The 115,343-nt window shown below is 42.8% G+C and carries 112 protein-coding genes and 1 pseudogene (2 of these 113 running past the window's edge); 102 read left to right on the top strand and 11 right to left on the bottom strand.

Annotated features, from left to right (window positions below):
- The 27 genes from lpxA to AC1ECB_RS17230 all read left to right on the top strand — a co-directional run.
- Positions 1-279, top strand: partial view of an acyl-ACP--UDP-N-acetylglucosamine O-acyltransferase gene (gene lpxA, locus AC1ECB_RS17360; protein ID WP_485664950.1) — the end only. The gene continues 543 nt to the left of window position 1, outside the view; 279 of the gene's 822 nt are visible here — the last part of the coding sequence; its start codon lies off the left edge, out of view; the stop codon is at positions 277-279.
- A 110-nt stretch (positions 280-389) separates the two neighbouring features.
- A complete protein-coding gene (locus AC1ECB_RS17355; RefSeq protein ID WP_485664949.1) occupies positions 390-1,196 on the top strand; it encodes an LpxI family protein in 807 nt (268 codons plus the stop codon).
- Positions 1,197-1,209: 13 nt separating this feature from the next.
- Entirely contained in the window at positions 1,210-2,358 is a 1,149-nt protein-coding gene (gene lpxB, locus AC1ECB_RS17350) for a lipid-A-disaccharide synthase (RefSeq protein WP_485664948.1), read from the top strand.
- Positions 2,355-4,079 carry an ABC transporter ATP-binding protein gene (locus tag AC1ECB_RS17345; protein WP_485664947.1) on the top strand — a complete coding sequence of 575 codons (1,725 nt, stop codon included), beginning with the start codon at positions 2,355-2,357 and terminating at the stop codon, positions 4,077-4,079. Before lpxB ends, AC1ECB_RS17345 begins: the two co-directional genes overlap by 4 nt.
- 16 nt (positions 4,080-4,095) lie before the next feature.
- Positions 4,096-5,412 (top strand): 3-deoxy-D-manno-octulosonic acid transferase, encoded by a 1,317-nt coding sequence (locus AC1ECB_RS17340; RefSeq protein WP_485664946.1) that lies wholly within the window; start codon positions 4,096-4,098, stop codon positions 5,410-5,412.
- A gap of 26 nt (positions 5,413-5,438) precedes the next feature.
- Positions 5,439-6,596: a tetraacyldisaccharide 4'-kinase gene (lpxK, locus tag AC1ECB_RS17335; protein ID WP_485664945.1), complete on the top strand. Its 1,158-nt coding sequence runs from the start codon at positions 5,439-5,441 to the stop codon at positions 6,594-6,596.
- A 33-nt stretch (positions 6,597-6,629) separates the two neighbouring features.
- The gene (gene kdsB, locus AC1ECB_RS17330) at positions 6,630-7,370 is read left to right on the top strand and encodes a 3-deoxy-manno-octulosonate cytidylyltransferase (RefSeq protein WP_485664944.1); all 741 of its coding nucleotides are present in this window, start codon (positions 6,630-6,632) and stop codon (positions 7,368-7,370) included.
- Positions 7,367-8,191, top strand: a complete 825-nt coding sequence (gene kdsA / locus AC1ECB_RS17325) for a 3-deoxy-8-phosphooctulonate synthase (RefSeq protein WP_485664943.1) — start codon at positions 7,367-7,369, stop codon at positions 8,189-8,191. The genes kdsB and kdsA overlap by 4 nt, the downstream gene beginning before the upstream one ends.
- Positions 8,192-8,208: 17 nt before the next feature.
- Entirely contained in the window at positions 8,209-9,183 is a 975-nt protein-coding gene (locus AC1ECB_RS17320) for a KpsF/GutQ family sugar-phosphate isomerase (RefSeq protein WP_021169305.1), read from the top strand.
- Positions 9,183-9,728: a KdsC family phosphatase gene (locus AC1ECB_RS17315; RefSeq protein ID WP_485664942.1), complete on the top strand. Its 546-nt coding sequence runs from the start codon at positions 9,183-9,185 to the stop codon at positions 9,726-9,728. The genes AC1ECB_RS17320 and AC1ECB_RS17315 overlap by 1 nt, the downstream gene beginning before the upstream one ends.
- An 85-nt stretch (positions 9,729-9,813) precedes the next feature.
- A complete protein-coding gene (locus AC1ECB_RS17310) occupies positions 9,814-10,695 on the top strand; it encodes a lysophospholipid acyltransferase family protein (protein ID WP_485664941.1) in 882 nt (293 codons plus the stop codon).
- 5 nt (positions 10,696-10,700) lie between these two features.
- Positions 10,701-11,249, top strand: a complete 549-nt coding sequence (gene lptC / locus AC1ECB_RS17305; RefSeq protein ID WP_485669363.1) for an LPS export ABC transporter periplasmic protein LptC — start codon at positions 10,701-10,703, stop codon at positions 11,247-11,249.
- A gap of 6 nt (positions 11,250-11,255) precedes the next feature.
- A complete protein-coding gene (locus AC1ECB_RS17300; protein ID WP_485664940.1) occupies positions 11,256-11,990 on the top strand; it encodes an LptA/OstA family protein in 735 nt (244 codons plus the stop codon).
- 27 nt (positions 11,991-12,017) lie between these two features.
- Positions 12,018-12,737: an LPS export ABC transporter ATP-binding protein gene (lptB, locus tag AC1ECB_RS17295; RefSeq protein WP_485664939.1), complete on the top strand. Its 720-nt coding sequence runs from the start codon at positions 12,018-12,020 to the stop codon at positions 12,735-12,737.
- 71 nt (positions 12,738-12,808) lie between these two features.
- Positions 12,809-13,897 carry an LptF/LptG family permease gene (locus AC1ECB_RS17290; RefSeq protein WP_485664938.1) on the top strand — a complete coding sequence of 363 codons (1,089 nt, stop codon included), beginning with the start codon at positions 12,809-12,811 and terminating at the stop codon, positions 13,895-13,897.
- A 15-nt stretch (positions 13,898-13,912) separates the two neighbouring features.
- Entirely contained in the window at positions 13,913-15,181 is a 1,269-nt protein-coding gene (locus AC1ECB_RS17285; protein WP_485664937.1) for a DUF3084 domain-containing protein, read from the top strand.
- A gap of 404 nt (positions 15,182-15,585) precedes the next feature.
- Positions 15,586-16,752 carry an S-layer homology domain-containing protein gene (locus AC1ECB_RS17280; RefSeq protein WP_485664936.1) on the top strand — a complete coding sequence of 389 codons (1,167 nt, stop codon included), beginning with the start codon at positions 15,586-15,588 and terminating at the stop codon, positions 16,750-16,752.
- A gap of 129 nt (positions 16,753-16,881) precedes the next feature.
- Positions 16,882-17,295, top strand: a complete 414-nt coding sequence (locus AC1ECB_RS17275; protein WP_485664935.1) for a RuvC family protein — start codon at positions 16,882-16,884, stop codon at positions 17,293-17,295.
- 262 nt (positions 17,296-17,557) lie between these two features.
- Complete coding sequence (locus tag AC1ECB_RS17270; RefSeq protein ID WP_485664934.1) at positions 17,558-18,838, top strand: S-layer homology domain-containing protein; 1,281 nt, start codon at positions 17,558-17,560, stop codon at positions 18,836-18,838.
- A 355-nt stretch (positions 18,839-19,193) separates the two neighbouring features.
- Positions 19,194-20,477 (top strand): S-layer homology domain-containing protein, encoded by a 1,284-nt coding sequence (locus AC1ECB_RS17265; RefSeq protein ID WP_485664933.1) that lies wholly within the window; start codon positions 19,194-19,196, stop codon positions 20,475-20,477.
- A gap of 208 nt (positions 20,478-20,685) precedes the next feature.
- Positions 20,686-21,975 carry an S-layer homology domain-containing protein gene (locus AC1ECB_RS17260; protein WP_485664932.1) on the top strand — a complete coding sequence of 430 codons (1,290 nt, stop codon included), beginning with the start codon at positions 20,686-20,688 and terminating at the stop codon, positions 21,973-21,975.
- Between the two features lie 122 nt (positions 21,976-22,097).
- Positions 22,098-23,027 (top strand): hypothetical protein, encoded by a 930-nt coding sequence (locus tag AC1ECB_RS17255; protein WP_485664931.1) that lies wholly within the window; start codon positions 22,098-22,100, stop codon positions 23,025-23,027.
- A 152-nt stretch (positions 23,028-23,179) separates the two neighbouring features.
- Positions 23,180-24,565, top strand: a complete 1,386-nt coding sequence (locus AC1ECB_RS17250; RefSeq protein ID WP_485664930.1) for an LPS-assembly protein LptD — start codon at positions 23,180-23,182, stop codon at positions 24,563-24,565.
- A 31-nt stretch (positions 24,566-24,596) separates the two neighbouring features.
- A complete protein-coding gene (locus tag AC1ECB_RS17245) occupies positions 24,597-25,595 on the top strand; it encodes a bifunctional heptose 7-phosphate kinase/heptose 1-phosphate adenyltransferase (protein WP_485664929.1) in 999 nt (332 codons plus the stop codon).
- The gene (gene rfaE2, locus AC1ECB_RS17240) at positions 25,592-26,062 is read left to right on the top strand and encodes a D-glycero-beta-D-manno-heptose 1-phosphate adenylyltransferase (RefSeq protein ID WP_485664928.1); all 471 of its coding nucleotides are present in this window, start codon (positions 25,592-25,594) and stop codon (positions 26,060-26,062) included. Before AC1ECB_RS17245 ends, rfaE2 begins: the two co-directional genes overlap by 4 nt.
- Before the next feature lie 37 nt (positions 26,063-26,099).
- Positions 26,100-27,137: a glycosyltransferase family 9 protein gene (locus tag AC1ECB_RS17235; RefSeq protein ID WP_485664927.1), complete on the top strand. Its 1,038-nt coding sequence runs from the start codon at positions 26,100-26,102 to the stop codon at positions 27,135-27,137.
- 47 nt (positions 27,138-27,184) lie between these two features.
- On the top strand, positions 27,185-28,447 hold the full coding sequence (locus tag AC1ECB_RS17230) for a capsular polysaccharide export protein, LipB/KpsS family (RefSeq protein ID WP_485664926.1): 1,263 nt from the start codon (positions 27,185-27,187) through the stop codon (positions 28,445-28,447).
- On the opposite strand, the gene AC1ECB_RS17225 is transcribed toward AC1ECB_RS17230, so the two are convergent.
- Positions 28,407-29,603, bottom strand: coding sequence for a glycosyltransferase family 4 protein (locus AC1ECB_RS17225; protein ID WP_485664925.1), 1,197 nt, complete (start codon positions 29,601-29,603; stop codon positions 28,407-28,409). The genes AC1ECB_RS17230 and AC1ECB_RS17225 overlap by 41 nt on opposite strands.
- Before the next feature lie 106 nt (positions 29,604-29,709).
- On the opposite strand from AC1ECB_RS17225, the gene AC1ECB_RS17220 reads away from it, so the two are divergent.
- The 6 genes from AC1ECB_RS17220 to AC1ECB_RS17195 all read left to right on the top strand — a co-directional run bounded on the left by AC1ECB_RS17220 (position 29,710) and on the right by AC1ECB_RS17195 (position 35,329).
- The gene (locus AC1ECB_RS17220) at positions 29,710-30,849 is read left to right on the top strand and encodes a glycosyltransferase family 4 protein (RefSeq protein ID WP_485664924.1); all 1,140 of its coding nucleotides are present in this window, start codon (positions 29,710-29,712) and stop codon (positions 30,847-30,849) included.
- A 60-nt stretch (positions 30,850-30,909) separates the two neighbouring features.
- Positions 30,910-31,857, top strand: a complete 948-nt coding sequence (locus tag AC1ECB_RS17215; RefSeq protein WP_485664923.1) for a glycosyltransferase family 2 protein — start codon at positions 30,910-30,912, stop codon at positions 31,855-31,857.
- A gap of 46 nt (positions 31,858-31,903) precedes the next feature.
- Positions 31,904-32,932: a CgeB family protein gene (locus tag AC1ECB_RS17210; RefSeq protein ID WP_485664922.1), complete on the top strand. Its 1,029-nt coding sequence runs from the start codon at positions 31,904-31,906 to the stop codon at positions 32,930-32,932.
- Between the two features lie 87 nt (positions 32,933-33,019).
- Positions 33,020-33,997: a glycosyltransferase family 2 protein gene (locus AC1ECB_RS17205; protein ID WP_485664921.1), complete on the top strand. Its 978-nt coding sequence runs from the start codon at positions 33,020-33,022 to the stop codon at positions 33,995-33,997.
- A 75-nt stretch (positions 33,998-34,072) separates the two neighbouring features.
- Positions 34,073-34,342, top strand: coding sequence for a hypothetical protein (locus AC1ECB_RS17200; RefSeq protein ID WP_485664920.1), 270 nt, complete (start codon positions 34,073-34,075; stop codon positions 34,340-34,342).
- A gap of 135 nt (positions 34,343-34,477) precedes the next feature.
- The gene (locus AC1ECB_RS17195; RefSeq protein WP_485664919.1) at positions 34,478-35,329 is read left to right on the top strand and encodes a glycosyltransferase family 2 protein; all 852 of its coding nucleotides are present in this window, start codon (positions 34,478-34,480) and stop codon (positions 35,327-35,329) included.
- 330 nt (positions 35,330-35,659) lie between these two features.
- Here AC1ECB_RS17195 and AC1ECB_RS17190 read toward each other — a convergent pair whose 3' ends face one another.
- Entirely contained in the window at positions 35,660-37,009 is a 1,350-nt protein-coding gene (locus tag AC1ECB_RS17190; RefSeq protein ID WP_485664918.1) for an LTA synthase family protein, read from the bottom strand.
- A 1,033-nt stretch (positions 37,010-38,042) separates the two neighbouring features.
- On the opposite strand from AC1ECB_RS17190, the gene AC1ECB_RS17185 reads away from it, so the two are divergent.
- The 30 genes from AC1ECB_RS17185 (at position 38,043) to hepT (ending at position 70,418) form a co-directional block, all read left to right on the top strand.
- Entirely contained in the window at positions 38,043-38,273 is a 231-nt protein-coding gene (locus tag AC1ECB_RS17185; protein WP_485664917.1) for a hypothetical protein, read from the top strand.
- 144 nt (positions 38,274-38,417) lie between these two features.
- Positions 38,418-39,053, top strand: coding sequence for a polysaccharide biosynthesis/export family protein (locus AC1ECB_RS17180; RefSeq protein WP_485664916.1), 636 nt, complete (start codon positions 38,418-38,420; stop codon positions 39,051-39,053).
- A 39-nt stretch (positions 39,054-39,092) separates the two neighbouring features.
- Positions 39,093-40,553 carry a GumC family protein gene (locus tag AC1ECB_RS17175; RefSeq protein WP_485664915.1) on the top strand — a complete coding sequence of 487 codons (1,461 nt, stop codon included), beginning with the start codon at positions 39,093-39,095 and terminating at the stop codon, positions 40,551-40,553.
- Positions 40,554-40,581: 28 nt separating this feature from the next.
- Positions 40,582-41,277, top strand: coding sequence for a CpsD/CapB family tyrosine-protein kinase (locus AC1ECB_RS17170; protein WP_485664914.1), 696 nt, complete (start codon positions 40,582-40,584; stop codon positions 41,275-41,277).
- A gap of 118 nt (positions 41,278-41,395) precedes the next feature.
- Positions 41,396-43,309, top strand: a complete 1,914-nt coding sequence (locus tag AC1ECB_RS17165) for a polysaccharide biosynthesis protein (protein WP_485664913.1) — start codon at positions 41,396-41,398, stop codon at positions 43,307-43,309.
- 79 nt (positions 43,310-43,388) lie between these two features.
- Positions 43,389-44,639, top strand: a complete 1,251-nt coding sequence (locus tag AC1ECB_RS17160; protein WP_485664912.1) for a DegT/DnrJ/EryC1/StrS family aminotransferase — start codon at positions 43,389-43,391, stop codon at positions 44,637-44,639.
- Between the two features lie 21 nt (positions 44,640-44,660).
- Positions 44,661-45,290: a sugar transferase gene (locus AC1ECB_RS17155; RefSeq protein ID WP_485664911.1), complete on the top strand. Its 630-nt coding sequence runs from the start codon at positions 44,661-44,663 to the stop codon at positions 45,288-45,290.
- A 13-nt stretch (positions 45,291-45,303) separates the two neighbouring features.
- Positions 45,304-46,035, top strand: a complete 732-nt coding sequence (locus AC1ECB_RS17150) for a GNAT family N-acetyltransferase (protein WP_485664910.1) — start codon at positions 45,304-45,306, stop codon at positions 46,033-46,035.
- A gap of 44 nt (positions 46,036-46,079) precedes the next feature.
- The gene (locus tag AC1ECB_RS17145; protein WP_485664909.1) at positions 46,080-47,276 is read left to right on the top strand and encodes a glycosyltransferase family 4 protein; all 1,197 of its coding nucleotides are present in this window, start codon (positions 46,080-46,082) and stop codon (positions 47,274-47,276) included.
- Positions 47,277-47,294: 18 nt separating this feature from the next.
- The gene (locus AC1ECB_RS17140; protein ID WP_485664908.1) at positions 47,295-48,317 is read left to right on the top strand and encodes a polysaccharide biosynthesis protein; all 1,023 of its coding nucleotides are present in this window, start codon (positions 47,295-47,297) and stop codon (positions 48,315-48,317) included.
- Complete coding sequence (locus tag AC1ECB_RS17135; protein WP_485664907.1) at positions 48,314-49,423, top strand: capsular polysaccharide biosynthesis protein CapF; 1,110 nt, start codon at positions 48,314-48,316, stop codon at positions 49,421-49,423. Before AC1ECB_RS17140 ends, AC1ECB_RS17135 begins: the two co-directional genes overlap by 4 nt.
- Before the next feature lie 5 nt (positions 49,424-49,428).
- Positions 49,429-50,565: a non-hydrolyzing UDP-N-acetylglucosamine 2-epimerase gene (gene wecB / locus AC1ECB_RS17130; RefSeq protein WP_485664906.1), complete on the top strand. Its 1,137-nt coding sequence runs from the start codon at positions 49,429-49,431 to the stop codon at positions 50,563-50,565.
- Positions 50,558-51,622: a glycosyltransferase family 4 protein gene (locus AC1ECB_RS17125; RefSeq protein ID WP_485664905.1), complete on the top strand. Its 1,065-nt coding sequence runs from the start codon at positions 50,558-50,560 to the stop codon at positions 51,620-51,622. Before wecB ends, AC1ECB_RS17125 begins: the two co-directional genes overlap by 8 nt.
- Before the next feature lie 292 nt (positions 51,623-51,914).
- Positions 51,915-52,139: a hypothetical protein gene (locus tag AC1ECB_RS17120; RefSeq protein WP_485664904.1), complete on the top strand. Its 225-nt coding sequence runs from the start codon at positions 51,915-51,917 to the stop codon at positions 52,137-52,139.
- Complete coding sequence (locus AC1ECB_RS17115; RefSeq protein WP_485664903.1) at positions 52,111-52,389, top strand: IS110 family transposase; 279 nt, start codon at positions 52,111-52,113, stop codon at positions 52,387-52,389. The genes AC1ECB_RS17120 and AC1ECB_RS17115 overlap by 29 nt, the downstream gene beginning before the upstream one ends.
- A gap of 85 nt (positions 52,390-52,474) precedes the next feature.
- Positions 52,475-52,699, top strand: coding sequence for a hypothetical protein (locus AC1ECB_RS17110; RefSeq protein ID WP_485664902.1), 225 nt, complete (start codon positions 52,475-52,477; stop codon positions 52,697-52,699).
- 21 nt (positions 52,700-52,720) lie between these two features.
- A complete protein-coding gene (locus AC1ECB_RS17105; protein ID WP_485669362.1) occupies positions 52,721-53,086 on the top strand; it encodes a transposase in 366 nt (121 codons plus the stop codon).
- 628 nt (positions 53,087-53,714) lie between these two features.
- On the top strand, positions 53,715-55,034 hold the full coding sequence (locus AC1ECB_RS17100; protein ID WP_485664901.1) for a nucleotide sugar dehydrogenase: 1,320 nt from the start codon (positions 53,715-53,717) through the stop codon (positions 55,032-55,034).
- 268 nt (positions 55,035-55,302) lie between these two features.
- Complete coding sequence (locus AC1ECB_RS17095; RefSeq protein WP_485664900.1) at positions 55,303-56,277, top strand: SDR family oxidoreductase; 975 nt, start codon at positions 55,303-55,305, stop codon at positions 56,275-56,277.
- 942 nt (positions 56,278-57,219) lie between these two features.
- Positions 57,220-58,296: a glycosyltransferase gene (locus AC1ECB_RS17090; RefSeq protein ID WP_485664899.1), complete on the top strand. Its 1,077-nt coding sequence runs from the start codon at positions 57,220-57,222 to the stop codon at positions 58,294-58,296.
- Positions 58,297-58,626: 330 nt separating this feature from the next.
- The gene (locus AC1ECB_RS17085; RefSeq protein WP_485664898.1) at positions 58,627-60,012 is read left to right on the top strand and encodes an O-antigen polymerase; all 1,386 of its coding nucleotides are present in this window, start codon (positions 58,627-58,629) and stop codon (positions 60,010-60,012) included.
- Between the two features lie 148 nt (positions 60,013-60,160).
- On the top strand, positions 60,161-61,723 hold the full coding sequence (locus AC1ECB_RS17080; protein ID WP_485664897.1) for a lipopolysaccharide biosynthesis protein: 1,563 nt from the start codon (positions 60,161-60,163) through the stop codon (positions 61,721-61,723).
- 912 nt (positions 61,724-62,635) lie between these two features.
- A complete protein-coding gene (locus AC1ECB_RS17075) occupies positions 62,636-63,649 on the top strand; it encodes a reverse transcriptase domain-containing protein (RefSeq protein WP_485664896.1) in 1,014 nt (337 codons plus the stop codon).
- A 380-nt stretch (positions 63,650-64,029) separates the two neighbouring features.
- Positions 64,030-64,347 carry a transposase gene (locus AC1ECB_RS17070; RefSeq protein ID WP_485664895.1) on the top strand — a complete coding sequence of 106 codons (318 nt, stop codon included), beginning with the start codon at positions 64,030-64,032 and terminating at the stop codon, positions 64,345-64,347.
- A gap of 382 nt (positions 64,348-64,729) precedes the next feature.
- Positions 64,730-66,106, top strand: coding sequence for a group II intron reverse transcriptase/maturase (gene ltrA / locus AC1ECB_RS17065; RefSeq protein ID WP_485664894.1), 1,377 nt, complete (start codon positions 64,730-64,732; stop codon positions 66,104-66,106).
- 810 nt (positions 66,107-66,916) lie between these two features.
- Positions 66,917-67,516, top strand: coding sequence for a Uma2 family endonuclease (locus tag AC1ECB_RS17060; protein ID WP_485664893.1), 600 nt, complete (start codon positions 66,917-66,919; stop codon positions 67,514-67,516).
- A gap of 243 nt (positions 67,517-67,759) precedes the next feature.
- Positions 67,760-68,374, top strand: a complete 615-nt coding sequence (locus AC1ECB_RS17055) for a Uma2 family endonuclease (RefSeq protein WP_485664892.1) — start codon at positions 67,760-67,762, stop codon at positions 68,372-68,374.
- A 372-nt stretch (positions 68,375-68,746) separates the two neighbouring features.
- Positions 68,747-69,550, top strand: coding sequence for a transposase (locus tag AC1ECB_RS17050; protein WP_485664891.1), 804 nt, complete (start codon positions 68,747-68,749; stop codon positions 69,548-69,550).
- A 51-nt stretch (positions 69,551-69,601) separates the two neighbouring features.
- Positions 69,602-70,003, top strand: a complete 402-nt coding sequence (gene mntA, locus AC1ECB_RS17045; protein ID WP_485664890.1) for a type VII toxin-antitoxin system MntA family adenylyltransferase antitoxin — start codon at positions 69,602-69,604, stop codon at positions 70,001-70,003.
- A gap of 1 nt (position 70,004) precedes the next feature.
- Entirely contained in the window at positions 70,005-70,418 is a 414-nt protein-coding gene (hepT, locus tag AC1ECB_RS17040; protein WP_485664889.1) for a type VII toxin-antitoxin system HepT family RNase toxin, read from the top strand.
- A 62-nt stretch (positions 70,419-70,480) separates the two neighbouring features.
- Here hepT and AC1ECB_RS17035 read toward each other — a convergent pair whose 3' ends face one another.
- The 3 genes from AC1ECB_RS17035 to AC1ECB_RS17025 form a co-directional block, all read right to left on the bottom strand.
- The gene (locus AC1ECB_RS17035) at positions 70,481-70,897 is read right to left on the bottom strand and encodes a restriction endonuclease subunit S domain-containing protein (protein ID WP_485664888.1); all 417 of its coding nucleotides are present in this window, start codon (positions 70,895-70,897) and stop codon (positions 70,481-70,483) included.
- 117 nt (positions 70,898-71,014) lie between these two features.
- Complete coding sequence (locus tag AC1ECB_RS17030) at positions 71,015-71,170, bottom strand: type II toxin-antitoxin system RelE/ParE family toxin (protein WP_485664887.1); 156 nt, start codon at positions 71,168-71,170, stop codon at positions 71,015-71,017.
- On the bottom strand, positions 71,163-71,450 hold the full coding sequence (locus tag AC1ECB_RS17025; RefSeq protein ID WP_485664886.1) for a type II toxin-antitoxin system Phd/YefM family antitoxin: 288 nt from the start codon (positions 71,448-71,450) through the stop codon (positions 71,163-71,165). Before AC1ECB_RS17025 ends, AC1ECB_RS17030 begins: the two co-directional genes overlap by 8 nt.
- A gap of 394 nt (positions 71,451-71,844) precedes the next feature.
- Here AC1ECB_RS17025 and tnpA (AC1ECB_RS17020) point away from each other — a divergent pair, with 394 nt between their 5' ends.
- The 13 genes from tnpA (AC1ECB_RS17020) to AC1ECB_RS16960 all read left to right on the top strand — a co-directional run bounded on the left by tnpA (AC1ECB_RS17020) (position 71,845) and on the right by AC1ECB_RS16960 (position 84,493).
- A complete protein-coding gene (gene tnpA, locus AC1ECB_RS17020; protein ID WP_485664871.1) occupies positions 71,845-72,261 on the top strand; it encodes an IS200/IS605 family transposase in 417 nt (138 codons plus the stop codon).
- A gap of 366 nt (positions 72,262-72,627) precedes the next feature.
- Positions 72,628-73,086 carry a VanZ family protein gene (locus AC1ECB_RS17015; protein WP_485664885.1) on the top strand — a complete coding sequence of 153 codons (459 nt, stop codon included), beginning with the start codon at positions 72,628-72,630 and terminating at the stop codon, positions 73,084-73,086.
- A gap of 303 nt (positions 73,087-73,389) precedes the next feature.
- Complete coding sequence (locus AC1ECB_RS17010; RefSeq protein ID WP_485664884.1) at positions 73,390-74,028, top strand: Uma2 family endonuclease; 639 nt, start codon at positions 73,390-73,392, stop codon at positions 74,026-74,028.
- A gap of 22 nt (positions 74,029-74,050) precedes the next feature.
- Positions 74,051-74,668: a Uma2 family endonuclease gene (locus tag AC1ECB_RS17005; protein ID WP_485664883.1), complete on the top strand. Its 618-nt coding sequence runs from the start codon at positions 74,051-74,053 to the stop codon at positions 74,666-74,668.
- A 271-nt stretch (positions 74,669-74,939) separates the two neighbouring features.
- Entirely contained in the window at positions 74,940-75,998 is a 1,059-nt protein-coding gene (rfbB, locus tag AC1ECB_RS17000) for a dTDP-glucose 4,6-dehydratase (protein ID WP_485664882.1), read from the top strand.
- A gap of 124 nt (positions 75,999-76,122) precedes the next feature.
- The gene (gene rfbA, locus AC1ECB_RS16995) at positions 76,123-76,998 is read left to right on the top strand and encodes a glucose-1-phosphate thymidylyltransferase RfbA (protein ID WP_485664881.1); all 876 of its coding nucleotides are present in this window, start codon (positions 76,123-76,125) and stop codon (positions 76,996-76,998) included.
- A 72-nt stretch (positions 76,999-77,070) separates the two neighbouring features.
- The gene (rfbC, locus tag AC1ECB_RS16990; protein ID WP_485669361.1) at positions 77,071-77,622 is read left to right on the top strand and encodes a dTDP-4-dehydrorhamnose 3,5-epimerase; all 552 of its coding nucleotides are present in this window, start codon (positions 77,071-77,073) and stop codon (positions 77,620-77,622) included.
- Between the two features lie 46 nt (positions 77,623-77,668).
- Positions 77,669-78,517, top strand: coding sequence for a dTDP-4-dehydrorhamnose reductase (rfbD, locus tag AC1ECB_RS16985; RefSeq protein WP_485664880.1), 849 nt, complete (start codon positions 77,669-77,671; stop codon positions 78,515-78,517).
- A gap of 31 nt (positions 78,518-78,548) precedes the next feature.
- Positions 78,549-79,535 carry a UDP-glucose 4-epimerase GalE gene (gene galE / locus AC1ECB_RS16980; RefSeq protein ID WP_485664879.1) on the top strand — a complete coding sequence of 329 codons (987 nt, stop codon included), beginning with the start codon at positions 78,549-78,551 and terminating at the stop codon, positions 79,533-79,535.
- A 108-nt stretch (positions 79,536-79,643) separates the two neighbouring features.
- Positions 79,644-81,188 (top strand): capsule assembly Wzi family protein, encoded by a 1,545-nt coding sequence (locus AC1ECB_RS16975; RefSeq protein WP_485664878.1) that lies wholly within the window; start codon positions 79,644-79,646, stop codon positions 81,186-81,188.
- Between the two features lie 146 nt (positions 81,189-81,334).
- Positions 81,335-82,651 carry a UDP-glucose dehydrogenase family protein gene (locus AC1ECB_RS16970; RefSeq protein WP_485664877.1) on the top strand — a complete coding sequence of 439 codons (1,317 nt, stop codon included), beginning with the start codon at positions 81,335-81,337 and terminating at the stop codon, positions 82,649-82,651.
- 5 nt (positions 82,652-82,656) lie between these two features.
- Positions 82,657-83,673, top strand: coding sequence for a GDP-mannose 4,6-dehydratase (locus AC1ECB_RS16965; protein WP_485664876.1), 1,017 nt, complete (start codon positions 82,657-82,659; stop codon positions 83,671-83,673).
- Positions 83,674-83,704: 31 nt separating this feature from the next.
- Entirely contained in the window at positions 83,705-84,493 is a 789-nt protein-coding gene (locus AC1ECB_RS16960) for a tyrosine-protein phosphatase (RefSeq protein WP_485664875.1), read from the top strand.
- A gap of 126 nt (positions 84,494-84,619) precedes the next feature.
- Here AC1ECB_RS16960 and AC1ECB_RS16955 read toward each other — a convergent pair whose 3' ends face one another.
- Together AC1ECB_RS16955 and tnpA (AC1ECB_RS16950) are read right to left on the bottom strand one after the other, a co-directional pair.
- Positions 84,620-85,675 (bottom strand): RNA-guided endonuclease InsQ/TnpB family protein, encoded by a 1,056-nt coding sequence (locus AC1ECB_RS16955; protein ID WP_485664874.1) that lies wholly within the window; start codon positions 85,673-85,675, stop codon positions 84,620-84,622.
- A gap of 5 nt (positions 85,676-85,680) precedes the next feature.
- A pseudogene (tnpA, locus tag AC1ECB_RS16950) lies at positions 85,681-86,078 on the bottom strand (IS200/IS605 family transposase).
- A 308-nt stretch (positions 86,079-86,386) separates the two neighbouring features.
- On the opposite strand from tnpA (AC1ECB_RS16950), the gene AC1ECB_RS16945 reads away from it, so the two are divergent.
- From AC1ECB_RS16945 to AC1ECB_RS16930, 4 genes are all read left to right on the top strand, one after another.
- The gene (locus AC1ECB_RS16945) at positions 86,387-86,590 is read left to right on the top strand and encodes a hypothetical protein (protein ID WP_485664873.1); all 204 of its coding nucleotides are present in this window, start codon (positions 86,387-86,389) and stop codon (positions 86,588-86,590) included.
- 234 nt (positions 86,591-86,824) lie between these two features.
- Positions 86,825-88,207 carry a mannose-1-phosphate guanylyltransferase/mannose-6-phosphate isomerase gene (locus tag AC1ECB_RS16940; RefSeq protein WP_485664872.1) on the top strand — a complete coding sequence of 461 codons (1,383 nt, stop codon included), beginning with the start codon at positions 86,825-86,827 and terminating at the stop codon, positions 88,205-88,207.
- Positions 88,208-88,347: 140 nt separating this feature from the next.
- Positions 88,348-88,764 carry an IS200/IS605 family transposase gene (gene tnpA / locus AC1ECB_RS16935; protein WP_485664871.1) on the top strand — a complete coding sequence of 139 codons (417 nt, stop codon included), beginning with the start codon at positions 88,348-88,350 and terminating at the stop codon, positions 88,762-88,764.
- Positions 88,765-88,948: 184 nt separating this feature from the next.
- Positions 88,949-89,359, top strand: coding sequence for a hypothetical protein (locus AC1ECB_RS16930; protein WP_485664870.1), 411 nt, complete (start codon positions 88,949-88,951; stop codon positions 89,357-89,359).
- A gap of 30 nt (positions 89,360-89,389) precedes the next feature.
- Here the strand turns inward: AC1ECB_RS16930 and AC1ECB_RS16925 are convergent, their stop codons facing one another.
- From AC1ECB_RS16925 to AC1ECB_RS16915, 3 genes are read right to left on the bottom strand one after another with little or no spacing between them, the layout of a single operon-like run.
- Complete coding sequence (locus AC1ECB_RS16925; RefSeq protein ID WP_485664869.1) at positions 89,390-90,175, bottom strand: SWIM zinc finger family protein; 786 nt, start codon at positions 90,173-90,175, stop codon at positions 89,390-89,392.
- 6 nt (positions 90,176-90,181) lie between these two features.
- Entirely contained in the window at positions 90,182-92,239 is a 2,058-nt protein-coding gene (locus tag AC1ECB_RS16920) for a DEAD/DEAH box helicase (RefSeq protein WP_485664868.1), read from the bottom strand.
- Positions 92,218-92,928, bottom strand: coding sequence for a hypothetical protein (locus tag AC1ECB_RS16915; RefSeq protein WP_485664867.1), 711 nt, complete (start codon positions 92,926-92,928; stop codon positions 92,218-92,220). Before AC1ECB_RS16915 ends, AC1ECB_RS16920 begins: the two co-directional genes overlap by 22 nt.
- 398 nt (positions 92,929-93,326) lie before the next feature.
- Here AC1ECB_RS16915 and AC1ECB_RS16910 point away from each other — a divergent pair, with 398 nt between their 5' ends.
- The 16 genes from AC1ECB_RS16910 to AC1ECB_RS16835 all read left to right on the top strand — a co-directional run bounded on the left by AC1ECB_RS16910 (position 93,327) and on the right by AC1ECB_RS16835 (position 108,467).
- A complete protein-coding gene (locus AC1ECB_RS16910; RefSeq protein WP_485664866.1) occupies positions 93,327-93,551 on the top strand; it encodes a hypothetical protein in 225 nt (74 codons plus the stop codon).
- Between the two features lie 2 nt (positions 93,552-93,553).
- Entirely contained in the window at positions 93,554-94,768 is a 1,215-nt protein-coding gene (locus AC1ECB_RS16905; protein ID WP_485664865.1) for a BREX system ATP-binding domain-containing protein, read from the top strand.
- Positions 94,755-95,984 (top strand): BREX system ATP-binding domain-containing protein, encoded by a 1,230-nt coding sequence (locus AC1ECB_RS16900; protein ID WP_485664864.1) that lies wholly within the window; start codon positions 94,755-94,757, stop codon positions 95,982-95,984. The genes AC1ECB_RS16905 and AC1ECB_RS16900 overlap by 14 nt, the downstream gene beginning before the upstream one ends.
- A gap of 126 nt (positions 95,985-96,110) precedes the next feature.
- Positions 96,111-97,472 carry a phosphohexomutase domain-containing protein gene (locus AC1ECB_RS16895; protein ID WP_485664863.1) on the top strand — a complete coding sequence of 454 codons (1,362 nt, stop codon included), beginning with the start codon at positions 96,111-96,113 and terminating at the stop codon, positions 97,470-97,472.
- 22 nt (positions 97,473-97,494) lie between these two features.
- Positions 97,495-98,409: a UTP--glucose-1-phosphate uridylyltransferase GalU gene (gene galU, locus AC1ECB_RS16890; protein ID WP_485664862.1), complete on the top strand. Its 915-nt coding sequence runs from the start codon at positions 97,495-97,497 to the stop codon at positions 98,407-98,409.
- Positions 98,410-98,433: 24 nt separating this feature from the next.
- A complete protein-coding gene (locus AC1ECB_RS16885) occupies positions 98,434-99,867 on the top strand; it encodes a glucose-6-phosphate isomerase (RefSeq protein ID WP_485664861.1) in 1,434 nt (477 codons plus the stop codon).
- A gap of 12 nt (positions 99,868-99,879) precedes the next feature.
- Positions 99,880-100,548, top strand: a complete 669-nt coding sequence (locus AC1ECB_RS16880; protein WP_485664860.1) for a response regulator — start codon at positions 99,880-99,882, stop codon at positions 100,546-100,548.
- Between the two features lie 61 nt (positions 100,549-100,609).
- Positions 100,610-101,086: a hypothetical protein gene (locus AC1ECB_RS16875; protein WP_485664859.1), complete on the top strand. Its 477-nt coding sequence runs from the start codon at positions 100,610-100,612 to the stop codon at positions 101,084-101,086.
- 96 nt (positions 101,087-101,182) lie between these two features.
- Complete coding sequence (locus AC1ECB_RS16870) at positions 101,183-103,096, top strand: ABC transporter ATP-binding protein (protein WP_485664858.1); 1,914 nt, start codon at positions 101,183-101,185, stop codon at positions 103,094-103,096.
- 205 nt (positions 103,097-103,301) lie between these two features.
- Positions 103,302-103,904 (top strand): RNA polymerase sigma factor, encoded by a 603-nt coding sequence (locus AC1ECB_RS16865; protein ID WP_485664857.1) that lies wholly within the window; start codon positions 103,302-103,304, stop codon positions 103,902-103,904.
- 46 nt (positions 103,905-103,950) lie between these two features.
- The gene (locus AC1ECB_RS16860) at positions 103,951-104,175 is read left to right on the top strand and encodes a DUF1659 domain-containing protein (protein WP_021169202.1); all 225 of its coding nucleotides are present in this window, start codon (positions 103,951-103,953) and stop codon (positions 104,173-104,175) included.
- Between the two features lie 77 nt (positions 104,176-104,252).
- Positions 104,253-104,465, top strand: coding sequence for a DUF2922 domain-containing protein (locus tag AC1ECB_RS16855; RefSeq protein ID WP_485664856.1), 213 nt, complete (start codon positions 104,253-104,255; stop codon positions 104,463-104,465).
- 85 nt (positions 104,466-104,550) lie between these two features.
- Complete coding sequence (locus AC1ECB_RS16850) at positions 104,551-104,694, top strand: YvrJ family protein (protein ID WP_021169200.1); 144 nt, start codon at positions 104,551-104,553, stop codon at positions 104,692-104,694.
- A gap of 360 nt (positions 104,695-105,054) precedes the next feature.
- Positions 105,055-107,256, top strand: a complete 2,202-nt coding sequence (gene recD2 / locus AC1ECB_RS16845) for an SF1B family DNA helicase RecD2 (RefSeq protein WP_485669360.1) — start codon at positions 105,055-105,057, stop codon at positions 107,254-107,256.
- Positions 107,250-107,906 carry a ComF family protein gene (locus AC1ECB_RS16840; RefSeq protein ID WP_485664855.1) on the top strand — a complete coding sequence of 219 codons (657 nt, stop codon included), beginning with the start codon at positions 107,250-107,252 and terminating at the stop codon, positions 107,904-107,906. Before recD2 ends, AC1ECB_RS16840 begins: the two co-directional genes overlap by 7 nt.
- Positions 107,907-107,990: 84 nt before the next feature.
- Entirely contained in the window at positions 107,991-108,467 is a 477-nt protein-coding gene (locus AC1ECB_RS16835; RefSeq protein ID WP_485664854.1) for a hypothetical protein, read from the top strand.
- Positions 108,468-108,517: 50 nt separating this feature from the next.
- On the opposite strand, the gene AC1ECB_RS16830 is transcribed toward AC1ECB_RS16835, so the two are convergent.
- Positions 108,518-109,114 carry an HD-GYP domain-containing protein gene (locus AC1ECB_RS16830; RefSeq protein WP_485664853.1) on the bottom strand — a complete coding sequence of 199 codons (597 nt, stop codon included), beginning with the start codon at positions 109,112-109,114 and terminating at the stop codon, positions 108,518-108,520.
- Positions 109,115-109,365: 251 nt separating this feature from the next.
- Between AC1ECB_RS16830 and AC1ECB_RS16825 the strand changes: the two genes are divergently transcribed.
- From AC1ECB_RS16825 to AC1ECB_RS16800, 6 genes are all read left to right on the top strand, one after another.
- Entirely contained in the window at positions 109,366-109,767 is a 402-nt protein-coding gene (locus tag AC1ECB_RS16825) for a flagellar protein (protein WP_485664852.1), read from the top strand.
- A gap of 106 nt (positions 109,768-109,873) precedes the next feature.
- Positions 109,874-110,173, top strand: a complete 300-nt coding sequence (gene flgM, locus AC1ECB_RS16820) for a flagellar biosynthesis anti-sigma factor FlgM (RefSeq protein WP_485664851.1) — start codon at positions 109,874-109,876, stop codon at positions 110,171-110,173.
- 11 nt (positions 110,174-110,184) lie between these two features.
- The gene (locus AC1ECB_RS16815) at positions 110,185-110,685 is read left to right on the top strand and encodes a flagellar protein FlgN (RefSeq protein WP_485664850.1); all 501 of its coding nucleotides are present in this window, start codon (positions 110,185-110,187) and stop codon (positions 110,683-110,685) included.
- Positions 110,686-110,696: 11 nt separating this feature from the next.
- The gene (flgK, locus tag AC1ECB_RS16810) at positions 110,697-112,817 is read left to right on the top strand and encodes a flagellar hook-associated protein FlgK (RefSeq protein ID WP_485664849.1); all 2,121 of its coding nucleotides are present in this window, start codon (positions 110,697-110,699) and stop codon (positions 112,815-112,817) included.
- Between the two features lie 15 nt (positions 112,818-112,832).
- Positions 112,833-115,292 (top strand): flagellar hook-associated protein FlgL, encoded by a 2,460-nt coding sequence (flgL, locus tag AC1ECB_RS16805; protein WP_485664848.1) that lies wholly within the window; start codon positions 112,833-112,835, stop codon positions 115,290-115,292.
- 23 nt (positions 115,293-115,315) lie between these two features.
- Positions 115,316-115,343, top strand: the start of a protein-coding gene (locus tag AC1ECB_RS16800) for a DUF6470 family protein (RefSeq protein ID WP_485664847.1). 533 nt of this gene lie beyond the right edge of the window; the window shows 28 of its 561 coding nt (coding positions 1-28); the start codon lies at positions 115,316-115,318; its stop codon lies beyond the right edge, outside the window.

Here is a 115,343-nt window from a genome sequence, read left to right as displayed (position 1 = left end):
GTACAGGACATTCCGCCGTTCGTAATTGTTGACGGTCATCCGGCTAAAGTATGCGGCTTAAACAGTGTTGGTATCGCTCGCGCCGGTGTGGGCACAGTTGCTCGCAGCAACTTGAAAAAAGCCTATAAAACGCTCTATCGTTCCGGCCTTAGCCTGCCTCAGGCCATTGCCGTAATGGAACAGGAACTGGAAGCCTGTGAAGAAGTCGAGCATATGCTGCGGTTTCTTCGCAACGCAGAACGCGGTATTTGCCGTGGACGCAGGGAATCAGATAATTAGGAGTGCATAGGTAAATGCTACTCAGCAAAACCTATAGGTAAAGAGAGTACAGGATAACAGTGCTTGATGCGGCAGTGTGCCGCATCAACTACATAAGGTGGGAAACCATTATGAATATAATCGGATTAATTGCCGGAATTGGCCGGTTACCAGTAGAATTTGCCCGTGCCGCTCGCGGCATGGGTTTTGACGTGATAGCCATAGCTGTGGCACCAGGGGTGGAAGCAGAACTGGAACAAGCCGTCACCCGTTTTTACACAATTGGCCTGGGTGAGTTGGATAAGTTGATTGGTCTGCTGCAACAAAACGGCGTACAGCAAGTTACTATGCTGGGCAAGGTTACCAAGGAGCATCTCTTCAGCGGCACAGCGCGCCCGGATGCGCGTATGCAGCAGTTGTTAGCCAAACTGCCGGATTTGAATGATGACACTGTCATGCTGGCGCTTGTGCAGGAATTTGCTAAAGCCGGTGTGGGTGTGCTTGACCAGACGCAGTTTATTCGTCAGCTTATGCCGCCGCCCGGTGTACTTACAAACCGCCGGCCCACTCCGGGGGAACAAGCTGATATGGAGTACGGCCTGGCTATGGCCCGTCAACTTGGCGGTTTGGATATTGGTCAAACTGTTGTTGTAAAAAATAAAGCTGTTATGGCTGTGGAAGCTATTGAAGGCACCGATGCCTGTATTAAGCGGGGGGGAGAACTTGGTTGCGGCGGTATTGTAGTGGCCAAAGCTGCTAAACCACAGCAGGATACCCGCTTTGATGTTCCCAGTGTGGGGCCGGATACCCTAAAAACCATGATTGCTGCAGGGGCAGTAGCTTTGGTTATCGAAGCAGGCAAGACATTGTTAGTGGATAAAAAGCAGGTTGTTGAATTAGCTAACATGAATAACATAACCATCGTTGCTATGCAATAGGGGGGACACCACCATGAAAATCATGCTCTCAGTCGGCGAAGCCTCAGGTGATATGCATGGCGCCAGTGTGGCGACCGCCCTCAAACTTTTGCAGCCGGATATTGAACTTTTTGGCATGGGGAGCAAAGCCATGCGGTCTGCAGGCGTACGAGTAGATTATGATATTGCCGGTCAGGGAATTATGGGCTTAGTGGAAGTTGTAAAAAATTTAGGAAAGCTATTTGAACTGCGGGATAAGCTGGCGGCCCTTATGGACCAAGAACGTCCGGATGCGCTTGTTGTTATTGATTATGCGGACTTTAACATGCGTCTGGCAAAAATTGCAAAAGCAAAAGGGATTCCGGTTGTGTCGTATATTTGCCCTTCAGCGTGGGCGTGGCGGCGCAGCCGGGCCAAAGGGGTGGCCGGGACAGTGGATAAAGTTGCGGCCATTTTTCCCTTTGAGGCTGAAGTATACGAAGAGGCCGGCGCGGATGTTACTTTTGTTGGTCATCCACTGGTGGATATTGTAAAACCGGCTATGACCAAAGAAGCTGCTTATGAGCACTTTACAGCCGATCAGAACCGGCCGCTTGTATTGTTAATGCCAGGCAGCCGACAACAGGAAATTGTCAAACTACTGCCGGTAATGCTGGGGGCCAGTCAGATAATACGGAAAAGGCTGCCGGACTGTCAATTCTTTTTACCTGTAGCTTCGACAATTTCCCAGGCAATACTGCAAGATATAATAGGCAGTTATCAAGTGCCTGTTACCTTAACAACCGATTATACCTATGACCTAATGGGTTTGGCGAATGCCGCCATAGCAGCTTCTGGAACAGCTACCCTGGAGACGTCCATCATGGGAGCGCCTACGGTCATTATTTATAAACTTGCTCCGCTTACCTATTTTCTAGGCAAGTTTTTGGTTAAAATACCTAATATCGGGTTACCAAACATTATTGCCGGGCGCCGTATTGTCCCCGAATTACTGCAAGATGATGCTAATCCAGAGAACATTGCGGCCGAAACGCTGAAAATTCTTACAGATAGTCAAGTTTACACTAAAACGCAGGCAGACTTGGCTGAAGTAAAAGCAAAGCTTGGCCAAACTGGCGCCGTGAAACGAGTCGCAGAGGTCATCTTAGAAGTAGCGTGCAGAAAAAAAGAGGTAACTACATGAAGCTTTACTTACGACTAATCAGCTACATACGTCCCTATTTGTCGCGATTTGCGCTGGCTATTGTGTGTATTTTAGTTGCTTCCGGCGCCAACCTGTACGTGCCTTGGATTATCAAGGATGTAATTGATGGCGTCCTTGCTTCCAAAGATATGGCGATGCTCAACAAAATTGCCATCGGCATCGTAGTAGTGTATATGGTGCGTGGTGTTTTCTTTTACGGCCAGACCTATTTAATGTCCTTTATTGGACAAAAGGTCATTATTGATATCCGGGAATCCGTATACCGTCACTTGCAGCGATTATCCTTATCCTATTATGAAAAACGCCAGACGGGAGCTATCATGAGCCATATTACCAATGATGTGGGCGCTTTGCAGAATGCGTTGGTTGACAGTGTAATTGAACTGTTTACCGAAGGCATGACACTGCTGGGCTCCATGGCTGCTATGTTCTACCTGCACTGGAAGCTGTCGCTGCTGACCTTTATTGCGTTACCACTGGTGGCGCAGGCCATTACGATTTTTGGTAAACGTCTCCGCATTTCCAGCCGGGTCATGCAGGAACGGGCGGCTGATATTACCTCTGTTCTACAGGAAACCATTGCGGCAGTACGGGTTATTAAGTCCTTTGTCCGTGAAGACTACGAGATAGGACGCTTTAATCGTGAAAACTATTCCAACTTTCGCGCCCAGATGAAAACGGCCCAAATCATGGCTACGCTGACCCCGGTTGTTGAATTTTTGGTCGCTATTGGAATTACCGTTATTATCTGGTATGGTGGCACTGAGGTCATCAATGGCAGTCTGACAGCAGGCTCGCTGATTGCCTTTTTAATTTACGCCGTTAATATCAGTAATCCCATCAAACGTCTTAGCCGGGTGTATGGCAACATCCAACGGGCCCTGGCCGCGGCACAGCGCGTTTTCGATGTCCTTGATACTGTGCCTGAAATTCAGGATTTGCCGGGAGCCAGGGAGTTGCCGCGTATTACCGGGCGGGTAGCCTTTGAAAATGTTGATTTTTCTTATAAACCAGGTGAACCGGCACTTAGCAACGTATCTTTAGTGGCCGAGGCCGGACAAATGATTGCCATTGTCGGACCCAGTGGTGCCGGAAAAACTACGATTGCCAACCTTATTCCCCGCTTTTATGACCCAATTGCAGGCCGTATTACTATTGATGGCTATGATATTAAAACCGTCACCCTGAATTCCTTACGCGAACAAATTGGCATCGTGCCGCAGGAGACAGTGCTCTTTAACGGCTCGGTCTATGAAAATATATTGTATGGCGATCTTGCAGCTAATAAAGATCAGGTGATTGCAGCGGCCCAGGCTGCCAACGCCCATGAGTTTATCATGGCAATGCCTGAAGGGTATGATACTCAGATTGGTGAACGCGGCTCCAAGCTCTCAGGCGGACAGCGCCAACGTATTGCCATTGCCCGGGCTATTCTCAAAGATCCCCGTGTACTGATACTGGATGAAGCCACTTCGGCGCTTGATACCGAAAGTGAAAAACTGGTGCAGGGAGCACTTGATAAGCTGATGGTTGGCAGAACCTCGTTTGTTATTGCTCATCGTTTATCTACCGTTCAGCGCGCCGATGTTATCTTAGTTATAGAAAAAGGCCAAATTATCGAATGTGGCTCCCATACCGAATTAGTGGCGGCAGGAAGTCTGTACAGCAAACTGTACCAAGTGCAATTTGCCGATAAGTAAGAGGCGAGGTATCAATATGTATTTTATTTACAATATCCTGGCAGTCATACTAGTCATCCTGGTATTGCCTGTATTTGTTGTACGTTTTGTCCGGGAAAAGGGGATTGCAGAGCGGGTGAAGCAGAGCTTCGGCGTCTTGCCGGTCGAAACCCTGGTAAAAGTTGCCGGCAAAGAGGCTATTTGGGTACACGCCGCGTCAGTTGGCGAAATTGTGGCGGCAAGTCCGATTGTTAAAGAAATACGGCGGGAGCTGCCAGGTATCCCTATTGTGGTATCGGTAGTTACTGTTAGTGGTTATGCTATGGCCAAACGCATTATTCCGGAAGCAGACGGTATTATCTTTTTCCCTTTGGATTTACCGCTTCTTAGTTATTCGGTTGTTGCCAAAATCAGGCCACAGGCTTTTTTGATGGTAGAAACCGAAATGTGGCCGAATTTTCTCAAAGCTGTCCGGAAATTCAATATACCGGCCATGATGGTTAATGGCCGGATTAGCGACAAGAGTGTAAATCGCTATATTTACTTTGGACGGGTACTATCTGATATGCTGGATACTGTTGTCACATTTTGCATGCAATCCAACATTGATGCCCAATATATTACCCGGTTAGGCGCCGATCCGGCCCGGGTGGTTGTTACCGGTAATACCAAATTTGACCAAAGCTATACTGAACTTAGTCTGGAAGATAAGAGCCAACTGCTCTCATCCCTGGGGCTACGCAGCGCTGATCAAATCCTGGTAGCAGGCAGTACTCACCGGGGTGAGGAAGAGTTGCTGTTTCCGGCCTTCAATGAGGTTCGCGCACAATTTCCCCATACCCAGTTTATAGTTGCTCCGCGTGAACCATTACGGGCCGATGAGCTTGTTGAGTTAGCAGCCAAATATAACTTTATTGCTGTAAGGCGTACCAAAATGCCAGGCAAACTGGCCGGGAACCCTGATATGATCATTGTTGATACCATCGGCGAATTGGGGAAAATCTATGGTCTGGGTGATATTGTCTATGTTGGCGGCAGTCTTATCCCCCATGGCGGTCACAATATTTTAGAACCAGCCGCTCATGGGAAACCTATACTAGTCGGGCCGCATATGTTTAATTTCAAAGAGACATATGCGCTGTTTTCTGAGCGAGGGGTATGTCTGACCGTTCGTGACAGTGCCGGTTTAGCCGAAGCAATGCTCAAGCTGCTGCATAATCCTGAGCAGAGACAAGCGATTGGTCAGGAAGCACTTATGATTATCAACGAAAATCGTGGCGCTTCGCATAAAAGTGCCTTGTATTTAAAAGAAATATTGCAGCAAAAAATAGCTCTGATAAACAGGCAGCAGTGAAAGTCCAAGGAAAAGGCGGAAACTATATGATGAATCAGCGGGAAGCGCTCCAGGTATATCTATATAAACTAGTGCACGGCGAGAAACAAAGTTTGTTAGCAGCCGTGATTATTGGCGTGCTTCGCTTCATGTCTTTCATTTATGGACTGGGAGTACAGTGCAAGCTGGCATTGTATCGCTGGGGTGTTCTGCAGCGGTACAAACTTCCCTGTAAAGTTATCAGTCTGGGGAACATTACTGTCGGCGGGACAGGCAAGACCCCGACGGCTCAGCGCCTGGCGGCTTTTATTCGCGATAAAGGATACCGGGTTGTCATTCTTAACCGGGGATACCGGGCTGGCTGGAAGGGCCAAGTTGGTGTTGTGTCTGATGGTCATAAAATTTACATGACAGTTACCGAAGCAGGCGACGAGGCCTATCTGCTTGCCAAGAGCCTGCCAGGCGTACCGGTAGTCATTGGCCGCAACCGCTCCATTACCGGCGCTTACGCCGTAGAGCACCTAAACGCTGAAGTCATTATCCTGGATGATGCTTATCAGCATTGGCAGCTGGAACGCGATCTTGACATTGTGCTAATTGATACCATCAATGTTTTTGGTAATAACTTTTTACTGCCAAGAGGCACATTACGCGAACCGCTCACCAACCTGAACAGAGCCAATGCCTTTCTATTGACCAAGGTGGATCAGTCTACCGACACGGCCAGAGACGCCATCAGGGAGACCTTGCGAAAATATAATCCGGCAGCGCTAATTATTGAGAGCACCCATACCCCGCGGTGTTTTATTGAAATTGAAGAATGGTACAAGGGGGTTCGGTCGGAAACAGTGCCTTTGGAAGTCATTAAAGGTTGCTCAGTTTTCCCATTTTCGGCCATTGGCAATCCATCCTCCTTTGAACAAACCATTACTGATTTATACGGTAAAATCGTTGCCGCTGCCCGCTATCCGGACCACCACGACTATACCATGGCCGAGATGCAGGTAATCATGCAAAAAGCAGTTGATAACAAGGCCGAGGCATTGATTACCACCGACAAGGATGCTGTTAAAATTCCTGCCGAATTTATTCACTCTGAACGGCCTCTGCCAGTGTATGTATTGTCTATTGAAGTCAGATTTCATGACGGCTATGAAGAACTAAAGGACATGATAAAAAATGTAGCCAAACATAAAGAGGCGTGAGAGTGCTAAAGCTTTGATTTGGAGGCAAAAACCATGAACATACTTTGTGTAATTCCTGCCAGGTATTCATCCACCCGCCTGCCAGGCAAGCCGCTAGCCCTGATTGCCGGCAAACCCATGATTCAGCGGGTCTATGAGCAGGCAAAAAAAGCCAAACGGCCAACAGCCGTGCTAATAGCCACCGACCATGAGCTAGTGTACCAGACAGTTCAGGACTTTGGCGGCCAGGTAATGATGACTTCGCCTGACCACCCTACAGGCACTGACCGTTTGGCTGAGGTGGCCCAAGAACACCCGGAAGCGGATATTATTATCAACGTCCAGGGAGACGAACCGCTCATTGCACCTGAAGTTATTGATTTATTAGCAGGTGCTTTTGATAAGGATCTTGAACTAAATATGGCCACCCTAATGACAGAAATGGATAAAAATGAGTATAATCTGCCCAGTGCGGTCAAAGTAGTGGCAAGCCTTACCGGCTATGCCCTGTATTTTTCCCGTTCACTCATTCCGTATCCTCGCAGCAATAAACTGCCGGGTGGTTTGCCGGTGTACAAGCATATTGGCATCTACGCCTATCGCCGCGAATTTCTGCTTAACTATGCCGCTCTGATCCCGACCCCGCTCGAACAGATGGAATCTCTGGAACAGTTACGGGCGCTGGAACACGGCTATAAGATTAAAGTACTTAAAACCGACTTTAAATCCATCGGCGTAGATACCCCGGAAGACTTAGAAAAAGTGAACGAATATTTTAGGAGGTGTAATCTATGAACACAGTACAGATTAAAAACATCACCGTTGGTGGGCAAAGCCCTATTGCCCTGATTGCCGGGCCCTGTGTTATTGAAGATGCCGAACGTACCTTAGCGATCGGTCGGGCAATCAAAGCAATTGCTGACCGCTTGCACATTCCCTATATCTTTAAAGCTTCTTATGATAAGGCCAACCGTTCTTCCTATAACTCTTTCCGCGGCCCTGGTTTGAAAGAAGGCCTGCAGATCCTGGCTCATATAAAAAAAGAGTTAGATGTACCTGTAGTGAGTGATATTCATTGCATTACCCAGATTGAAGCAGCCGCTGAGGTGCTTGATATTCTGCAGATTCCCGCCTTTCTTTGCCGTCAGACTGATTTGGTATATGAGGCCGCCCGCAGCGGCAAGGTTATCAATGTAAAAAAAGGCCAGTTTCTCGCTCCACTGGATATGAAAAACGTTATTGCCAAAATAGAAGAAGCCGGAAACAAAAATATCCTATTGACTGAACGTGGCGCAACCTTTGGCTACAACAACCTGGTAGCCGACTTTCGCGCTTTGCCGATTATGCGTTCGCTCGGTTATCCGGTGGTATTTGACGCCACCCATAGTGTGCAGCTTCCTGGTGGTGCCGGCACGACCTCCAGTGGCCAGCGTGAATTTGTGCCTTACCTGACCCGCGCTGCTGTCGCGACAGGCATTGATGTACTATTTATGGAAGTACATGATAACCCGCCTGAAGCCAAATCAGACGGCCCCAACATGCTCTACATTGACCAAGTGGAGGCTTTACTGCAAGATGTATTAGCCATTGATAACGTTGCGCGGAAACACAAGTAACCAAGGAGGGAATTCTCATGCCAATTGAACATGCGCGCGCCTGCCTGGAACTTGAAGCGGAGGCTATCCGCGCATTAATTCCCAGGATCAATGACCAATTTGCCGCCGCGATGAACATGATTTTAAATTGTCATGACCGGGTGATAGTTACCGGTATGGGCAAATCAGGCATTATTGGTAAAAAGATTGCCGCAACCTTGGCCAGCACCGGTACGCCGGCCTTTTTTCTTCATCCTGCCGAAGGCATTCATGGTGACTTAGGCATGGTTACAGCCAAGGATATTGTTATCGCCATTTCAAATAGTGGTGAAACCAACGAAGTGATTGGTCTGCTGCCGGCTCTCAAACGGATTGGTACGCCCATTATTGCCATGACCGGCCGGAAAGAATCTACACTAACCCAAAATGCCGATATTTTTCTCGACGTTGCAGTGGAACGGGAAGCTTGCCCGCTTGGCTTGGCACCTACCGCCAGTACCACAGCCGCTTTGGCAATGGGAGATGCCTTGGCGATTGCACTGTTATCAGCACGCAAATTTACGACCGAGGATTTTGCCTTATACCATCCAGGTGGTGCATTGGGCCGCAAATTGCTGCTAACAGTTGAAAACGTTATGCATGGCGGTGAAGAACTGCCAATAGTAACACCAGATAAGACCGTAAAAGAAGCTTTATTTTCCATTACCGCCAAAGGACTTGGCGCAGTCCTTGTTGTTGAGTCACTGACTACCATGCAGTTGGTAGGGCTGTTAACTGATGGCGACATTCGCCGCAGTCTGGAAAAAGGCCATGAATTTCTCGATAAACCGGTAGCCGGGCTGATGACGAAACAGCCACGCACCATTACCAAAGATAAACTAGCTGCTCAGGCGCTTAACATGATGGAAAAAAATCAGCCGCGCCCTATCACGCTGCTGCCAGTAGTTGACAGCGAATTTCGGGCCATTGGAATTATTCACCTTACTGACTTATTACGTCAAGGAGTGGTATAATGAATAATAGCCATCATGCTAAGCAGATTAAATTAATCATTTTTGACGTTGACGGTGTGTTAACAGAAGGACATATAATCTTTGGTCAGGATGGTGAAGCGCTGAAAGCCTTCCACTGCCAGGATGGCATGGGTATTGCACTGGCCCACAAGGCCGGTCTCAAGACAGCGATCATTACCGGACGCGAGAGCCAAATTGTACACCGGCGGGCCAACGAGCTGAAAATTGGTGATATTCACCAGGGCGCAGCCGATAAAGTGATTGCCTTGCAGAGCCTTATGGAAAAGCATTCCTTACCCCTTGAACAGATTGCCTATGTTGGCGATGACATTAACGACCTGCCGGTCATGGTACAGGTCGGGCTGCCTTGTGCGGTAGCCAATGCTGTGCCGGAGGTTAAAGCTGTTGCCAGATATATCGCCACCCGCCAAGGCGGCAACGGCGCTGTCCGTGACATTATCGAGTATATTTTGAAATCCCAAAATGTTTGGGACAAAATTATCAGCGAGTATATGGTTTCAGACCGGTTTATGATGACCCAGTAATTGAAGTAGTGCAGGAGGTGGAGGATGTTTAGAAATGTTCAGCAGCAACAATGCCGATGGGCGTTTATAAAAACAGCCGGAGCACATGTCAAATGAATGGCAATACCATACTTGGAAGCTAGTTAGCCGTTTCGTGTGCTTGCTGCCACGTTCTGTCCTATTGCCCTGCGGCAAATTGCTAGGCCGTCTATATTACCGCATTGCCGCCAAACAGCGCAACCGTGCTCTTAGGCAGATCAAAGAACGTCTGGGTTTAACTCCGGAACTGGCAGAAGCAACCATCAAAAGCTCCTTCATTAAGCTTGCCCAGACTTTTATAGAGGTACTCTATATGCCTGCTTTAACCAAGGAAACATTGGCAAGCTATGTAACCATTGAGAATCGCCACTATCTTGCCGACGCGCTGGCCCAGCAAAAAGGAGTTGTCTTTTTAACTGCTCATATTGGTAACTGGGAATGGTTTGGCGCAGCATTGGCTATGGCTGGTTTTCCTGTTGCCGACATTGTCAAACGTCAGCCCAATGACCAGCATACCCGTCTTTTGAACGAAAACCGACAGCTATTTGGCATTGAGATTTTTGCCAGTGGCACCAGTGAAATCATTGGTGCTGCCAAAGCTCTGAAAAAAGGCAAGATGCTTGCCTTTTTTGCCGATGGTGACGCCGGTCGTGATGGTATATTTATTGAATTCTTTGGCAAGCAAGCTTCAACCCACCTGGGACCGGCCGTATTTGCCCGCAAATTTAATTCGCCGGTAGTGCCGGGCTTTATTACCCGTAACCCGGACGGCACACACCGTATCCAATTACAGCCACCTATTTACTATGAAGACACCGGCAATCCTGATGCCGATCTATATAATCTGACAGAACGTACGACCAAAATCATTGAGTCCGCAATCAGGACCTATCCTGACGAATGGGTCTGGTTTAAAAAGCGCTGGAATACAGAGGTGAAGTCTCAGTGAACAAAATGGCATATGTAAGCCTTGCCTGTGCCTTACTGCTCGTAACTGGGGGACTTTATTATTTTTTCCGGGAAGAACCGGTGCTGCCTGATAACACTCCAGCCGTTGAGCAAACCACACCACAACCGGCGTCTAATCTAACCTTTGCCGGATCTTCCATTGTTGAAGAGAAAAATGGCCAAAAGGTATGGGAATTAAACGCTGAAAGTATCGAAGTTGATGCAGGTGGCAAGTTGGTTTTTCTTAAAAAACTTAAAGGAATATTCTATCAGGAAAAAGGCGGTAAAGTGGATATTATTGCCCAAGAGGGTATTCTTGATACCAAGACTCATGACATTACCTTGCAGGGGGATATCAAAGCCACCTCCAGCGAGGGTGCTGTATTTACGGCTCCCCAGGGCCGCTATGAGGAACAATCCAAGACCTTTTCCGGCACAGGCGGCATCACCTTAACCCGGGGTGATACCATCATCACCGGCGACAAAATCGATGCTGATACCAACCTGGAAAAAGTAAAAGTCCAAGGTAACGCCAAGGTAGTAACAGGAGGCTAACAAATAATGATGAAAAGTGAAAAGCGAGTTTGCTTTGTTATTGCATTATTCATAAGTGCTACATGTCTATTCGCCATGGCGGCGCCGCGGCCTGAGGCCAAAACACCGGTTGAACTTGTTGCCGATACTATCGACTATGATGCCAAACAAGGCATTATTAACGCCACCGGCACGGTTCGTATAACCCAAGGTGAGGCAGTAATCACAGGTGCTAAAGCCCAGTACAACACCAATAGCCAGGAAGGGCGCATTACTGGCGGTGTCACAGCTGTAAATCAGGATGTCACCCTAACAGCTGCTGAAGTGGAAACCTACAAAAACAACACCTATCTTATTGCCAGCGGTGATGTCGTACTGACAAAAGGTGAAAACCGCCTTACTGGTCCCAGAGTGGAATACTCTGCCGATACGCAATATGCATTAATTCCCCAAAATGGACAAATCGAGCTGCCGGACGGCACCATGACAGCCGACAAAATTGAAGCCTTCCTGCCGGAAAACAGAGCAATAGGCACTGGCCTTGTCCACTTAGTCAGCCCGGTCCGTAAATTAGATGCTACCGCCAATACGGCCACCTATTACGGCGAGCCCAAAGGCCAGAGCAAAGTCATTTTAAACGGCAATGCCCGCGCCATTCAGGAAGGCAATGTCCTGACAGGTGAAACCCTCACTATACGCCTTGATGAAAAAGCTATGGACTCCCAAGGCGGCCGCAGCAAATTAGTTATTACACCGAAGTAATCAAAATAGAGCAAGGATGTTGCCGATATGTATATTGAAACCCGCGATTTAATAAAAACGTATAAAAACCGCAATGTAGTCAACGGTGTCAGCCTTCGTGTTAACCAGGGTCAAATCGTCGGCCTATTAGGTGCTAACGGCGCAGGCAAGACAACTACCTTCTACATGATTGTTGGCTTGGAACGCCCCAACAGCGGCAAAATATATATTGACAACCAAGATATTACCAGCCTGCCTATGTACCAGCGCTCTCGTTTCGGTATCGGCTATTTGCCCCAGGAAGCCTCGATTTTCCGTAAAATGACAGTAGAGGATAACCTCATGGCCATCCTGGAAACAACAGCGCTTACTTCAGCCGAACGCCAAGACAAAATGAACAGTCTGCTGGAAGAATTCAACGTCACTCATGTTCGTCAGCGTCAAGGCTCCGAACTGTCAGGCGGCGAACGCCGCCGGGTGGAGATTGCCCGGGCCCTGGCAACCGACCCAAAATTCATCTTACTGGACGAGCCCTTTGCCGGTGTTGATCCCATTGCTGTTGCGGATATCCAGGAGATCATTGCCTACCTCAAAGAACGCGGCATTGGCGTACTCATTACCGATCATAACGTCCGTGAAACCTTAACCATTGTTGACCATGCCTATATCTTAAACGAAGGCCAAATCCTCATCGCCGGCGACAGTGATACCATCGCCACCAGCGAAATTGCCAAGAAGTACTACCTGGGTCAAAATTTCACCCTGTAACAGTGAGATTGCTGCGTCGTACCTGCAGCAACGTCACTCCGACGCTAACTTACACCAAGTAGGAGAAGCTAATGCGTATACTTGACAAATATATCATCAAAGAGATGCTGGGGCCGTTTGTTTTCGGCGTAGCCGCCTTCGCAAGCATTTTTATCGGTACCAATGTACTCGTTAAGTTGACCAAATATATAACCCAATATGACGCACAGGTGCTAACTGTCGTTAAGCTTTTTATTTATAGCCTGCCTAGCATTATAGTCCTGACCTTTCCCATGGCCATGCTGCTGGCATCGCTCCTGGCCTTTGGCCGGTTATCAAGTTCCAGCGAAATAACAGCCATGAAATCAGGCGGTCAGAGCTTTACCCGCTTGGCTGTTCCTGTGCTTATTGCTGCATTTTTTGTCAGCGCGGCAGCCGTTGCATTCAATGAAGCTCTGGTGCCGGCCGCTAACACAGCCTATAATAACATTGTGCGCTATGAGGTAGAAAAAAATACTGGTCCCCAAATCCAGGAACACATTATTATCAAAGACATTAAACAAGGTGAGTTGGAACGGATAACCTATGCCCGGAATTTCATAGAAGAAACCAGCACCATGAATAAAGTAGCTGTTCAGCAGTATAAAGACAGCCGGCTTGTGCGGGTAGAGAACGCGGAAAAAGCTGTATGGCAGAATAATCAATGGCTGATGATTGAGGGTACAATTACCGAGTTTTCGGCTGAGGGGCGGGTAGAACGCACGCTCAAATTTGCCGAACAGGTATTGCCCATAGAGAAGAATCCGGTTAGTATATCACGGGAACAAAAAGACGCCGAAGATATGTCCATACAAGAACTCAGGGAGCATATTTCAGTATTAAAGCAGGAATATGTGGCAACAAGCGCGTATGAAGTAGAATTATATCAGCGACTGGCTATTCCACTTGCCAGCTTTGTTTTTGCCATGATTGGCACGCCGCTCGGGTTATCATCGCCTCGTTCCAGTTCATCGATTGGCCTTGGCCTGAGCATTATCATCATTTTTATATACTATATCATCCTGACGATAGCGACAGCCTTAGGAAAAGGGGGAGCCATTGATCCGTTTTTGGCAGCTTGGATGCCTAATATCATTGGTATCCTGGCAGGTATATATTTAGTATCCAAATCTTCGCGATAGAAGGGAGGGAGCACCATGTACGGGTTAGCGATAATCGCCATTATTGCTATTATGGGTGGAGCCATTGCCTATATTGGCGACAAACTGGGCACCAAGGTGGGCAAGAAAAAACTAAGTATGTTTGGCCTCAGACCAAAACATACATCAATCATTGTCACTATTGTTACCGGTATCCTGATTTCTGCCACAACCCTTGGCTTTATGACCGCCGTGTCATGGGATGTGCGCACAGCCCTCTTCGGTATGGAAGAACTCAAAGCTGAACTCCTGGACCTAACTACAGAAGTTACCTCAAAAACAACCGAACTGGAAGCCAGCCGTGCAGCTTTGGACGCCAAAAATGCTGAATATGCCGCCATCAGTACAAAAGTAAAACAAACAGCAGAGCAACTTACCCAAATCATGGACGAACTTACCAAAGTAACCGCTGAACGTGACCGCACTATAGCCGCCCTAACCACTTTGCAGGCCGACTATGCCGTGGCGCAAAGCGATTTGGTTAGCTATCAGGAAAATATCAAAAATCTCCAGGCCATTAAAGATGAATTAGATCAACGGGTTGCCGGGCTTAATAGCCAAATCGGTGAATTAAACACCGCCAAGACCGCGTTGCAAACAGACGTTGACCGTCTTAATGAGTTGACCTCCAATCTGAAACAAGGCTTGCAGATTGTCCGGAGAGGTACTGTGGTATTCCGGGCCGGTGAAATGCTTTCGACTTCCATTGTTCGTGGCGGCCAGTCACAGGAAGACACGACCAAAGAGCTGGGCGGTGTAATCTATAATACCAATCAACATATCCTTGACAAGCTAAATGTTACCGATAAAAAACTAGAAATCCTATGGATTGCCACGTCAGAGTTTAACCAAGCAATAAAACAGATCACTGAAACCAATCAAGAGGTCATTGTCCGTATTTCGACTGTCGGTAACACCATCTACGGTGAACCAGTCATTGGCCAGATTGAACTGTTTCCCAACTATCTTGTATATAGCCAGGGAGAAGCTATATACAGCGAGACTGTTACTATAACCACCGATGAGCTGGCAGAAGAGATGGTTATAGCCTTCCTGCAAAAAGTAAATACAGCTGCCGTAACCAAAGGCATTCTCTCTGACCCTATCCAGGGTACAGTTGGCAGCATGAGCGGATCACAGCTATTTAACACCATCAGCAAGGTTAAGCGTCAGTCTGGAAACATAGAACTCACTGCCGTTGCCCAAAATGACACCTATACCGCAGGCCCGCTGCAAATAGAAATAAGAATCAAGAACGTGTGGTAGTCCTTCGGCATTAACAAAATATACTAGTCAAGAATCCTGTTTATTAAGCAGGATTCTTTCTTTTTTATGCGAATATATACAAGCATAAAGATTGATTATGTAAAGTTAATAATCGATCCAGACACAATCCTGTAATTCCTGCAAACCTTTACCAATAAAGGAGTTTTCCAAAACATACCTTACGGAAACAAGCAGGAAACATTGCAACTGTGTCGAAGTTATGTTAATATAAAACCTGCGGAATGCGGCAGGTGCGTATCGAGAATAAGCCCTGCAGAGAGGAAGGACCAGATTGAGGAAACGTGGATACTCATTTGAACCCCTCCCCCTTGAGCGGGTGACTCTTCCGGTATGCCGGTGGCAACACCCGCATAAATAAGAATATTTCAAGGGGGATTTTTTAAATGAACAAAAGACTTCTAAAAGTGGTTGTGACTAGTGCTCTTACTGTAGCTTTTGCCGTTCCGGCCTTTGCGAATCCTTTCACCGATGTACCTGCAAAACACTGGGCTTATGATGCAGTAAACAAACTGGCGCAAGCTGGCGTAGTAGCTGGTTATGGCGATGGTACCTTTAAAGGCGACAAAACCGTTTCCCGTTACGAAATGGCTTCCATGGTTGCTACTGCGATGCAAAAGAACCTTAACAACGACCAAAAAGAAATCGTTGACAAATTATCCCAGGAATTTGCTACTGAACTTAACAGCATGGGTGTCAAAGTTGACAATCTAGACAAAAAAGTGGACAACCTGGTTAAAATCTCTGGTGACGCACGTGTCCGTTATGGTAATGGCGACAGCTTTGACAACACAGATTTCCGTGCCCGTGTAAACTTTGACGGTAAAATCAACGACAATCTGAAATTCAATGCTCGTCTGACTAGCGGCAACATGGGATATAATAGCGACTTCAGTGGTTCAGACTTCGATAACACTAACACCATTAAGCTTGACACAGCTAACGTAACTTTCGATGCTCTTGGCCTGACTAATACAATTGGCCGTCAAGATCTGGTACTTGGTAATGGCTTCCTGCATGACTCCGGTATCACTGGTATCGCTTCCCAGGCTGGCAACCTGAAAATGTTTGCCGGTAACCTGAAAGACACCAACAAAGTCTATGGTGCTGAATATGGTATGAAACTTGGCGCAGCTGATGTTACTGCCGACTATGTAAATTACGATATTGACAATAATAGTGTAGATGTTTATGGCGCTAACATAGGCATTAAACTGACTAACAGTGTAACTGCTCTGGGCGAATTCTATAATGTTGATGATGGCACAACAGATGGCAACGCTGCTGCTTATGGTTTGAAATTCAACAAACTTGGTTTAACAGCTCTGTATCGTGACGTAGAAGACGGTGCAAACTCTCCTTACTCCACCATCCACAGTGATATCCAGAACCTAAAAAATGAAAACGGCTACAAAGGTCTTGAAGTAAGATATGACCGCGCAATTGCTAAAAACACTACTTTGAACCTCAAATACCAAGACTTTGAAAAACAAGATGGTACTGAAATCGACGGCGGCGCTCGTACCCAGGCTGCTATCAACGTAAAATTCTAATAAAGCATTCTGCAACTCAAAGGACGCCTGCGGGCGTCCTTTTTGTATTCTACTTATAGATATGATAAAATAAAAAAAGGAAACTTTTGCAAAGTGTATGCATATAGTTAAGGAGAGGCGGATGAATAAGTGGCACAAAACATAGTTATAGCTATTGACCCAGGCCGGGAAAAATGTGGCATTGCCGTAGTACATAAAGAGCAAGGCGTTATTTACAAAACTATTGCTGCGACAGTTGACCTGTCTGGCGTTGTGACTACTCTTGCCACAACTCATAATGTATCTACTGTCGTTATCGGTGACCGCACTACCTCTCATACCGCGCGAGCGACCTTAACAGGGATCAAAGTTAACGGACAAAAAATCACCATCATTCCGGTCAATGAGCACCATTCTACCGATGAGGCCCGCAAGCGCTACTGGGTAGAGCATCCCCCCAGGGGTATCAAACGCTTGCTGCCAACCACCATGCAAGTTCCGCCTAAACCGGTAGATGATTATGTTGCTGTAATCCTGGCTGAACGCTATTTTGTAGGGCGATAGCCATTTTTGGAAATTTTTTTAAAAAAGAAAAGCAAAAATAGGTATAATGTGGTATAATAAAAACATAATAAATATTTATTTAATATTACAAATATTTGTAATATTAAAGTATAGGGGAATATTTTTGGTCTTTACGCTTGTAAACTCAAGCGCATAGATAAGAGCACAAGCTAAAGAAGAGAATTTGAGGAAACGTGGACACTCAGATAGTCTCTTCTTAGGTAACTGCTCACAAGAAAAAACCTAAGGGGGAAACAACACAATGAAAAGAAAAACAGCTATGGCTCTTGCAGCAGTATTTGCAATGAGCGTAGCAGGAACTGCGCTGGCCGCTCCTGCTAATCCTTTTGTCGACGTACCGGCAAACCACTGGGCGTATGATTCGATCAACAAACTTGCTCAGGCAGGCGTAATCTCCGGTTACGGCGACGGCACCTACCAAGGGAACAAAACTCTAACCCGTTATGAGGTTGCTACTATTGTAGCTAAAGCTATGGCTAACAGCGACAAAGCTGACGCTGCAACCCAAAAAGAAATTGATGCTCTGAAAGCCGAATTCGGCGCCGAACTCAACAACCTCGGCGTTCGCGTTGACAACCTGGAGAAAAATGCTTCCAAAGTAAAGTTTACTGGCGAAGTTCGGGTGCGTTATGATAACCAAGATGAAAAAGCTATTGACTGGATGGATATGGACCGCACTAGAGAATGGACTCGTTTTCGGTTAAACATGGAAGCGCCGATAGACCAAAATGTTACATTTCATGGCCGATATGAAACAGAAACAAACTGGGGCAGCGGCAACGACTCTGAGTCTAAGCTGACTCACGCCTATATTGATGGCAAAATTGGTGAGCTAGGCTATAGCTTTGGTCGTCAGCCTGTCTGGTTAGGCCAAGGTCTGATTGCCGATATTGATAGTAATAATGATGGTTTATTTTTAAGCGGCGGCAACAAAGTTAAGGTTGCCGTAGGTGCCTTTAAAAAAGAGGGTGAACTCTGTTACTTTGGCGCTGGCTATGATATGAATTTTGTTGCTGCCAATATTGATGCTCAGTTAAATAAAAACCTCAACATGACTGCATCCTATCTTGCTGACAAAGATGATGATTTGTATAAAACTACGTCAGTTGGCTTGAAGTATACTGGAATTAAAAACTTCACTGTAACCGGCGAGTATGGCGAGAATGATTCTGATCTTGCTAATCTTGCTAACGGCGATAAAGCAAAAGCCTGGATGGCTCAGCTTAAATATCGTGGTGCCCAAAGTGAAAAAGTAGGCTCCATGGGCGTTTGGGTAGGTTACAGAAGCGCTGAATTTGGTTTTGATCCTGGCGAATTGACCACCCTTGAATCTGGTAGATATGAAGATTTTACTTATGGCATTCTTGACAATGTTAAAGGTGCTGAATTTGGGGTTGAGTATACTGTGTTTAAAAACGGTGTACTGACAGTTCAGTATAATGATTTGGAATATAAAGATAATCTGGGTGGTATAAACAATAATAAGGAAAGTTTCTTCACTCACCTAACTTACACTTTCTAATAACATAACATAAGTAAAAAAACCGCTAACTTAAGTTAGCGGTTTTTATTTTATGCGTAAGCGAATAGAGGTCATACCATTGGAGAAATAAAAATATCGTTTATGTTAACATTTTCTTAACATACAGCAGGAAATATATCTCACGACGTAGAATATACTGCATAGTGAGGAATATATTTCAAGGTAAAGGGAAAATCCCATAAAGTTAACTACCTGGTCTTTACGTCTGTCAAAAGGCAGGCGCTTAGATAAGAGTACAAGCTAAAGAAGAGGATTTGAGGAAACATGGCCACTCAGATAGTCTCTTCTTAGGTAACTGCTCAAAAATTAAAAAACCTAAGGGGGAAAAAACACAATGAAAAGACAAACCGCTATGGCTCTTGCAGCAGTATTTGCATTGAGCGTAGCAGGAACAGCGCTGGCCGCTCCTGCTAATCCTTTCGTCGATGTACCGGCAAAACACTGGGCGTATGACTCGATCAACAAACTTGCTCAAGCTGGTGTAATCTCCGGCTACGGCGACGGCACCTACCAAGGGAACAAAACCCTTACCCGTTATGAAGTTGCTACTATCGTAGCCAAAGCAATGGCTAACAGCGACAAAGCCGACGCTGCAACCCAAAAAGAAATTGACGCTCTGAAAGCCGAATTTGGTGCCGAACTCAACAACCTCGGCGTACGCGTTGACAACCTGGAGAAAAATGCTTCTAAAGTAAAATTCACTGGTGAAGTTCGTGCACGGTATGATTACCAAGACAGAGAAGATACTGATAATTTTGATAGTACTAATGAACGCACTCGTCTGCGTTTAAACATGGAAGCACCAATAGCTGAAAATGTTACTTTCCATGGCCGTTATGAATCACAATCAAAGTGGGGCAGTAGTGAGGGTTCTGAATCTAAGCTGACACAAGCCTATATTGATGGCAACGTGGGTGCAGTAGGCTATAGCTTTGGCCGTCAGCCTATCTGGCTGGGTCAAGGTCTGATTGCCGATATTACCAGCAATTGCGATGGATTGGTGTTAAGCGGCGGTAACAAGGTAAAAGTTGCTGCAGGCGTCTTTAAATATGAAACCGGAATATACGAGGACGACTATGCCGACACGGATAATTTGAATTTTGCTGTTGCCAATATTGATGCGACTATCAATAAAAACCTTAATATGACTGCATCCTACATTGCCGACAAAGACGAGCTTGGTTATAAAACTATATCGTCTGGCTTTAAGTATACAGGTATTAAAGACTTTGCCATAACTGGTGAGTATGGCCAAAATGATTCTTACAAGGCTAATTCCCATAACAATGGCGATGAGGCAAAAGCCTGGTTTGCTCAACTTAAATACCGGGGCGCCCAACAAGATAAAATCGGTTCATCAGGAATGTGGGTAGGCTATAGGAGTGCGGAGAAAGGTTTCGATCCTGCTGAGATTACTACGCTTGATACCGGTAGATACGCTGATACAACCTATGGCAATCTTGACAATATTAAAGGTATGGAATTAGGGGTTGAGTATACTGTGTTTAGAAATGGTGTACTGTCAGTTATGTATGAAGATCTGGAACTCAAAGATCCGCAAGCTGGACAAAACAAAGATAAACAAGGCCTCTGGGCTACTTTAATCTATACTTTCTAAATTTTGGTCAAAAACCGCTAACAACTGTTAGCGGTTTTTTTATAAAAAAAAATTCCTAAGCAGGAATATAATACATAATGTAGAATATATACCCTGTGAGTAAACTACAAAGAGAAAAATGTAAGGAAACATGGACACTTACAAATCTTTCTCCTTAGTAGGGTAGCTCAAAAATAAAATTTCCAAAATCTAAGGAGGCAAAAACACAATGAAAAGACAAACCGCTATGGCTCTTGCAGCAGTATTTGCAATGAGCGTAGCAGGAACTGCCCTGGCAGCACCTGCTAACCCCTTCGTCGACGTACCGGCAAAACACTGGGCGTATGACGCCATCAACAAACTTGCTCAAGCTGGCGTAATCTCCGGCTACGGCGACGGCACTTACCAAGGCAACAAAACCCTTACCCGTTATGAAGTTGCTACTATCGTAGCCAAAGCAATGGCTAACAGCGACAAAGCCGACGCTGCAACCAAAAGAGAGATTGAAGCCCTGAAAGCTGAATTCGGCACAGAACTCAACAACCTCGGCGTTCGCGTTGACAACCTGGAGAAAAATTCTTCCAAAGTAAAATTCACTGGTGAAATTCGTGAGCGTTATGAGTGGTATGATGATGCACCTACAACTGGCGCTAACAAGGGCGACAAAACTGATATGAGAACCCGTGTGCGTATTTCTATGACGGCACCAATTGATGAGAATGTAACCTTCAAAGGACGTTTACACAGTGAAAGTGAATGGGGTAGTCCTTCTGATAGCAAAGGCAATACTACTAACGATGTTTTTCTGGACCAAGCCTACATTACTGGTACTATAAATGGTTTAGGATATAGCTTTGGGCGTCAGCCGATAGTTCTTGGTCAAAAATTGCTTAGTAATAACACTCAAAACAATGATGGTTTGTCATTAAGCGCCGGTAAAAATATTAAAGTTACTGGATATGCTTTCAAAAAAGAAGAGAAATATGATGGCACTAATAAGACAAATCTTAACTTGGCTGCCGGTAATATTGATTTCAAAGTAAATAAAAACCTCAACATTACTGCTTCTTACATTGCCGATCAGGATGAAATATATTATAAGAGCGTTGCTGCTGGTTTGAAATATACTGGCTGGAAAGACTTCACAGTTACCGGTGAGTATGGCGAAAACGATTCTTACACGGCTAATAATAAAGACCATAATGGCGACACAGCCAAAGCCTGGGCGAGCAGAATTAAGTACAAAGGTGCAAACGGTAAAAATGTTCATTCCTACGGTCTGTATGTTAGCTACAGAAAAGCTGAATCTGGCTTTGACCCGGTAAACTGGAATGATTTTACTGATATGTCTAATTGGAATGGATATAAGGAAATGGACAATATGAAAGGTATAGACTACGGTTTTGAATATGCCTTATTCAAAAACGGCATTATGCGTATCCAATACAACGATATGGAAACTGAAGATAAAGGTATCGATAAGAAAAATATGTTTGCTGAGCTTATCTACACATTCTAATTCCAATAATCCCAAAAAACCCGCTAACTTTGTTAGCGGGTTTTTTGTTGCCTCAAAGGCAGGATATTTTCTTTACCATGACGAATTATTCCAAATACGTAATTCATCAAGGAGGGATTTTCATGGTTAATAAGAAAATTACAGCGCTATTTGTTACACTTATGCTAATGATTTCGGCAATTGCCGTTCCTGTTTCGGCACAAGCAGCTGGCGAGCTTACGGTCGTCGGCAAATTGGCGGTAATCGAGAAAACTATTTACGGTACTACGCAAACAGGTGCATTAACAGATAGGATAGACAAAGTAGAAGAAGAAGTCTATGGCAGTAAAACGCAGGAAGCGTTACTGCCGCGGGTGGATAATTTGTATGTGCATGTTCTTGAAACAACCGAACATGCACCATCAGTACTTACCAAACTTAATGCTGTCGAATGGACACTGACACATCGGGTAAGTGATAATCCGGTAAAAGTGCGGGTAGAGAAGCTTGAGACAATAATGAATGGCAGTCCGGCAACAGGATCTGTGGATTCGCGTCTGAGAAAACTTCTCAAACTTGCCTACACAGATGGTCAGGTTGAAGTTATTGCTACGAAAGTGCCCAAAGACACGCTTATAAAAATAAAAACCCTTTCCACACTAAACAGCAAACAAAGCAAAGTTGGCGATACTGTGGCTTTAGGCGTCGCTGAAGACATAACTATCGACGGCGTATTGGTATTCCCCCAAGGCGCCAGTGGGATTGGTAAAATTCTAAAAGTTCAATCAGCAAAAAACTTTGGCCGGGATGCCAAGCTGGACATAAGCTTTGATAGCGTTCGTGCTGCAGATGGCAGTGCAGTTGCTACCATATTGGGCGAAAAGGCCAAAGAAGAAACCAAGTCGCTGGCTAAAGCGGCAGGTGCCAGCGTAGCCGGCATGATTATCCTTGGCCCGGTTGGCATTATTGGCGGAGCTTTTATTAGTGGCAAAGAGGCTAACATACCTATTGGCAGTCAACTATATATACAAACCCTGGAAGATACCGAAGTATATGGAATTAGAGTTAAATAACCGGTAAATAACTGCGAAAAAGCCGCTTTATGCGGCTTTTTCTACATATTACCGAAAAAACTAGGAAGGAATGGTGCGGCAGGTGTAGAATTAACTCTAGATAACCAAAAATCCAGCTCGAATATTTACTAAATAGGAGAATAGTATGTGCTATGCCTAATAATAATAAACTTATCCTGGGGCTATTGGCGTTTGCCATAGTATTTGGGGGAACAGTACCTGGTCAGGCTAAAGACACAAAAGCCACTAATGAGATTGCCGCCCCCCAAGTACCGATCGTAATTGAAGCTAATGACTTATCTTTCAGCGAGGAAACAGGTGACATCCTTGCTAAAGGCAATGTAATTATCACTAACGTTGAACAGCGCCTGGAAGCAGAACAAATTGACGGCAACGCCAAAATAAACGAAATACGGATTAAAGAAAAATCCCGGTTTTTTCAAAAAGATCTTACACTAAATGGTACAGGAACAGTATATAATTATAAACTTAAAACAGGCAGTATGAAACAGGCAAACGGTCAACTTGAGGATAAATATATCGCTGGCGAAACCATTAGTATGTCTCCCAGTCAGCTTACAATCAATAATGGTACGGCCACAGGCTGTCCAGCCAAAGTTCCCGACTATCACATTAGTGCTGACAAAATCGAAATTTGGCCTGGCGATAAAATGATTGCTTATAATGCTAAAGTTTGGATTGGCAAGATGGTGATCTTTACTCTTCCTAAATACGAACAGTCCTTAAAACCTGATGCAAAGGGCAGTGCATTTCCCCGCTTAGGTTATGATAGTGATGACGGTGCGTTCATAAAACAGCATCTTGAATACTCCCTTAGCAACATGGTATCAGCCTATGTGAACCTTGACTATTACTCGCGATCCAATTTTAAGCCAAGCTATGGTTTGATTCATCGCGACAAAAACTATACCTTTAGTATTGACCAAGGTCATTTTAATGATGATGATAGCAATTGGATCAAGAAAGAACCCGAATTTAAATTTTCCTACAAACCGCAGCAGTTAGGTAATCTGCCGATACACTATACCTTTTCTGCTGCTTATGGAAAATGGAGTGATTCAGAAAAAACAAGCTGGCACCAGGAATATAGTCTTTATTTGAAGCATGAACCGATTAAATTTGGCAGCAGTGCCAAGCTAAATTTAGGAACTGGGGTTCAGCATATAAGAGAAAGTTATGATGATTCCGAACGAAATATTTGGAAATTTGACGCTACCCTTGATAAACAATGGTCTGAGCGCTTCAGTACTTCGGTTGGGTATCATTATGCGCAGAATAACGATGCGCTGTTTGAGTATGATAAAACAGATTTGAGTCGTGAACTAAAAACTGGCTTCATCTATAAAATCGACAAAATGAATGCTGTTGGCATTAGTCACAGCTATGATCTGGACAACCATGAAGTTCACGATGTTGATTATAGTTGGTATCGTAATCTGCATTGCTGGGAAGCGAAAATAACGTACCGCGCTGAACGCGATCAACTTCGAGTGGATGTTAATACCATAAAATGGTAATCCCTTAACTCTGAAAGGAGTCATTCCACATATGTCTCGAAATTTAGTGCCTTATATCGATAAACTCCAGAATCAAAAAATCATGATTATCGGTGATATGGTTGCCGATGTTTACCTTGAAGGCAAAATAGCCCGTATATCCCGTGAAGCACCTGTTCTTATCCTTGAACACTCACATGAAACCGTAGTGCCAGGTGGCGCGGCTAATGCTGTCCATAATGCTGCCGCCCTGGGCGGGCAGGTATATGCCGTTGGCGTGGTTGGTCAGGATAATGCCGGCGAGCAGCTTAGTCACAGCTTACGTGACAAAAAAGTGAATACAGATGGACTTTTTATTGATGCAGTGCGGCCAACAATTACCAAAACACGCATTATGGCTGGCGGACAGGCTACTGTTCGTCAGCAGATAGTGCGGATCGACCGTGAAAGTAAAGAACCGCTTGACATTACTATTGAACAAAAGATGCTTACTTATATTGAAGAAACAATTCAAGCCATGTCGGCTGTAATTATAAGCGACTATGGCAGTATGACAATTTCGCCCGCCATTAGGGAGCAGGTTATTAGTGCCTGTAACCGGGCGGGCATTCCGTCTATTGTCGACTCACGCTATGACATTATGGCTTATGAAGGTATTCGGCTTGTCAAACAAAATGAATCAGAAGCGGCGGCGGCTACCGGTTTAAAAATGCTGACTGGCAGCCAGTTGCAGCAAGCTGCTGAACTTATGCTGGCAAAACTGAAGGCAGAGGTTATTTTAATTACCCAGGGGCCGGACGGGATGACACTGTTCAACCGCAATGGCACCCATACTCATATTCCAGTAACCAATATGAGCGAGGTTTATGATGTTACAGGTGCTGGTGATACAGTTGTGGCCACGATGATGCTGGCACTGGCTGCCGGTGCTGATTATGTAGAGGCTGCCTGTTTGGCTAACTTTGCCGCCGGCGTTGTCGTGCGCAAGCCTGGTACGGCCACTGCTACGTCGCAAGAGCTCAAAGTCGCGATTGGAGAGTATTACGAATGAAAATTGTGGATCGTGCAACTATTGAGATTATCAGTAAAACATTACAGGCAGCAGGGAAAACTGTTGTATTTACCAATGGCTGTTTTGATATATTACATGTCGGCCATGTCCGCTATCTGGCAGGTGCCCGGCAACTGGGCGACTGTCTAATTGTCGGTTTGAACAGTGACAGATCGGTAAAGCAGCTCAAAGGTCCAAACCGCCCGGTTAATTGCCAGGAGGACAGAGCCGAAGTACTTGCCGGTCTGGCAGCAGTAGACTATGTGGTTATTTTTGATGAAACTACAGCAGAAAATTTGGTTGCTGTAGTTCAACCTGATGTTTATGCAAAAGGCGGTGACTATACCATCGAAACACTGCCTGAAGGTAAAATAGTAGTTGCCCATGGTGGTCGTATTGTGCTGGTACCGGAGGTGCCGGGGCGGTCATCCAGTAATATTATTGAAAAAATCAGCCGCGAAATATAAAAGGCGAGCTTACCACACTCCGCCAGGAGGTGTCCTATTGAGTTATACCAATATCCTGATCGTCAAACTAAGCGCCATCGGTGACGTAATTCACGCGCTGCCTGTAGCGCCGGCCCTGAAAAAATGCTTTCCACAAGCCAGAATAACCTGGGTTGTGGAAAAACCGGCCTATGATATTTTAACTAATAATCCTTATATTGATGAAATAATCATTTTTGATAAAGCTAATTTTAAGACCCTAGGCGGCTTACTTAAGCATGCTCCGGAATTTGCAGCAGATCTAAAGGCACGGCGATTTGACCTGGCCCTTGATCTTCAAGGTTTATTCAAAAGCAGTGCCATTGCTTTTCTCAGCGGAGCCAGTACTAGACTAGTGTATGAAAACGCGCGTGAGGGTAGCCAGCTCTTGAGCAGGCGGATTGTCGGCAGTTACTCTGCCGGGCATGTTGTGGAGCGCTACCTTGATGTCGTAAGAGAGCTTGGATGCCAGGTTGAGCAACCTGTGTTTCCAGTTGTAATCACAGATGATGAAGTAAAACGGACCAGGAGTATCATGGCCCACGCCGGGTTATCTGCGGGTACTCCTTATGTTGTTATGGCCATGGGAGCTAATTGGCCGAACAAAATATGGCCTGCCGAAAAATTTGCCAGGCTATGTGACCGTCTTTACACTGCGGAAAAATTCACGCCGGTAGTTATTGGTGGACCGGGGGACGGACCATTGCTAGAAAGACTACTGGATCAGGTTCAGATACCTCCCATTAGTCTTGTGGGCCAGACATCACTGAAGCAATTAGCTTATGTAATTAAAAATGCGACAGCTTTTGTCGGTGGCGATACCGGGCCGATGCACCTGTCCGCCGCTCTTGGTATACCGACAATTGCCTTAATGGGTCCGACAGATCAAATCCGTAACGGGCCATATGGCAACATTCACAGAGTTATTTTAGCTGACCGTCAGTGTATTGGCTGTTGGCAGCGCAAGTGTTCAAAAGGATGGGATTGTCTTGCTGGCATAAGTGTGGAGACCGTCTATTCACAGTTGCTGGAATTATGCAGTTATAGTATAATTTAACATTGTGGTAAAGGCGAAAGTACTTCCAGAACTAGATATCGACAGAGGTGATTTACATCGCTGATTTAACAAAACGGATATTGTTCATTTCGTTAAACGGTCATCAACGCCGTTATTTCCAGGAGTTGGGCAATTTTCTTACTGATTCCTACCAGATTTATCATGTAGACTATTCCTCAGCCACAGTGGCTGATATCATGACTCGTGCATCCTTGGAGACGTTGCCTTCAGAGCTGGGTATTACCAGGCAAGACATAGAAGAAATCATTTCGTTTTTACTAATAAAAGGACAATATCGCAATTTTGGAATCCTTAGGCGCTATCTTCATAGCAAATCAGTATTAGAGGCCCAGGCCTATGGAGCCTTGCGATTCTTTTTTGACTATATAAAAAAACATAGCATTGATCTTGTTTGTGTATGGAATGGCACGCTAGTTCCGCTGGCGGCAGCAACAAGGGTAGCTAGAATTCTTGGCAGGGAAACACTGTTTTTTGAGAATGGCTGCTTGCCTGGTACTACTACGGTTGATGCCAAGGGAGTAAATTATGCCAACAGTTTAGTTGGCAAATCACGCTCTTTTTACGATGCTGTTCAAATTGAACCGGAAAAACTACGGCAACTTTACGAGGTCAGGCCAGCCATCCGCGCGCTGAAGACCAAATGGTATCAAAAATTTACGAAAAATAAAAAGCAGGGTCAGACGGAAGACGTCCAACTACCTGCCAAATATATATTTGTACCCTTTCAGGTCCATGATGATACCCAGGTATTATTAAATTCGCCCAAGGTAAAAACAATGGCCGAGCTGCTGGCCTATGTTGTGCCGGCAATTGAGCGGCACAACCGGGAAGCTAACGATACAATCAAGTTAGTAGTGAAGGAACATCCCTCCGATTTTGGTAGAATCAGTTATGACGCCGTACGCGAAAAATATAAAGACAGCGGGATTATTTTTCTGCGATATTATTCAACCCCACAGCTAATTAAATCTTCAGCAGGCATTATAACAATCAATTCCTCTGTTGGTATTGAAGCGCTTGTTCAGCACAAACCGATAATAACCATGGGAAACGCTTTTTATAACGTTCCCGGTTTAACCGTGAATGCGTCAGACCCTGATACCTTAGCTACAGCTTTTGGAGTGATTAATGAGTGGCCTGATGACATTCTTATCGACAAATTTTTATATTATCTTCGTTATCATTATTTGGCGGCGGGAAGTTGGCGTCAGCCAGATGCCGTTCATCTAGAAAGTGTGAAAGAAAAGGTTAATGCTGTCCTATATGACAATGGAAGGTTGAATCACTAGTGTGTTTGTTTTGAAGTGCGGTATAGAGACAATTAATTTGGTCGACAACTGTCAAAATGTCATACTTCTCTTGTATATGCCGATAAGCGTTGTTGCCGAGTTCTTGAATTTTTTGCTGATTGGGTAACAAAGACACGGTAGCTTTACTCAATGCGTTGCTATCGCCGCCAGCGAAGAGAATCCCGGTTTTATCCGGTTCAATCAGATCGTTGCAGCCGCCGATATCTGAGGCAATACAGGCGACGCCGCAGGCCATAGCTTCAATTAGCGCATTGGGCAATCCCTCTCTGCGTGACGGGAAGATAAATATATCTGCACATTGCAGGTAGGGTGAGGTATCGCGTACTTCGCCGACATACGTAATTTTAGTATGGCTTACACTATCTGCTAACCAGTTAAGCTCTTTTACTGCGGCAGTTCCACCGCTGCCTACTACTACCAGACAGACTTCTGGAAATTCAGCCTCAATTATTGGCCACGCGGCGAGTAATAGATCAAATCCTTTACGGTGTATTAGGCGACTGGCATAGAGTACTATTGTTTTGTCCGCTGGTAATCCCAGCTTGGTTTGCAGTCGCTTTTTTTCACAAGCTGATACGGGATGAAATCGGTTCAGATCCACACCATTTGGTATTAACCGGATGCGTTCGGGTAAAAAGCCAGCTTGGGGCATTTCCTCATATATTTCCTTACTAATCGCCAGGTAAGCAGAAGCTTTGCCGGCAATGTGGTTGAGAATCCGGCGAAACGGACGCCATTTTCGTGGAAATAGCCGGTCAGCTGATAAGCGAACAAAAAATCTTCCGGCAATCGTGATTTTAAGCACAGTCGGGATTCCAAGTAAATTACAAAGGCAAATTGCTGCCATGCCAAAAAAGTGCTGGCCATGGATATGTACAATATCGCAGTTCCCTCTGGCGACAAAAAGTAGTAAAAGCGTAATCAAGGTTCTGAGTCCCGGGGGCCATAACCGAAATACTTCAACACCGTCAATTGTCTCGTGAAAACTACTTTCCAGGGTACGTTTCTTGGCTATAATTGTTATAGCATGACCTTTGGCTTTCAACCGTCTCAGTTGAGTTTCAGCCTGAAGTTCAGCACCGGTGTTGGCATAGCCTTTCTCCTGATATGCTGATACCAACATAAATATATGCATTATCGTTCCTCCCCAAGTTTATTCGTACATATACTAGCACCAAATAATTATAACTGCAAATGGTTTGAACTAAATTGTAAAGAAGCAGAGTAGAAGGTGAAAGATTTTGGCACGGATTTGTATGATTCTCAATAATTTTGAATTGCCTTTCGGCGGGCCGGAACTACAGGCGCAAAAAGTAGCTGCGGCACTCATGGCGCGAGGGCATCAAGTATTTATTATAGCTAAAGGGAGCGGTAAGGCTCCAAAGCAGGAAGTATTAAACAAATTAAAGATTATTCGCCTCAATAGAAGGGGTTTAGCGTCTGTTGAACTCTTTTGGCAATTATTTAAATATAAAAAGGACTTTGACATTATTCATGTTCACGGAGTGGGGCGACTAGCATCGGTGGCCATACGCTTTGCCAAACATTTTCATAAAAAAGTCTTTATCAAAGTAACCACTGCCGGACATGTTATAAAGCAACCAAATTCAAGAATTAAGGCACTAGCGCAGAAGATCATGCCTTTCCGCGAACAAAAGCTCAAGTTGTTGCAACAAGCTGATGGTGTTATTGCTATAAGCAATGAAATCAGAAAAGAGCTTGAACATAATGGTTTTGCAAAAAAAAGTATCCATGGTATTCCCAACGGTGTTGATACAGCAATATATCATCCAGTGTGTTCCGAAACAAAGAGCAGCCTGCGAAGTAAATTAGGATTACCCATAGACCGACGGATATTTGTTTATACTGGTAAGCTTACTCGACGTAAAGGAATTGACACTTTATTGGCAGCTTGGCGTAAGGTGTCCCATGCAACGGAAAACGGGTTGCTAATACTGCTGGGCAGCGGCTACGGGCAGGAGGACAGCCTGGAAGATTATATTCATAACAGTAGTAAGGAGTATGGCCTGGATAAGACGCTTGTCACTTTGGGCGATGTGGATAATGTCGCTGATTATCTCAAAGCATCGGATGTTTTCGTATTCCCTTCACGGCGCGAAGGACTGCCGAACTCTCTGTTAGAGGCAATGGCTTGTGGTCTGCTATGCATCGCGTCTGACATTGGGGGGAATAGCGACTTAATTGTTTCAGGTCAGAATGGTTTTTTAGTTCCGGTAGAGGAAATTGAAGAGTGGCGTAAACAGCTTGAAAATGTGATTACTAATGTGGACAATAATCTGATGGAGGTAGCTGCCAGTACGGTTAGAGATAACTATGATCTGAGAGTTACGGTGGACAGGCTGGAGAAGCTATTTAATTAGTTATTTAAAGTGCACCTTTTATGTAAAAGTGAAATAGCTATCGAAAGGTTGTGAACATAATTGTCGTCAAAGCTAATTAGCGTCATTATCCCGGCATATAACGCCGCCCAAACGATAAAAAGAGCAATTCATTCAGTACTTAATCAATCGTACCGCTGTATAGAAGTCATTGTTGTAGATGATGGCTCAAAAGATGACACAGCTGAATGTGTCAAGTCCTTTGGTGAACAAGTTCACTATATCGCACAGCAAAATCAAGGTGTTAGTGCAGCGCGAAACCGGGGCGTGGAAGCGTCGAAAGGCGAGTGGATTGCTTTTCTGGATGCGGATGATGAGTGGCATTCACGCAAATTGGAAATTCAATTGCAATATAAGGATATGGTTCCTGATGTTGTACTAATTAGCACTGAGGACGTGATTGTTCGTCCAGGACAGAATATAGCCTTTGCTGATATAAAGGAAAAACCGACATTCTATATGTGGGAACATAAGATGTTTTTACGCCGCAACAAAATAAACACATCTTCAGTACTCGTCAAACGCGAAGCCTATCAAACAGTAGGAGGCTTTGATGAATCATTAATCAACGGCGAAGATCGCGACCTATGGTTAAAACTGCTATATAAGTGGAAAGGGATTTGCATAAAATTTCCTTTGGTTAAATATCATCATACTGGTGGCAGCTTATCCCATAACGTGGTACGGCGCTTCAACTGTGACCTCTCGCTGATAAACCACTGGGACAACCGCAAACCTGATAGTCTGGATAGTAACAAGATAGTATCTACGAATGAGTTTTGCAAGATTAAGTATGCTGTTATGTTTACGATGATCTTCAAACTAATGCGAATAGGGCATGTTGCAGATGCCAAAGATTTTTGGCAAAGGCTCTGCGCCTTTCATAAAAAGGAATACTTCTTTGTGCCATGCATACCCTGGCTATTATTTGTAATATTAGCAATGCTGGAGAAAATTCGTAAGCGAGTGAAATATGGAAAAGTAGTGTAACCAATGTGGGCAGTTTCCAAGTTAATTGTAGGATGGAGGTTAATATTTGAGAATACTTTTAATTGGGCCAGCTTTTTTTAATTATTTAGACAGTATTTCTAGAGCGATGCAAGCAAATAATCATTGTGTTACCGTAATTAATCGCAGTAATATCCGAAGACATCAAAATTATATAAAGCGAAGCCTGAATAAATTTAGTTTCTTTAATAATATTTTCCAGAAATCTTCCCGAATATGGAATCAGAAGGTGCTAGACATTTGTGAGCAGTTTCGCCCAGAATTGTGTGTTGTATGCAATGGTGAAAGGCTTTTTCCACAAACCTTGTTATCTCTTCAACGGCAGAATGTCAAATTAGTCCGATGGCTATTTGATGGTATTAAACATATTCCTTCTTTAGCAAATAATATGGAGTATTATGAGCAATGCTTTGCTTTTAATCCACCAGATGTGGACTTTATTTTTAAGACTTATGGCATCCCTTGTGAGCAGCTTCCGCTGGGCTTTGACCCCAGTATATATTATCCTGATGATAATGTTTCGCGAGATATAGATATTTCTTTTATTGGCGGACCAACGCAAAATCGATTGGAAGTACTCCAGCAGGTTGCATTATATGTACAAGCCAAAAAGAAGAAGTTCGTAGTTTACGGAGGAGGATACTGGAATCATAGATGCTTTTGGAATAAAATTCAATTTAAGCAAAGATATAGCCCACTAGATCAGTTTGTTTCCAATAGCATTATTGCTGCGCCTGATGTTGCGCAGATATATAGACGATCAAAAATTTGCCTGAATATCCACATTTCTGATCATGAAGGGATTAATCCCCGTACATTCGAGATACTTGGTACACGATCTTTTGAACTTGTCGACCATAAAACGCATCTTACATCTTTTGTTGAGCCGGGGCGGCATGTGATTTCATATGTCAATCCTAAAGATTTAATAGAAAAAATCGACTTTTATTTAGACGATAGCGAAACGCGGGAAAGGATTGCTGCAGAAGCCTTTCATCATGTTGCCGGGAACTTTACAATTGATAAGATGACAGAATACGTTTTATCAAAAGTATGATGCGGGTAACGGAGAGTACGTTCTGGAGAAGGAAGACTGAGCTTTTCTTAATAGGTATTGATAGATTCAATTATAGAGAGGTATTGTATGAAGATATCAATTGCACTTTGTACGTATAATGGTGATAAATATTTAAAAGAACAATTGGACAGTATTTTACAACAAGATAGAAAGCCTGATGAGGTTGTTGTCTGTGATGATCAGTCAATAGATAATACCTGGGATATTTTGGAGTGCTTTAAAAAAGACGCACCGTTTGAGGTAAAGTTAGTTAAAAATGAAAAGAACCTCGGCTCAACATTAAATTTCGCAAAGGCTATTTCAAGATGTTCTGGAGATATTATTTTCTTAGCAGATCAAGATGATGTATGGACTCCTAATAAAATTGAAGTAATGATGAATATCTTCGAGTCTGATATTAACGTAGGAATGGTTTTTAGCAATGCCACATTGACTGATCAGTATCTTAATCCATATGCAAAATCCCTTTGGGAAAGTGTCGGCTTTAATGAAGTTATTCAGCGGTTATGCATTGAAGGACAATTATGGAGAATATTAGGAAGAAAAAGTTATGTGACCGGGGCGACAATGGCTTTTAGAAGCAAGTGGAATTTCATCATGTTTCCTTTCCCTAATGGTTGGATTCATGATGAGTGGCTTGCTTTTTTATTGGACTTAGTAACTGTGGTAAAGTTTGTGCCGGAAAAACTTATACTATATCGGCAACATCAAAAACAACAAATTGGTGTAAATATAAAATCGAAAAAGAGTTTGGTAGTAAGGTTAAGATACACTGTTTTTCCAGATCTAAGCCGCCATCGATATAAACAGAAAATTAATCATGTAAGTGAAGTATTAGCTAGGATGAAAGACTATGGCCAATTTTTACGTGAAGATGTAATGCTTAAGGAACTGCAACACCAGTTAGATCATTGGTTCATACGATATACTCTTCCTAAAAACCCTTGGAAAAAATGGAATATAATTTATAAAGAAATTATTCATGGAAATTACTGTAGATATTCCAAAAGTAATACAATGGCGATTAAGGACTTATTTGATTAAGTTAGGATGTGTCAAGGGACGGGGTTATTGACAACAATATAACTTCGCAATAAGATAAAACTGGGAGTGAAAATAATGCCGGGAACAGCAAGAAAGAAAAGTAAATGCGGAATTTATCATATAATTATGCGATTGACGATCAAACCAAGCAGTACATTAGGGACGAAGAAGCAAGAGTTGATAATAAAGAAGGTATGTAACTTAAAAAATGCGATAGATTTACAGCAACTTGATTGTCAAATAAGAAATACGTACTTAAGAATGCTTAAGCAGAAATATAACTTATCGATTCGGCAAAGTGAAAGATTTGCTGGCATTAATAGAGGTATTATTTTAAAAGCATGAAAAGGGTGTCGATAACCTCGTCCCCTTGACATTCCAGTCCCCTCGACCAAAGTTTTAGAAGCTGTTTCGATAATTAGCGTTATTATTAGGACTATCGGGTAAAAAGTATTTTTTTACTGCTGGAGGAGAATTTTTGTGGTTGATTTCAAAAATATTCCAATATTTATTATTTCATACAATAGGATTTATGACCTACAGCAACTTATTTTAAGGCTTGAAAAAGATGCCTATACAAATATAATTATTCTTGATAATGCATCAACAGATAAAGCATTGCTAGACTATTTACATAACTCACCATACCAGGTGCATTTATTAAATAAAAACTTTGGTCATAGGGTTTTGTGGCAATGTGGATTGTTTAATGAAATTATTGAAAATAATTATTATGTTTTGACTGATCCCGATATATTACCAGTTGATGAATGTCCCAATAATTATATAGAACACTTTTACAACATCTTACAACTTTATTCGGAAAAAAGGAAAGTGGGATTTTCCTTAAAAATCGATGATTTGCCAGACTTTTTTGTAAATAAATATGATATAATCCGCTGGGAATCATTTTTTTATGACAATGAATTATCTCAAAATCCATTATTTTATGATGCTGATATTGATACAACTTTTGCACTGTATCGTCCTGGATATCCTGAAAATTTTTATAAAGCTATTCGCACAGGATTTCCGTATACAGCTCGTCATTTAGGATGGTATATTGACAATAAAAATTTTTTTAATAAAAATGAAGTATACTTTAAATCGGCAAACTCAAGTTTTTCTTCTTTTGATGATTCTGCAATAAACGGTATTAGGTTTGCAACTATTAGCAAAATACTTGAAAAGCAGCAAAATATTGATTTGTATACATTAAATAAAAGAATAATAAAGCCGAAATGGTTAAAAGAAGTTATAACATTTAAAGCAATTTTTAAAACAATGTTTTTTTTATTATCCAAAAAAATTAGACAAATCTTTAAAAAGTGAAAGAGTACCCCTTTGGTACTATGACAAAGGACAGGGAATTGTCCTGCAAGAAGGAAGACAAAATTTTTGACAGAGGTGGTTGCTGTGCCAAGGAAACCACGAAAGAATATACATCATAATTCTTAACTGGTAAAATCCTGTAACGGACAGGTCCCTGTCCCTTTGTTTTTCCTTTGTTTTTTAAAAAAAGGAAACATGGATGCTGTATAAGACAGTACCAATGCTTCCTTTTTGTTTATATAGCCAAGTTTCTGGTGCATTTGAGTAGAAAACTCGTCCCTCAGTTTAATTCTCTTGCTATAGCAAGAAGCTTAATACTTATTCGTCCAATCAAATCTGATTACCTTTCATGATTCTCCACCAAGATAACCCCTGCATAGCATCAACAAGTTGTTTTTGCTGGGTAAGATCAGGTCTGGGAGCAGCTATCCGGTGGGTTACAGATAACATTTCAGTTTTTGAAGAATCAAATTCTCCTATATTTTCGTTTGTAATCCAGAAAGTGTCGTTGAAACCAAAACTATTTTCCCGGGTAAGACTTTCACCCACAGTATAGTAAACAAAATCCCTGGGAGCGATTAACTCAATTAAAGTTGGTGCAATAGAAATATGTGACCCGGCGACATTATTTGTAAACATATTTTTATTAATTCCAGGACCATATAATATAAATGGCACCGCATAACGTTCATACATTGTGGGATTGGGGATAACGTTAAGGCGATCCGCATGGTCACCTGTGATCACAAACAGACTATCAGGATATTTTTGCTGCATATTGTTAATGAAATTTCCTATCTGCTTATCTGCGTACCAGAAATGTCCTAATTTATTTATTAATTCTTTATTGCCGGTGTCATTTAATCCAGACGTAACAATACTTTCGTCAAAACCTTCCTTGGCTAAGTCTACTGTGAAAGGCGGGTGATTTGAACTTGTTAAAATCACATTAAAACTTGGTTGGTTATCGGCAAATAAGCTAGTAATTGCTGCAAAAAAATATTTATCTTCGCTGCCCCAGGCATTTCCTGATTCATAGTTGAAATCACTGCAAGCGAAAAACTCATCAAAGCCTTGTGCTAACGTAAAGTCTTTAATCCGTTGCCAGGAACCGAAGCCACCATACCAAAAGCGGGTTTTATAACCTAACTGTTTCATTTGCAGTCCAATAGCAGTGGCATAAGTGCCTTTATAGGATTCAGGTTTATAATTGGGATATAAATTTAGGTTGGGCAAACCAGTAACTATCGAATTAACGGCGATTGCAGTTCCTGATCCTGCCGGTAAGAAGGGTTTTACAAGAACAGCGTTATCTTTGTCAAGGATACCCTTAACCTCATTAGCAATATTCAAATCTTTAAATTCTGGCAGTAAAGGCCACTCAGCATAACTTTCGCCAATAATAAGGAAAATATGTGATGGTTTGGGAATCATAGCTCCTTGTGCTTCTCGCTGCAAATAATCTTCAACAGTTGTTGTCATAATAGTATGGCCAGCCAGGATTGTGCCATAGTTGTGCACTTGTTCAGCATTAATGTTCAAATTGGTAGCCTTTTTGAACTTGTTAGAAGTAGAGTATGCGCGGTAAAGCGCCTGGACATCATCTAAAATTGCTTCATTAAGAAAGTTATCTTTGCTGACAGCAGCGTTTTCCCAGTGAATAGAATTCGCATAAGTCAAACTTCCTCCAAAACGGGTGAATATCATAAATAGGGCAATGCATATAATTAGCAATGTGCGAAAACAAGTTTTGGCCAAGAGACCGGTTAACTGAGGTAAGCGAATAGTCTTAGTTTGCAGCCATTTTTTTAGAAGATAACTTAGAATGAACCAACAACAAAAAATTGAAAGCAATTTTAAAGGTATATTATATTCATGCCAAATAGTAATTAATAAAGCACCTACGTCATCATTAAAGGTATTAAAGAGAAAGGGACTAAAAGCAACATGAAATACTTCATAGTATGGTATTCTAACCTGGAACAGAAAGCTTAGTATAAAAATATAAAGCGATCCGAAAATGAACCTGATTTTTTCAAACTTAGAATTGTTAAATAGGGTAACCAATATTGAACTAAATAAGAATGATAGTAAGACTACTATGCCTGTACTTTTTAAACTAATACGCAATCCGTTATACAGGGCTGCCAAGATATCGGCAAGGCTAGTTGATGGTTCCAGGTAATTGTTCAGAATCAAAATAAAATATAATCTAAATAAACAAAATACCGCGAGTAGATAAACATATAATTTTAGATCATATTGAACCTGCTTAGAAAAAATATCCCATCTAGACATTATTTTGGCCAGCCTTTCAAGTTGATTCTCTTATACAATGCAATATTTTACACCACATTCTGGGAAAATCAAATACCTAATTTTGATTCTAATGCTCCAAAAAAAGAACCAATTATACCAAAATTGTTTCTAATGAACATCTTGTAGGGTATACTTATTCAACGTAAAAGAAATTATCTAGAGACAATTCTTTTTGCGTGGCATGCTTTGCTAAAGAGTATACTTTCGGATACTAGCGCAAAGTGCTAATTCATTTTATTATTATATTGGTCACAAAGACAGGGCGAATACCAGATTGTTAAGGATATTTAGGAAATATTTGAAAAAATGGTTGAAATTATACTTTGTGATTGCTATAATAAATAATCACAGAACATAAGTCCTGGGTATTTATTAAAAAAAGGTGGTTATTAAGATGGGCGATTCACGTATAACTAGTTTGATTGCACAACTTGAGAAGTTAGACTATCTCCCATACCAAATACAAGGGATTATACGGGAAATAATTAATGGTAATAACCTTGACAACATCACCGCCGCTCAGGCAGACCAGATTGTGGAGCAATTGGAGGAATACATCCTGTTTGCTAAGAAGTGTAAGAAAAAGAATAATACAAAGGGCATGGAGAATCCGCCTCGACTGTAAGTCGGGGCGTTTGTCAGTCCACCTTACTTAGTCCATAGAAATAGGTAAATAATTCCTTACAATTTAAATTGACGTTTAAAAGGAGTTAGCTAACAAATGTAGAAATTGTATTAAATCAGTGATAGATAGAATGGAGGATAATGCGTGAGAAAAATTTTCGGTCTCATCATCTTAGCAATGGTTACTATAATTTTTAGCAGTTCCCCTGCGTTAGCTCAAAACTATCAACTTGGTCCTGGCGATGTTTTAGAAATTAGTGTATGGGGATATGAAGATTTGCAAGTAAAAGAAATTGCGGTTAGACCAGATGGAATGATAGCTTTCCCACTGGTAGGCGAAGTGCAAGCTGCTGGCCTGACATCAGGCGAGTTAAATCAAACCATAACCAGGCTACTTAGCAAGTATGTAAAAAATCCTACAGTAACGGTAAATATAATGAAGTTTAGGACAACAAGGGTATATGTACTGGGTGAAGTAACAAAGCCTGGTATGTATGAACTGGAAAAGCAGCATAACTTGCTGGATGCTGTGGGTATTGCCGGCAGTTATACCAAATACGCGGCGAAGAAAAAGGTTTTCGTAATAAGTAAAAATCAGACAGAAAAACCCCGGCAAGCTAATCTGCTTCGTCTGATGGAAAAGGGCGATATGTCGCAAAACTATGAGCTTGCCGACGGCGATGTTGTTTATCTCACAAATAATAATCGTATCGATTTTGCCAGAGACATTTTGCCTTGGGTTTCCGCAATGTACCAGGTAAATGAGATGAATAACGACTAATCAGATACATAACTACTATTAAATCTTGGAGGCTAACCAGTGGAGGAAACAACCTTAGATCTAAGAGATATCATTAAGACACTTAAAAAGCGACGCAAGTTAATAATTAATACATTTTTGTTTTTTGTTATTACGGCTATTGTCGTAAGCTTCCTAATCCCTCCAACTTATGAGGCGGAGACTGCGCTTCGAATTAAGCAGCCTAAGGGATTGGCGGATTCGTTGCTCGGCGACTTACCTACCGGAAACCCGATGGGTACGAAACAACTGATGTCCACTTATGCGGAGATATTGAAAAGCCGGACAGTAATACAGGAAGTCATTGATAAAACCCAGACAGATAAAGAAGAACTGCCTACCTATGAAGACTTTTTGAAACGGATTACTACCCAGCCTGTTAAAGATACCGAAATCCTGGATGTAAAAGTACAGGCAAAATCTCAGGAAGAGGCGCAAACGGTGGCTAATACCCTGGTACAAGTCTTTCTTGACCGGTTGACTAATTTAGTTCGCTCCGAGCAGTCGCGGGTTAGGGAGTTTATCGGCGGCAGGATGAAAGAATCAAAGCAGGAACTTGAACAGGCTGAGAACCTTCTGCAGAAATACAAGTATGAACAGAAGATCGTATCCCCGTCGGAAGAATCAAAAGCTATGGTGGAAAAACTTGCTGATATCGACAAACTGGCGGCGGAAAATAAGGTAGCCTTGGCTTCAGCTCAAGCCAAAAAGGGCAGCACTAGCCAACAAATAGGGCAGCAAAAGCCGGGGTTTATTGCAGACAGCACGATAATTCAGCAATATAAGGGTAAGTTGGCAGACCTGGAAGTGCAGCTTGTAAGTGAATCTCAGAATTATACTGACAAACACCCTAAGGTAGTTGCTTTGCAAGCCGCTATTGCAGAAACCAATGCTAAACTTAATGAAGAAATCACCCGTGTGGTAAATGCAGAAGCCCCCTCAATGAACCCTATTCACCAAGGATTACTGCAGTCGCATTTACAAGCTGAAGCCGAAATCGCTGTTGCCGCTGCTCGCAAACAAGCCATTGATAAAATTATGGCTGAAAGGGAACAGCAGATTGTTAAATTACCTGCCAGAGAGCAAGGACTTGTCAAAGTAATGCGTGATGCTAATGTCGCTCAGGAAATATATATTATGCTGGCTAAACGCTATGAAGAAGCACGTATCAGTGAAGTTATGGAACCCACCGATGTGCAAATCATTGATGAAGCCACATTCCCTGAAAAACCTATCAAACCCAAGAAGCTGCTGAATACATTGATTGCAGCCATTTTAGGGATCTTTGTCGGTGTTGGATTGGCATTCTTATCCGAGTATATGAACAAGACCATTCGTACAACTGACGATGTGAAACAATATCTTGACCTACCAGTGCTTGGCAGTATTCCTGACTTTGATAGTGATGTCAGGCAACCAAGTGCCAGTTGGGTTAAGCGGTTTAGTAATTTAATTGGCAGTAAAAAAGAACATCAGGGATAAATAACAGAAACCATCAATGAGGTGAATTATGGCTCAACAACGTAAATTAGTCGTATATGAAGATGCTAAGTCACCAATCGCCGAGGCATATCGTACTTTGCGGACCAATATTCAATTTGCTAAAGTTGATAGTGATTTACGCACAATCATGTTCACTAGTGCCGGTCCAGGCGAAGGCAAATCTACGACAACTGCCAATACAGCAGTTGCGATTGCACAAACCGGTAAACGAGTTATTATTGTAGACTGTGACTTGCGAAAGCCTGTACAGCATAAAATCTTTGGCAAGCGGAACCGCGGTGTAACGAACATACTTGTCGAAGAACTCACAGTGAAAGATTTGGTACAAGATACAGATATTGATAATTTACAAGTACTTACCAGTGGACCAATACCGCCAAATCCTTCCGAACTTCTAGGTTCTTCTAAAATGCAAGAACTTATTGTTTCCTTGCAGGAATTGGCTGACATCGTAATCATTGATGCTCCGCCTACTGTGGCTGTTACCGACGCGTGTGTGTTGGCTTCGAAAGTGGATGGCATTGTACTTGTCTTAGATTCAAAAGAAATCAGACCTGAGATGGCACAAAAGGCCAAGGAATATTTACTTAAGGCAAATGGGTGCATACTTGGAGTAATCTTAAACCGGGTAGAAATTGAGGAAGAGCACGCTTATTACTATTATTATTATGGTGATGCTAAAAAATCAAAATCGAGAAAGTAAGGTAGTGATATATTCTAATGTGACGTAAATTTGTTTCATTACTAGGTATTGTTAGCGGGGAAAAAGCTGCCAAGTAGAGGCAGTACTTGAAATTATGAAGGTGAGGCTGGAGTGATTTATGAGACAGAAAGTAATATTAATGTGTTTAATAATGATGGACATCATCATAGTTGCTGCAGCTCCGTTTATTGCACTAATTCTTCGGTTCGAAGGGGTGGTGGAGCAAAATTATTACAGTTTATTTCTAAGCTTTCTACCAGAAATTATTTTGCTACGACTGCTGACATTTTATGCTTTTGGACTCTATCATCGTTTGTGGCGTTATGCGAGTATCAGTGAATTGCTGGCAATTATCAGTGCTGTAAGTATAAGCTCGCTGTTCATTACGGTCTATATGTATGTCACTGGCGCGAATATCCCGCGCAGTATTCCCTTCCTTAACTGGATCGTCGTTATTTTGTTAATTGGTGGTAGTCGGTTGTGTATTCGTGTATTGCATTTTATGCGTACAAGCAGCAAGCGGCAAGCTGTTACGAGGACGCTCGTTGTCGGTGCCGGTGATGCCGGGGCTATGATTGCCCGCGAAATTGGGCAACGCTACTATGATACTAAGATGCTTGTCGGTTTTATTGATGATGATGGTTATAAAGTGAAGAAAAGTTTGTTTGGCGCGACCGTGCTGGGAAACCGGCAAGATATTGAGCGCATTGTGAATAAGTATCAAGTGAATGAAATTATTATTGCGATACCTTCCCTGAAAGGAGCAGAACTACGGGCAATTGTCCAGGTCTGCAAGCTGACAGGTTGCAAGGTTAAGACGGTTCCGGGAATTTATGAGCTGATTGATGGTAAAGTTACCCTACAGCAATTAAGAGATGTGGATTTAGAGGACTTATTACGACGTGAACCAGTCAAGCTTGATCTTGACCAGATTGCTAGTTATATACGAGGCAAGCGGGTACTGGTTACCGGAGCCGGCGGCTCTATTGGCTCAGAACTATGCCGCCAGCTTACTAAGCTTGACCCAAGCCAACTAATCTTGTTAGGCAAAGGCGAAAATAGTATCTACGAGATTGACCGGGAATTGCGTGAAAAATATGGCAACCTCAAGCTAGAGCCGATTATTGCCGACGTGCGGGATGAGAGTAGGATCAACCAGTTGTTTGACCGTTTCAGACCACAGGTAGTTTTTCATGCCGCTGCCCATAAGCATGTTCCCTTGATGGAGGCGCAGCCAGAGGAAGCTGTTCGCAATAATGTATTTGGGACCAGGAATGTAGCGGAAGCTGCCTGCAGAACAGCTACTGAAATGTTTATTATGATCTCGACCGACAAAGCAGTAAACCCAACCAGTGTCATGGGGGCAACCAAGCGGGTAGCTGAGCTTATTGTCCAGTCCATGAACGGAAAAGGACGAACCAAATTTGCCGCAGTGCGATTTGGTAATGTTTTAGGAAGCCGGGGCAGTGTTATTCCGCTATTTAAACGCCAGATTGCCAAAGGTGGTCCAATTACTATCACCCATCCGGATATGAAACGCTATTTCATGACCATTCCCGAAGCAACGCAACTGGTACTGCAGGCCGGTTCCATGGCCCAGGGGGGAGAAGTCTTCGTCCTTGATATGGGTGAGCCGGTGAAGATTGTCGATATGGCGAGAGATTTGATTGAGCTATCTGGCTTGGTGCCGGGGAAAGATGTGGAGATTAAATATACCGGGCTAAGACCGGGGGAGAAGTTATTTGAAGAGTTGCTGACTGCAGAAGAAGGAACAAGTTCGACCCGGCATGAGAAGATTTATGTGGCGAATCTTAAGTTGGTAAATGAAAAACGTTTACTGAAAGCTTTGGCATCATTGCAGACAGGAGTACATACAGGTGATAATATTGTCCATATCATTGAAGAGATTGTACCGTCGTATCGGGTTACCAGGGAGAAAGTAGCTCGCGAGAATGGTAAGGTTGGTGAGTGTGGGGTGGCAAGACGATCTGAAGTTAGTCTTGAGGAGTATCATGTTGCGGTGGAGGTTTGATTGAGGAGCGTAAGTCGCAGGGGATTTACGCTATGATATGTTTGAACCATATTCAATTATAAAAGTGAGGTGAGGTCCAGTGAGTGTTAATGAATTAAGAAACATACCCTTCTCCCCGCCGGATATTATCGATGCGGAGATTGCAGAAGTCATACAAGCAATGAAATCGGGTTGGATCACCACCGGGCCGAGGACAAAGCTCTTTGAGCAAAAGATAGCTGAATATGTTGGCGTAAAAAAGGCGGTCTGTCTCAATTCTGCAACGGCTGCTATGGAACTTACACTCCGTATCTTAGGGGTCGGTGTCGGTGATGAAGTAATTACCACAGCGTATACATATACGGCATCTGCTTCTGTAATAGACCATGTCGGTGCAAAAATCGTGTTGGTTGATGTGGCGCCAGATTCTTTTGAAATGGATTATTCTAAACTGGCGGATGCGATTACTGAGAAAACCAAGGCTATCATTCCTGTGGATATAGCGGGTAAGATGTGTGACTACGATACGATATTGAAAATCGTAGAGAGCAAGCGAGGGATGTTTAAGGCAAGTAATGAATTGCAACGGATGTTTAATAGAGTGATCGTGATGGCTGATGCTGCGCATGCTTTTGGGGCTGAGAGAAACGGTGTTAAGTGTGGTCAAGTAGCTGATTTTACTTGTTTCTCTTTTCATGCCGTGAAGAATTTAACAACGGCTGAAGGCGGAGCTGTTGTATGGCGTGATTTAGATGGATTGGATGATAGAAATGTTATAAATAATGAATGGCTCTATAACCAATTCATGCTCTATAGCTTGCACGGGCAGTCTAAAGACGCTTTGGCCAAGGTACAGAAAGGAGCATGGGAATATGACATCGTATATCCTGCTTACAAGTATAATATGACCGATATTTTGGCGGGGCTTGGTTTGATACAATTGAGCAGATATGATGGCTTGCTGAAAAGACGACGAGAGATTGTTGAGAGGTATGATAGGGTATTGCACCCATTGGGAATTCAGAGCTTGCAACATTATGGTGAAGGTTTTGTCTCCACCGGGCATCTTTATTTAACAAGGATACCAGGGATTGATGAAACGGATAGAAATGAAATCATTACAAAAATAGCCGAAAATGGAATTGCTTGCAATGTACATTATAAACCGTTGCCTATGTTCACTGCGTATAAGAATTTAGGTTTTGACATTAAAGATTATCCGAATGCCTTTGATATGTATAAGAATGAAATTACACTTCCGCTCCATACTTTGCTTAGTGATGAAGATGTAGAGTATGTGAACGAGAGTTTTAAGAAGGCTATAGGTGAGGTTTTAAATAAGCGGCTATAAAGGTATAAATAAGGTGAGATAATGTATAAGCGTTGCTTAAAACGAATATTTGATTTGGTTTTATCGATAATTGCCCTGCCTTGTTGGTTTATTATATTGTTTATTATTGGTCCAATTATCTATTTTCAAGATAGAGGTTCGATTTTTTATAACGCACCACGCCTTGGTGAAGATGGAAAAATATTTGAAATGTATAAATTCCGTTCTATGAGAATGAATGCCCCAGATATAAGAAATGAAGACGGCTCTACTTTTAACTCACAGGATGATCCAAGATTAACCAGCATAGGAAAGTTTATCCGTAAGACAAGCCTTGATGAGACACCGCAACTTCTAAATGTTATTAAAGGAGATATGAGTATTATTGGTCCTAGACCTGATTTACCGGAACATCGTGAGCTATATGAGGATAATGAAGAGCGTAAGTTAGAAGTTAGACCAGGGGTTACTGGTTATAACCAAGCTTACTATAGGAATACGGTGCCGTGGAAGGAACGCATTAAGCACGATATTTATTATATTGATCACATGTCTTTTTGGTTTGATATACAGATATTGTTAAAAACGTTTGTGGCGGTATTGAGACGTAATGATATTTATGTAACTGATAATGGTACTAAGACGAATATGAATTCTGGCGTAGACAGGTAGAGGTGGATTACTTGTGAAAGATAAAAATAAGGAAAATGCAGTAACCTTTTATGACTTACTATGGGATACTGATTTTTTTGGTGTTACTTGTGCCAAAGCAGTGTTAGATAAATCTTTGACTCTAACTGAATGGAATACCTTAAAAAAAAAATTTAAAGATTATCAATTTGTTTCAATCGAGAATTGCAATTCAGAACCTGCTAATACACAATTGATTGGCAAAGATACGTTAGCGTTTTTGGCCGATGTAAATATACAGTTTAAGAAAAAATTAGAAAGTCCGGTTGTAAAATCAGAAAATATCAAGGTTTTATCAGCTTTAGAGCGAAATGAACGAATCATTGCAATGGGAGAATTCCAGTTTTCAAAGTTTACAGAAGATCCCGAACTGAATAAACGAGCTGGTGATCAAGTTTATCGACAGTGGCTGATAAATTCCTTTGGGAAATCAGATAAATTTTATGCTTTATCTGAGGATGGGAATGGTGAATTTAATGGGTTCTTACTACATTCATATTCAAAATATACTTGTATAATTGAACTGATTGCTGTATCGCAAAATTTGGCTAAAAGTGGTATTGGAACAAGGTTATTCAAAGCGGTAGAATATGAAGCTTATCAACGTGGCTGTGATGAAATCAGAGTAGGTACCCAGGTACGAAATATGGGTGCGATTAACTTTTATCATAAGCTTGGATGTAAGCAGGTGGGGTGCCATCAAGTTTATCATTTATGGAATATGTAAAAACACAATAGAAATGTTTTTACATATCTAAGGAGACTAAATAATTGAGAGTATTATACATTGCTACTTCATTTCCAGAACCGGATAAGGGAGCAACAATATATACAGATTTAGCTGAGGCGTTATATGAGGCTGGTCATGAGATGGTAGTGGTTGTTTCCGAGCAAGCAAAGAATAAGAGACATACAGCAATAAAAAAAGAACGTGGCTTTGATGTGCTTCGGATTGTTACGGGCAACTACTACGATGTTGGTCTAATTGAAAAGGGCATAACTACTTTGAAAATTCCAATACTGATGCGATATGGCATAGCAAAATATCTAGGGAAAAGATCGTTTGACATGCTTTTATTTGAAGCACCTCCCGTCACAAATGCTGGTTTGGTAGCATGGGCCAAGAAAAAATATAATTGTCCGGCTTATTTGATGCTCAAAGATATTTTTCCGCAAAATGCAGTTGATTTAGATATTATTAAGCGTAATGGCCTATTATTCAGATACTTCACAGCGCAAGAAAAGAAGTTATATAAAACCGCAGATTTTATAGGTTGTATGTCTCCTGCTAATAAAAGCTATATAATCGAACACAACTCATGGTTGGATAAAAGAAAACTAGAAATATTTCCAAATACGAAGAAAATTACTAATAATATTGAATTTAGTAATTTTTCTATGCGAGAACGCTATGGCATTCCCACTAATGCATGTGTATTTCTTTTTGGAGGAAATATGGGAAGGCCTCAATATATAGATCTTTTGTGTAGTGCTGTAGAAAAATGTAAAGATGAGAGCGAAATCTACTTTCTCTTTATTGGAAGAGGAACTGATCGATATAAACTAGAACAGACCATCAGAGAAAATAATGTAAAAAATGCTCTTGTAATTGAAAATCTACCGAGAAATGAATACGAACAAATAACAAAAGAGTGTGATGTAGGTTTAATTGTACTTGATCCACGATTTACAATCCCTAATTACCCATCGCGAATTTTATCATATATGGAATATGCAAAGCCGATACTGGCAGCATTAGATAAGGCAACTGATCTTAATAATTTAATTGAAGATGCTCAGTGTGGTGAGTGGGTATGGTCAGGGGATACTGAAGCATTTGTGGCAAAGATAAAAGAAATGGTTGATAGGAAAGAACTATCGATTAAAGGACAAAACGGGCGTAAATACATTATGGATAGCCTTAATGTTGGGCTTTCAGTAAAAATTTTAGAGCAACACTTCAAATAAGTTGAAAGGGGTGATTATATGTTTAAAGACAAAACGTTACTCATTACTGGAGGCACTGGCTCATTCGGAAATGCAGTACTAAGACATTTTCTGAGTACAGACATTGGTGAGGTTCGGATATTTTCCCGTGATGAAAAGAAACAAGATGACATGCGCAAATTTTACAAAAATAACAAAATTAAATTTTATATAGGCGATGTTCGGGATTTGGCGAGTGTAAAAAATTCCATGTATGGTGTAGATTATATCTTCCATGCTGCTGCCTTGAAGCAGGTTCCTTCCTGTGAATTTTTTCCAATGGAGGCGGTGAGAACAAATATTATCGGTACTGACAATGTGCTTACCGTTGCTATTGAAGCAGGGGTGAAAAAGGTAATCTGCCTGTCTACTGATAAAGCAGCATATCCGATAAATGCAATGGGTATTTCTAAAGCGATGATGGAAAAAGTATTTGTCGCAAAATCTAAAACGGTAGATCCAGCTAAAACCCTTATATGTGGTACACGATACGGCAACGTCATGGCTTCCCGTGGATCTGTAATTCCATTGTTTGTTGAACAGATAAGAAGCGGACAACCATTAACTGTTACTGATCCCAAAATGACTAGGTTTCTTATGAGTCTTGATGAGGCTGTCGAGCTTGTAGTCTTTGCTTTTGAGAATGGGAAAGCTGGCGATATCATGGTGCAAAAGGCTCCAGCTTCTACAGTGGGTGACTTAGCTCAAGGGCTAAAAGAGTTATTTAGTGCTCGTAACGAAATTAGAATCATTGGAACGCGTCATGGCGAAAAACTCTGTGAAACTCTTCTTACAAGGGAAGAATATGTTCAGGCTATTGACATGGGTAACTTTTTTTGTATTCCTGCTGATACAAGAGATTTAAACTATGATCGGTACTTCATTGATGGTAGTGAAACACTATCGACAGCAGAAGAATATAACTCTCATAACACTATTCAGCTTACAGTGGAGCAAGTAAAAGAAAAGCTGATGACACTAAGCTTTATTAGGGAAGAACTTGTACGAGGGGTTATTTCATGAAAATATTAGTAACTGGTGCAAAGGGTTTCGTCGGGAAAAATTTGATCGCCGAACTTAGGAACAGAGGGTATGTAGATATATTGGAATGCGATATTGATACCAATCCTATAACCCTTCATGAATACGCTGAGACTTGCGAGTTTGTATATCATTTGGCAGGCGTTAACAGACCTCTAGATGAAAAAGAATTCATGGTAGGTAATTTTGGTTTCACATCAGAATTACTAAACCTTCTTATAAAATATAATAATCAGGCACCTATAGTTATAACATCATCGATACAAGCTAAACTTGATAATCCATATGGAAGAAGCAAGAAAGCTGGAGAGGAATTGCTGTTCTCTTATGCCAAGGAAACAGGGGCAAAGGTGCTCATTTATCGACTGTCAAATGTATTTGGAAAGTGGTGCAGACCCAATTATAACAGTGCGGTAGCGACCTTCTGTTATAACATTGCTAATGGACTACCAATTCAAGTAAATGACCCTACTGTAGTGATGAATTTGGTTTATATCGATGATGTAGTGCATGAATGTATCAACGCTCTTGATGGCCTAGAAAACAAAAAAGACAGTTTCTGTTATGTTGAACCTGTCTATACTATAGAGCTTGGAAGGATAGCTGATTTAATCAATTCCTTTAAGGAAACCCGAGAGACAAAATACATTCCGGATATGTCGGATGCATTTACAAAAAAACTGTATAGCACATATTTAAGCTATCTAAAGACAGGAGAATTTAGTTATCCCTTAAAAACGAATATTGATCATAGAGGCTCATTCACTGAATTTATTAAAACAGCGGATCGGGGGCAGGTATCTATTAATATTTCAAAGCCTGGAGTTACTAAGGGCAATCACTGGCACCAAACCAAAAATGAAAAGTTTTTAGTTGTTAGTGGTGTAGGAGTAGTTAAGTTTAGAAGGATTGATAGTGATGAAATAATTGAGTATCACGTAAGTGGCGATAAACTAGAAGTTGTAGATATACCGATAGGCTATACTCATAATATAATCAATACTGGAAACGCAGATATGGTCACTGTAATGTGGAGCAATGAGCCTTTTGATCCTTCAAAACCGGATACGTACTATTTGGAGGTGTAAGATCTATGGAAAAACTAAAGGTTATGACTGTGGTTGGCACTAGACCTGAGATTATTAGACTGTCAGCAGTTATGAATAAATTGGAAGAATCAGAAGCAATTGAACACATATTAGTCCATACGGGACAAAATTATGATTATGAATTAAATGAAGTTTTTTTTAAAGATTTTGATTTAAAAAAACCAGACTATTTTTTGAATGCTGCTACTGGTACAGCAGTAGAAACAATAGGAAATATATTAGTGAAGATTGATCCTATTATTGAAGATATAAAACCAGATGCATTTCTAGTTTTAGGAGACACAAATAGTTGTCTTTGTGCAATTGCAGCAAAAAGGAGGAAAATCCCAATCTTTCATATGGAAGCTGGAAATAGATGTTTTGATGAAAGAGTACCAGAAGAGACAAATAGAAAAATTGTAGATCATATAGCCGATATCAATTTAACCTATAGTGATATAGCTAGAGAATATCTGTTAAAGGAAGGAATACCTGCGGATAGAATAATCAAGACTGGAAGTCCAATGCTTGAAGTTCTAAATTCAAGAAAGGAAGATATTCTCAATTCAAATGCATTAGAGGGACTTGGTCTTGAAGAAGATAAGTATTTTGTAATATCAGCCCATAGAGAGGAAAACATTAATTCAGAGAGAAATTTTCGAGATTTAGCAGATAGTCTCAATGCGATTGCAGAAAAGTACAATATGCCCCTAATAGTTAGTACCCATCCAAGAACTAGAAACATGATTGAATCAAAAGAAATTGAGTTCAATCCTTTAATCAAAATACTAAAGCCATTAGGATTTAATGATTATGTAAAGCTTCAGATGAATTCAAAAGCGGTTCTAAGTGATAGTGGAACTATAAGTGAAGAATCTTCTATTTTAGGGTTTAAAGCGCTGAACATAAGACAAGCACACGAAAGGCCGGAAGCGATGGAAGAAACATCAGTAATGATGGTTGGTCTTAAAAAAGAAAGAATATTTCAGGGGTTGAAAGTTTTGGAAACTCAAAAAAAGGACACATTGAGATTAGTTGGAGATTACAGTATGCATAATGTATCTGACAAAGTACTTAGGATAATTATTTCATATACAGATTATGTAAATAAAGTAGTTTGGTGTGTTTCGAAAAATGTATAAGAAGAATAGAAAGATCTTGTTGATATCTCCAATACCTCCTCCTGCAGGAGGTATTGCTTCCTGGACGAAACGTTATCTGGAATGGTCAAAAAACAACAAAATCGATGTTGATATAGTTAATACAGCAGTTATTGGAAAACGAGCAAAACTAATCAATACAAATAGAAGTATTTCAGACGAAATTATAAGATCGTTTAAAATTATTAGAGAACTCGGAATTAAAATAAAGCAGTTTGATCCCGCAATTGTTCACCTAAATATTTCGTGTGGTAAATTTGGAATTATACGAGATTATTTATCAGCTTTATACTCTAAGACAAAGAATCTTTCGTTAATCGTTCACTTTAGGTGTAATATTGAAGATCAAATTTCTGAAAAGAGTATACAAATGTTTTTTCTTCGGCAGATAGCTTCAAAAGCTGATTTAATATTGGTACTAAATACACCGTCAAAAGATTATCTAGCGCGGATAACGTCAAAAGAAGTACAAATAATACCTAATTTTGTTGAAGAAAGTTATGTACTAAGTACTCCCAAAATAATTACATCTTCGGTACAAAAAATAGCATTTATTGGGCATGTACAGATAACTAAAGGGGTACTTGAAATTATTGAAGTCGCAAAGAAAAGACCTAATATAACTTTTAAATTAGCAGGACCCATTTCAGAAGAAATAAAAAATATTGAACTACCTAGTAATCTTTTTATGTTGGGACCCATCGAAAGAGAAGCGGTTAGGAAGTTACTAAATGAAACCGACGTATTCTTATTTCCTACTTATACAGAAGGATTTGCCAATGCACTATTAGAGGCAATGGCTATGGGGGTTCCTATAATAACTACATCTGTAGGCGCTAATGTTGATATGGTTGAATATTTTGGTGGAATTATTGTTCGAAAAAAGAATGTTAATGATATAATCGAAGCGATTGATAGATTAGAAAACAAAAGTTTTAGAGAGAATATTTCTAAATGGAATATAAATAAAGTTAAAGATAATTATATTATTGATTCCGTTATGTCAAGAATGATATCGATTTATGATTCTCTAGTTTAAGCTAAAATGAGATAAGATAATAGTAGTGAATCCTTAAATTGGTAGATTATATAGGAAAACCAAATAAATTTTCCTGCTAAAAAAATGTGACGTAACTATATTTATATTATTAGTTCCCTTTAAGTCGAGAAAATACTTTTTGAGGGAATTACTTAATAAATTCGGCAAATTTAGAGCATTTTGTAACGAACAAATATGACCTTTGAAAAAAGAGACACCTGACAATACAATGGAGATGTGCTAAATCCATGCAAGAAAGGCACAAAACCAAAAATTGAGTAGGCGTCTCTATATGAACGTACACAAAACGAGAAGATTTTGCAAATCAAAAATTACATTAGTCGTCGGAATTGATATTGGCAAGGATACGTACTATGCGAGAGCATTTGATAACCGGGGAATTGAACTAGCGAAGCTACTGCGATTTAGCAACACAGCTTCGGGCTACGAAGCATTAGAGTCCTGGATGCAAGCGATCATGGAACAAAGTGAAAACCAAGGCCATAATAGGGTTTGAGCTCACAGGGGACTACTGGTTCACGCTGGGTGATCACCTGCAAAGGAAAGGGCACAGTTTAGGCATAGTTAACCCCTTCTACGTCAAATGCACTCGTGAACTAGATGACAATAGTCCGACGAAAAATGACAACAAAGATCCTAAGACCATAGCTATGTTGCTCAAGGACGGGCGATTCCGCAACGTATACATTCCGGCTGATGTGTATAGCGAACTGAGAGAAGCAGTATCTGAGCGGGAACGGCTCTAAGAGCAAATCATTGCTCTTAGCAATCAGATCATTCGGTGGCTAGATCTCTGGTTTCCTGAGTTTAGCACTGTATTTAAGGATTGGAGTGGTAAAACGCGCTGGCAACCCTCAAAAAGTATTGCCGACCCCCTCTAAAGTAGCAGCAACTGAGGTACAGGGCGTTCTAACAATCTGGCAGCAACATCTGAAAAGAAGTAGCCTGAAAAAGGCGGAGCGGCTGGTGCGTGCAGCATCCGAATCCATCGGAACCGAAGCAGCTGAGGCAACATTAAGGAACCTGCTGGCTCAATACGAGCTTATCATGCAATAATGCCAAGAGATAGAGCAATTGATGCAGGAGCTATTACTGCGAGTACTCAATGCAGCAAATCTACTGGAAATTAATGGAATTTGCATGGTATCGGCAGCCGTGATCATCAGTGAGATTGGCGAGATTCACCGCTTCCAAGATCCGCGCCAAATTCTGAAGATGGCAGGTTTAAGTCCGAAAGAAAACAGTTCAGGCAAGCATAAGGAGAAAACCACTATCAGTGAGCGAGGCCACAAACGACTGAGAGAAGGTTTGTTCCGAGTTATGATTCCTATCCTAGCAAGCAATGACGCTTTTCGGGCTATGCACAGGAAAAATCTAACCCGCGAGCAAAATCCATTGAACAAAATGCAATCGATTATTGCGCTTTGCGGTAAGCTAATGTGAGTGATATATGCGATACTAACCAAGGGATGCTTGTACGATGCCACAAAAATGACCAATGACATGAATCAATCTAAAAAGGCAGCGTAAAAAGCCTGGAGTATTTTAAAAAGCTGTGTTGCGAAGAGGTTCAAAAAACCACAGTGGACAAGAGCGCACGCAGAACAAAACCAGAAATGATATGGATTATTTGCACTTTGACAACGTAGAGCCGGGGCGGTCAAGTTGATTTTACCTTAAGGGCGTATGACCCAGCTTTGGAGCATGATTGACGTTCCATCTCGAGGATAGGCAAAACGAAGGAATTAGGTACAGTGATGCCGCAAGACATGGGAGGTTTGCTACCTGGAGCTGATGTGGAATCCCAACGGCCAAGATACAAACAAACACGAGGTTTGTTTGTTATACCCAAAACCACGCAGTCTTCAAGGTTTACACACTATCTAGAGAGCGGACTCGAATTTGTTAAAGTGAAATACTGAGATATGTCAAGAATGGTGAAGAAAACGAGAGTTTATTAAAGGAGGTGAAATTCTTATATCTGGGTGTGAAATATGAAAAATAACTCATTTAAATGGGTAACATTAGATTATTATTAGTAAAAAATTAATTTATTGTGAGGAGATTTACTATGGACTTATATGAGAGAATAAAAAAAAGGGAAGAAAAAATATCTGTTGTAGGACTTGGTTATGTAGGTATGCCCATTGCTGTTGCGTTTGCAAAAAAAGTAAATGTAATTGGATTTGATATAAGTAAAGATAAAATAAAAATTTATAAAACGGGCATTGATCCGACAAAAGAAGTTGGAAATGAAGTGATTAAGGAGACAACTGTAGAATTTACAGCAGACGATTCAAAATTGAGAGAAGCTAAATTTCATATCATAGCAGTTCCTACACCTGTTAATAAAGATAATACACCTGATCTAAGTTTAGTTGAATCAGCATGTCGATCTGTTGGTAGAAATTTGACTAAGGGTTCTATCGTAGTTTTTGAATCAACAGTTTATCCGGGCGTTACTGAAGAAGTTTGTATTCCAATTCTTGAGAGAGAGTCAGGAATAAAATGCGGAATTGATTTCAAAGTTGGTTATTCTCCTGAACGAATTAATCCAGGTGATAAGTTGCATAGGCTAGAATCTATAGCAAAAGTTGTATCAGGCATTGATGAAGAGTCGCTTGACATAATTGCTAAAGTCTATGAACTAGTTGTAGATGCTGGTGTATATAGAGCGGAGTCTATTAAAATAGCTGAAGCTGCTAAGGTAATTGAAAATTCACAAAGAGACATAAATATTGCTTTTATGAATGAGCTTTCCATTATTTTTAATAAAATCGGTATTGACACAAAGGCAGTTTTGAAAGCTGCAGCTACCAAGTGGAATTTTTTAAGCTTTTCCCCGGGCCTTGTTGGTGGTCACTGTATAGGTGTAGATCCTTATTATTTAACTTATAAGGCTGAGCAATTGGGATACCATTCTCAAATCATTCTTTCTGGTAGAAGAATTAATGATAATATGGGGAAATATGTTGTTGAGAATTTAATCAAAAACTTGATTAAGGCAGAAGTGGCTGTTAAAGATGCAAAAGTAGTGATTTTGGGATTTACGTTTAAAGAGAATTGCCCAGATACTAGAAATACTAGAGTGATTGATATTGTGAATGAGCTTAAAGAATATGGAATAGTTCCTATCATTGTCGAACCTCAGGTTAATGTTGAGGAGGTAAAAAATGAATATGAGATTGAATTTGAGTTATTAGAGAACATTAAAGATATGGATGCTGTGGTCATTGCAGTAGGTCATGAAGAATTCTTAAAATTGACACAAGATGATGTGAATAAGCTCTTTAAGAATACGCATAATCAAAATAAAGTACTCATTGATATTAAAGGTATATTAGATCGAAAAGAATACGAATCAGATGGTTACAGATATTGGAGATTATAAATGAAACTCCTAATTCACCAGCACATCGACGAGTTTTTTAAAGATTATTGAAGGATTTTACCCAATACGATATCACATAAAAATGGAAAAACGAGTATCACATAGTATTTATACCTAAGTACAAATGAAATATTAACAGAGGAAGAAGCTAGAAAATAAGAAACGAACTAAAGGATCTTCTTATAGAGGATGATGGTAATAAGTAATCAGTCCTTACAGGGCTAATAATAAACTACCATTGGAGTTCGTTACTAAGGTGGTTTAATCTATGAGTTATGAGAATATAATTTTTGAAAAAGATGCAGTTTTTCTTGTCACAGGTGGTGCAGGCTTTATTGGTTCAAACTTGTGCGAGGTTTTACTAAGTAGTGGATATCAAGTCAGATGTTTGGATGATCTGTCTACTGGAAAGCAATCCAACGTTGATATATTTATAAATAATCATAACTATACCTTCATTAAAGGTGATATCCGAGAATTAGATGTGTGTATTAAGGCTTGTGAAGATGTAGATTATGTTTTGCATCAAGCTGCTTGGGGAAGTGTGCCAAGAAGTATTGAAATGCCATTACTATATGAGGAGATTAATATTAAAGGCACTCTTAATATGATGGAAGCAGCTAGACAAAATAATGTAAAAAAATTTGTTTACGCATCAAGCTCGTCTGTTTATGGAGATGAGCCTAATCTGCCTAAAAAAGAAGGATGTGAAGGTAAGCTTCTTTCACCTTATGCATTAACCAAAATGGTTAATGAAGAGTATGGAAAGCTGTATACTAAACTTTACGGATTAGATACCTATGGTTTAAGATATTTTAATGTTTTTGGGAAAAGACAAGATCCTAATGGAGTTTATGCAGCAGTTATTCCAAAATTCGTTAAACAACTTCTTAATGATGAACAACCAATCATCAATGGTGATGGTAAACAGAGTAGGGATTTTACTTATATTGAAAATGTTATTGAAGCTAATTTGAAAGCATGTTCTGCATCTCGTGAGGCAGCCGGGCAAGCATATAATATTGCATTTGGTGGTAGAGAATATCTTATTGATATTTATTTTGGGCTTTGTAAAGCATTAGGTAAAGATATAAAACCGATATTCGGACCAGAAAGAAAAGGTGACATCAAGCATAGTAATGCGGATATTAGTAAAGCTAAGAAATTCCTTGGGTTTTGTCCTGAGTGGAGTTTTGAAAAAGGAATTTTGGCAGCTATAGAATGGTATAGTGAAAATTTGTAAAAACGATTTTTCGGAATGTCTAATTGCTTGATCTTCAGCCAGCATAAAGACCAACCGTACCAATTCTTGTTACTAGTACGCACAACATGGGTGCGTTTCTTGACTTTCGAACGTGCCAGGGTGATACTTAGACCAGACTAATCCGGCGTATTGGTATATTATGGTTCTCAAAATGAGTGATGTCACCGAGCTTGGCGATGATATCAGCCGCAGAAACAGGCTTAATACAGTTTATGGTAGTGTCAATGTTTATAGATTTATGATCTTAGCAATTCTTGATTGAGATTGGTCATTTTTCCCAAGTCTGAATCACGCTGAGGATGCTTTCGACTTCAATTGAACACAAGTCGTTAATGCACGAGGATGTTAAAGATAATATTCAGCTACTTCTCGACCTGGACGCAGACGCATATGGTAGCGCTCTAATTTAGCCTCGTCGTCAGGAGTTCTGCACGAGAATAAATGGGTTGCTACCCCAATTCCCCAGGTTGGTGCAAAAGTGGTTAGATAATGGAACATGGGTAGCAGGCTTTTTCAAGATAGGTAATAATTCAAAATAGATATAAAAAATCAGCTGAGCCAAGAGTGAATACTTTGGTCGGTTGCTTTGATTCTTTCCGTGAAATCACTACAAAAAATGATTTAGCCATTGTTCCGGGAGTGCATAGTGCCGCCAAAAATAACGAGCTGAATCTCTGGAAAGATGTATTATAAAGTTGTCAAATCTAAACTGCTCATTCTGGGGAATGTATTCAATCAAAGTGGGAAATGTGTTCTCTCCATAAGCCTCGTAATCGGGTGTTTGCAGGCTCAACGTGGAGAACTAATTTCAGAGAGCAACTTCGTCAGGATTATAACTGCTTTAATAGATATTACATAGCATATTCTAACTGGAAATTCGGCATCTTAATGAGCTAATACTATTTTGCGAGGAGTTAATCCATGAAAACTAAAGTTTTATTAGTAGTTCCAGGTCTTGGCACAGGTGGTGGAGAAAAATTAGTAATAGATATTGCAGCTCAAATAGATAAAAATAAGTTTGACGTATGTATCTTGTCACTATATCCTAGACGTGGGATGCTATTTGAGAAGATTGCTGATGAAAAAGGGATCAAAACAATCTATCTTTATAAAACAAAAGGTATAGATTTTAAGACAATAAAGGATGTATATAATGTATTGAAAAAATATAAACCAGATGTAATTCATACACATTTATATGTTATACCGTATATTTTAATTCCAACAGTATTATGTGGAGTTAAAAAACGAATTCACACAATACATAGTCTAGCTTGGAGAGAAGCTATAGGTATTAATCGACTTATTTCGGCATTGGCATATAGGGTATTTGATTTCGTTCCTGTTGCAATAAGTGATTTTAATAAAAAATCTGTTATTTCTGAATATAAACTTGATCAGGTAATGTGTATTTACAATGGAGTTGATATAAATAAGTTTTATAAGAAAAATAACTTAAGAAAGAATAATCATAAAAAATTAAAATTAATATCTGTAGGAAGATTTGAAAAAGTCAAAAATCATCGACTGATGATAGAAGCATTTTCTATAGCACATAGCCATCACAAAGATATAGAACTTATGCTAGTAGGTGATGGTGAATTACGTGAGGAAATTGAAAAACTAATTTTTGAAAATAATTTACAAGAGAGTGTAATTCTAACTGGAGTTTCTGACAGTGTAGAAGATAAACTTAATGATGCAGATATATATGTAATGTCTTCTGACGCAGAAGGCTTACCAATATCAGTTTTAGAGGCTATGGCATGCGCATTGCCAATTATTACAACTGACGCAGGTGGAGTTATCGACATTGTAAAAAATGGAGAAACTGGGTTAGTAACACCAGTAGGGGATATAAAGGCACTGTCTCAATCAATGTGTCAATTGATTAATAATACTGAATTAAGAAATAGAATGGGCATTAATTCTAGAAATAGAGCAGTGGAGTTAGATATACGTAATTGTGTTAAAAGTTATGAGTATTTGTACAGCTAGTAAACTCGTTTCAGTGAAACTGAAACATCGGTAATTCAGGTGGGGAGTTTACCCCAACTGAATCAATCGCCGCCTATAATGGCGGGAGTCTTGACTCAGACGCTAAGATAAAATATATTATGTAAAAATTTTTTTAGATTAGAGCATGATTTAAGAAAATAGTATCTTTCCAGGCAATGTCTCTCATTGGTTCCAATTTCTATATTGGCTTATGATCGTACTGGAGATGACGCTAACTGTATTAAAGAATTGAATCGACATCGTCTTGCGAAAGGTGAGGTGAGAATTGAATTCAATAGATTTATTTTAAAACATATTGGAGGAAATACGGTGAGTACATTCTTGAAAAAAAGTGGAGTTTTAATTGATTATTTAATAATTATTACTTTAATTATTATTTTAAGTATAGCGTTCGTGACTGAATTTATTACTATAAAAGTACTCCTTATTGTATTTATACAACTTCTTGGCTTTATGCCTTTTGTAAATATAATTACAAAAAGACATTACGGTTCCTTAGAACCTAAAAATATTATACCAATAACATATACTTTTTATGCACTAGGACCACTGTTTTACAGTGATGACTTTTCTGAAAATTCAATAATTTTTTACTTGACATTACAATTAATTGGGCTAATTGGATTAAGGATAGGTTTAAGATTTCATGCGAGTCCTGTTATACCATCAAATCCTAATAGGATGAATAATGATGTTAGTAAACTAATAATCATTAAATACTCTGGTTATGTAATGTTGATTATGTCTTTAATATCTGTTGTTTCTGAATTAATAGCTTTTGGTGGTTTAAGTAGTTTGTTAAGAGTAGGATATGGTGGAGATAGATATTTAATAATGAACAATTCGTTAATTATTGGTGGGAGTTTTTCATGGTTACTTTTATCGGCAGTTGTTATTTGGTATTATGGCCTTAAAAGTAATTCTAAAATTAATATTTTATCAGGTATTGTGTTATATTTTATAGGTTGTATTATTCTAGTATTAATTGGAGGACGTAGTAGTATTGTCTATAGCATGCTTTTTGCAATGGTATTATATAATTATGAGTATAAAAGAATAAATAATAAACTTGTTTTTATTGGAATTCTATTTGGAATAAGTTTGGCTCAGTTTTTCTCTGCAGCAAGATATTTCCTACCGAGAGGCTTTGAAACAGCTATGGTTGAAACATGGGAAATACTAATAAATTATCCAGAACTTTTTTATCCATGGGCAGCTACTGAATTCAAAGTTCCTGCTAGGTCTTTATTAGAGATTATAGAATATGGTGGCCCTGGCTTGCAGTTTGGTATGTCATATATTTCCGCATTAGGAAGTCCGTTTCCTTTTTTAGCTCGATTAACATCGGAAATTGGCTTTAACCCTAGCATTTGGTTATTAAATACTTACCACAGTAGTATAATAACGGCAGGTGGAGGCAATGGTTTTTCGCCAGTAGCAGAAGGATACATTAATTTTGGAGTTTTAGGTGCTTTCATGCACATGCTAGTATACGGAATAATTATAAATAAAATTTATAATTATTATTTAAAGAAAAGAACCATCGCTTCATTGTTATTATTCGCTGGAGCATTGCCCATTTTTATGCTTGACGGATTACGTATACACTCAGAAACTTTTGTGTATAAACTTTTTAGGATTAATTTATTTCCCTTTTTTATATTTGTATTTATTAGTATTTTTAGAAGAAAGTAACTTGCGCCGTAGGTAAAATATAAAACAATAAAATTGGAAGTTTATTAAAATGCTACTAACAAAGAAAAATATGAAACCACAGTGAAACACGACCTTTTGTAAGCAATTAGCCAGTAGATGATAATTTATTTATACGAGGAAGAATAAAATGCGTATACAAAGTTCTATGAAAAACTTATGGTATGCTATGGTGGGACAAACAATTGGATTATTTTTAAGTTTCGTTGCCAGAATCGTCTTTATCCGCACGCTTGGCTCTGAGTACTTAGGTCTTAATGCTTTATTAACAAATATATTAAGTATACTGGCATTGGTAGAACTGGGGATTGGTCCTGCAATAGCATATAGCCTATACGAGCCCCTTGCAAATAATGATATTGAGAAAATAAAATCTTTAATGAAGCTCTTTAAAAAAGCATATATTACTATTGGTATTTTAATTTTAATTCTAGGCATTAGCTTTGTTCCATTTTTGGATATATTTATTAAAAATACTATACCACATGTTAGTTTTATTTATTTAATGTTTGTTGCGAATTCTGCGGTTACCTATTTTTATTCCTATAAACGTTCTTTGATGATTTCGGATCAAAAACGATATATTGCAACATATTACAGGTATAGTTTTTTTGCTATTACTAATATTTTGCAAATTGCAGTTTTATATTTAACGCATTATTACATATTATATCTATTTTGTCAATTTGTTACAAATGTAGTGGAAAACATTTGTGTTTCCAGAGAAGCTGATAAGCAATATCCTTACTTGAAAGATGGTAACATTCAAAAACTTGACGAAATAACTATAAGGCTAATATCTAGAAATGTCCGCGCAATGATTGCTCATAGATTGGGAGCAATCGCTGTAAGTTCGACAGACAATATAATAATTGCAAAGTTTCTGGGGTTAAGTTTAGTAGGTTTATACTCAAACTATCAACTTATTATTAACGCAATAAATATTGTAATTGGGCAAGTGTTTCTTTCAATTAATTCTAGTGTAGGTAATTTTGGTGTTACTGAAACAGATGATAAAAAGAAATTATTATTTAATATTGTTTTTTTTATGAATTTTTGGATCTATGGATTTATTTCAATATGTCTAGTAGTAATATTGAATCCATTTATTAGATTATGGATTGGAGAAGAATATATTCTAAATATAAATATTGTTTTAATAATCATTTTAAATTTCTATTTAACAGGTATGCGAAAGTCTGTTCTTACTTTTAAAGAAGCTTTGGGTTTATACTGGTATGACAGGTACAAGCCAATTTTTGAGGCAAGTATTAATCTTTTAGTTTCATTATTACTAGTTCATCCATTAGGTATAATTGGAGTTTTTTTGGGGACAACTATTAGCACTTTAACAACTTGTTTTTGGGTAGAACCACTTGTGCTTTATAAATACGGATTTAAAACATCTTCATTAGTATTTTTTAAAAAATATTTTTTATATACCTCATTAATAATTGTATTAGGCACAATTACATTTGGTATTGCAAATATTTTTAGCCAAACTACAATAAAAAGCTTAATTATCCAATTTATTATTTGTATTTTAATTCCAAATGGCATGTTAATTTTACTGTTCTACAAAACAAAGGAATTTAAATATTTGTACAATTTATTGAACGCCTTTATCTTTGATAAAATTAAAAGTAGTGTAAAATGCCACTGGAGACGAAATGCCACTGGGGACGGATCTTGAAAGGTTCAATCGGAAGTTTTGCGCGCAAAAAGGCTCAACTAACGGCTCCCGGCTGTCAGTTGAGTCACAAAATTATCTCGCGCAAAATTTTGATTGTCCGGGAAGAATGAAGTCGCGGGCTGCCCAGCTATGGAATTTCAATCTTTTTCTCTCGATTTTTTATAGTTGCTTTTTCTATTTTCGTACGTGCCACTGGGGACGGTTCGGGAAGGGGTGCGCACTGTTCCTGGACAACCTGTGCAGAAATGAGCAATAAAACCAGGCGCATAAAGCGAATTTTACATTCAAATTGGCAGGAGCATTACCTGCTATGGACTGAATATCGGCAGACCATCCCTAATACTCCGACGTGACTTAAGTAGATTATCCTGCTGAGGTACGAAGCTCGGTGAAGACGGCGAAAAGCAGACCTGTGAAGTGGTTAGCGAAGTAGTCGGGGGCTATAAAGTGATTATGCCTACTCATCAGGAACTTCCGTATGTACGACCCGTAAAGAACAAGATACCTAACTGAAGGTATTTACTCCCTTCGTGGAGTCCAAGCGCAGGAATGGAAATTCCTTTTTTCATTCCTGTTCCAAACCCAATGATAACCCAATGAGGTTTGGAGTCTTACGACCGCCGATAATGGTCAAAAAGATGATTGGCGGGCCAAAGGAAGAGGTTAAAGTCACTATGTAAAGCTAGAATGTAAGAAACAGTGGAACTTCGGACGAGAATGCTAATGCAGATAAAAGCAGATGACTCGAAATGGGAGGAAATGCCCGTAGTAATGATGAAATGGAGTAATGTCCATGGAGTGAAGGGGCATAGTCAATATTTATATGAAAGTCAACACAACCTGCTAGGGAAGGCGTGGAGCCATACCTGACATGAAACCAGCTGGCCAAATCGAAAACGAGGAGGCTGATGCTTGGAACAACAATCTAACTATCCCGTCCTAAAAGTTCCTGCCGACGAAAAGGAACTGTATCAATACCTTGACCAGTTGTATACAAAGACCCAGAAAGCAAAAAAAGATAGAAAAGCTATAAAACATAACGGTCTGCTGGAAATCATCATATCAGGGGTTACCATACAAACCGCAGTCCACAATATTAAAGCAAACCGTGGAGCTGACACGCCGGGAACCGATAACGAAACCATGCGGCAAATCCTTGAATTACCCTATGAGCAAGTTATCGATACAATCCAGAAACATTTTAGCCAGTACCAACCTCGGATGATACGCAGAGTGTACATCCCCAAACCGGGAAAAATAAGCCTTCGACCGCTGGGAATACCCGCTGTTACAGACCGCATTATCCAAGAATGTGTTCGCATCGTCATAGAACCAATCCTCGAGGCTCAGTTCTATAGTCATTCTTATGGATTTCGACCCTACCGAGACACACATATGGCTTTGGAAAGAATAGCAGACATCGTCCATAAAACTGGATACCACTGGATCGTCGAGGGAGATATAAAAGCTTATTTCGATACCATAAATCATACCCGGCTGATCAAACAACTTTGGCATATGGGTATCAGGGACAAACGAGTCTTGATGATAATTAAACAAATGCTTAAAGCCGGAATTATGGGCGAAGTTAAGCGAAATCTAATGGGAGCCGCGCAAGGCGGAATCATATCGCCGCTACTGGCAAATGTGTATTTAAATCGATTCGACTGGTCAGTTGCCAATGCCTGGGAAGAAAAGAAAACCCGGTATGCATACACGCGAAAGGATGGTAAGTTACAAGCCTTACGGGAGCGTAGCGCACTAAAACCGGCGTATGTTATCCGCTATGCGGATGACTGGGTACTTGTCACCAACACAAAAACCAATGCAGAAAAGTGGAAATTCCGCCTACAGACAGAATTTATTGAGTATTCCGGAGGCAACTACACCGCTTGTCCGGTGTTAGGAAACCGCTGTTCCGGATAATTGGAAACCGCAATTCCGGTCATGGAAACCATATCAGCCTATAATGGATTTATACACCTATCGGTGTAAATTCATTTTAAGGAGATCTTTTTCATGACCAAGTATCGAGAAATCCTTCGGCTTCACGCGTTGGGTTTCAGCCAACAAAACATCGCGTATAGTTGCTGTGCATCGAGCGTGCCACCGGGGCCACCGGGGACGGTTCTGATTGACAACCAACTAATCCTGGAATATAATGGTCTTAGGTGATTTCTATGCCAAGAAATGCTAGGCAACTAAGTAAAACAGGAATTTATCACATAATGTTACGCGGGGCCACCGGGGACGGTTCTGATTGACAACCAACTAATCCTGGAATATAATGGTCTTAGGTGATTTCTATGCCAAGAAATGCTAGGCAACTAAGTAAAACAGGAATTTATCACATAATGTTACGTGGTAATGAGCGAAGAGATATATTTCTAGACGACGCAGATAAATTAACCTTCATAGATTTCTTGTATGCAAAGAAATCTGATGAAGGTTGCTTGTTATTTGCCTATTGTCTAATGGATAATCATGTTCATCTAGTGGTTAAAGAAGGGTACAATGGTATCGCTAAGCTTATGAAACGAATTGGAACAAGCTATGTAAAATATTTTAATCAGAAAAGGGCCAGTGGGGACGGTTCTGTGCGCCAAGAAGCGCACAGAGTATAGCGGGTGGGAGTCCCGCCTGAGAAGGCTTAGCCAGCCACTCAGTATCTAGCCTTGGGACTGAAGCGGTAACGCCAGGTCTAAGCGTAGGCAAGAAAGGTAGTAGGCCGAAAGCGAGAGCTGAAGATGTAGAGCCCCGAAATCCCCAAATGGGTAGGTCGATGCCTTAGAACCAGCAGAAGACAACACTGAGTTTAGCGATAAAAGGCGAGCTAAATTCAGCTCCCCGGGGTCAAAGGTCTTGGCATGCTACACATCATTACTCTGTGTGAACTTGGGAGACCCTGCCGCCCTCTAACGAGAGTATGGCGGACAAGTCGAAGACGAGGAGGCCAAATAGACGGCAGGGAGTCGGAATGCGCTATAATACTGAGGATGCAGGGTAATGCCTGCGGAGGGAAGGGCGCTACGAAGCAGTGACCTTGAAAAGGGAAACAATGCTGCACTGGAGGCAGAGAAACCATTGGGAACTAAACTAACAAGGATAGCCGAATTAGCCAAACAGCGACCAAAAGTCAAATTGCAAACCCTGATTCATGCTATTGACGAAGAAAGCCTGAAAGCCGCTCATCAGGCGCTAAAAGCAGGTAAAGCCCTAGGCGTAGACGGAATGAGCAAAGAGGAATATGGCAAGCAGCTAGAAGAAAACATCAACGATCTTCTGGGAAGAATGAAACGGCAAGCGTATAAACCACAACCTGTCAAGCGAGTCTATATCCCAAAAGGAAACGGCAAGATGCGTCCGCTAGGTATTCCGTCCTACGAGGATAAAGTGGTGCAGAAAGCCCTTAACGAAATTCTAACAGTCATCTACGAAACAGAATTTCTCGACTGTTCCTATGGATTCAGGCCGGGAAGAAGCTGCCATGATGCGCTAAAAGAAGTCGGCAGAATTATTGAGACGAAGAAGGTCAGCTATGTGGTAGACGCGGACATTAAGGGATTCTTTGACAACGTCGACCACGGGTGGATGATGCGGTGTCTGCAAGAACGCATACAAGACCCTAACCTTTTGCGGCTGATAAGCCGGATTCTCAAGGCGGGCGTTATGGAAGAAGGCGTAGAATACGAGACAGATACAGGAACGCCGCAGGGCGGGGTCGTGTCTGCAACGCTTGCAAACGTCTATCTGCACTATGTACTCGACTTATGGTTCACTCTGAACATAAAGCGTGAAAGCAGAGGCGAAGCCCATATCATCCGGTATGCCGACGACTTTGTTTGCTTCTTTCAATACAAAGACGACGCAGAAGCCTTCTATAGGAAACTAATAGACAGACTAGGGAAATTCAACCTTGAGATTGCCCAAGAGAAAACGAAGATACTCGAATTTGGCCGATTTGCCGAAGAAAGACGAGCCAGACGAGGCGATGGCAAACCGGAGACCTTTGACTTTCTCGGGTTCAGCCATTACTGTAGCAAAGGCAAGCCTGGGAACTACAGCGTCAAGCGGAAAACAAGCAAGAAGAAATTCATTGTGAAGCTAAAAGTCCTCGCAGAATGGGTCCGCAAGAATATGCATACCGAGCTTGGGGACTTAATCAAGCAGCTAAATGCCAAACTAATTGGCCATTTTCGCTATTACGGGATTACCGGCAACCTGCAGCGAATCAAAGCATTCCGGTATTTCGTACGGCGAAAACTGTTTAAGGTCCTCAACCGCAGGAGCCAGAAGAAGAGCGTGAACTGGGATGGGTTTGCAAAGATTGAGGAGCGATTCGCAATTGCCGAGGCAAGAATCTATGTAGATATGTATGGCTAACTGTAAGTGAATGCTGTGGAAGAGCCGGATGCCTTAATTGGGCCCGTCCGGTTCTGAGAGGGGGCCGCCGTGAGGTAGGCCTCTACTCTACTGAAGGTATCAATCGGAAGTTTTGCGCGCAAAAAGGCTCAATTAACAGCTCCCGGCTGCCAGTTGAGCCACAAAACTATCTACGCGCAAAATTTTTGATTGCCTCAGAAGAATGAAGTCGCGGGCTGCCCAGCTATGGAATTTCAATCTTTTTCTCTTGGTTTTTGATCGTTAATTTTTTCTGTTTTCGTACATTTTTTTGTGCTTTACTTTGCTGATTTGTAATAAATTGGGCTTCATTTGTCTTGATTGGACATACCTTCCCCCTCCCCACAAACGGGTCTTGGCAGTATCTATTCAATTTTTGCAACTATTAAGGCGATGCCTCTTTGGGTAACGAATAGCTTGCCTGTAATTTACCTTTTCCACATACAGGACACCTCGTTACATCCCGGCCTACAAGAATGCATAGAATCTCAACAGTTGTAAGACCTTCAAATTTTGGTTTGGAAGGGCCAGTGGGGACGGTTCTGATTGACAACCAACTAGTCCTGGAATATAATGGTCTTGGGTGATTTCTATGCCAAGAAAGAAGGGCCAGTGGGGACGGTTCTGATTGACAACCAACTAGTCCTGGAATATAATGGTCTTGGGTGATTTCTATGCCAAGAAATGCTAGGTAATTAAGTAAAACAGGGTCGGACAGTCAACGGGGTAGTCGTTTTAATTTACTGGAAGTATGATATACTAAGATAAAGAATGTTGAGGGAGATGAGTATTGTGGGCAATAGCGCTGTAAAGGATGATAGAACTTATACCTATGAGGATTATCTGACTTGGCCCGAAGATCAGCGCTGGGAGATTATTGATGGTGTTGCCTATGCAATGACAGCACCCAATCGCCTCCACCAGGATATATCCAGGAACCTGATGTTAGAGTTTGGTAACTATCTTAAAGGTAAGCAATGTAAGGTATATGCGGCTCCCTTCGATGTTCGATTACCACATAAAGAGGAAACGGAGAATCATAGTTCAACAACCATAGTGCAACCTGATATAACGGTAGTATGCGATCCGAATAAACTTGATCATAGAGGGTGTAAGGGCAGTCCGGATCTTATTATTGAAATTTTATCTCCTGCAACGGCCAGTTATGATGTAGTTAAAAAACGTCGTCTCTACGAACAAAATGGAATATTTGAATACTGGATCGTTGATCCCTTACATCAAATAATAACGAGACTTTATATGAACGAAGCATTAACTAAATACAGAGAATCAGAATATTTTGGCCGGGAGGATACTATAAGTCCGATTATCCTACCTGAGCTTACAATAAACCTTAGTGATGTATTTCCTAAACTAGAGGAACCGATATAAATGTACGACTACTGTATAATGAATAGTCATATTCATTTGGTTCTTAAAGAGGATTTCCGATGTTATTGAGGGAACTCGTAGAGAATTGTTTGTGATGTTTGATTGATGAGGGGTAATGTATGATTTCACAGGGGAGAGCTGCAGTCTATTCTGCAGCTATTTTATTCTGTTAGCTCTGTTGGTATAATATAGATATGATGAAAAAAAGTGTGTACCTAGTTTGATTACAATGGAGGTATAGAAATGCCACTGCCAAAGGGGCAACACGAATACACATATAAAGATTATTTAAGTTGGCCGGAGGATGAACGCTGGGAAATTATTGATGGAATTGTTTATGCACAGGCTACCCCTTCTCCGTTACATCAAAGAATATCCGGAAATCTATATTTTGAGCTACACGGCTACTTAAAGGGCAAGCAGTGTCAAGTATTTGCCGCGCCGTTTACTGTTAGGTTGCCAATGGATAACGGTGAGACGGATGAAAGTAAAAACAAAAACGTCGTTGAGCCTGATTTATCTATTGTTTGTGACAAGTCGAAGCTTGATAAAGATGGTTACGGTGGCACACCGACTTTAATCATCGAAATCGTTTCAAAAAGTTCAGTTAAACGTGACCAATTCATAAAACTTAATAAATACGAAAAAGCCGGTGTGGATGAATATTGGATTATATCACCCGAAAACCAGTCCATTGCGAAGTACAGCCTAAATGAACAGGGTAACTATGACAAGCCTAATATATGCGCAATGGCAGATGATGAAGTAATTATTTCAAGTACTTTTACTGATCTAACTATAAAGCTAAAAAATATATTTGAAACATGGGGAGATGCCACTGGGGACGGTTTCGAGTGACACTTGGGAATTCAAGAGATGCGAGAAGTCAGGTGGAGTACTACTCTAGCTATTCTCACTTTATAATCTTGCTCAAATCCATCTTGGCATAGACAACTCTATGAATTTCAATCACCTGTTCTTTAACCACATAGAAAACAGCATAGTTCTTAACTGGCAAAATATGGTATTCATCTCCAACACTTTGATTGGCTGATACACCTTGCAGGAATAAGGGAACTGTTTAAGTTTGGATATAGATTCATCCAGTGCATCCAACAGATCCATTGCTGCTTTAGCTGCTTTCAGGTGATCTGTAATGTAGGTGTCACTAGGGACGGTTCTGATTGACAACTAACTAATCGTGGAATATAATGGTCTTGGGTGATTTTGATGCCAAGAAATGCTAGGCAACTAAGTAAAACAGGAATTTATCACATAATGTTACGTGGTAATGAGCGAAGAGATATATTTCTAGACGACGCAGATAAATTAACCTTCATAGATTTCTTGTATGCAAAGAAATCTGATGAAGGTTGCTTGTTATATGCCTATTGTCTAATGGATAACCATGTTCATCTAGTGGTTAAAGAAGGGTACAACGGTATCGCTAAGCTTATGAAACGAATTGGAACAAGCTATGTAAAATATTTTAATCAAAAATACCAGCGGGTTGGGCATCTATTTCAAGACCGTTATAAAAGTGAGAACATAGAGACCGACAGCTATTTCTTAACTGTTATCCGCTATGTTCACCAGAATCCTGAAAAGGCTGGTATAGATAGGAGCGAGGTGTATAAATGGAGTAGTTATCAAGCTTACTTAAATGGACCGGGTGTAACACGTTATTTACCTGAGATGACTGAAGTTTTAGGGATGTTCGGACAGGAGACCGAGATAGCGCTTAATCGATTCCGGCAGTTTCATGCGGAGTATGACGGTGAAGTATGCCTTGATATTCGTAATTGCAGTGAACTGGATGAGAAAATAGAGGCTTACGTTCGGCGGTTATTAAATGATATTTTGCAAAGTAATGGACTGACCTTAAAAGATATAGCTAAAAAAGAAAACACGCGTATTCTTCAGGAATTTATACTTAAAATAAGGAATGATACTGGTTTGTCAGGCAGAAAGCTATCACAGCTAACAGGAATAAATAGAGAAACTATTAGAAGGGCATTACTGACTTTTAGCTAAACAGAGATGGAATTTCCAATATTTCACTATAACTAGCAAGGGGGAATTTACATGTCTAAGGATTATGATTTGATAAATAGATTGAAAGCTTTTTTTGCTTCAAGGCAGGAACTGTTATTTGTGTGGTTATTTGGTTCGGCAGCGACTGGAAAGGCTAATCGTTTTAGTGATGTGGATATTGCAATATATATGAGTGATCAAAATCTGATTAATGATTTTGATTGGTATTTAGAACTTAAGTTAAAGCTAATGGATATTACGAAACGGGAAGTTGATTTGATTGTTTTAAATACTGCCAGTCCATTGATAAAGCATGTGGCAAATATGCAAAAGGTGGTTTTATTATCACGTGCATCGCTGTTTGAAGCAGAGTATTCGTTATCTGTCATTAAAGAATACAACGATGTACGGTATTGGGCCAGGAAAACCAGGATGCGGTATTTGGAGGTTTAACATGGTAAAACAGGATATTATAGAACGTAAGCTTGGTCAAATTGAGAAGTCAATGCGTAAGATAAGGCAGTATAAAGTATTGTCCTATGCTGAGTTTATCAGTCACTCCGTTGCTAGAGATGTTGTTGAGTATAATCTTTTTATCATAATTAATTGTATGATTGACACGGTTAATCATATTGTAGCCGATGATGATTTAGGCCAAGTGGACATGTTGGCCGATGGTTTTAAAATTCTAAAAGATTTTGGATATTGGACAGAATCGGAGTGTCAGGTGTATATAAAAATGGTAGCCTTTCGGAATATGATATCTCATCAATATATGAGTATTGACGGGAATATTGTATATGATATTTTGCAAAACAGGCTAGAGGATATGATGATGTTTAGACAACATATTATGGATAAAATGTGATGGATTGCATGCAAAGAGAGGATGCCAAAATGTCAAGCCACCCGTTTTACGGGTGGTCCTGACTACCTCGTTTTCCTCAGACGATAGATTGCCTCATCTTGCTCAATAGCCTTCCGTGCAAGGAACATGACATCGGCTTTAATAATATCCTGCTGTTCTTCCATTCGCTCAAGCCTGTCATCAATTTTGTTAACTTTCTCGTCAAGCTGACTGACCTTGTCATCAATTTTGTTAACTTTCTCATCAAGCTGACTGACCTTGTCATCAAGCTGGTTGACCTTGCCCTCTAGTTTGGTCATAGTATGTCCTAGTCCATGCACCTGGGCATTGATTTCTTCTGTCCAGTGCTTTAACCCCATGGTGACGTCAATGTTTTCCTTCAGCGCAACTTCAACACCATCCAGCCTAGTATTAATCTGCTTGACTTCGGCAAATAGTTGCTGTTGCCCCTCAAGCAGCTGTTTTAAAATTTCTTCCATTCTCCATCTCCCCCTTGTTGTTATATCGCGATATTTTGTTTTATTATATCATATATCATGCACCCAGTCACATAATTGGAATTCCAGAGATGCGAGGAAGCCAGGTAGAGTACTACTTTACATCTTGCTGGAATAAGGGAACTGTTCAAGCCAGGATATAGATTCATCCAGTGCATCCAACAAAGCCATGCCTGCTTTTAGTTGGTCTGCAATGTAGGTTACAATATCCGTTAAATCCTTTCGCGCCAAAGGTAAATATCTGATTTCATACATTATCAGACTCTACCCTGTCGGAAAGTTTTTCTCTTAATTTATCAAACACTTCCTTGTGAGAATATCTCTTGTTTGTTGTTTGGGCTTCCAGTTCAGCTTCCTTTAGTTTGAAATAAACTTCACTTTCAAATTGATAACGTTCAAAGGCATCCATGCTCATAATAACCATATCTCCGTAACCATTTTTGGTCAGAAACACTGGTTCAGCAGTTTCGTGAACAACCCTTGAAATGTCAGCAAAATTATTTCTTAAATCTGATACAGGTCTAATGTGTGGCATGGTCTTCACTCCTCACTTGATTTAGTTTTAGCATAATTTTAGCATAATTATGCTAATGTTTCAGTTAGCCACTGAATGTATGCTAAGTCAGAGGATGAAAGAAGTTTGTTATATGCCTACTGTTGATGGACAATCATGTTTAGTTGATTTTCAAAGAAGGCAGCAATGGTGTTTCAAAAAATATGAAATATAAAGATGATCTGAAAAGAGAGGATGCCAGTATGTTAGATTACGAAGCTTGAAAATGACATTTAATGATAATCCTAATCCCCCAGCTATGCTGGGGAGAACAGAGTAAGCAGAAGCGTTACTGCGGGTGAACTAAAAAACCTCCTGTGTTAGTATGATACTGGTGTCGCAAGCCAATATCAGAGAACATAGGAGGTTATCCAAAATGGACAGTTCAAGCTTATCACATACAAAATGGAAATGCCAGTATCACATAGTTTTTATACCGAAGTACAGAAGGAAAGTTCTGTACGGAAAAATAAGGGCGGATGTGAGAGAAATATTAAAAAAGCTCTGCAAATACAAAAATGTAGAAATTATTGAAGGAGCAGTATGTGCTGATCATGTACATTTATGCGTAAGTATCCCGCCCAAATTGAGTGTAGCAGAATTTATGGGATATTTGAAAGGGAAGAGTGCGTTAATGATATACGATGTACATCCAGATCAGGGGAGTAAGTGGAATAGAGCATTTTGGGCACGAGGCTATTATGTAGCAACAGTGGGAAATATCACGGAGGAAGCAATTAAGAGATATATACAAGAACAACAGGAAGAAGCAAAAAAAGAAGAAAAGAACTAAAAGAGCCTCTTTCAGAGGCCGATGGTAACAATGCTTGCGATACCCGCCTTTTAGGCGTAGCAAGTAATCAGCCCTTACAGGGCTAATAACAAGCCACCACTTGAAGTGGTGGTCGTATGACTAAAGAAACTTTAAGAACTTTGCGGTAAAATCCTCTTTGCGGTAAAAATCCATAAAACAGGTTTGGTTTGGGTTATGGGTTAGGTTTGTTGAACCACCAGGGACGCAACGGGATATGAAGGGTAGAAGTGGTTTTGATGTTGTAGGGTTTTAATGGGTCAGGCCGTGAGGCCTTCTTGAAGGCCTGCAATTTTTGTTTTGTATATACATTGAATGATGATTTAGGGCGGAGGCAGTAATAAGGATATGCGAATTTTTTCACTGTTGTTTTTTTGTAGCTGGATGTTGCTGATTATTTGGTTTTCTGCACAACCGGCTGCTCAATCTAAGGATATGAGTGGAATGGTGGTTCAGGCGCTGGTCAATATGGTGACAACCTTGCTGCCGGTGGCCCAGAGCGTCAAAGAACAGCAAATACTGATTCAGCATTTACATGGGTTAGTGAGAAAAGCGGCACATGGAGCCAACTATTTTGTCCTGGGCTGCCTGGCTTATCAGGCATTTCGCTTAAATATCGGCATAAAGAAACAAGGGTGGCTGGTAGCAGGTGCTATTCTTTTTTGCGCAGCTTTTGCCGCGTTGGACGAGATTCATCAGGTCTATGTGCCGGGCCGCAGCGGTGAACTGCGGGACGTGATGATTGACAGTGGGAGTGCAATTGTGGGCATCCTCTTCTGCTGGGCTATTGGACGAGGTAAGGGTTAGGGGTCTGCACGCCTATATTGGTATAATATAGATATGATGAAAGAATGTGTGTATTTATCATTTGATAAAAATATATTTGAAACATGGGGAGATATTGTCTAAATGGGGTCAGGTCGGGGATTTGAGTGATATTTCCCAAGGTGGCCACTGGGGACGGTTATTGGTGACAGATAAATAGGGAAGTAAGTTAGAAAGATATTATTGACTGATGGTTGATGGCGGCAATGTGATATAATATAGGTATAAATGTGCAAGAAAGCCGCAGATTTGTGTGGCTATTTGATTCTAAAAAAGGAGGTTAACATGGGTAATGTCATAGCGGTGTCGGCTAGTGAAAAGCCGAAATATATCTACGCCGACTATCTTACTTGGCCGGATGACGAGCGGTGGGAGATTATCAATGGCTGCGCCTATGCTATGAGTCCGGCTCCTAGCCGCCAGCATCAGGAAATACTGGGTAATTTATTTGGCGAATTCAGGAATTATCTTAAAGGGAAGAAGTGTAAGGTGTATGTAGCGCCATTTGATGTCAGGTTGCTAAAACACCATGAAACTGATGAGACAGCATCAACAGTGGTCCAGCCAGATATCACAGTTGTTTGTGATCAGGATAAGCTTGATGACAAAGGCTGTAAAGGGACTCCTGACCTTATTGTTGAGATAATATCACCGTCTACAGCCCGCCACGATATTAATAGAAAATTCACCATATATGAAGCCCATGGAGTCCGTGAATATTGGTTGGTACATCCTGCCTATAATTTAATTCAAGTGTTTGTATTGGAGGGTAGTGCCTACAAAAAAGTCGGTGATTTTTCACCAGGGGACAATGTTAAAGTGGGAATTTTTGAGGATTTGTCTTTAAATGTAGCTGAACTATTTGGAATTGAGGAAGACGCTATACCACTGGGGACAGGTCCAACTGACAATGCTGGAATGTAAGTTGTTTTAGGAGTTGAGTGTTGTGAGTAGTAACGCCATAAAAGATGTTAAAATTTATACTTATAAAGATTATTTAACATGGCCTGAGGGGGAGCGTTGGGAGCTTATTGACGGCACTGCTTACGCTATGAGCCCTGCACCGAATCGGCTACATCAGGAAATACTACGAGAACTTATGTTTCATTTTACAGGCTATCTTAGAAGTAAAGCATGCAAAGTGTACCCAGCACCATTTGATGTGAGATTACCTCGGAACGGGGAAATAGACGATAATGCACCAACTGTGGTACAGCCAGATATAACAATAGTTTGTGACCTCAATAAGCTTGACAATAGAGGTTGCAAGGGCAGTCCAGACCTTATCATTGAAATTTTATCACCATCTTCAGCCAGTTATGATGTAATCAAAAAACGCGAAATCTATGAGCAGAGCGGCATTTTAGAATATTGGATAGTTGACCCGGTACACCAGATAATAACCAGATTCTATATGAATGAAGATTTATCTAAATACAGAGAAGCAGAGTATTTCAGTAAGGACAACATAATAAAGCCAATAATTTTTCCCGATTTAAAACTAGACCTTAAAGAAATATTTGCGGAAACACAGGATGGTTGTGGCATGAACGAGGACGGGTAAAAAAGGATGCAAAGGGATATGAAGGGTTGATTGTTTAGTAAAGGGCCTTTGGGTACTTAGAGTACTTAGAGTAATTCGTGGTAAGAAGTGTCAGTGGGGACGGTTTGATTGAAAATCGCTTACTTATGGAATATAATAGTTTTAGGTGATGGATATGCCGAGAATCGCCAGAGTTATTTGAGTAAAGTAGGAGTTTATCACTAATGCTGCGGGGTAAGGCGCGGAAAGTTATTATCCTGGATGATTATTACATTTGAAAAGGGAGAAGAGAATGAAAACTATTCTAGTTACTGGTGGTGCCGGATTTATCGGCAGTAACTTTGTTCATATTGCACTGCAGCGCCAAGACGTACATATAATCAATATAGACAAGCTGACTTATGCGGGAAATCTAGATTCTTTACGCGATATCGAGAAAGAACCGCGCTATACGTTTGTTCATGGTGATATATGCGATCAAGCAGTAGTCGAAAAGTTGTTTTTGGAATACCAGCCAATGGCTATAGTTCATTTTGCCGCTGAATCGCATGTTGACCGTTCGATTGACAGTCCGGCAGAATTTATTAGGACTAATATTAATGGTACGTTTACTCTGCTGGAGGCAGCAAGAAAATACTGGCGTGATTTGGATGATGGCGGTAAAACTCAATTTCGCTTTTTACATGTTTCCACAGATGAGGTATATGGAACGCTAGGGGAAACAGGATTTTTTACCGAAGAAACACCTTACGCCCCTAATTCGCCTTATTCTGCTTCCAAAGCAGCTTCTGATCACTTGGTGCGAGCCTATTATCATACCTATGGCTTGCCGGTGTTAATGACCAATTGTTCTAATAACTATGGTCCGTACCAGTTCCCGGAGAAGCTAATTCCATTAATGATTCTAAATGCGTTAGAGGGGAAGTCGCTGCCGGTATATGGTACCGGACAGAATGTCCGTGACTGGCTGTATGTTGAGGATCATTGCCGGGCGATTCTAGAAGTCTTAGACCAAGGAATACCAGGTGAGAAATATAACATTGGCGGCCATAATGAGAAGGCTAATTTGTGCATTGTTCATACCCTGTGCGATATTCTTGATACCGATTGTCCGCGAGTTGATGGGAAGTCCTATCGTGATCAGATTGTTTTTGTTACAGACCGCCCAGGACATGATTTACGGTATGCTATTGACGCTGCCAAAATCCAGCGGGAGTTAGGCTGGGTACCTGTTGAGACCTTTGAAACAGGTATTGTAAAAACTGTTAATTGGTATCTTGAAAACAGCAAGTGGTGTCAGCGCGTAACTGATGGCAGCTATCGGCGGGAACGGTTGGGAGTTGGAGAATAGCGCAGGGCACGGGGTGTAAGGCTTGGGGCTGCGGGGCGCGGGGTTGCGGAGCCCTGAGCCCTGTGCCAAGAGCCTCGTCCTGCGCCATGCGCCTCGTTCCTTGAGCTATGAAAGGAATGAAAACATGTCTATAAAAAAGGGAATTATTTTGGCTGGCGGTTCAGGCACTCGCCTGTATCCAGCTACAAAATCAGTTAGTAAACAGCTAATGCCGGTATATGACAAGCCGATGATTTATTATCCGCTGTCAACTTTACTATTGGCTGGTATTCGCGATGTTTTAATTATCACTACCCCGCAGGACAGGGAGTGTTTTGTTAACTTACTTGGTACAGGCGAACACTGGGGAATTAATATATCCTATGCCGTGCAACCTAGCCCGGATGGTTTGGCTCAGGCATTTATTATTGGCGAGAAATTTATTGGTAATGATAGTTGTGCCCTTATTTTAGGTGATAATATTTTTTATGGTTATGGATTTAGCCAAAAGCTGCAAGAAGCGGCTAAGCAAGCTGCGGGAGCTACTGTTTTTGCCTACTGGGTAAATGACCCTGAGCGTTACGGGGTAGTTGAATTCGACAGCAAGGGTCAGGCCGTGAGCTTGGAAGAGAAACCCGCCAACCCCAGGTCCAATTATGCGGTAACTGGACTTTATTTTTATGATCAGCAGGTGGTTGAGTTGGCTAAGGCCATCAAGCCGTCAGCACGGGGTGAATTAGAGATAACTGATTTGAACCGCCTGTATTTGGAGCAGAATACACTAAGGGTTGAAACGTTAGGTCGTGGCTATGCGTGGCTGGATACTGGTACGCACGAGTCGTTGTTGCAGGCTTCCAATTATATTGCTACTATTCAGGAGCGCCAGGGATTAATGGTAGCTTGTCCGGAAGAGATCGCTTATCGTATGGGATATATATCACGTAGCCAATTATTAGCAATAGGTGAACCGATGAAGAAAAATGGTTATGGCAAATATCTTTTGAAAATTGCCGGAGAATAATACGAACAGGTCTGCCGTTACGGCAGGCTTGTTTTGGATAGTATTATCAAGTGACAGGGGGGCCAATTTTTGATGAAGGTTATTGAAACCAATTTGCCTGGGGTAGTAATTGTTGAACCCAAGGTGTTCGGGGATGCGCGGGGTTTTTTTCTGGAAACGTGGCAAAAATCGCGGTATGAAGCCATTGGTATTTCAGAACAATTTGTTCAGGATAACGTATCTTTTTCTATCCGTGGTGTTTTGAGAGGGATACATTATCAGAACCCGCATGCTCAGGGTAAGCTGGTATCTGTTGTCCAGGGCGAAGTGTTTGATGTAGCAGTAGACATACGGGTTGGTTCTCCAACCTTTGGCCAGTGGGCAGGGGTGCTCCTTTCTGGTGAAAATCACCGTCAATTATGGATTCCGTCAGGATTTGCCCATGGATTTTGTGTAGTGAGCGAAACAGTATATTTTTCGTATAAATGTACTGATGTATATACGCCGGCGGCTGAAGGCGGTATAAGCTGGAACGATCCTGATATTGGTATTGAGTGGCCGATAGCAGATGTTGAACTATCAGGTAAAGATAGAGAGTACCCACGGCTGAGAGATATTCCATTAGAATGCTTACCTAAAATGTAAAAGATGGTCGATTTTTGTAATCGGCTAAAGGTGAGGAGGAATTTTTTTGCGGATTTTAGTGACAGGGGCTAACGGACAGCTTGGCCGAGAAATTGCCAGGCAAGGACAAGAACACGAGTTGGTGTTGACCGAAGTTGATACCCTGGATATTACTGATGGTAAGGCAGTTACGAATTTTTTCCGGGATATAAGACCGCAAGCTGTCATCCATTGTGCTGCCTATACCAATGTTGATGGTGCTGAATCAGACGCAGACGGAGCTTTTCGGGTGAATGTTATTGGAGCACAAAACCTGGCAGCAGGCTGTTTGGAAAAAGGCGCGCGAATGGTATATGTCAGTACCGACTATGTATTTGATGGGCAAACCAATACCCTGTATCGTGAATTTGATCCTGTTAATCCTCAGACTGTATATGGCAGGACCAAATGGCAGGGGGAAGAAATGGTTCGGCAAATTCTTGGACGGCACTATATTGTGCGTACAGCTTGGTTATATGGGGACGGTAATAATTTTGTTCGTACTATGCTACGCTTGGCTAATGAACACGACTCACTGCGAGTTGTTGCTGATCAAGTCGGGACACCTACTTCGACGGTTGACTTGGCAGGGGCAATTTTTCGTCTGCTAGCAAGTGATGCCTTTGGCACATACCATGCCACTTGTCAGGGACAATGCTCGTGGTATGAGTTTGCTTGCGAAATTTTCCGACAGGTAGGAAAGTCTGTAGAGGTTGTTCCAGTAACCACGGCGGAGTTTGTCCGCCCAGCGAAACGTCCGGCGTATTCGGTTTTGGACAACTACATGTTGCGAATGACAGTGGGGGATTCAATGCGAAATTGGGCGGACTCATTAGGTGATTATCTGCGGAATATAACAACCGATGACGAAATCTGAAGACAATGATTTTTTGGGGGAGGAAATAGAGTTGAATGTACTAGTAACTGGTGGGGCCGGATATATAGGCTCACATACCTGTGTTGTTTTATTGAATGCAGGGCATAACGTAATTATTGCGGATAATTTGTGCAATAGCAAGTTTGAGACCATAGATAAAGTAAAACAGATAACCAATAAAGAAGTGATTTTCTACCAGATAGATGTGACGGAAGACGCTGCGGTGGATGGTATTTTTTCTAATCATAAAGTAGATGCGGTGATTCACTTTGCAGGACTTAAAGCAGTAGGTGAGTCTGTTGAAAAGCCACTTGTTTATTATTATAACAACATTGTAAGTACTATCATCTTAACCAAAGCCTGTCAAAAATACGGAGTAAAAAAATTTATTTTTAGCTCATCTGCTACCGTGTATGGAGAAAATGAAATTCCATTTATTGAGAGTATGAAACTTCTTCCAACCACAAATCCATATGGTGAGACGAAAGTAATGAGTGAAAGAATTCTAATGGATGTAGTTAATGCAGATACAGAGTTCGCGGTGTCACTTCTCAGGTATTTTAATCCAATAGGGGCCCATGAGAGCGGATTAATTGGTGAAGCGCCTAATGGCATACCTAATAATCTGATGCCGTATATAACGCAGGTGGCCCAAAAAAAACTTGATAAGTTAAAGGTTTTTGGAAATGATTATCCAACAGTTGATGGTACCGGGGTTCGAGATTATATTCATGTAATGGATTTGGCTGAGGGGCATGTGGCAGCACTTGATCAATTTACAGCAGGTGTACATATATATAACTTGGGTACCGGCCAGGGCACTTCAGTGCTCCAGTTGATGAAGGCCTTTGAAGAAGCCACTGGGGTTGAAATACCTTATGTAATCGTGGACCGTAGACCTGGAGATATTGCCGAATGCTATGCCGATGTATCAAAAGCCGAGAAAGAATTAAACTGGAAGGCCAAGCGAGGCATAGTAGATATGTGCTTAGATGCTTGGCGATTTGAGAGTAAATAATAAAGTGCGCATGCAATTATTTAGTTAAGCAGGTGTTATTTAGTGTTGTTGTGATAGCGGTGTGGAAGTTAGTTTGTTATAATAAGCTCATAGGAGTGTGATTCAATTATGTTATGGAAAAGATGTCTAGCCGCAGGGCTGCTGTTGACGGCGTTGTCTGCCGGTGTTCAAGCGGCACCGTCTGATTTTGTTTCGCCGAATGTGCCATTATCCAGCCCACTATATGGCTATATTGAGAAATTTGATGGAATGGGTTATCTAACATCAATGCCAAACGGAACCAAGCCCTATACCAGAATGCAGATGGCGCAGTGGTTGACAGAAATTCAGGCTGAGGCCAAAAACCGGCCATTGCCCCAGTATTTAGTCGGTATGAAAAGCGAACTGGAACAGGAGTTAGCAGCTGAATTACAGGTTTTATCTGGTGAACAGGCTGATTTTTTATCCTTGGAATTAAAAGAAATCCGGCTGGAAATGGGTGTCTACGACGGTAATTCGGTGAAGTACCGGAAGAATGACATTGGTCCCCGGGCTACTTATCAGCCATTGAATGGCAATAATAATGGTTATCGTTATGGACAGGATGGCAACGTGATTGCTTCAGCCCAGTTGATCGGTAAGCTCGGACCAGATGTGGCTGTTGCGTTGGAACCACGCTTTAGCTATGATGATGATCAGCAGGGCAAGGCTGCTTTGACCAGCGGGTATGTTAAAACCAGAATAAATGGTATGGCAATCCAGCTAGGCAAAGACCCAGTTTTTTGGGGACATGGCGCGACCGGCTCGTTAATTCTTGGCAATAATATGACGCCACTGACTTCAATTAAGCTTTCCAATCTTGAACCCTATACCAGCAAAGGTTTTTTCCGTTTTCTTGGTGACATGAATTTTACTGCCATGTATAGCGAACTGGAGAGTAACCGGACGAATTTGAGTGCTAAGGAGGTGAACAGCCCTTCGTTTGTGGCTATGAGGGGAACGTTTACTCCGCAGCAGAACTTTACTTTTGGACTATCGTTTACCTCAATGGTCGGCGGTGAAGGCAAAGGGTTGAATAGCAGCGATTATTGGGATTGGCTCTCTGGCCGTAATGATGATCCCGCCGCTGATAAATGGAATACTATTGCCGGGCTGGACTTTAAAGTACGGTTACCCAGATGGAATGGCACTCAGATTTATGGCGAGCTCTATGGTGAAGATCAAGCCAACTATTTACCGTCTAAAGTAGCTGAACGGGTAGGGGTATATATTCCCCGGCTCAATAAAGATGGTGTCTGGGATATGAAGGCAGAATATGCTCATACCAGCAGTGCGTGGTATGGTCATCAATTATATACCAACGGTTATGTGTACAAAGGGAATATTATCGGCGATCCGATGGGACATGATTCCAACCAATATTATGTGCAATTAGGTCATTATTTAGATAAAGATAGTAAAATATCATTAAATGCCAATTATATCGCAATGGACAGGAGTGCCATAGTTCAACAGACCATTAAATCTGGCTGGCTGCAATATCAAACTAAATTGCAGGAGAATGTATTTCTGGAAAGTCAAGTGGGTATAGCCAGGATAAGTAATGCTAATTTTACCAGTGGCAAAAATGAAACAAATCATTTTGCCGGAGTTAGTGTGCGCTGGCTGTATTAGTTAAGCATACCAGCAAGAACTGATGAGATGATCAAAAATGGGCTGGCCTAATTTATTTTAGGTCAGCCTTTAGCATAATGTTTCTTGGCAATATGATATAATAGGCTGGGAACACAAAGTGCTATAACAGTGAGGGGAAGATATTTATGTATAAAATAGCAGTAGCAGGAACAGGTTATGTCGGCTTAGTTGCAGGTGTATGTTTTGCCGAAGTCGGTCATCACGTCACTTGTGTCGATATTGATGAGAATAAAGTTAATATCATGAAGCAAGGAATTTCTCCTATTTATGAAGCGGGTCTGGAAGAGTTGATGCAAAAAAACTATGCAGCCGGTAGACTTGTGTATACTACGGATTATGTTTCGGCTTACAAAGATGCAGACGCGATCTTTATCGGTGTGGGAACTCCTGAGCAGTCAGATGGTTCTGCTAATCTTTCCCATATAGCGACAGTGGCCAGGCAGATTGCGGAAACAATTGAAAGGGATTGTCTGGTTGTAGTAAAATCTACAGTTCCTGTCGGAACAAATGATAAAGTCGAGCAGTTTATTAAAGACTTCCTGCTAAATGATGTAAAAGTCGAAGTCGCCTCTAATCCTGAGTTTTTAGCGCAAGGCACGGCAGTGCATGATACACTGCAGGCGGCAAGGATTATCATCGGCACGGAAAGTAAATGGGCGGAAGAAATGCTGATGAAGATATATGAGCCCTTCAATCTGCCCATAGTAGCTGTGAGCAGAAGGTCGGCGGAGATGATAAAGTATGCTGCAAACGATTTCCTGGCACTCAAGATTTCTTATATGAACGATATCGCTAACCTCTGTGAACTGGTAGGAGCAGATATTCAGGATGTTGCTAAAGGCATGAGTTTTGATGAACGCATTGGTAATAAATTTTTAAATGCAGGTATTGGTTATGGCGGTTCGTGCTTCCCTAAAGATACTAAGGCGCTGGAGTATCTGGCAAAGCAAAGCGGCTATGAACTGAAAACAGTTAAGGCGGCCATTGATGTGAATACTGAGCAGAAAATGGTACTATATAAGAAAGCCAATCAAAGACTTATTACCTTTAATGGTTTGAAAGTTGCAATTCTTGGACTGACCTTTAAGCCTGGAACTGATGATCTGCGAGAAGCACCGGCACTTGCTAATGTACCTTTATTATTAGCGCAGGGGGCCAAACTTTATGCGTATGACCCTGTTGGTGCTGAAAATTTCAAAAGAAAGTATCCGGCAGGAGAAAATGGCAGGGGCAGCATAAAATATGTTGAGAGTGTGGCAGAAGCCCTGGAAGATGCTAATGTTTGCTTTATCTTTACTGAGTGGGGTGAGGTAAAGGCTGTGAAGCCAGAGGAATATAGGAACCTTATGCGAACTCCATTGGTCTATGATGGCAGGAATATCTATCAAGTAAATGAAATGAAAGCAGCAGGGGTAGAATATTATTCCATCGGGAGGAAGTAGCTGAAGTGGATACAACCAAAACATACCTCATCACCGGAGCGGCGGGTTTCATTGGATATTTTTTATCTAGGAAACTACTGGAGCAAGGCTGCCGGGTGATAGGTATTGACAATATAAATGACTACTATGATGTTACTCTTAAGTACGCTCGTCTGAATCAACTTACACCCTTTGAGAAGTTTACCTTTATCAAGGGTGACATTTCCGATAAGGACCTGATTACTAAGACTTTTGAAGAGTACAAGCCAAAAATTGTCGTTAATCTCGCAGCCCAAGCTGGCGTAAGGTATTCAATCGACAATCCGGATGTATATATCCAAAGCAATATTATTGGGTTTTATAACATCCTTGAAGTCTGTAGGTATAATCCGGTAGACCACCTTGTCTATGCATCTTCCAGCTCGGTCTATGGCGAAAATAAAAAGGTGCCGTTCTCTGAAGCGGATTTTGTGGACAAGCCTGTCTCTCTCTATGCTGCTACGAAAAAGTCAAATGAATTGATGGCTTATACCTACAGTCATCTCTATGCTATTCCGGCTACAGGACTGCGATTTTTTACAGTGTATGGCCCTATGGGCCGTCCGGATATGGCGTATTTCGGGTTCACTCAGAAATTTTTTTCAGGGGAGCCAATTAAGATATTTAACAACGGAGATTTTACAAACGACCTCTATCGCGACTTCACTTATATTGATGACATTGTGGAGGGCATTGAGAGACTTCTTGGTAACTCTCCTGTTGTGGTTACTACTGCACCTCACCAAGTGTTTAATATTGGCAATAATAGTCCGGAGAAGCTGATGGTATTTATTGAAACGCTGGAGAGATGCTTAAGCAAGGCTACGGGCAGGGAGGTAGTATTTGATAAGATATTTGAGCCTATCAAGCCAGGTGATGTTCCGGCTACTTATGCCGCCACTGATTTGTTGCAGCAGGCGGTGGGGTTTAAGCCTCACACAACAATAGAAGCTGGGCTGCAAAGGTTTGCTGATTGGTATTGTGATTATTATAAGGTGAAATAGATTGAATACCTATTATAAGGAGATAGTATAAATGCTGGACTTACATTGCCACCTGTTGCCTAATATTGACGATGGTGCAAAAGACTTGGAAACTTCAATTAAAATGCTAGGTATTGCCCAAAAAAATAATACCAAAGCGATTGTAGCAACTCCTCATGTAATTGAAGGAGAACAGTTCCCGGCGTGGGAACAGATTCTCGAAAGGTGTCATTTACTTAAACAGGAAGGCCGCAAATTTGGTTTGGAAATTCCTATCTATCCAGGAGGTGAAGTTGCGATTCACCGGGATATTTTAGATATTGTCAAAGGGCCAGGGCCCTATTGTATAAATAGTGGTCGTTATATGCTGGTGGAATTACCGGCGTTGGAGATACCGGGTTTTACTGAGGACTTTTTTTTCAGTCTGCAGGCTCGTGGCATAACTCCCATTTTGGCTCACCCTGAACGTCATCCGGTGTTGGCTAAGGATCCGGAAATTCTTGTGGAGTGGATACGAAGGGGAGTTTTGACCCAGGTAAATGGAGCCAGCGTTATGGGACGTATGGGGGAAAGAGCCATGAAAATGGCAGAACTGCTGTTTAGCAGGGACATGGTTCATTGTATTGGTTCTGATGCCCATAGTGCCAGGAACCGTAATCCTGATTTAACCAAAGCGGCTGAAAAAATTGTCGCTTTAATTGGCTTAGATAAGGCACGGCAAGTGTTATCAGGCAATTCCCAAAAAATTATTGATAGTCAGGATGTAGAGGTTTTTGAAATACAGCAACCACATAAAAAGGCTGGTATTTTTCAAAAGTTGCTTAGTAAGATAGGAATTTGACACTCCCGACGGCTAAAGCCGTGGGATTCTTGGGTGATGAAACGCCAGTTCATTTCTAATAGGCGAGTATGACCCCAAGTTGAGGGCTATGCCATTAGCCCATCCTAGAGCAGTGCCGTTGGCACTCTAGGCTGATAGACTATTACCATCTATCACAGGTGCAGATATGATATTCAAAGCTCCGACTCTATCCCGGTGGCCTTTGAATCCGCAACCGCATTTATACTTTCTATCGTTGGCTTTGTTCCGTTCGCCGCAATTTGGGCAGGTTTGGCTAGTATACTTGGGATTGACGTATTCTACCTTAATTCCAGCCTGCCTTGACTTGTATTCGATATATTGAGCCAAGCGATAGAATGACCAGCTATGTAGGTTTTTCTCGTTTTTTCGGCTTGTTCTTGCCGTCTGGCGAATGCCAGATAATTGTTCTAATCGAATGATTGAAACATTATTTCCCTTAGCGAAGTTGATTATTTGGCGGCTGACTTTATGGTCTTGGTCTTGCATCCAACGTTGTTCCTTGTTGTGCCGTTTCCTAATTGCGACTAGTTTTTTGAGTTTACCCAGCTTACGCCGGGCACTACGGTGTTTGCGCTTGATAAATTTGTTTTGTCTGCCATTACCAAAGAATTTAGTTTTACCGTCCTCGGTGACGGCTACTGCCGGGATTTTTAGTCCAAGGTCTACGCCCATGGCCTGATTACCGGTAGTTTTAGATTCTGGTGCTTGGATTGCGATTTGTGCTATGTATTTACCGGATTTTTGACTGATTCGCATACTGCCAAACTTGTTAGCTAATAGCCGTTTCTGATAATCGGTCAGGATTATAGGCACTTCTATTCGCTTAGATTTGCCCTCGATGAGAACAGGAAAAGAAAGTATGTTGTCTTTGAGACAGTAGTTTTGGTTATTCCAGATGGCTACCGGTTTTTTAAGAATACTTTGTTTCTTGGTTTTCCTGTACTTACGGAAAACGCTTTTAGCATCTTGAATTGCCTGGTTCTTTACTGCGCTTGGCAGTAAAGCACTAATGGTCTTGGAAGTGTACTTCAGGTCTTTTTCAGCAGTTACATAGTCGGAAACGATTTGGTTGATTAACTGAATGTATTCTTTTGTCGTGGTGTTGATCAAATTAACTTGTTCCTTATTGGGTTGGATTTTAGCCTGTACAGTGATCTGCACTATTTTCACCCCCTTGTCTTTTGTTCGGCAATATACCGAGTTATGGTTTCGCTGGATACGTTTCCAGCCGTAGAGCAGAAAAATGAACGTGTCCAAAGGCTTGGCAAGTGCCGCAGGTGTTTAAATTCCTGCCGCAGTTCTCTTGATGTCGCTCCTTTCACTTTTGCCATGATGTCTGATGGACTGATTGACGGTAGGGCATTTAGGAATAGGTGTACGTGTTCCGGCATGACTTCAAGGGCTACAATGATAAAGTCGTTTTCCTCACATATTTTTTGCAAGATTTCACGGAACCGCTTTTCGACTTCGCCGACCAGCACCTTTCGTCTGTACCGGGGCAAAAAACAAAATGATAGTTGATTAGAGAAACAGTGGTTTGAGTTCTTCTATATTTTTGTCCCATACTTATATTGTATAAGTTTCATTGTTGTGCTGCAACAATAAGTTGCGACGAGGCCGCTTTCATCCCACGGCTAAAGCGGTGGGCTTTCAGCTACGTTGCTGTAAAACCCGATAGTCGCTCACAGAGACAATATTGGTTACAATATCCGTCCTTTTCCAGAAAGGTCACTGACCCTGCGTCTGCCAGAAAAACTAGTTATTGACTATAACACATAAATACCATATAATGACAATAAAGGTATTTAATTGAATTTGAGAGCTAGTGGCGTAGGAATGTGGTAAAATGTGTCTGGTAAGGTGGGAAGTATATTGAGCGATGTAGAGCGGATTGCGTCTTTGGAAAAGCAACTATCAGATTTAGGGTATCGTTCTTATCAAATTGATGAAATCTATCGAGAAGCGGTAGGTACCAGTATTATTGCAGGACTGTCTCACGAACAGTATCAAAGTATCACAGAGGCTATGCAAGAATATATTGCTTTTGCTAGCAAGTGTCTTAGTCGAAATCCATAAATGGTTAAGGTTCTACCTCTTGCTGGTAGGACCTTTTCTAGTTTAGTTGCATCAATATGATTCTGGGTGATATTATAGTGGTATTGGATGCTGCCGTAGTGTTTATTCTATTTGTCATAATAAGAAGGGGAACGACCTAATCTATGGTATAATAAGGATATATCTTGGTAAACACATTGACTAGGAAACGTATAATCAATAGGCCAATAGGCGCAAAAGGGAGAAGGATTGCAGATGAAACTTATTATTCTTGCTGGTGGCGGTGGCACACGCTTGTTTCCATTATCTCGCACCTGTATGCCGAAGCAATTTTTAAAACTTGGAAATTCTGACTCGTTGTTAACGCAAACTGTCAATCGTTTTCAGCCTTTGTTGAAACCGTCAGACATTGTTGTCGTAACTAATAAAGAATATACTCATCATGTCAAGACTGAGCTGGCTACTTGTGGCGCAAGCAGCGCGCATATCCTGCTTGAACCGGTTGCCCGTAATACGGCCCCGGCGATAGCGTTAGCGGCGCGGTTTTGTCAGGACAAGCTGGGCGCAACTGCAGAGGAAGTACTATTTATTACGCCTGCTGACCATATTATTCAGCCTGTTGATATTTTCATTAAAAATGTACGGCAGGCTGTTGAACTGGCGGCGCAGGATAAGGTGGTTACCTTGGGCATTAAGCCTGATAAGCCGGAGACCGGATATGGTTATATTAAGGCAGGTGAATCTCTTGGCACTGCTTACCAGGTAGACTCTTTCCGGGAGAAGCCTGACAAAGAAACGGCCAAGCAATATCTGGCTGCAGGAAATTATTATTGGAACTCGGGTATGTTTGCCTTTACTACTGGTCGTATCATGCAAGAATTTCACGAGCATGTGCCGGAGATTTATCAGCTGGTGTCAGCTCCATTGGTGGAAGTTATCAGGAATTTCGACAGTATGCCTAGTATTTCTATTGACTACGCGGTAGCCGAAAAATCGTTGCAGGTGGTTATGGTGCCACTGACTGCCAATTGGAATGACATTGGTTCGTGGGATGCCATCTATGATGTGTTAGCAAAGGACCATTCCGGCAATGCTCTCCAGGGTGATTGTCTGCCGATTGATTGTTCAAATACACTTATGCTAGGGCGTAACCGCTTAATTGCAGGTATTGGTTTGGAGGATGTGCTGGTTGTTGAGACCGATGATGTTATTGTGGTTGCTAAGCGGGGTGAATCGCAAAAGGTCAAGGATGTGGTTGCTGAACTCAAGGCTCGCGGGCGGCGCGAGGTGGATGAGCACACGACTATGTACCGGCCCTGGGGCAGCTATACGGTCTTGGGTGAGGGCACTGGCTATAAGATGAAGAAAATTATAGTGACGCCTGGCCAGCAACTCAGTCTGCAACTACACTATCACCGCAGTGAGCACTGGATTGTTATCAGTGGTACGGCGAAGGTGACTATTGGCGAGCAGGAGCAGATGGTACATGTAAACGAGGGTGTCTATATTCCGCCTTCTACCAAGCATCGACTGGAGAATCCGGGGAGGATACCGCTGGAGATCATCGAGGTGCAAAACGGCAGTTATCTTGAGGAAGATGATATTGTTCGTTTTGACGATGTGTATGGGCGGGCGTAAATGATAATCCTAATCCCCCAGCTATGCTGGGGAGAACAGAGTAAGCAGAAGCGTTACTGCGGGTGAACTAAAAAACCTCCTGTGTTAGTATGATACTGGTGTCGCAAGCCAATATCAGAGAACATAGGAGGTTATCCAAAATGGACAGTTCAAGCTTATCACATACAAAATGGAAATGCCAGTATCACATAGTTTTTATACCGAAGTACAGAAGGAAAGTTCTGTACGGAAAAATAAGGGCGGATGTGAGAGAAATATTAAAAAAGCTCTGCAAATACAAAAATGTAGAAATTATTGAAGGAGCAGTATGTGCTGATCATGTACATTTATGCGTAAGTATCCCGCCCAAATTGAGTGTAGCAGAATTTATGGGATATTTGAAAGGGAAGAGTGCGTTAATGATATACGATGTACATCCAGATCAGGGGAGTAAGTGGAATAGAGCATTTTGGGCACGAGGCTATTATGTAGCAACAGTGGGAAATATCACGGAGGAAGCAATTAAGAGATATATACAAGAACAACAGGAAGAAGCAAAAAAAGAAGAAAAGAACTAAAAGAGCCTCTTTCAGAGGCCGATGGTAACAATGCTTGCGATACCCGCCTTTTAGGCGTAGCAAGTAATCAGCCCTTACAGGGCTAATAACAAGCCACCACTTGAAGTGGTGGTCGTATGACTAGACTTGCTATGATATAATAAAAGTACAAATTAATGCAATAGGTGCAGTAAGGAGGTTTCCAATGAGTGAGGAACGTTTTGACCGCATGGAAAAAATGATGGCTCAACTTATTCAAATGGTAGGCCATAATAATGCGGTTACCGAGGAACTGCGTCAGGATGTTAGCGGACTTAAAAAAGATGTTGCTGGATTGCAACAGGATGTTAGCGGGCTTAAAGAAGATGTTGCTGGACTGCAAAAGGATGTTAGTGGGCTAAAACAAGCTGTTGTTGGCTTAAAGCAGGAGATAGCCGATCTTGATGCTAAACTGGAGAAGGGGTTTGCCGATATTGTTACGATGGTTAATGTACTTGGTGAAAAGGTGGACAAAATAGAGACAACACAAGATCATCATGGAGACATGCTTGATGTATTAGCGGTGCGTACTACTCACCAGGAAGCGGAAATTCAAGGATTAAAGCGGGCAATCTAATTCACTTGGTGCCGGATTTTTGGCGCATTATCAACGGAGTTTTTTACTTACATGGGTGTAAATGGGTTCCAACATTTCGATAAAGTCCGGAACATCCGGCCAGTCTGATGGTTTGCCTAGGTGATGCAGCAAGTGGCAAGGGACCGGGGCAACATCGGCGGCAGGGACAAGTTCGGTGAGTTTGTTGTCAGTCTGCCAAAAGTTCCGGATGACTTCAGCAAGGTCAGGGGTTGCTGGTGACTTTGCCGGTAGTAGACTGTTTGGCAGTTGTGATAAGACGGCTTGTTGTAATGCGTTTCGTTTGTTCATTAGGTCGGTCAGCAAGGAATCACTGGTTTTACCACGCAGTAGAAAGATGATAAGAGGATCTTTGGCGAATTCCTGACCAAGGATATAAAATATGGCGGCAATGTGTTTGCAGGGGTTGGCGATGTCCGGACAGGAGCAGGCTGTGTCAATTTCTTTTAGTGCTTGCGGGAAGAGCGCGACCCCAGCTTCTTGGAAGATGTTTTCAATATCTTCTGGCATTTCGCCGTTGATTATCGCGGCAGACAAAGCGGCTTGGCTGGCGATGGTTGTGAGGATTGTATCCCATATTTCACAGGGAAAGGCTTTTACCCGGATTTCTACCCGGTAGGGTTTGGTGCGTGAGCCTTGCACTCTGGCGGTGATACGGCTTTTGCTGATGTCGATGTCCAGGACATGTCCTTGTTGGGCATAACGTAAGCCGCGCTGTAGGCGGTTTCCCAGACCGTTAGCCTGGAGAAAATTTGTCCAGCGTTCAGACCAGTTTGACGATTGTGTTGAGGGATTCATATATTCTTAGTCTCCTTCTAACTCTGCTTCCCGTAATGTAAGGATGTTTTTGAGTTCAGGTGTGGACAGTTCATTAAGCCATGATTCGCCTGTGCCGATGATGTTTTCGGCCAGGCTTTTTTTGTTTTCAATCATGGTATCAATGCGTTCTTCCAGTGTTCCGGGGCAAATAAATTTGTAGACCTGGACATTCTTGGTCTGACCGATGCGGAAGGCTCGGTCGGTGGCTTGGTTTTCGACTGCCGGGTTCCACCAGCGGTCAAAATGGAACACGGTGTCTGCCTGGGTCAGGTTGATACCGACGCCACTAGCTTTCAGGGATAGGAGGAAAAAGGGCGGTGCGGTTGGATCCTCACGAAAGTTGGTGACAAGCTGGTCGCGTTCGTTTTGTTTGAGGCCGCCATGCAGAAAGGGAACTGTTACAGGGAATACTCGTTCCAGGTATTGCCGCAGCAGTTCACCCATCTGGGTGTATTGGGTAAAAATGAGGGCGCGGCGGTTTTCGCCTTGAAGTTCTTCCAACATTTCTCTAAGCCGAGTTAGTTTACCGGAACGGTTGTCGAGACTGCTGCCATCTTTTAAAAAATGTGCCGGGTGGTTACACACTTGTTTGAGTTTGGTCAGGGTAGCGGCGATTAGGGCTTTGCGAGTAAAAATGGAGGCTGCTTCAATTTGCGGCAGCATGTCCTCAAGGACGGCGGCATAGAGGGTGGCTTGTTCCTGGGTTAATGGGCAGTAGATTTTTGTTTCTTGTTTTTCCGGCAGGTCAGAGATAATGGTTTTGTCGGTTTTGAGCCGGCGAAGCAGAAAGGGCTTAATGATGCGTTGCAGAGTCTGTTGACGTTTAAGGTCGCCGTTTTGTTCGATTGGGGTGGCGTAGTGCTTTTTAAATTGGCCCGGTGTTCCCAGGTAGCCGGGATTGAGGAAATGCAGGATAGACCATAGTTCGCTTAACCGGTTTTCCACAGGCGTACCTGTCAGGGCAATCCGACAATTGCTGTTAAGTTTATTGATACTGATGGTTTGTTTGGTCACGGCGTTTTTAATGTTCTGTGCTTCATCTAAAATGACGTTGTCCCAGGTAAGTGTGCTCAATAGTTCTTCATCCCGGAGGGCAAGGGAGTAGGTGCTAATGACAACAGCGGTGGCTTGGGCGGCCTGTATAAAGTTGTCGCCAGTCAGCCGGTTGCTGCCATGGTGTACCATACATGTAAGGGTAGGCGCAAATTTGGCAATTTCTCGCCGCCAGTTGCTGATAACTGATGTCGGGCAGATTATTAGAGTGGGTGCCAGGCGGTGTTCGGTTTGTTTATTATGCAGCAGGTAGGCGATGATTTGGACGGTTTTTCCAAGTCCTATGTCATCGGCCAGGCAGGCTCCTAATCTCAAGCCGCGGAGGAAGCAAAGCCAGGTCATGCCGCGTAATTGGTAAGGTCGCAAGGTTCCCTGAAAAGTGGGCGGGGCAGTGAGTTCAGGGAGGCTTTGCTGTCCGGTAAGGCACTGGAGGGCGGTTTGTAGGTGTTCGGTGGCCTTGACTGTGATGGAGGGCGATGTGACAGGTTCAACTTTTTCTTCAGGATCTAAGTCATCGCTAGTAGTGCTGTATCGCAGCAGGCTACTCAGTGAGATAAGGCCGTTGGTTTTGCTTTGATTTCGCAGCATTGTCAGTGCGGCAGCAGCTTGGTCAGGAGAGATTTCCAGCCAGCGGCCAGCCATTTGCACCAAGGGGAGTTTGTGGGCAACGATGGTCTCTAGTTCAGCCAGGCTGATTTGGTGGTTGCCGACAACGGCCTCCAGGTTATAGGCTGTTAAGGCACTCAGTCCCAACAAGGAGTTGCCTGGTACTTCTTCGGCCTCTAGTATTAGTTTAATTGGGTTTATTTCTTTGCGCCACCAGTTGGGAACAATAACGCCAAAGCCAGCTTGCTTACAGATATTCGTGCCTTCATCCAGGAAGGTATACGCGGCATCGGTTGTTAGGTCTACACCGGTAGGGCAAGGCTCGTGCAAGGCGGTGGCGACAGGCGAAAAGATTTTGGAGGCTACAGCCAAATCGCGTAGCAATTGTTGCTGCAGGCTAGGGTTCTCCTGGTCTGCCCAAACGGTTCTGCAGGAATAAGCAGGCTGAGGTCATCAGCAGGTTGGATGAAAAAATTGAGTCGCCAATAGGCAGTTGCAGGTTCTTCCAGACGGAGACAGGTACGAAACGATTTTTTCTGTTCGGGGACAGTCCCAGGGCCTTGCTGCCAGTGTAGTAGTGACAGATAGAGTTGCTCTGCTTGCTGGGGGCGGGCCTGCAGGCAAAGGTTGTTACTTTGTGTTAGTAGTTGGAGCCAACTGCCTAGGGGTGGGGGTAATTTATCGCAACTGGCTTGTAACTGCCCCTTGTCATAATCAATGAGCGCATTTTTTACACAGCTATTTACCATGGCAGTGAAAAAACTGGATAGGATCTGTTTTTTGTCCGGACGGAGATAGTGCAGGCCGGTATGCGGGGTGGATTCATTGATGTGGCAGAAGGATTCAGGCATTGCCAGGGCAATGGGGGCAATAATATCATCTATTTCTTCAAGATAAGGTTGCCAGCAGGCTTGATACCAGGTAGTGGTGCGGTGGGTGTATTTGACCAGTCCGGGCACATAGTTTTGTTCCAGAATCAGGCACTTAGTTAAGGCGGTGATGGTTAAGAGGTAAGTAAAGTCGCTTCCTAGCAGGACATTAGGGGGTGGCGCAGCAGCAATTTTGATCAGCAACGGGAGTAAAGCCGCTGTTTCGGAGGCAGGGAAGGAAAGCCCATGCAGTTTCCAGGCGCAGAGGGTTATTGCGGTTGTCTCTGCTATGGGGGCAGCGCAGTGGGTAAGGCATTGGGGAGAGGGAAGGGGGCTGGCTAAGCTGGAGGGGCAAAATAGGACTGCTTCAGCAGCCAGGCTGTGAGAGATAACAGAAGTGCTGTGGCTGCCCAGGTAATTGGCAAACAGGTTGAGTAGATCTCTAATTGGTGCAGCGAATGGATGGAGCCGGAGTTTTCCGTTGGTGTTGGACAACTTCTTTACGGGCGGGTTGGAAAATTTTTCCCGGGATTCAGCCCAAAGAAATAACCATGGAATGGCGCCGTTATTTTTTCCTTTAATCCAGGCGGTGTGTAAACGAGTTGTATGAATTATTGACCTTAAAGCGTGGTTCCCGGCAGGAGTATCCGAAGCCACTGTTTTTGTTTGAACTGGGTCGGCTTAAGGAACAGTTTGAGATGAAGTGGGACGAGTATCAGTTTGAGTTTGGTTTTCCCCGTAAGCAAGAGAAGGCAGTAACTATTGTTGACAGCCGCGGACGGGAGAGTCGGGTTAGTAGTCTTACTATCCATAAGGTGGTTGAATAGTCATGATTTTTTATGACAGGGACTTGGCGGCGCTGCAAGCAGGCAAGCCGCCCTACAGTCCGGAGTGGCTACAGGGATTAACGCTGGGGCGTGAAGTGTGGCTGGACACTTTTAACCGGCATTATTTGCAAAATTATATTGTCAGCGGCGGTAGTAAGGTTAAGGTGTTGGTGGGCAGTCAAGGTGTTGGCAAAACTCATCTGTTGCACTGCGTAAAAGCTGATGCCCACAGTCTGGGGTATGCTGTGGTATATCTATCGGCAAGGGAGATGGCTTGCCGGATTAATGATTTGCCTAATTTGTACCGGAGTATTTTTCAGGGAATTGAACCAGCAGTGTTGGTTAAAGGGTTGTGTCTTCAGGTAGCGGAACGGTTAGGCTATGGTAAAGATCGTTATCAGGGGGCGGGTAGGCTGCTGCCACTGTTGATTGAAGACGGGCTTGCACGCTATGATGCCGAAAGGGAAATCCGGAATGCGGCAGTCAGGACGTTTCGCGGGACCGATTTTGGACCATCGTTTGTTACGTTTGCTTATACTACGGCCTATGACGGGTTGACAGCCGGTCTGGATAATGACTTGTTTCAGTTGCGGCTGAAATGGCTAGCTGGCGAAAAACTGGATAAGAAAGAGCAGCAGGAGACTGGACTGCTGGAACAACTAAAACGGGTAAATGCCCGGTATTGGCTGAATTCACTGATTAGGCTACTGGAACTGGCCGGTATGCCCGGACTGGTGGTGTTGATTGACGATTTGGAGGCCATTACCGAACGGGTACCGGAAACTGGCAGGTTTCGCTATACACCAAATGCTACAAAAGATACCTGTGAGCTATTTCGCCAGATGATTGACGATGTGGAATTGCTTAATGGATTGTTGCTGGTTTTGTCTGGTCGGCGGGCGATTATTGACGATGAACGGCGTGGGTTTAAAAGCTATGAAGCATTATGGATGAGACTGCAGACCGGACTGGTACCGTCAACGCGATTTAACCCGTTTGCTGATGTTGTTGATGTGGATGCCCATTACGCTGCAATCGGCGACGATTTTCCTGAACGGTTATCGACCCGTTTGTCGCAGTTTCTTAAACAAAAGGGCTTTGAACGGCGCTACCGGGAGGATCTTCCGGATACTTCACAGGAAGGTGCGCTGCGGAGAACGGTAATGGAGAATGCATTGCTGGCGGTGAGGAGTGAGGAAACCCATGGAACGATATGATGAAAGCAGGCTGAATGCTGTACGTGTGGTAGAATCACTCAGAGCCGGTGTTCCTACCCGGATTTCAACGCGTCGGTTACCTGATTTGCGTCAAAATCTTACAGATTCTATCAGGGCTGATTTGCTTACTTTTTCTGAAGGGCGCATTCCACGGGGACGGATTGTTTGGGGACAGTACGGTCAGGGCAAGACACATGTATTGACAAGTATGGAGCATATTGCGCTTGATATGGGATTTGCGGTTAGCATGGTTTCCTTAAGCCGTGAGGTATCCTGCCATAACCTGTTGCAGTTTTTCGGCAGGGTTGCACCGCGGGTTCGAACACCGGACTCAACGATTATGGGAATTGAGCGAGCGTTAAGTGCAGGCAGTATTGAGGATGTAGAGAGTAGTCTGGTGCTAGAACCGGAGCGATATGTCCATCCTCTGCCTGCCTTGGTGTTGGAGGATTTTTTCTATACCAGCGGTGAAGAGCAAAACCTATTATATGGTGACCTGACTGGGATCAGACTACCGATGCCTGAATTAAAGCGTATTCACCGGGCCGCCCGCCAAGTAAGTTTTCCCAAGCTGCCGCCGTTTAGGGTTGGTGAACATGCTGGCGCGTATTTCGGGGTAATGGCTGATGCCATTCGGCTGTGCGGCTACAATGGCTGGGTTATTCTGATTGATGAATTGGAGCTTGTCGGACGGCTGAGCACGCTTGGACGGCTAAAGGCATACCGCAATTTGGCGTGGCTGCTGAATTGGGCTGAGTCGATGCAGTACCCTATTTATACACTGGCTGCCGCCGCTACCCGTCTGCAGGATGATATTTGGTATGGCGGCGGTAAGGATGACCGGACGATCATGCCGGCGATGGCCGATGCACGTTTTGGCGAGGCGGCCAGGCGGGACATGGAGATTTTCTTTGACCGGGCGATTGGCAGTGACAGTCCGGTGGTGGCTCCGGTTGGCGGGGATATTCTGATGGAAATGCTGGACGCTCTGGCTGATGTTCATGGCATTGCCTATGACTGGATTCCTGTGCTTGATGTAGAGGCGCTGGTTGCCGAACTTGGTTCTCAGCCCATCCGTACCTATGTTCGGGCGGCCCTGGAAGCACTTGACATAAGATATATCTATAATGAAAATGTGAAAATGACGGCGACAGAATTAACAGAACAAGCTTTGGAGGAAGAGGATGATTTTTTGAGTGAGGCTGGCTGTGAATGAGGAAGCCAGCAAGCAATTTACAGCTTGAACGCTAAAAAATATTCCTGGCAGCTAGGCTGTACAGGAATATTTTTATCTGGTGTAGTATATAGTATATGGTTGAGAAAAAGAAAGGGCGGGGTCACAATGGAAATTAAACGGGCTGCTTTTAAAGCGTATGATATTCGCGGGAAGGTTCCAGAGGAACTGAATGAGGCAATGGCGTATCGCATTGGACGTGCCTTTGTCGATATATTTGCGGCCAAAAAAGTGGCTGTTGGTAATGATATTCGGTTGTCAGGTCCTGCCTTTAAAAGCGCAGTAATTAAAGGGCTTACGGAAATGGGGTGTGATGTTGTTGATATTGGATTGTGCGGGACCGAGCAGATTTATTTTGCTACCGCACATTTAAAGCTGGACGGCGGTATTATGATTACGGCCAGCCATAATCCTAAGGACTATAATGGCATGAAGCTGGTGCGGGCAGAGTCCAGGCCAATCAGCGGTGACACTGGTCTTAAGGAGCTTGAGGAACAGGTGGTTACTGGTGAATTCCCGCCTGTTAGCAAGAATATTATTCCTGGGACGGTCACTTATGTAGATATTCTAAAAGATTATATTGAGCACTTACTCACCTATGTGGACAAGGCTGCGTTTAAACCGCTAAAGGTGGTTGTAAATGCCGGTAATGGTGGCGCTGGGGCCGTGATTGATGCGCTTGAGCGGTACCTGCCGTTTGAGTTCATTAAAGTCAACCACCAGCCTGACGGCAATTTTCCTAATGGGGTGCCGAATCCTTTGTTGATTGAGAATCGCGAAGTGACTGCCAAGGCAGTGCGTGAGAATGGCGCTGATGTTGGTATTGCCTGGGATGGAGATTTTGACCGGTGCTTTTTGTTTGATGAAAAAGGGAACTTTATTGAAGGGTATTATCTTGTCGGCTTTTTGGCACAGGCTTTTCTGCAGCGCCGGCCTGGGTCCAAGATTATTTACGACCCACGCCTGACTTGGAACACGATTGAACTTGTGGAGAAAGCGGGCGGGATTCCGGTGTTATCTAAAAGTGGTCATGCTTTTATCAAAGAACGGATGCGTAAGGAAGATGCTGTATATGGCGGGGAGATGTCGGCCCATCATTATTTCAAGGACTTTTCTTATTGTGACAGTGGCATGATTCCCTGGCTCTTAGTGCTGGAGATTCTCTGTCGCGAGGGTAAGCCCTTGTCAAAGCTGATGCGTGAAAGAGTGGCTTGCTATCCGGTAAGTGGCGAAATTAATAGCACGGTAGTTGATGCTAAGGCTGTTATTCAACAGATTGAGGAAAAGTATACGCCGGGGGCGCTGAAGATTGAGCGCGTTGACGGACTAAGTGTGGAGTATGAAAAGTGGCGGTTTAATGTGAGGATGTCGAATACGGAGCCAGTGCTCAGGCTTAATGTAGAGTCACGATGTGATGTCAGGCTAATGGAAGAGAAGACCAGGGAATTGTTGGCGCTGATCAGGGGGTAGATTAAAAGAAGGGACTGAGAATATGTCTAAAGCTCACCCAAAAATAAAAAAGGCGATCATTCCTGCGGCTGGTCTGGGGACCCGGTTTTTGCCGGCTACTAAGGCACAGCCCAAGGAGATGCTGCCAATTGTGGATAAACCTGCTATTCAGTTTATTATCGAGGAGGCCATTCAGTCTGGTATTGAGGAAATCCTTATTATTACCGGCCGGAATAAACGGGCGATTGAGGACCATTTTGACCGGGCGATTGAGCTGGAAATGACGCTTAAGGCCCAGGGTAAATTCGAGCTTCTGGGGCTGGTGGAGGAGCTTGCGGAGGTTACGATTCACTATGTGCGCCAGAAAGAAGCCAAGGGGCTGGGGCATGCTGTGTTGTGTGCTAAGCAGTTTGTCGGGAATGAACCGTTTGCTGTGCTGCTTGGTGATGATATTATTGATGCCAATGTTCCTTGCCTCCGGCAGTTGATGGATGCCTATGACGACTGTCAGGGTACTATTCTTGGGGTCCAGGAAGTGCCGAAGCAAAAAGTATCAAGTTATGGTATTGTCAAGCCTGAGCTGGTGAAGGATAATCTGTGGCGAGCCGTTGATTTGGTAGAAAAGCCGATAATGGAGGAAGCACCGTCCCAGCTTGCTGTGTTGGGGCGGTATGTGATTGAACCGGAAATTTTTTATCTTCTGGAAGATACACCGCCAGGGCGGGGCGGCGAAATCCAGCTGACAGATGCGCTGCGCCGCTTGGCTGCTTTTAAACCAGTATATGCCTATAATTTTGAGGGGCGCCGCTATGATATTGGTGATAAGCAGGGGTATCTGGAGGCAACCGTGGAGTATGCCTTAAAACGTCCTGAACTTAGGGAACCATTTTTGCGTTATTTGCTGAAAACGGTGGGGCAGCTAGGGAAAGATTCTGCGGCGACAAAAGAAGAACAGTAAAATATAAGACTAAGGGAGGTTGGCATGGATAGGCAATCAGCAATAGTTACTTTGCCATCAGGGTTTTCTTTTGATTATAGTAATCTTTATGGTCAGGGATTTGTGACACAAGCAGATGTTATTGCTATCGCTGCCCGTATTAAAGCTGCTCACAAGGCGATTGAGCATATGCGGGCAACTGGTGAAATACGCGGCCATTTGTCTAAAGACGGAACACCTGAGAAAGTATTATTTAGTCAACTGCCATATGTAGAGGAAGGCAGGTTAAATAGTCCGGCCTCAATCGCCAGGCTTAAAGAATTTGGTCAGTCACTAAGGCATAAGGTGGATGCGGTACTATCTTTTGGCATCGGCGGGTCTTATCTCGGCAATAAGGTGCTGTTTGATGTGCACTGTGGTGAGTTTTGGAACAGTAAGAGCAGTGAGGAGCGACAGGGGTATCCGAAGCTGTATTTTAGTGGCAATAATATTGATCCTCGCCGGACGATGGAACTTGTGGAGCAGATTAAGGCTGAGGCGCAGAGTGTTATGCTGATCGTTATTTCTAAGTCAGGTTCTACGCTTGATACGATGTCGACTTTTATGGTGGTATACGATGCTCTTAAACAAGCAGCCCCGAATATTGCGCTGCAGGTGGTTGCTGTTACCGACCTGGCAACAGGCGCGCAGGAGACCTTGTTGCATAAGCTGGCTGGTGAGCAGGGCTGGCCGATGTTTAGCGTTCCTGAGGGGGTTGGTGGCCGGTTTAGTGTGTTTTCGGAAGTCGGACTGGTCACGGCGGCCTGTATTGGCTTCGATATTGACGGTTTTTTAGCCGGGGCCAGGGCGATGGATGAGGCCTGTAAGACAGAAGATATCTGGCATAATCCGGCCATGCTTAATGCGGTACTTAAGTACTTGGCGGCTGCTAACTATGGGCGGGATATTGAAGTATTTATGCCTTATGCCGACTATCTCAAGTCAGTTGCCGAGTGGTATGTCCAGCTATTGGCTGAGTCGCTAGGTAAGCGGACTGACCGCTCAGGGCGGGAGGTGCTCTACGGACGGACGCCGGTTGTTGCTGTGGGTACAACTGACATGCATGCCCAGACGCAGCAGCATCAAGATGGAAAAAAGGACAAGATTGTGCAATTTGTCAAGGTTGCTAAGTGGGCTAGCGACCCTGTGATACCAGATGCTTTCCCGGCAGCGGCTGCGCTGTCGGACATCGCGGGTTTACAGCTTAGTCAGGCCCTGGAAGCCGCAAGAAAAGCTAACGCGGCGGCACTTAGTGGTGATGGCCGCTTTAATGCCACCTTTGTGCTGCCGGAGATGAATGACTTTCATCTGGGTGAGTTGTTATATCTTCTGGCCTTATCGGTGGCCTATGAAGGCGAATTGGCTGATGTGGATGCGTTCAATCAGCCAGGGGTTGAAGCGTATAAGCGACTGCTGGGGCCGATGCTAAAAAAAATGTAGAAGGTGAACTTTTTGCCAATTAAAATAGTTATTGCTGACGATCACGCACTTCTCAGGCAAGGAATAAAGAATGTGCTGTCTTTGGAACCTGACTTGGATGTAATTGGCGAGGCGGCTGACGGCGAAGAAGCCATTAGCAAGATTGAAAGCCTGAAGCCGGATATACTGTTACTTGATGTGAATATGCCGCATATGAATGGGTTGGAGGTAACGAAGCGTCTCAAGGCTGACAATACGCCGGTAAAAGTTATTATGTTGACCATACAAGATGATGAAAGCTACGTTTTGGAGGTCATTAAGTCCGGCGCAGATGGGTATCTTTTAAAAGACATTGAGCCAGGCATGCTGGTTAAGGCTATCCGCATGGTATATGAGGGTCAGTCTTTTATCTACCCGACACTGGCAAAACGGTTATTTGGCGAGCTTTCTCGCCAGGAAGAGCGAAGGGTAACGCCGCAGGAGCGCCGCAGCAGCAAGGAAGAACGGTTGACATATCGTGAAGTGGAAGTGCTGAAGCTTATCGGGCGGGGAATGAATAATCAGGAAATTGCGCAGGAACTATTTTTAAGTGAAAAAACGGTAAAGAATCACTTGACTAATATTTTCCGCAAGATCAGTGTGGTTGACCGTACCCAGGCCGTGTTATATGCCATTAAGAACAAGATTGTAGTACTGGATTGATGGCACTTATATAGTAGTGTGCATATACTATCCTATCCCAAAGTGAAAGGGGTAGGATAGTATGCTTTTGTCATATTCTGTAAGTGTTATTCTGGTTTCACTGGCCCTATATGGCTTATGGTATATTAGCAAAGATGTATGGACTTGGTTTACTACGTTACAATTTGTGCAGTTGCCTGATGCCAGCTTTGTGATTCTTGTTTATAATATGGAATATGAAGTGGAAGAATTGTTGCGATACTTGGTCAATGAAATGGCAGATGGCGGCCATGAATATGATGCTATTGTTGTGGATTGTGGCTCCGATGATCTGACTCCGACGATTTTACGGCGGCTGGCTGAAGAGATGACAGTTTTGACGGTGGTCAGTGCGCCACGGTCATCGCGGCCAGTGGTTGAGGTATTGCCATTATGCCGGGGGGCGGTGGTACATGTGCTTGATTTAACCGGACGGCTTAAAAGTAAGCAGTTTATGCTCGTGGTGTCAGCACTGTTAAAACAAAATCAACGGGATGTAGCAGTCAGAAGTGATAGCTAAAGGAGGTGCGAGATTGCAAGCGTTAGCGAAACAATCTCGCTATTGTATCTAACTGCGTTAATCGGTACAAGAGTAGTGGCAGACAGGAGGGAACACATGAGTTTATTGGAAGTTCGCGGTCTGAGTAAGGCCTATGGTATACAAAATATTTTTGCAGACATTAATTTTCAAGTGCGGCGTGGGGAAAAGGTAGGCCTAATAGGACCTAATGGTGTGGGCAAGACCACCTTAGTGCGCTGTTTACTGGGTTTTGAAAAGCCGGACAGCGGCCACGTTGTATTGACTCCAGGTGAACGGATCGGTTATGTGGAACAAGATACCGGTCTGGGTGATAATACGCTGTATGAGGAGCTGGTAGGCGCTTTTGGTGATGTGCTGGGCTGGCAGCAAGATATGCGTCGGTTGGAAGCCTCTATTGCCAGTGAAAAGGATGCGGACAAGCTTGAAAAATGTATGAAGGAGTATGCGCAGGCTGTGGAGCGCTTTGAGCGGGGCGGCGGCTATGAGGTTGAGAATTCTGTTCGCCGGGTAGCTTTTGGTTTGGGCTTTACAGCTGAAGAATTGACGCGCCGTACGAATGAATTTTCCGGGGGGCAAAAGACACGGATCTGTTTGGCGCGGGCGCTTATTCGTCAGCCTGATTTTTTATTTTTGGATGAACCGACAAACCATCTTGATTTGGGGATGGTGGAGTGGCTGGAGGAATTTTTGACAGGCTATTCCGGTGCTGTACTGGTGATATCTCATGACCGCTATTTCCTTGATACTGTAGCTGAGCGAATACTGGCTATTGAAAATGGAAGCATTGCCGATTATAGCGGCAACTACAGTGAATATTTGCAGAAAAAGACGGAAAAGCTGGCTGCACAGGAAAAGGCGTATGGTAAGCAGCAGGCTTTTATTGCAAAAACAGAGGAATATATTGATCGCTATCGGGCAGGTATTAAATCCAAACAGGCGCGCGGGCGGCAAAGTCAACTCAGCCGGTTAGCCCGACTGGCCCGACCGGAAGATATGAAAGGGTTTGACTTTTTTACCTTTAATCCACCGGCAGAATGTGCCGAACGAGTGGCGGAACTGGGGGAGGTGGTGGCCGGCTATGGCGTTAAGATCGTGCTTGATAAGGTGTCGCTGTTGGTGCGGCGCGGCGATGGTGTAGCACTGGTTGGGCCGAACGGAGCAGGTAAGACGACACTGTTAAAGCTACTAACCGGGGATATCACAGCTAATAGCGGCAAGGTCAAGCTGGGAAGCCGGGTGCGACTGGGGTATTTTGCCCAAGAGCATGAGACACTTACAGACAGCAATAGTGTGCTTGATGAGGTTATGAGGGAATTTGCTTTTAGTGAAGAGCGGACGCGCCATTACCTGGGGGCATTTCTATTTCGTGGCGAGGAAGTATACAAGCAGGTAGGCGATCTCTCCGGTGGTGAAAAGGCACGGTTGGCGCTGTTAAAGCTTATGCTGGCCGGGGCCAATTTTCTCATTCTGGATGAACCTACCAACCATCTCGATATTGCTGCGCGGGAGGCTGTGGAGGAAGCTATCATGAACTTTCCCGGGACTTTTTTGACAGTGTCGCATGATCGCTATTTTCTTGATAAAGTGGCTAACCGTATGGTCGAGTTAGATGGTGGACAGTTGACCGAGTATGCCGGCAACTACAGCTATTACCATGACAAAAAGGCCGCTGAAGCCAAAGCTGCCGCACAGGCTGCCGGTCAGCCGGCTGCTTATAAGCAACAAAACAATAAGCAGGAAAAAACGGCCCAGTTGCAGGTCGATGGCAAAGGCGGAAGTTGGCGCAAATCTGATAAGGCCAAGCTGGCTAAAAAGCTGGAAGAGGAGATTGCCATGCTGGAGCATGAACTGGCGGCTCTTGAGGTTAGGCTAAATGATCCGGCCAGTCATGCTGAGGCACAACATAGCCGGGAAGTAGCTGACGAATATGCGGCCCGGCAGGTGGAACTTGATGAGAAGTACACTGCGTGGCTGGAACTGACAGAATAAAATTTTGTACTATTTTCCTAGTTAATGTCGTATATACATGAAAAATTTGGAAATAATTGTAAAATATGGTCTAATTTTGAAAACCCGTTTTGACTTAGTCATTTAACTAAGCCAAAGCGGTTTTTGTTTTTCTTTTATCCAGGGTGTTATTCTTACTGCAAGCGCTAATACAGAGGAACCGGTTCCTCGCCGACAGGTGAGGATAATGAATTTGGAACAGCTGGTTATAAAAGCTCAGACCGAAAGTCCGGGAGGGGCGGCATTTGCGGAAGTTTGTCAGCGGTTTACCGGCTTGGTAAAAAAATATGCCAGTCAGCCGCATTTGAAAGGGATAAAAGAGGACGCCATAGCCGAAGGTTGGTTGGCCGTAGCGGCGGCAGTACAGAGTTATGATCAGACTGCCGGTGTCCGGTTTGCCGGCTATGTCGAGAGTCGGGTGAAATATGCGATGTGGAATCTATTCAAGCGGGAACGCCGGCGCTGGCAGCAAGAAATGCCGCTGGACAGAGGCAGTACCGGTGATGAGGAGAAGTCAGCGCCCAGTTGGCTGGAAACTCTGGCTGCTGCTGGCGACGTGGAGACTGAGGTCGAGGCGCGGTTGACTACTGCCGCCGTTTGCGAAGGCTTAGCCACCTTGCCTGCCAAGCAACAGATAGCCATAGTAAAGACTATGTTAGGTGAAGCGCGTTTAGCTGATGTGGCAGCAGAGCTCGGAGTTTCACCCCAGGCAGTATATAGCTTGCGCCAGCGGGGATTAGCCCGGCTTAAAAAAGAATTAAGGAAAAAATTCACCTATCTCTCCATTTAAAAACACAACTCCCCGGAATGTATGCGAGTATAAAGGGGGTGAGCAAATGGCAGTAGTAAAAGTTCCGCAAAGTGTCAAGCTGGTTCTCAAGGTGCAGACAGGTGTAAATGCCAGCGGAGACCCGGTTTACCGGTCCCGGACATTCGCCAATGTCAAAGCGGCTGCAACGGATAGCGATATTTTCGCAGTCGCTGAGGGTTTGGCTAGTCTGCAGAAAAATTCGCTGGTGGACATTGTTCGACAAGATTTGAACAACCTTGTTAACCAGTAATACCAGCTGGGTGAGATTGTTTCGCTCGCCAAGCTCAGTAACTTGTGCTATATAAAGCGCAGAAAGGAGGAATAAGCATGGCTAAGACGCTGGAAATGGTGTTTCGCACTAGCGCAGGTAATGAGACCACCATCAGTGTGGCTGATCCCAAAGACGACCTGACGTTGGCTCAAGCGAAGTTCGTGATGCAAGACATTGTTGCCAAAAACATCTTTGAGATCAAAGGCAGTGGGCTGGCAGAAGTAGTAGAAGCCCGCATTCGCAGCCTGGATACGGTGGCCTTGGTGTAAGGTACTAAGGGGGGAGCGCTCTGGCTTAGGTCGGGGCGCTTTCTCGCTATAAGTTAAGCATCGTCTTGGAAAAGGAGGGAGCGCTGTGGAACAGTTGCTTAACTATGCTTCCAGCTACGGCTTTCCGATGGTAGTAGCCGCCTACCTGTTGGTACGTATGGAGGGAAGATTGGAAAAGTTAGTAGCCAGCATTAACGACTTGGCGAAGATAATCGCGGAAAGGCTGTAGCGCAAAGAGAAAGACCCTGTTTATCAAAGTGGTAAACAGGGTCTTTCTCGCGTATCATTTAATAATTGTCATTTTAGCGGACAAAATAGAGAGTAGCAGCAATATACATAGTTGAGGATAAAAGTACGATGTGGAATATAAAATCAGGGAAACGAGATGGGCGCTCTATGATACGGTTTTGAAAGTAATGATAGGTGTACATATTTTCTTTCACAGTTTATGCCTCACAATTTGTAAATCATTGTAGTAAATACTATAGTTATGTATTATGTACTCCGTTTAAGAGAAAAATCCTGCTTGTTAAGAAAAAAAACAGGCAGGATTTTATCTGTGTTGCTGCGAATAAAGAAACAGGAACTTATGTTTGGACATATCCTGTGTATTGGGAGTAGAATAGTGGAGAATAAACTAGAAGGAATTGTTGAAAATATAACTTTTCAGGCCACAGATGGCAGTTTTACGGTATTTCGTCTTAAGCCTGGCAGTGAAAGCGGCATAGTGGCTGTAACCGGCAATTTTCCACCCCCTTTAGTCGGTGAACAGGTCACGTTAACCGGGGAGTGGGTGGAGCATGCCCGCTATGGGCGGCAGTTTAAGGCTGTCAGCTGCCGTCGTATTGCGCCAACCTCAGAGAAGGGGATTGAACGTTTTTTGGCTTCTGGGGCCATTAAAGGAATTGGTCCGGCCATGGCGGACCGGCTGGTCAGGCATTTTGGTTTGCGCACGCTGGAGATTATCGAGTTGTCGCCGCACCGGTTGACAGAAGTTGAGGGAATTGGCAGTAAGAAGGTGGAGCAGATTCGCAAATCCTTTGCTGAGCAGTCTGAGCTCAAAGGGGTTATGCTATATCTTGAAATGCATGGGGTTAGCGGCGCTTACGCGGCCCGGATTTTTGCCTGCTATGGTTCTGATTCGGTAGCCGTAGTGGAGGCTGATCCCTACCGTTTGGCCGAAGAGGTTAAAGGCATTGGCTTTCGTATTGCTGATCAAATTGCCATGGCGGTAGGTTTTGACCGGGGACACCCATCGCGTCTGGCGGCAGGGGTACAGTTTGCTTTGCTCATGACCGGGCAGGCAGGTCATTGCTGTGTGCCGACAGAAACGCTAATTGCTGAAACAGCCAAACTCTTATACCTTGATGTCGCTGAGATTGCTAGTGTTGTCAGTGAGCAAATCCGGTTAGGGAAGCTGTATACTGAAGATTTTCACGGTATGACCTTAGTTTATCCTCGTTATCTGTACCGGGCCGAAAAGCAGGTCGCCGAACGGCTGCTCAGGCTCAAGGACAAGGCTAAGCCTATTGCCGATATCGACAGTCAGAGTCAGATGCTTGTTGATGGTTGGGAGGCGTCAGCTGGTGTGACTTTGGCAGTGGCACAGCGTGATGCTTTAGCGGCGGCGTTGCACCATGGTGTGCTGGTTCTGACCGGTGGCCCCGGAACAGGCAAGACGACGACTGTAAAAGGAATTTTGGCTTTACTGGAACAGCAGGGTTTTAAAATTGTGCTAGGTGCGCCTACCGGTCGGGCAGCCAAACGGCTGGCTGAGACAACAGGGCGGGAGGCCGCGACTATTCATCGGCTGCTGGAAGCCGGGGGTGGTATGGAGGAGGACCCCCTGTTTGGCAGGGGTGAAGATAATCCGCTGGATGCTGATGTTGTTATTGTTGATGAAACCTCGATGATGGATATGGTTTTGATGAGTTGTTTTCTGCAGGCTGTGCCGGACGGATGCCGGGTGGTGCTGGTCGGTGATGTTGATCAGCTGCCGGCAGTCGGCCCAGGCTCAGTGTTGAAGGATATTATCCGCTCAACTGCCATTCCGGTAGTGCGGCTGACTGAAGTATTCCGCCAGGCCGGCGAAAGCATGATTGTGCTTAACGCCCACCGGATTAACCGGGGGCGATTACCCGAATATGGCAGCCTTGATTTTCAATTTCGCGAACTGGACGGCAGTGAGGCGGCAGCTCAGGCCATTGTTGAGTTATGCCAAAATGAGTTGGTGCAGGAGGGCTTTGACAGCCAGCGCGATGTTCAGGTGTTATCCCCTATGCACCGTCAGCCGTGCGGAGTCGAGAATCTCAACCGGTTGCTGCAGGCGGCTCTCAATCCTCCGGTTGATGGCAAGGATTATCTGCAGGGTGTCAATCAGGTGTTACGCGAAGGCGATAAGGTTATGCAAATTCGCAACAACTATACCAAGCGGGTTTTTAACGGTGATATTGGTTATATTCTGGCTATTGCTGATGGCAAAGTGCTTGTTCGTTACCTTGAAGAGGATGTTGTGTATGATAAAGGCGAGTATGACGAACTGACGCTGGCCTATGCGATGAGCGTCCACAAAAGCCAGGGTAGTGAGTACCCTGTTGTCGTTATGCCGCTTACTCCTGGCCATCATATCATGCTGCAGCGTAATCTGCTATACACAGCGGTAACCAGGGCTAAAGAACGCGTCATTTTGTTAGGAACGCGTGCTGCGCTAAATACAGCAGTCATGAGTGACCGAACCCGCAGACGATATTCGCTGCTGGCAGAACGTTTGCGGGGCGAGAGTCTATGTTAAAAGACTGGTGGGCGGCACTGCTTGCTTTGCTCTTCCCCCAGCGCTGTCCGGCTTGCAAGGAGTGGGCGGAGGGAACCGGCTGGTGCTTAGCCTGTATTGCCCGGGTTGCCAAGCCCCGTCAGGTGGCTTTGGCTCTCCATAATCTCCGCTGGCTGGATGAGTGTCTGACAGTCACCGATTATACCGGCCCAGTCCAGCGTCTGATACGGGATATGAAATTCCGTCGCCTGACCAGGCAGGCCACTAAACTGAGTCAACTGCTTGATCACGCTAAAGTCTGCGGCAGGTATGCGGACATAGATGTTATTGTAGCTGTGCCACTGCATGCTGAACGCATCAAAGAACGCGGCTTTAATCAGACGGCGCTGGTTTTTAAACCATGGGCAGCACGCCAGAGATTTATCTGGACAGAAGCGCTTGAGCGTACCAGACACACTGTGCCGCAATGGGAACTTACCCTTAAAGAACGCCGGAAAAATATCAAAGGCGCGTTTACTGTAACGCGCCCGGAGCTTATAACAGGGAAACATATTTTATTGGTGGATGACATCTTTACCAGTGGTCTGACAATGGATGAGTGTGCCAAGGTATTGAAGAAAGCTGGCGCAGTAACGGTGAGGGGACTGGCACTAGCTAGCGGGGCAAGATAAATTACCATTGATAAAAACAACAGTTTTATATTGCCCATTTTGCCTTTAGCAGGATATAATAGTTTTAAAAGAAGGTGTTAGTGAATGGAAAACTTATTAAGGCAACTCTTAGAAGGCCAGCAGCAAATTACCAAACGTCTTGATCGTATGGAGGAAGGCCAGCAGCAAATCACTAAACGTCTTGACCGTATGGAGGAAAGCCAGCAGCAAATCACCAAACGTCTTGACCGTATGGAGGAAAGCCAGCAGCAAATCACCAAACGTCTTGACCGTATGGAGGAAAGCCAGCAGCAGCTTAAAGAAGATATCGCTGAGCTTAAAGCAACCGTTACTAACATCGAAGGTCAGCAGATAGAGAATAGCCGCTTTATTCATGCTCTCCGGCATAACTCAGAAGAAGTTAATGCCCAGCTTCACAACATTGGTCATAATCTTGATGTACTTACTGGACGAGCTGCCACAAAAGAGGATATTTCTGAATTAAATGCCAAGTTTGACCTGCTTAACAATCGCTTATTTCAGCAGGAAGCAGCTATTCACCAATTAAAAGCGGTTAAGTAGTTAACTCGGCCAATGTGCCGGTTATTTTTTTACCTGTAATAATATCCAACCTATCCCAACGCGTCAATAAATGCTCGCACAACCTCAGGATCAAATGCCATGCCAGACAGACTCAAGAGCTCACCGACGGCTTCATCCTTAGTCTTGACCCAATTCTGCGTACAGGGATTGATAAAGCGGTCATAGTGATTGGCCACAGCAATAATACGCGCACCAAGCGGAATATTCACACCTTTTAGCCGCTTAGGGTAACCTGTACCATCAAACCGTTCATGGTGAAAACGAATATACGGAATAAGCTCCTGGCAGAAAGGGATATTTTCCAACATGTAGCTGCCGGCATTGCAGTGATTTTTAAACACACTCATCTCGCGGGTAGACAAATAAGGAACCTTGGCTAACACCTGATTGGGTACGGTAATATGCCCCACGTCATGTAACAGTGCGGCCAAACGGATGCGCTCAATTTCTTCCCGTGGCAGGCGCATTTTAGCGGCAACACTGACCGCATAATTGGCTACTTGATGACTGTGGAGAAATAACTTTGCATTTTTTAGTTGAATAAGCTGCATAAAAGTGGTAAAAACACCATTAAATGTTTCCATATCGTCCGCATAAACTTCCGGGTCCTGCATGAGCGTTAGCATATACACGACAAACTGCCTTTCGTTGGAGACCAGTACATGGATTGTATGACCTTGTCTGGTTTCCGTAATCGTAAAAACCGCTAAATAAGCAATATTGTAAATTAGCCAAAAACCGTCATAATCCTGCCTAATGAAATAAAAAAAGATTATTTATTGGAGAAATGAGTCTAAAGGCCTAGGCTATAAAGCTAAAATACTATATAATAACGATAATTATATGAATACTTATATAGAAAAAGGAGGGACGATTCATGGGACTTACGAATTGTTCGGAATGTGGAAAGCTTTATGTTGAAAATGCAGCGAGAATATGTCCGGACTGCTATCGCCGACAAGAAGACGATGCGGAAACGGTAGTAGAGTATCTGCGTGATGTAGACAAAGCTACGTTAGAAGAAATCCACCAGGCTACTGGGGTTAAACACAAGATAATACTGCGACTGCTTCATAGTGGACGCATAATGGGCAGTGCTATTTCCTATCCCTGCGAAACCTGTGGCACTTTAATTGATGTGGGTCGCCTATGTGATAAATGCAGTAAAAATATTCTGGACCAGATAAAAACTGATGAACGGCACCAAGAGCATGAAAAGCATGCGCAACAGCAAAAAATCCGGTCCCGGATGTATGGGAGCGTAGGGGAAAAAGAATAACGTTTTAAAATAAAATAAAAATATTTATAGTAAGGATTTAATATCCTTGCTATTTTTTTCGATATAATATCTAGAAAGAAATGCGAGAGTTTGTGAGGTGCAGGAAATGATTACTCCAAGCCAAGGGGTTAAAAGTGTAGTTAAGGCATATGGTGACCAAAATAAAATTGGTAAAACCGATAAGGTTGAAAGGACCGCTTCCAAGCAGCAGCCTGATGAAGTCGTTTTATCTTCTCAGGCACAGGAATTCGGGCAATATTTGCAAAAAATCAAGGCAATGCCTGAAGTACGTGAAGAGGTGGTAAAAGGACTTGCGGACAAAATTGCTTCTGGTAACTATCAAGTGGATTCACAGGCAGTTGCTGAAAAAATACTAGGATACTCGCTGCCAACTAACTGGCGCTAGAGGAGGAAGTTGTGAAAGAAAAGCTCAACAGGCTGATCGACCTGTTAATAGAACTGATTAGTATGTATCAGGGCATAGTAAAACTTAGCCAAACTAAGCGCGATGTTTTGGTTTCAGGCGGTAACCCGAAAGAACTTGAACTTATTACCAAGCGGGAAGAGGTTTTGATCCTGCAAATTGCTAAGATCGAAAAGGTGCGGGAGAGTACCATCAAAGAAATTATTGCTGCGCATAATCTCAACTGTGAAACATTAACATTAACGCAGATTAAGGTATTGGCAGATAGTGAGGACGCTGAACAATTTGCTCAGATTTCGGATAAATTAAGCGCGATAGTAACTGAACTTTCCACGCTCAATGAGGCAAATACCAAGCTTCTCCAGCAAGCCATGAACTTTATTAATTTTAATATCAATATTTTGGCTCAACATGCCGCTGACGCCACCTATGCTCCCCAGGGTCAGCCAAGTAAGCCGGCGCAGGCCAGAACTTTTATTGATCAGAAAGTATAGGAGTTGATACAATGCGACCCACTTTTAGTGGTATAAACACAATGGTACTTGGTCTATATGGGCAGCAGACCGGCCTTGATACCGTAGGACATAATATTTCCAATGCCAGTACGGAAGGATATTCACGGCAAAATGTTAATTTAGCTGCCACTGCGCCCCAGACCATATATGCGAATGGCGGTAGCTTTCAGATTGGAACTGGTGTAGAGGTGCAATCAGTAGTTCGGGCTAGAAACAGCTATATTGATAAACAAATGTGGCAAGAAACTTCCACTCTTAGCAATGCTCAAAGCACCGAGACTTATTTGTCCAAGATCGAGAGTGTCTTTGGCGAGATTAGTGATACCGGAATGCAGTCGGTCTTGAATTCCTTCTGGGATTCCTGGCAGACATTATCAACAAATGCTTCTGATGATGGCACCCGCACCACAGTACGCGAACGCGGTGTACAACTGGCTAACGCTATTCAGCTTGGAACCAAACAACTGAAAGCAATGGGTACTGATATCAATTCTGCAATTGATCTTAATGTAAAGAAGATTAATCAGATTACTTCTGAAATATATAATCTGAACAAACAGATTGTCACAGTCGAAGTGGGAGGCATTGATCATGCCAACGATTTGCGGGATAGACGCGATTACCTGGTAGATCAGCTTTCCAAACAGGTGGATACCAGAGTATACGAAAATGCTAACGGCACCTTTACCATACAATCAGGAGGCACAACCTTGGTGGACAGCACTGGGAGTGCTGTTTTGACAACAGAAGAGACTCCGGATAAAGACTATCCGGATTATATAATTAAAACAGTGAAAGTTAAGGGTTCAGACCAGCAACTGAATTTTACTGATGGTGAAATCAAAAGCTTGCTAGATATGCAAAAATCCGAGCAGTCTGGTGTGAAAATGTATTTAAACAGCCTCGGCAGTATGAGTCAATTCTTATTGCAGGACTTCAATGCTGTACACCGCAGCGGTTATGGCACTGATAACTCGACAGGCAACAATTTCTTTGGTGAGCCAACGATAGACTATTCATCCAACGCAACCGATAAATTTACCGCAAATGACTGGATTAAAGCCCTTGCGGTAAATTCGGAGTTGTTTGTGGCTGGAGGTACGGCTAAAATTGCGGCCAAATCGTCCGGGAGTGGTATTGGGGTTACGCAGAGTAATGCGGCAGGCAGTAAGGCTGCCGTGTTTGCTACAGGCAGCTATACATTGGGGGCTACAGATACATCGGTTGTGGTTAAGGTTGCTAGTATTGACTCATCCACACCACCAAATATCACAAGTATTAAGTATTCAACTGATGGTGGCGCAAACTGGACTTCCAGTGCGGTTACTAGCAACCATGGACAAATGAGTATTAATGGTCTTACTGTTGATATGTATTTGGGAAATGGTAGTGCGAACCAAGTTGATGATACATATAGCTTCACTTTGAACAACCACAGTGCGGATAGCAATTTTACTGTTACGCAGAGCAATACCAGCGGCGGTGCTGGTAATATTGTTAAAGCGGAGGGTACGTACACTAATGGCGATGTGGCTACGTCCGTGATTGTTCAGGCTTTCGACACGGCTACGACCAGCATTACTGCTGCCGGGCAATTTCTGAAAATCAAATATTCTATTGATGGAGGGACTACCTGGTCGCCAGCTACTCTTGATACCGCTACACAAACGTTTAAACTTACAGGAGTCAACGGCGTTGCAGTTACCATGAAACTAGCCACCAATATGCAAAACAGAGCTACCGATCAATACTTTTTCACCGTGTCCAAAGGCAATGTAGCTAGCGGCGACAACGCCGTGCTCATAGGAAAACGTTTGAAGACCGACACTTCCAAAACACTTGGCAATTCGTCACTTGATGGCTACTATTCCTCTTTAATTGGTACATTAGGTTCACAAAGCCAAAATGCCCAGAATACCGCCGACAACCAGCAAACCTTGGTTGACCAGATTGTCAACTGGCGCGAGTCCATTTCCGGCGTCAATTTGGACGAAGAAATGACCTATATGATTAAGTTTCAAAAAGGCTATAACGCCGCCGCGCGGGTGCTGACCACAATGGATGAAATGCTTGATAAACTGATTAACGGCACTGGTACAGTAGGCCGATAAACGAGGTGAATTATTGTGAGAATTTCCAGCAATATGATGAGATACAATTTTCTGCGCAGTCTCAATAATTCTATGGAAACGCAGAATACTCTCCAGGAGCAGCTCTCAGACGGCAAAGCGCTGCATCGTCCGTCCGACGATCCGGTCAAGACTGTGCGTGATTTAACCTACAAAACCAGTCAGGTGCTGAATGAGCAATATACGCAAAACTTGCAGGATGCGCAGTCTTGGATGGAAAACACCGACGGAGTTATGTCTGATTTAAGCTCGGTCATGATTAAGGTAAAAGAGCTGGTGGTTAGTGCTGATGATACCAAACCGACTGATGCATTAAACGCCATTGGTAAACAAATCGACGGCTTAATTAATCAAGTTGTATCACTTGGTAATACAAAAATCGGTGATAGATATTTGTTCAGTGGGCAAAGTGATTCGACACAGCCTTTTGTACGCACGACAATAAAAGATCCCAATTCTGATTTAACTAAAGAAGTGATAATATATAATGGTGACAATAGCCGTATCTCTATGCCCATTCAGGCAGGGGCGGTTAATCCGACCCAGGATAGTGTCAACCTGACAGGTACCGATGTATTTGGCGATGAAGAAACTATTTATGGGCGAAAGACGTTGAGCGTGCTTAATAACCTGCTGGAAATCAAAAATGAATTATGTAAAACATCGACGGTGTCACAGACTAACGCTAATGGTGGTACTGGTACAGTTGGTGGAAAGTATACTGGCGCAGGTTATGCTAATTATGATGTGCGGGTGGATAGTGTTGATCAGTCTGGGGGCGTACTGGGGGCATCGTATTCAACTGATGGCGGCAACACATGGATAACTGTCGGGGAGAATGGCACAAATACCTCAATTGATAATGAGGGCAATCCTGCTGTGATTACTTTACCGAATGGTGTAAAATTCAATATCGGTGATAGTACCAAGATTACACAAACGAATTCACTTGGTGGGACGGCTAGTGTGGTAGCAAGTCCTGCTGTCGCTGATTACACAGTGCGAGTTGATGCTGTTAATGGCAGTGGACAAGTTACGGCTGCACAGTTCTCGACTGATGGCGGTACTACTTATAAAGCATTTCCTCTTGGTTATCTCAACAATACCGATCCTGATAAATCGGCAATTACGTTGCCTAACGGCAGTGTCTTAAATATTTCTGCTGATACTGACAACGTAATTAACGATATTTTTACCGTTAGCGTAACAGATAACATGAAGATAACGCAAAGTAATTCATTAGGCGGGATACCTAATGTATCAGACAGTGGTGGTTATACTGTCCGAATTACTGGGGTTACAACTACCCCCAGCATTCCAGTTGGACAGGTCAACGGTGCAGAATATTCAATAGACGGTGGTACTACTTGGAATACAGTAACGGCTGGTGATCTTAATACTTCTGATTCTACTAAAACAGCACTTACGTTGCCGGACGGGAGTATATTGAATATTGGTACAGACAATGACAATGCTGTCGGTAATCAGTATACAATCAAGCCAGAAACACATTCCGGCAATGTCTACTCTTTCCGTGTACCGCAAGACGCATTCGATGTTGCCAAAAGCAATACCAGCGGCGGCACTGCCGCAATTACCGGTACGGCAACAAATACAGAATCCGTCCCTAATAGTGTTCGGATTGACAGCATCGACAGTTCAGGCCAGGTAATGGCGGCATCTTATTCCAGCGACGGTGGCAATACCTGGACTAGTTTGAGTAACTATAATGTGACGCAGACAAACTCTTCCGGCAGGGCGGCGACAGTGACGGGCAATCTGGCTGCGATTGCTTCTCCCGATAACACTTTAGAAATAACTGCAGTAGATGAAAATGGAAAAATTACCGGCGCAAAAATAAACGGGGTAACCCAAACAATTACCTATGACGTTACCACAGATACTGACACAGGAAAAACCTCATCAACTGCCAATATTCAGCTGGCAAATGGAGCAGTTTTACATATCCCCGCAAATGCGGCCAATAAATCTGGCGATACATATACGGTTACGGCTAAATCCAGTGCATTTATTACAACTACAGGGACATCCACAGAAATTAACCTGCCAAGCGGTTCAACACCAAGCGGTTTAACCATGACAATTGCGGCAAGTGCAAATAACAAGATTAATGACGCGTATTCCTTTGATTTGCCCCAGGGGAAAGGGCCAGATACTACCTGGCTTTCAAGTGTGGCAACTCAATATGTGAGTGATGACCACAGCCTGCAGCTAAAAGCGCAAACAAACCTCGGTGCGCGGATGTCGATGTACGAAATGGCATATAACATGCTGTTAAATCAGAATACTGTTATTCAGACAGATATAGCCCATACCGAAGATATTGATATGGCAAAGACGATTACTGATTTTAATACAGCGCAAAATATATACCGCAGTGCCCTGGCAGTGGGGGGACGCATTATGCCGACTTCACTGGTAGACTTCTTGAGCTAATGTTTTGAAAGGGGGGGATAATCATGTTTCAAGTCAGAGTTAGCCAACAGG

It is taken from the genome of Sporomusa sp. 246TCP1, assembly GCF_057319775.1.
Note: the sequence above shows the minus strand (reverse complement) of the source record. Positions and strands in the feature narration are given on the sequence as shown.

What these genes read in the sequence shown, in the direction of transcription:
- AC1ECB_RS17355 (WP_485664949.1), top strand. Translation starts at nt 390, where the DNA reads ATGAATATAATCGGATTAATTGCCGGAATTGGCCGGTTACCAGTAGAA.
- lpxB (WP_485664948.1), top strand. Translation starts at nt 1,210, where the DNA reads ATGAAAATCATGCTCTCAGTCGGCGAAGCCTCAGGTGATATGCATGGC.
- AC1ECB_RS17345 (WP_485664947.1), top strand. Translation starts at nt 2,355, where the DNA reads ATGAAGCTTTACTTACGACTAATCAGCTACATACGTCCCTATTTGTCG.
- AC1ECB_RS17340 (WP_485664946.1), top strand. Translation starts at nt 4,096, where the DNA reads ATGTATTTTATTTACAATATCCTGGCAGTCATACTAGTCATCCTGGTA.
- lpxK (WP_485664945.1), top strand. Translation starts at nt 5,439, where the DNA reads ATGATGAATCAGCGGGAAGCGCTCCAGGTATATCTATATAAACTAGTG.
- kdsB (WP_485664944.1), top strand. Translation starts at nt 6,630, where the DNA reads ATGAACATACTTTGTGTAATTCCTGCCAGGTATTCATCCACCCGCCTG.
- kdsA (WP_485664943.1), top strand. Translation starts at nt 7,367, where the DNA reads ATGAACACAGTACAGATTAAAAACATCACCGTTGGTGGGCAAAGCCCT.
- AC1ECB_RS17320 (WP_021169305.1), top strand. Translation starts at nt 8,209, where the DNA reads ATGCCAATTGAACATGCGCGCGCCTGCCTGGAACTTGAAGCGGAGGCT.
- AC1ECB_RS17315 (WP_485664942.1), top strand. Translation starts at nt 9,183, where the DNA reads ATGAATAATAGCCATCATGCTAAGCAGATTAAATTAATCATTTTTGAC.
- AC1ECB_RS17310 (WP_485664941.1), top strand. Translation starts at nt 9,814, where the DNA reads ATGTCAAATGAATGGCAATACCATACTTGGAAGCTAGTTAGCCGTTTC.
- lptC (WP_485669363.1), top strand. Translation starts at nt 10,701, where the DNA reads ATGGCATATGTAAGCCTTGCCTGTGCCTTACTGCTCGTAACTGGGGGA.
- AC1ECB_RS17300 (WP_485664940.1), top strand. Translation starts at nt 11,256, where the DNA reads ATGATGAAAAGTGAAAAGCGAGTTTGCTTTGTTATTGCATTATTCATA.
- lptB (WP_485664939.1), top strand. Translation starts at nt 12,018, where the DNA reads ATGTATATTGAAACCCGCGATTTAATAAAAACGTATAAAAACCGCAAT.
- AC1ECB_RS17290 (WP_485664938.1), top strand. Translation starts at nt 12,809, where the DNA reads ATGCGTATACTTGACAAATATATCATCAAAGAGATGCTGGGGCCGTTT.
- AC1ECB_RS17285 (WP_485664937.1), top strand. Translation starts at nt 13,913, where the DNA reads ATGTACGGGTTAGCGATAATCGCCATTATTGCTATTATGGGTGGAGCC.
- AC1ECB_RS17280 (WP_485664936.1), top strand. Translation starts at nt 15,586, where the DNA reads ATGAACAAAAGACTTCTAAAAGTGGTTGTGACTAGTGCTCTTACTGTA.
- AC1ECB_RS17270 (WP_485664934.1), top strand. Translation starts at nt 17,558, where the DNA reads ATGAAAAGAAAAACAGCTATGGCTCTTGCAGCAGTATTTGCAATGAGC.
- AC1ECB_RS17265 (WP_485664933.1), top strand. Translation starts at nt 19,194, where the DNA reads ATGAAAAGACAAACCGCTATGGCTCTTGCAGCAGTATTTGCATTGAGC.
- AC1ECB_RS17260 (WP_485664932.1), top strand. Translation starts at nt 20,686, where the DNA reads ATGAAAAGACAAACCGCTATGGCTCTTGCAGCAGTATTTGCAATGAGC.
- AC1ECB_RS17255 (WP_485664931.1), top strand. Translation starts at nt 22,098, where the DNA reads ATGGTTAATAAGAAAATTACAGCGCTATTTGTTACACTTATGCTAATG.
- AC1ECB_RS17250 (WP_485664930.1), top strand. Translation starts at nt 23,180, where the DNA reads ATGCCTAATAATAATAAACTTATCCTGGGGCTATTGGCGTTTGCCATA.
- AC1ECB_RS17245 (WP_485664929.1), top strand. Translation starts at nt 24,597, where the DNA reads ATGTCTCGAAATTTAGTGCCTTATATCGATAAACTCCAGAATCAAAAA.
- rfaE2 (WP_485664928.1), top strand. Translation starts at nt 25,592, where the DNA reads ATGAAAATTGTGGATCGTGCAACTATTGAGATTATCAGTAAAACATTA.
- AC1ECB_RS17225 (WP_485664925.1), bottom strand. Translation starts at nt 29,603, where the DNA reads ATGCATATATTTATGTTGGTATCAGCATATCAGGAGAAAGGCTATGCC.
- AC1ECB_RS17205 (WP_485664921.1), top strand. Translation starts at nt 33,020, where the DNA reads ATGAAGATATCAATTGCACTTTGTACGTATAATGGTGATAAATATTTA.
- AC1ECB_RS17200 (WP_485664920.1), top strand. Translation starts at nt 34,073, where the DNA reads ATGCCGGGAACAGCAAGAAAGAAAAGTAAATGCGGAATTTATCATATA.
- AC1ECB_RS17185 (WP_485664917.1), top strand. Translation starts at nt 38,043, where the DNA reads ATGGGCGATTCACGTATAACTAGTTTGATTGCACAACTTGAGAAGTTA.
- AC1ECB_RS17170 (WP_485664914.1), top strand. Translation starts at nt 40,582, where the DNA reads ATGGCTCAACAACGTAAATTAGTCGTATATGAAGATGCTAAGTCACCA.
- AC1ECB_RS17165 (WP_485664913.1), top strand. Translation starts at nt 41,396, where the DNA reads ATGAGACAGAAAGTAATATTAATGTGTTTAATAATGATGGACATCATC.
- AC1ECB_RS17155 (WP_485664911.1), top strand. Translation starts at nt 44,661, where the DNA reads ATGTATAAGCGTTGCTTAAAACGAATATTTGATTTGGTTTTATCGATA.
- AC1ECB_RS17140 (WP_485664908.1), top strand. Translation starts at nt 47,295, where the DNA reads ATGTTTAAAGACAAAACGTTACTCATTACTGGAGGCACTGGCTCATTC.
- AC1ECB_RS17135 (WP_485664907.1), top strand. Translation starts at nt 48,314, where the DNA reads ATGAAAATATTAGTAACTGGTGCAAAGGGTTTCGTCGGGAAAAATTTG.
- wecB (WP_485664906.1), top strand. Translation starts at nt 49,429, where the DNA reads ATGGAAAAACTAAAGGTTATGACTGTGGTTGGCACTAGACCTGAGATT.
- AC1ECB_RS17125 (WP_485664905.1), top strand. Translation starts at nt 50,558, where the DNA reads ATGTATAAGAAGAATAGAAAGATCTTGTTGATATCTCCAATACCTCCT.
- AC1ECB_RS17120 (WP_485664904.1), top strand. Translation starts at nt 51,915, where the DNA reads ATGAACGTACACAAAACGAGAAGATTTTGCAAATCAAAAATTACATTA.
- AC1ECB_RS17105 (WP_485669362.1), top strand. Translation starts at nt 52,721, where the DNA reads ATGCAGGAGCTATTACTGCGAGTACTCAATGCAGCAAATCTACTGGAA.
- AC1ECB_RS17100 (WP_485664901.1), top strand. Translation starts at nt 53,715, where the DNA reads ATGGACTTATATGAGAGAATAAAAAAAAGGGAAGAAAAAATATCTGTT.
- AC1ECB_RS17095 (WP_485664900.1), top strand. Translation starts at nt 55,303, where the DNA reads ATGAGTTATGAGAATATAATTTTTGAAAAAGATGCAGTTTTTCTTGTC.
- AC1ECB_RS17090 (WP_485664899.1), top strand. Translation starts at nt 57,220, where the DNA reads ATGAAAACTAAAGTTTTATTAGTAGTTCCAGGTCTTGGCACAGGTGGT.
- AC1ECB_RS17080 (WP_485664897.1), top strand. Translation starts at nt 60,161, where the DNA reads ATGCGTATACAAAGTTCTATGAAAAACTTATGGTATGCTATGGTGGGA.
- AC1ECB_RS17070 (WP_485664895.1), top strand. Translation starts at nt 64,030, where the DNA reads ATGCCAAGAAATGCTAGGCAACTAAGTAAAACAGGAATTTATCACATA.
- ltrA (WP_485664894.1), top strand. Translation starts at nt 64,730, where the DNA reads ATGCCTGCGGAGGGAAGGGCGCTACGAAGCAGTGACCTTGAAAAGGGA.
- AC1ECB_RS17055 (WP_485664892.1), top strand. Translation starts at nt 67,760, where the DNA reads ATGCCACTGCCAAAGGGGCAACACGAATACACATATAAAGATTATTTA.
- AC1ECB_RS17050 (WP_485664891.1), top strand. Translation starts at nt 68,747, where the DNA reads ATGCCAAGAAATGCTAGGCAACTAAGTAAAACAGGAATTTATCACATA.
- mntA (WP_485664890.1), top strand. Translation starts at nt 69,602, where the DNA reads ATGTCTAAGGATTATGATTTGATAAATAGATTGAAAGCTTTTTTTGCT.
- hepT (WP_485664889.1), top strand. Translation starts at nt 70,005, where the DNA reads ATGGTAAAACAGGATATTATAGAACGTAAGCTTGGTCAAATTGAGAAG.
- AC1ECB_RS17035 (WP_485664888.1), bottom strand. Translation starts at nt 70,897, where the DNA reads ATGGAAGAAATTTTAAAACAGCTGCTTGAGGGGCAACAGCAACTATTT.
- AC1ECB_RS17030 (WP_485664887.1), bottom strand. Translation starts at nt 71,170, where the DNA reads ATGTATGAAATCAGATATTTACCTTTGGCGCGAAAGGATTTAACGGAT.
- AC1ECB_RS17025 (WP_485664886.1), bottom strand. Translation starts at nt 71,450, where the DNA reads ATGCCACACATTAGACCTGTATCAGATTTAAGAAATAATTTTGCTGAC.
- tnpA (WP_485664871.1), top strand. Translation starts at nt 71,845, where the DNA reads ATGGACAGTTCAAGCTTATCACATACAAAATGGAAATGCCAGTATCAC.
- AC1ECB_RS17015 (WP_485664885.1), top strand. Translation starts at nt 72,628, where the DNA reads ATGCGAATTTTTTCACTGTTGTTTTTTTGTAGCTGGATGTTGCTGATT.
- AC1ECB_RS17010 (WP_485664884.1), top strand. Translation starts at nt 73,390, where the DNA reads ATGGGTAATGTCATAGCGGTGTCGGCTAGTGAAAAGCCGAAATATATC.
- rfbB (WP_485664882.1), top strand. Translation starts at nt 74,940, where the DNA reads ATGAAAACTATTCTAGTTACTGGTGGTGCCGGATTTATCGGCAGTAAC.
- rfbA (WP_485664881.1), top strand. Translation starts at nt 76,123, where the DNA reads ATGTCTATAAAAAAGGGAATTATTTTGGCTGGCGGTTCAGGCACTCGC.
- rfbC (WP_485669361.1), top strand. Translation starts at nt 77,071, where the DNA reads ATGAAGGTTATTGAAACCAATTTGCCTGGGGTAGTAATTGTTGAACCC.
- AC1ECB_RS16975 (WP_485664878.1), top strand. Translation starts at nt 79,644, where the DNA reads ATGTTATGGAAAAGATGTCTAGCCGCAGGGCTGCTGTTGACGGCGTTG.
- AC1ECB_RS16970 (WP_485664877.1), top strand. Translation starts at nt 81,335, where the DNA reads ATGTATAAAATAGCAGTAGCAGGAACAGGTTATGTCGGCTTAGTTGCA.
- AC1ECB_RS16960 (WP_485664875.1), top strand. Translation starts at nt 83,705, where the DNA reads ATGCTGGACTTACATTGCCACCTGTTGCCTAATATTGACGATGGTGCA.
- AC1ECB_RS16940 (WP_485664872.1), top strand. Translation starts at nt 86,825, where the DNA reads ATGAAACTTATTATTCTTGCTGGTGGCGGTGGCACACGCTTGTTTCCA.
- tnpA (WP_485664871.1), top strand. Translation starts at nt 88,348, where the DNA reads ATGGACAGTTCAAGCTTATCACATACAAAATGGAAATGCCAGTATCAC.
- AC1ECB_RS16930 (WP_485664870.1), top strand. Translation starts at nt 88,949, where the DNA reads ATGAGTGAGGAACGTTTTGACCGCATGGAAAAAATGATGGCTCAACTT.
- AC1ECB_RS16925 (WP_485664869.1), bottom strand. Translation starts at nt 90,175, where the DNA reads ATGAATCCCTCAACACAATCGTCAAACTGGTCTGAACGCTGGACAAAT.
- AC1ECB_RS16905 (WP_485664865.1), top strand. Translation starts at nt 93,554, where the DNA reads ATGATTTTTTATGACAGGGACTTGGCGGCGCTGCAAGCAGGCAAGCCG.
- AC1ECB_RS16900 (WP_485664864.1), top strand. Translation starts at nt 94,755, where the DNA reads ATGGAACGATATGATGAAAGCAGGCTGAATGCTGTACGTGTGGTAGAA.
- AC1ECB_RS16895 (WP_485664863.1), top strand. Translation starts at nt 96,111, where the DNA reads ATGGAAATTAAACGGGCTGCTTTTAAAGCGTATGATATTCGCGGGAAG.
- galU (WP_485664862.1), top strand. Translation starts at nt 97,495, where the DNA reads ATGTCTAAAGCTCACCCAAAAATAAAAAAGGCGATCATTCCTGCGGCT.
- AC1ECB_RS16885 (WP_485664861.1), top strand. Translation starts at nt 98,434, where the DNA reads ATGGATAGGCAATCAGCAATAGTTACTTTGCCATCAGGGTTTTCTTTT.
- AC1ECB_RS16875 (WP_485664859.1), top strand. Translation starts at nt 100,610, where the DNA reads ATGCTTTTGTCATATTCTGTAAGTGTTATTCTGGTTTCACTGGCCCTA.
- AC1ECB_RS16870 (WP_485664858.1), top strand. Translation starts at nt 101,183, where the DNA reads ATGAGTTTATTGGAAGTTCGCGGTCTGAGTAAGGCCTATGGTATACAA.
- AC1ECB_RS16865 (WP_485664857.1), top strand. Translation starts at nt 103,302, where the DNA reads ATGAATTTGGAACAGCTGGTTATAAAAGCTCAGACCGAAAGTCCGGGA.
- AC1ECB_RS16860 (WP_021169202.1), top strand. Translation starts at nt 103,951, where the DNA reads ATGGCAGTAGTAAAAGTTCCGCAAAGTGTCAAGCTGGTTCTCAAGGTG.
- AC1ECB_RS16855 (WP_485664856.1), top strand. Translation starts at nt 104,253, where the DNA reads ATGGCTAAGACGCTGGAAATGGTGTTTCGCACTAGCGCAGGTAATGAG.
- recD2 (WP_485669360.1), top strand. Translation starts at nt 105,055, where the DNA reads ATGTTTGGACATATCCTGTGTATTGGGAGTAGAATAGTGGAGAATAAA.
- AC1ECB_RS16840 (WP_485664855.1), top strand. Translation starts at nt 107,250, where the DNA reads ATGTTAAAAGACTGGTGGGCGGCACTGCTTGCTTTGCTCTTCCCCCAG.
- AC1ECB_RS16835 (WP_485664854.1), top strand. Translation starts at nt 107,991, where the DNA reads ATGGAAAACTTATTAAGGCAACTCTTAGAAGGCCAGCAGCAAATTACC.
- AC1ECB_RS16830 (WP_485664853.1), bottom strand. Translation starts at nt 109,114, where the DNA reads ATGCTAACGCTCATGCAGGACCCGGAAGTTTATGCGGACGATATGGAA.
- AC1ECB_RS16825 (WP_485664852.1), top strand. Translation starts at nt 109,366, where the DNA reads ATGGGACTTACGAATTGTTCGGAATGTGGAAAGCTTTATGTTGAAAAT.
- flgM (WP_485664851.1), top strand. Translation starts at nt 109,874, where the DNA reads ATGATTACTCCAAGCCAAGGGGTTAAAAGTGTAGTTAAGGCATATGGT.
- flgK (WP_485664849.1), top strand. Translation starts at nt 110,697, where the DNA reads ATGCGACCCACTTTTAGTGGTATAAACACAATGGTACTTGGTCTATAT.